Source organism: Halobacillus sp. Marseille-P3879, assembly GCF_900240285.1.
Classification (GTDB): Bacteria; Bacillota; Bacilli; order Bacillales; family Halobacillaceae; genus Halobacillus_A.
The window spans coordinates 631,036-746,378 of the sequence record NZ_OESS01000001.1; the positions used below are offsets into that span (position 1 = coordinate 631,036).

Consider the following 115,343-nt stretch of genomic DNA (forward strand, 5'->3'; position numbering starts at 1 on the left):
TTGCTTATGCGTTTCAGGCCTAAACCGCCCCTCATCGCTTTTCTTAGTGTAGAAAGGAGTGACTACTGTGCAAGGTTTGACGACGAACTTAGTCCTGGGAGCTTCAGGATTTGCTGTAGGAGATATGATCGCTCAGCTGGCGTTCTTCATCATTTTACTCGTGCTTTTAAAGAAATTCGCATGGGGACCTCTTTTGACAATGATGAAAGATCGTGAAGATTATATCGCCAATGAAATAGAAACTGCTGAAAAAAGCCGTGAAGAAGCTGCTCTCCAGCAGCGTGAAGCCGCGGAAGAGTTGAAGAAGACGCGTCAGGACGCGCAAAGCATTATGGAGGAAGCTCGCAAAACTGCTGCACAGCAGGAGCGTGACATTGTTGAGTCTGCTAAAAAAGAGGCAGAGCGTATTAAAGTATCTGCCCGTCAGGAGATTGAGCAGGAACGCGACAAAGCTGTACAAACCCTTAAAGATCAAGTGGCATCCATGTCCGTTATGATCGCGTCGAAAGTGATTGAAAAGGAACTTTCCGAAAAGGATCAGCAGGAGCTTATTAATCAATACATTAACGAGGCAGGAGAAGAGCGATGAGTGAGACAATCGTTGCCAAGCGCTATGCTAACGCTCTTTTTCAGCTCGGTCAGGAACAATCCAAATTAGAACAGATTGAAACAGAATTACGTGCATTACGTGAAATTTTCCAGAAGAACAGAGGACTTACGAAGTTTCTCAAACATCCTCGTTTATCGGCGGATCAGAAAAAGCAGCTATTGAACGATTCTCTGCAAGGTTTTTCTAAGGAGACGCTCAACACCCTGATGCTGTTAATCGATCGTCATCGTGAAGAGATCATTCTGGATTTGACGGATCACTTTATTCTAAAAATGAACGATATTAAAGGAATTGCAGATGCCACTGTGTACTCTGTAAATCCGCTTTCTGACGTTGAGAAACAACGAATATCAGAAACGTTTGCACCTAAAGTTGGCAAACAATCTCTTAACCTGACAAATGTTGTCGACAAGAAGATTCTTGGAGGCATTCGTCTTCGAGTCGGTAATCGCATTTTTGATGGTTCTGTCAGTGGGAAGCTTAACCGTATCGAACGTCAGTTGGTTTCTCCGAATAATAGATGATAGGGGTGAAATGGCATGAGCATCAAAGCTGAAGAAATCAGTGCGCTGATTAAGCAGCAAATTGAAAACTACGAATCAGATATTGAAGTCAACGACGTAGGTACAGTTATCGAGGTTGGTGACGGTATCGCACGTGCTCATGGTCTTGATAATGTCATGGCCGGAGAGCTTGTTGAATTTTCTAACGGTGTCATGGGATTGGCACAGAACTTAGAGGAAAGTAACGTTGGTCTTGTCATTCTTGGACCATATACAGATATTAAAGAAGGTGACGAAGTTCGTCGTACCGGCCGTATCATGCAGATTCCGACAGGTGAGGAAATGCTTGGCCGCGTCGTGAACCCGCTTGGACAGCCAGTTGATGGTCAAGGTCCAATCGAAACGACACGAACTCGCCCAATTGAATCTCCTGCACCAGGAGTTATGGATCGTAAATCCGTAGATGAGCCGCTTCAAACTGGTATTAAAGCGATTGACGCCCTTGTGCCAATCGGCCGTGGACAGCGTGAGTTGATTATCGGTGACCGTCAAACAGGTAAGACATCTGTAGCAGTTGATACCATTTTGAACCAGCACGACCAGGACATGGTATGTATTTATGTAGCCATCGGTCAAAAAGAATCAACGGTACGTGGTACGGTTGAAACGCTTCGCCGTCATGGGGCTCTTGACTACACAATCGTTGTTACAGCAAGTGCTTCTCAACCGGCACCGCTTCTTTACCTTGCACCTTATGCAGGGGTAACACTTGGTGAAGATTTCATGTACAACGGCAAACATGTACTTGTCGTATATGATGACTTATCGAAGCAGGCAGCCGCTTACCGTGAGCTTTCCTTGCTATTACGTCGTCCGCCGGGCCGTGAAGCCTTCCCAGGGGATGTATTCTATCTGCACTCCCGTCTGCTTGAGCGTGCCGCTAAGCTTAGTGATGCCAAAGGTGGAGGTTCTTTAACAGCACTTCCATTCGTTGAAACACAGGCCGGCGACATTTCAGCTTACATTCCGACAAACGTAATCTCGATTACGGATGGACAGATTTTCTTGCAGTCTGACCTCTTCTTCTCAGGCGTACGTCCAGCGATTAACGCCGGATTATCCGTTTCTCGTGTAGGGGGTTCTGCACAGATTAAAGCAATGAAGAAGGTAGCAGGTACACTGCGTCTGGACTTAGCTTCTTACCGTGAACTTGAAGCATTTGCTCAGTTCGGATCCGATTTAGATAAATCAACACAAGCTAAGCTGAACCGTGGTGCGCGTACGGTAGAAGTACTCAAGCAGGGACTTCACCAGCCGCTGTCCGTTGAAAAGCAGGTTATGATTATTTATGCCTTAACTAAAGGATATATTGATGATATCCCGGTAGAAGACGTTACTCGTTTCGAGAGCGAATTCCATACCTGGTTAGATAACAACCGTAAAGATCTTCTTGCAGAAATCCGTTCAACTGGTAAGTTAGCAGCTGAAGAAGATATGAATGAAGCTGTTGAAGCATTTAGTAAAACTTTTGTCGTATCCGAGTAAGTAACGACTTGAACGATGTGTAAACTAGCTGGAAAGGGTGGTGAAACAGCGTGGCATCCCTTAGAGATATTAAAGGCCGGATTAATTCAACGAAAAAAACGAAGCAGATTACGAAAGCCATGGAAATGGTTTCAGCGTCTAAGCTGAACAAAGCCGAGCAAAATGCCAGATCCTTCGTACCATACAGCGAAAAGATCCAGGAAGTAGTGGCGAGTATCGCTTCCGGGGGCGGAGATGCAAGTCATCCCATGCTTGAAGCACGTGAGGTCAAACGAACAGGATACCTAGTCATTACTTCGGATCGTGGACTTGCTGGAGCTTATAACAGCAGCGTTTTGCGCAAAGTGTATCAGCAAATTCGCCAGAATCACAATGCAGCTGACGAATATGCGTTGATCACGATGGGCCGGATTGGACGCGACTTTTTCCGTAAACGTAATATGCCTGTCGATAAAGATATCACCGGAATCGCCGACCAGCCGGATTTTGCCGATATTAAAGATATCGCATCTGAAACGGTTCAGCTTTTCACAGATGGTGAAATCGATCAGCTTTATATTTATTACAATCATTACGTAAGTGCCATTACTCAGGAAGTGACTGAGAAAAAAGTTCTTCCGTTAACGGACTTAAATCCAGAAGGTAAAGCCGGTACAAGCTCTTATGAGTATGAACCGAACCAGGAAGAAATTCTTGAAGTTCTTCTTCCGCAGTATGCAGAAAGCTTGATTTACGGCGCATTACTCGATGGAAAAGCAAGTGAACACGCTGCACGCATGACGGCCATGAAGAGTGCAACAGATAACGCCGATGACCTTATTGGTGACCTTTCACTCTCTTACAACCGTGCCCGCCAAGCAGCCATTACCCAAGAAATTACCGAAATCGTCGGCGGTGCAGCTGCCCTCGAATAGGTTCTTGGACTTTGAACAGTAAGTAAGGAGGGAAATCGATGAGTAAAGGACGCGTAACCCAAATTATGGGTCCCGTTGTTGACGTAACCTTCGACGACGGCCAGCTCCCTGACATTAATAACGCTTTGCAAGTAAGTTACGAAGCAAAATCAGAAAACGAAACAAACGTTGACCTTACACTAGAAGTTGCCCTTCACCTCGGAGATAATGCTGTACGTACTGTTGCCATGTCATCCACTGAAGGTGTGCAGCGTGGTACAGACGTAATCGATACAGGCGGACCAATTTCCGTACCTGTAGGTGACGTGACCCTAGGACGAGTATTCAGCGTACTTGGTGACAAAATCGACCTCGATGATCCAATCCCTGGTGATGTTCGTCGTGATCCGATTCACCGTCAAGCTCCAACCTTTGAAAATCTGGCAACTGAAACAGAGATTCTTGAAACAGGAATTAAAGTAGTAGACTTGCTGGCTCCGTATGTAAAAGGTGGTAAAATCGGTTTGTTCGGTGGTGCCGGAGTAGGTAAAACCGTACTAATCCAGGAGCTTATTAACAACATCGCTCAAGAACACGGCGGTATCTCCGTATTCGCCGGCGTTGGAGAGCGTACACGTGAAGGAAATGACCTTTACTATGAAATGAAAGACTCAGGCGTAATCTCGAAAACTGCCATGGTTTTCGGACAGATGAACGAACCACCTGGAGCTCGTATGCGTGTTGCCCTGACAGGTCTTACGATGGCTGAATACTTCCGTGATGAACAAGGACAGGACGTTCTATTCTTCATTGACAACATTTTCCGTTTCACACAAGGTGGTCTTGAGGTATCTGCCCTGCTTGGCCGTATGCCATCAGCCGTAGGTTACCAGCCGACACTTGCAACAGAAATGGGTCAGCTGCAGGAACGTATCACTTCAACGGATAAAGGATCAGTAACATCCATTCAGGCGATCTATGTACCAGCCGATGACTACACTGACCCTGCACCAGCGACAACGTTCGCCCACTTGGATGCAACAACCAACCTTGAGCGTAAGCTGTCTGAGCAAGGGATTTATCCAGCTGTGGATCCACTGGCTTCTACGTCACGCGCGCTGGACGCAGACATCGTAGGAGACGAACACTACGAAGTCGCTCGTGAAGTACAGCAAACGCTGCAGCGTTATAAAGAACTACAGGATATCATTGCCATTTTGGGTATGGATGAACTGTCAGATGAAGATAAACTGACCGTTGCCCGAGCACGTCGTGTTCAATTCTTCCTATCTCAAAACTTCCACGTAGCTGAACAGTTTACTGGACAAAAAGGTTCATACGTTCCAGTACAAGAAACAGTTAAAGGATTTAAAGAGATTCTTGAAGGTAAACACGATGACATCCCAGAAGATGCCTTCCGCCTAGTCGGCCGCATCGAAGAAGTCGTCGAAAAAGCAAAAGAAATGCAATAAGCATATCATTGCAAGTGTCACTCAGATGCCTCGCCTTGAGCGGAGCATCTGACACCGGCGCTTATGATCTGCCTTAGGAGGAATAGCTATGAAAACACTAACGGTGAGTGTTGTCACTCCTGATGGCCCGGTATTAGAAGACGCCTATGAAATGGTTAGCTGTAAGGCGGAAAGCGGGGAACTTGGTATCCTGCCTGGACACATCCCCATGGTAGCTCCATTAACCATTAGCGCGGTACGCCTCAAACAAGAGGGCGGCTCCGAACGCATCGCCGTCAGTGGCGGGTTCCTCGAAGTACGTCCAGATAAAGTAACTATCCTGGCGCAGTCAGCAGAGAAACCTTCAGAAATCGATATCGATCGTGCTCGACGTGCCAAAGAGCGCGCTGAACAGCGCATGGCCAACAAACAATCAGATATCGACTTCCGAAGAGCAGAATTAGCGCTGAAACGAGCCATTAACCGTTTAGACGTAAAAAACAATAACTTTTAAAAACTGCTTTCTTTTGAAAGCAGTTTTTTTCTGTGCTTATTCAAAGAAGAGGGGAAATAACAGAGTGCTCTTATAAAGCCAGAGCGCCTAACCGCACCAGGTCCTCTTGAAAGCCAGAAACACTCATAATCACCTGCGGCACCTGGTACCCGTGCGCACTCTCTATATAAGCCGGCACTATACAATCGACATTGCCACTCACCAATCCACCTTCTTTCGACTGCAGTGTCAATATTCCCCGGGAAATAAATTATATTGCGCGGGAAATTATATTTCTGGCATTTCCTGACGGTTAATGTTTGTTCACAAAAAATTCACTTTTAAAGCGCAATCATTACCAGTTGCATAGTTGACAAGAAAACCGTATCATGTGATTCTTGATAATGTGCGTAATAAAAGGTAGACATGAGCGAGGTGTGAATTAGTGGATCAATATTTCGTCGAAGAAGCGATCATGAGTATGACTTCCCACATCATTTTTATTATTATTACTTGGAAAGTCTTGCAAGCAGTGAATCTGGATGCTTTTTTTAGAAAAGGAAAAATCTTTGAGATTCGTGTATTAATGATACTCATCACAATAGCTATCGCGACATCAGTGAGTAACTTTTTCTTAGACTTAATTAACTGGTCAAGCAGCCTGAGTTATTTGTTCTAAGCAAACAGCTTATTCTACCGTCTTTGTCTAATCATGTCAGCAATTGTTTCGTATGATTCTCCTTTTTCCTGTTCAAACTTGAGATAAACAAGGGGAACGGGAGAGGTTACATATGAAACTATTTATTATGTGTTTAGCAGCAGTGGTGGCAATTGGTTCAGGTGTTTATCCTCAGGGAACGGCTGAGGGGTGGAGCCATGTGTCTCCGTTAATTGAACTAGCAGCTTTTGCTGAGGATGAACAGCTAGAGATTAAAGAGCTGAACACGACGCTTAAAGAAGATTTCCATAAAGACGAACTCAAGCAGATTCAACAACAAATTACAGACTACTTTGAGGTGCCGCAGATCACAACACAACACACTTCTGATGCAACGAAATACATTTATCATGACGGACAGAAAACAGCTGACATCGACGAAACCTTTACCGTGCTCGTGCCCAATAACGAATCCAGTTTATTTGAAGTAGTTTATACCGTAACGTCCGCGGGTACTACACCACTAGCACCACAAATCATCGAACAAATCACGGATAGAGTAAAAACTCGAATTTTCACGGAAAATATCACTAATTACTCATTTATTAAGAGTGAATATAGTGGTATGATTAATGAAGTTTTATTCTATCAAAAATTCAAAAAAACATTCAATATAGCAACGATCGAAGTTTCTACCGAAGAAAGCTGGACTAGCAGATCCGGCTACACATCAAGATGGGATCAAGCCATTGATTTACCTGATGGTACGATGAATGTTCAGTTCGCTACAAGGAATTTGGGCAATCGGACAACCATTACATTTGGCACACCCATCCTAACTGCTGAATATTAATAATAATGAATATGGACGCGGAGGAGAATGAACCTTGGAAAAAATCATCGTCCGTGGTGGAAGGCAGCTTGAAGGCACTGTAAGAGCTGAAGGTGCAAAGAATGCCGTACTGCCTGTCATCGCAGCAAGTATAATCGCAAGTGAAGGAAAAAGTGTGTTACATGATGTGCCAGCTTTAGCTGATGTATACACGATTAATGAAGTTATAAGACACATGAATGCTGATGTTCAAATGAATGGAAGAACCGTTACTGTGGATGCTTCCAGTGACTTAAAAACAGAAGCTCCTATAGAATATGTACGCAAAATGAGAGCTTCTGTGCTTGTATTGGGACCACTTTTGGCCCGCTATGGACACGCAAAGGTTGCTCTGCCTGGCGGCTGTGCAATTGGTTCCCGTCCATTGGATCAGCACCTTAAAGGGTTTGAAGCAATGGGTGCTGAAATTACTGTCGGTAATGGCACAATTGAAGCGAATGTAGATGGCCGACTGCAGGGTGCGAAGATTTATTTTGATGTACCAAGTGTAGGGGCGACAGAAAATATTATCATGGCAGCTGCGCTTGCTAAAGGTAAGACAGTGCTTGAGAATTGTGCTAAAGAACCAGAGATTGTAGATCTCGCTAACTACTTAAACAAAATGGGTGCCCGTATCGTGGGTGCCGGTACTGAAACCATCAAAATTGAAGGGGTCGACAAGCTGTACGGCGCCACTCATCATATTATTCCGGACAGAATTGAAGCAGGTACCTTTATGGTAGCAGCAGCAATCACTGGTGGAAATGTTCTTGTCCAGGGGGCAATGCACGAGCACTTACGTTCAGTAGTAGCTAAAATGGAAGAAATGGGCGTTATTATTGAAGAAGAGGAAGATGGGTTGCGTGTCATCGGACCTGATCATCTTAAGGCTACGGACATTAAAACCATGCCGCATCCAGGTTTCCCGACGGATATGCAGTCACAAATGATGGCTCTTATGCTGAATGCCAAAGGAACGAGCGTAATTACGGAAACCGTTTTTGAAAACCGTTTTATGCACGTAGAAGAGTTCCGCCGTATGAATGCAAAAATGCGTATTGAAGGACGCAGTGTCATCATTGAAGGACCTTCCGATCTGCAAGGTGCTGAAGTTCAGGCAACGGATCTTCGGGCCGGAGCTGCTCTCATTTTAGCAGGGCTCGTGGCTGATGGATACACCCGCGTGACTGAATTGAAACATCTAGATCGAGGCTATGTCGATTTTGCAGAGAAACTGCGTGGTCTCGGCGCAGACATTGAACGCGTTAATGAAGATGAAACGTATGTAGAAGAAGTTGAACCTAGCGAATCTGTATCGACCTTATAAATATTTATAACGAAAGCAATCCCCATTTTTATTCGATGGGGATTGCTTTTTTTAGTTCTATTAAAGCGTATTATTGGATATATTTTAGTAGAAAGGTCTACTAATGTTTCAGGAGGACGAGATATGAAGCGAAAGCGTCGTATTGGGGTTATTACGATTCTAAGTATGTTTATGGGCATTTTATTGATTCCTGCCCTCATCGTCGCACCATTTATCGGAAAAAACGACACAGCAACTGTTGAAGAAACTACGGCTGAAAGTGAATCGTCATCGGTAGACATCCCAGCGAGTCTTTCCCCGTTCAGCATTAATGTAATGAGAAGTGCGAGTGAGAAGGTCGAGGAAGTGCCTTTAGAGGATTACGTAGCACGCGTTGTCGCTTCAGAAATGCCGGCCAATTTTGAAATGGAAGCCTTAAAGGCACAAGCCTTAGCCGCCCGCACGTACATTACGCAGCAGCTGACGGATGGCGAACCATATTCCGATGAAGCGGATGTCACTGATACAACCCAGCATCAAGTCTACAAGAATGACGAGGAGCTCCGTGAACAATGGCAGGATCATTATTCGAAGAACATGAACCGCATTAAACAAGCTGTTAAAGAAACGGCAGGCGAAATTATCACCTATGAGGAGGAGCCGATCACGGCCGCCTTCTTTTCGACAAGTAACGGGTACACCGAGAATTCAGAAGACTACTGGGACAATGAAATTCCTTATCTAAAAAGTGTAGAAAGTCCGTGGGATGAAGACTCCCCGAAATTTTTTGATCAGAAAATCGTTCCAATTGCTGAAATAGAGGCCGCCTTTAATGTGAAAATTGCCAATGGGTTGGAGAATATAAATCTAGCAAAAACACCAGGAGGCCGGGTAGCTGAACTCTCGGTCGGGGACCAGAAATTCACAGGACGGGAAATCCGCGAGAAGTTGAACCTGCAATCCAGTGACTTTACGATCGAACAAAAAGAGGACCATATTATTTTTACGACCAGAGGCTACGGCCACGGAGTAGGTATGAGCCAGTATGGAGCTAACGGAATGGCCGAAGCAGGCAAAACCTACAAAGAAATTATCCAGCACTACTACCAAAATACAGAAATCACCCCCGTCAGCAAACAAACCGCCTCCCTCTCTTAACGCGGGTACCAGGTACACAAAATAAATTGTGTGGTACCCGGTACACAGCATCGACTTTCGTGTACCGGGTACCACACAGTTAAAATCACGTACCTGGTACACGCTTATAACCACCGAAAGCCAGTCAAGCCGCCTTTTAAGGTGGCTTTTTTGTGTACCCGGTACACCGAATGAGCCTCTCTGTACCTGGTACCCTCACAGTAGATATCCCAGCACTCCTCCCCTGTCCCCAATAAAATTTTTTCTACTCGATGTATATATTTCCATAAAAGCGTTCAGAATGATTTTTGAGGTGATGAACATGAGAGAGGATGGAAAGAAAAGCGTGACTAAATTAAAGTTTAAACGCTTAATGCGCAAGAAGTGGCTCTATCCCGCTTTATATTTAGCGGTAGCCGCGTTGGTGTTGGTGGGAGTCTTTTGGTATCAGCAAAGTTCTAATGATGTCGCTGATCAGTTGAATGAAGGAAATCAGGTTGAAGATGATGTGTTTGTCAATGAAGATGGCGAGGAAGCCGTACCTGTTACAGGTCAGGATGAAAATCTTGTAATGCCGGTAGCAAGTGATCTAGAAGCAGCAATCGTCACAAAGTATTTCGATTATGACGCATCCGATGACGAACAAGAAAGTGCACTAGTCCTTTACAACAATAAGTATTACCAGAGCAAAGGAATCGACGTCGCAACAAGTGAAGGCGAAGCGTTTGATGTAACAGCTGCTCTATCTGGAACCGTAACAGAAGTAAAAGAAGATCCATTATATGGAAATGTTGTGGAACTAACTCACGACAATGAAGTAACGACGGTTTACTCCAGTTTAGCTGAAGTTGCTATCCAATCTGGTGATGAAGTAAAACAAGGCGATGTTCTTGGACAAGCTGGTCAGAATTCTTTCGGACAGGCAAATGGCGTTCACGTTCACTTTGAAGTAAGAAAAGATGACGAGCCAGTTAACCCGGAAACATTCTTCGGTCAGGCTGTAAGCACGATTGAATCTGCAGAAGCTACAACTGAAGAAGAAGCCGAGGGATCTGAGGAGTCTGAAGAAGCAGCGGAAGAAGAGCCTACGCTTGAAGAAGAGCCAACTGAATCTGACATCGAGCCGGCACCTGAACAGGACGAAGCTCCTGAAGCCGACGGTGAAGAAACTGAGTCTGATGATGCAGGAACAACAGATGACGCTGGTGAAGGTGAAGACACAGAAGAACCATCTTTAGAAGATGAAAGCTCTTCATCTACACAATCGTAAATAGCAAAAGCAAAGCATTACCCACGTGCCAAAAATGGAGGCTGAACCGGCCTCCATTTTTTTCTTTTTTTTCTGGGTACCAGGTACAGAGAATTAGTTGTTTGGTACCAGGTACACAAAATGTCGTCTTCTGTACCGGGTACACGTGCTCTTTATTTCTGTACCTGGTACCGCCATGCTCCCATTGAAAAAGATAGCGCATAACTCCGGCTTTCTTATAATAGAATGTTCATAACCGAAGAATCGGTACCATCCAGGGTGATACAACGAGAGCTTCACTACCAACATAGACGCTAAAACCCTATCCCGTCTCACCCCACCCCCTTGGATAGTCAATATCAGGAGGCGAGAGATGTGCATGACTACATCAAAGAGCGAACAATCAAGACTGGTGAGTACATTGTTGAGACAAAAAAGACGGTACGTGTGATTGCGAAAGAATTTGGTGTTTCTAAAAGTACGGTGCATAAAGATTTAACAGAACGCCTGCCCGAAATCAATGGTCCGCTGGCACAGGAAGTCAAGAAAATCCTCGATCATCATAAGGAAATACGGCATCTCAGAGGCGGAGAAGCCACACGTATGAAATATCGTACAATCGGAAAAGATACACCTGCAGAACCAACGCTTTAGCGTTCTTTCCTCCCGGGACAATTGACACCTTTACAAATTGGAACTTTTTTCTTAACAATTAGAGCGAATGATGTAACTTTGTGATAGAATATAGAATTAGATGTGCATTTTTAAACATAAAACCAATTCGAATAGTTTTTCTGATAAATAGGGAGGATCTACTAAAAGATGTTTGCGCGAGATATTGGAATTGACTTAGGTACAGCAAACGTACTTATTCACGTAAAAGGTAAAGGCATAGTATTAAACGAGCCGTCTGTCGTAGCGATGGACCGTAACAGCGGCAAGGTTCTTGAAGTTGGAGAAGCGGCCCGGCGCATGGTTGGACGTACACCCGGAAACATCGAAGCGCTGCGTCCGCTGAAAGACGGTGTGATTGCGGATTTCGACGTAACAGAAGCGATGCTGCGTCATTTTATTCAAAAAACGAATGTTAAAGGTTTTCTATCGAAGCCTCGCATGCTGATTTGCTGCCCGACAAACATTACGAAGGTCGAGCAGAAAGCGATTCGCGAAGCAGCTGAGAAATCAGGCGGGAAGAGAATCTATCTCGAGGAAGAGCCTAAAGTAGCGGCGATTGGAGCGGGCATGGATATTTTCCAGCCGAGTGGCAATATGGTCGTTGACATTGGTGGAGGAACGACAGATGTGGCCGTGCTTTCGATGGGGGATATCGTAACCGCTTCATCCATCAAAATGGCTGGCGATAAATTCGACAGCGAGATTTTGCATTACATTAAGAAGACATACAAACTCCTCATTGGGGAGCGTACCGCAGAAAACATAAAAGTGGAAGTAGCGACCGTATTTAAAGGATCCCGTAACGAAGAGATTGAGATTCGCGGCCGGGACATGGTTTCAGGTCTGCCGCGCACGATTTCCGTTAACTCCGAAGAGATCGAAGTTGCTCTTCGCGAGCCGGTGCAAACTATTACACAAGCAGCCAAGCAGGTTCTTGAGCGCACACCGCCTGAGCTGTCTGCGGATATTATTGACCGCGGCGTTATCATGACAGGTGGAGGCGCGCTTTTGCATGGAATTGATCAGCTTCTCGCTGAAGAATTAAAGGTTCCTGTCTTTGTCGCAGAAGATCCAATGGATTGTGTGGCAAAAGGCACCGGAATTATGCTTGAAAATATCGATAAAGTAACTCGCAATAAAATTGGGTAAGAAGGAGCGATCGTCTTGCTGAGAGGATTCAATACGGCGGCATCAGGAATGATAGCCAACCAGCGGATGCAGGAAACCCTGTCAAACAACATAGCAAACGCAGACACCCCGGGATATAAGGCCGATCAAGGTACGATGAGAGCTTTTCCTGAGTTATTGCTGCAGCAAATGGGCGGGGAAACAGTCCCGACGAGCAATGGAGGATTGACGCTTCCGGTGCAGAAGGAGCTCGGATCCCTGAATACAGGTGTTTATATGCAGGAAGCCGTACCTGAATTTTCTCAGGGCGATTTAAGGGAGACAGGCAATACGACCGATCTGGCTCTCTTAAATGGTGATTTACCTGACGAGGAAGGCTTTCTTTTTTTCAATGTCCAGAATCCGGACGGTGATGTCAGACAGACGCGTAACGGGAATTTTACGGTAGATGGAGACGGCTTTCTGACGACAAATCAAGGCTATTACGTGCTCGACAATAACGAGGAGCCGATTCAAACCGACGGGATGGAGTTTAACGTTCAGGAAAATGGCACGCTTGAGGTCGGTGGGCAGCAGGTACAGCTTGGGCTCGCCTATTCGGCCAATGCAGCGGATATGGTAAAAGAGGGCAATGGCTTATACACACCTGGCGAGGACGGAGGCCCGTTGGAAAATGCCCGTGAAATCGACGGCGTGAATTTTGAAGTCAGGCAGAACAGTTTGGAAGGCTCGAATGTGGATCCTTCCGCAGCGATGACGGAGATGATGAATACATACCGTACATTTGAAATGAACCAGCGTGCGTTAAAAGCTTATGATCAGAGCATGCAGAAAACCGTCAACGACGTTGGTAAACTGGGATAGGAAGGGGCTTACACTATGAATCTATCAATGCTGCAGGCTTCCAATACAATGGGACAGCTTCACCACAAGCTTGACCTTATTGGGAACAATATGTCCAATATGAATACACCAGGTTATAAAAGCAGACAAGCGGATTTCGCTTCCTTATTATCTCAGCAGGTCAACAACCAGTCGAACGAGGATGCCGAAGTGAACCGTCTCACACCGAACGGCATCAGGGTTGGCTCGGGAGCTAAGCTGGCTCATACGAATCTTGATTTAACGCAGGGAACGTTAAAAGAAACTGACCGTGGACTGGATGTCGCTTTACTTGAGGACAATCATCTGTTTCAATTGCAGGTAAGCACAGAAGATGGTCTCGAGACGCAGTACACCCGTGCCGGGAATTTTTATTTAAGTCCGACGGATGATGAAGAAGTGATGCTGACCGATGTAAACGGCCGGCCGGTTCTCGATAATGATGAAGAACCGCTGACCTTTGCGGATAATATGGAAGATATCAACGTGCGCGAAGACGGAGCGATTATGGTCACCCGTAACGGGGTTGAAGCAGCAGAAGGCCAGCTTGGCGTCGTAGAAGCAGTGCGCCCGAGAATGCTTGAAGCGGCCGGGCAGAATCGCTTCCGTATTCCTGGAGAAGCGGGAGCCGCAGCGGAGGAAATTGTGGCCGGTGCGGATGCTGAAGTTCAATCAGGCCGCCTCGAGTCCTCCAACGTGGACTTAGCGAAGCAAATGACGGACATGCAGAACGCACAGCGAGCCTATGAGTTCAACTCCCGCTCCATCTCAACAGGAGATGAGATGATGGGACTTGTGAATCAACTAAGATCTTAAGGGTAAGGAGAAGCTATCCATGGCAACAGAGGAAAAGAACGCAAAGAAACTACAACCGGGTAAACAACAGCGAAATAAAGATAAAAAGCCAAAAGAAAAGCGTCAGGTTAAATCACGGCGGCGTATTCTTCCTATCTGGCTTAGAATCATCATTGTTCTCGTACTCAGTGCATTGGCGCTGGCCATTGGGCTGATGATCGGCTACGGCGTCCTTGGAGACGGCGATCCGCTCGATGCTCTCAGCTGGTCCACGTGGGAGCAGATTATTAATATAGTCACAGGTGAATAGAGGTTGTCCTTTTTTATTATATATGAACGGACAAGCTGATTTATGAACACACGAGCTCTTTTCTAAGGGCTCGTGTGTTTTTGTTTAGAAATCAAAAGGTTTCTTCTCCTGCATTTTGTGGAACTATTCAGTAATAGAAAAAAGTAAGCCGCGTACAGGGGGGAGCTACGTTGAAAACCGAAGTATTCATAGCGGGGGGAGGTGTCGGCGGGCTTGCCCTTGCTGCAAAGCTCGCAAGCCGAGGTGTCCATGTCACCATTGCTGAACAGCTTAAAGTTAAATCCCACGCCTACAAAGGAGAACTGCTTCAGCCGAAGACGCTCGCGATTTTAGATGGGCTGGGGGTCCTTGATGAGGTGGAAGCGAGCGGCCACGTCATTGATCAGCTGCGTTTTCAGGAAGTTAACAGCCGGCCGAATGACACCCCTGAACCTCTTCAGCTTACCGAACTTAACTACAGCCGGGTCGCAAGCCGCTACGACCATGCACTTATGGTACCGCACGAGACCACGAAGGACATTTTACGAAAAAAAGGACAGGAGTACGACCAGTATTTTCATTATCTGCCCGGGGCCCGCTTTCTCGGCTTTGAAAATGGCTTGGCGAAAGTGCGCCGGCAGAAGAAGACTTTCCACATTAAAGCCGAAGTTTACATTGGAGCGGAAGGCCGTGCTTCTCCTACGCGTGACGCGATGAAGGTAAGCGTGAATCGAAAAGATTACAATCACCATTTTCTAACCGTAACGATCCCGCGCCCCGACACATTCACCAAAGGCAAGATCATTACAACGAACAGCTGCTTTCTCGGCCTGTTTCCACTGCCGGACAATCAAGTACGCACCGTGTATCTCATTAAAGCCGGTGAATTTAAGAATGTGAAGAAAAAAGGTCTCGAACATCTTTATCGAGCATATGGCGAGCTTGAACCCGAGCTAGCCGAAACGGTCAAAACGCTTGATGACTGGCGGCAGATTCAGCTGATGATCCCTTATACGTACCACGTCGACCGCTACTACTCCGGCAATCTGGCACTTATTGGAGATGCTGCTCATACTGTGCATCCTATGGCTGGTGAGGGGATGAACCTGGCTATTCAGGACGCTGACGTGCTCGGGGAGCTGCTTGCCTGGTGTAAAGAGGAAGGCCGGCCGTTTTATGAGAACCTTCATTATTACGAAGACGTTCGCAAACCGCGTGTTTCCTTTTTGCTGACATTAAGTCACATGTCCGCACTCGTTTATTCGTTTCCCAACCCGTGGTGGCGGCAGCTGCGGATGCGGGCCGTCCAGCGGATTTACGATGATGACCAACTGCACGTCAAGCAGATGCTCAACATCTCAGGACTTGGGCGCTGGAGTTTTTCACTAATTGACCGCGCGATTCAGGGGAGTGTCCTTCCTGTACGTTCGAAGCAGATTAGTGACTATAAGCAGCAGAAGAAGCTATTTACCGAAGCGGAGGATTATCCGTGGAGATTTGAACAAAAAGGGAAGGTGTAAGTATGAATGAATGGATTAACGCCATGCAGGCACGCAAATGGATGAAAAAGAACGAATCCTTTTTACCGGTCTGGCACGCTTATGTCGGGTCCGAGCTGCAATTATTCGATTATTTTAAAAAAGCACGCACTGTTGAATCTGTCAGTGAAGAAACGGGATATCCGCTCGATCTGCTCGCTTCCTGGGTCCGCGTCGGGGTTGCCGTAAAGCACATGAAACGCCGGCCGAACCAGACCTTTCGCACATCTAAGAAACGCTGTGCTTCCATCGTCGGCAATAACGCTTCCCCTGGAGTTAAAGCGTTGGTAAAAGAAATTATGGAACTTCATATGCCGACACTGCTTAAATATCCCGAATATATGCGCGAACAAAGCCGTGCACGCTTTGACCATGAACGCCACGGGGAAGTCGTCGCGGAAACGTCAGCTCTGCTCGAACACTTCGCTATTAAGAAAATTAAAAAAATGCTAAGTGACCGCAACGTCAGAAATATCGTTGACTTGGGCTGCGGCCACGGAGGATACTTGCGCAAGCTCGCGGACGAACACCCTCATGTCCAGATGACCGGCGTGGATTTAAATAAAAACGTCATTATGCGTGCCCGCAAGGAATCAGCCGCTTATCCGAACATCAGCTTTGAAGTCGGTGACATTAATTCCTGGGTTCCTGAAGAAGGAAGCGCAGATGTCATTTTACTGCACAACATTTTTCATTACATTCATCCCGATTCGAGAGAAGGACTGCTTGAACATTTAAATACGTATGCGGCCAGAGACGGCCTTATTTCGGTGATTACGCCTATCAGCGAAACCGAACATGGAGAAGCCTTCTCATCTGCCTTTAACAGCTTTTTCGTTGCTCATTCCAATCTGTTTGCTCTGCCAAATAAGCTGCAGCTTCAGGAAATCTCAGAGTGCTGTCATTTCGAAATGTTCGATCTGGATCCGATTGTGAAGGAAGGCTCCTGGTATACGTTCTGGCTTACACCAAGCATTCACGTCCACAATCTGCACCAGCGAACCGGTACTGACAACGAGGAACAAACGATCCCAGGCCAGAAACAGCCCCAGCTCACCCAGACCTCATAGAAAAATCCGTCACCTGCAGGGGTGACGGATTTATTCACGATTTACCTCGTCCTCGAATCACTTTCATAATGATAATAATCGCCGCAACAATCAATAACAGATTTATCAGACCGCCAGCAATATCGAGAACAAGGCCAAGCAGCCAGATAATAAGGATAACGATAACAATAGTCCAAAGCATAATCAGTAACCTCCTTCTAATGACAAGATTTCCTTACACGGATGACCTCAAACCTTTTTGCGGAAAAATTTTGTCCAAATCCGCCGATACCTTTATAATAGGAGTAGTTTGTACGGAAAGGAGCCAAACTATGCTGGATATACAAGAAATTAAAGAAATCATTCCGCACCGCTACCCGTTTCTTCTTATCGATCAAGTCGAAGAACTCGAAGAAGGCCAATACGCGGTTGCCTACAAAAACGTAACCGTCAATGAACCCTTTTTTCAAGGACACTTCCCGGACTACCCGGTCATGCCCGGGGTGCTGATCACAGAAGCTCTCGCCCAGACAGGCGCAGTCGCTATGCTGAAAAAAGAAGAAAATCAAGGCAAACTCGCTTTTTTCACCGGAATTGACAAATGCCGCTTCAAGCGCCAGGTCAAGCCGGGTGACCGCCTTAAGCTCGAAGTTGAAATCGTCCGTCTCAAAGGGCCGATGGGCAAAGGAAAAGCCACAGCCTCCGTTGATGGCGAAGTAGCCTGCGAAGCGGAAATCATGTTCGCTCTCAAATAATAAATTCATGGAAAAGCTGTCCTCTCATAAGAGGCAGCTTTTTTGATTTGCCATCATGTTACAAATATCTCCAGTCCCATGTATATCCAAATAAAAAAGTGGACACACTAGCAATCGAAACATAACACTCGAAGGAGGAACATCTAATGAAAAGTGCTTTACTTAAACTACTCATCGCGATGTTAGCTGTATCTGTTCTTGGAGCGTGTGCTCAGGAAGAGGAACCTGCAGAAGAAGAAAACAACACAGAAGAAGAAGAAAACATGCAGGAAGAGGAAGATATGCAGGAAGAAGATGACATGCAGGAAGAAGAAGGCAACAACGGTGAAAACGGTGAAAACGGTGGAAATGGTGAAGATGGAAACAACGAAGATACAATGAATGAGGATGAAGAGTAATCTTCATATTATGTAGGGCCGCTTCTACTTAAGGGAAGCGGCTTTTTCTAATGGTTTCCTTGTACAATCACGGCCAGCGCAATGATAGACAAGCCGCTCAGCGTTAAGAACGGGACGACTACACTCGTCTGGTCTACCCATTCAACTACAAACAAGGCGATCCCCACATAGAAAAGACCAACGCCAAGCAATGCTAGCCGCTTCGCCATCTGCCTCATGCCATCCCAGCTTTCAAAAAAGACTAGACGGTTCAGGAACCGCCTAGTTCTTATTTACCCTTTTACATCAATTTGACTCCCCTTAGTCGGGTGAGGCGCCGATTCGGAAAGCATTTCTACCATTTGGCTGCCCTGCTGCTCCGCATGGGTTTTCGCCTGATTCATCACAGCCAGGCTGGACTGCTGCTTCACATTCGCCTGACTCATCGCCATCGAAGCCTTCGCTACATCCATTCCATCACACTCCCTTCTCTTTAACCATCGGCTGTCATCGGGAAATAATTAACAACTCAGTCCGGATTCTTGTCATTAGAATCAACAATTCGGTAGAATAGAAGAAAAGCCCCGATAAATTTTCCACATTTCTTAAATAGTAGTTTTCCCGACTTAAAAGTGTGGAATAGGGGAACGAGAGGTGATTTCCGATGAAGTACAGAACAGCCGAAGACTTAAAACCATTACTGTTCGACGAAGAAGAAAGAGTCGTCAACCAAATCCCGCGGGAGAAAGTGGACGTCTACGCCTATCTCAACCTAAACTTTGACTTTACGTATGTACCCGATGACACGATTTACCAGTTCGTCTTTCGCCACTTCTTTAAGCTGGACAACCCCAGCCTTACCAACGAATTCGAACATGAATATTTCAAACTGATGGAAGAGCAGCGCAGCGAAGAACGCCCAAACATCGTTAATATCACAAAAACCCTTTACAACATTAAAAACCACAAAGGAAATCCAACGATGCAATTCCCGCTTGCCGCAGCTATGCTGCATGCCATCAATCCCGTATTCCCATCCTATGACAGTGACATCGCGAAAGCATTTGACTTTTCATCCACCTACCATCTGTCCGGATTTGATAAGAAAATGAAACGTTACATGGGACAATACCAACACATATTTAACACCTACAAAGAGCTGCTTGAAGACGAAGCCGTAAAGCCGCTTCTTAACCACTTCGACGAGAAATTCCCGGACCACCGCGATGAACTCCCCGAAGTGAAAAAACTCGAACTCATCATCGCCCAGCTGGGCCACAGTATGCAATAATCATTCACCCATACATAACCGCCGCCCCCACCAGGGCTGCGGTTATTTTTCTTTTTTATTTTTCTTTTTTCTCTGTGTACCGGGTACACTGTAGAAATTGTTTGGTACCAGGTACACTGAGTGTCTATCGGTGTACCCGGTACACGACAACTGCTTCATGGTACCTGGTACCAGCCTCCCTATGGTATACTATAAAAAAATAATGGAGGTGCTATATGGCCAGAGTCAGACGCATTTGGTATCCAGGAGCTATGTATCATATCACATCAAGAGGAAATCGAAAGGAAAATATCTTTCTCCATGACTACGACCGCATAAGGTATCTTAACATCCTCAAATTCGTGCACAAAAAATACCCATTTAAGCTTCACGCTTACTGCCTCATGAGCAATCACATTCACCTGCTGCTTGAAACCACACAATTTCCCCCGGGTAAGATTCTTCATCTGCTTCATCTTAATTACGCCAAATTCTTTAACAAAAAGTACAACCACAACGGCCATCTTTTTCAAGGCAGGTATCATGCCAAACTTATTATGGACCGTTATTACTTCATGGACGCCTTCAGCTACATCCACCTCAATCCATTCCGCGCCAGCCTCTCAGATAAAGAAGAAACCAACCCACTATGGTCCTCTCACTACTATTACACCCACAACGAAACAGACAATATCCTCACAAAAGACTTGTTCCACACTTATCTTGAATCCACCCCCTACGATCAATGGTTCAGCAGCAAAAAACTTAAAATAGAAGAAAATGAACGGTAATAATTGAATTTTTATGTCTTTTTTTGTACCGGGTACACAAAATGCACATCTCTGTACCTGGTACCAAACAATTCCCAACTCCCTCTTCCTCACACAACTGTCACATGGATCATCGACAAAACCTTGCATCAGTCTCCAAATTCTAGTAACATTATCCATACTTATGACCACTCAGTCACGCATTAGAGCGACACAAAGAGAGAGGAAGACCTACATATGAAGCGAACGATTCTCAGCCTCCTGCTCATCACGACCGCGACCCTCACCGCGTGCAACAACAATGACAACAGCGAACCCGAGGAACGGACCACACCTGTAGAAACCGCCGAAGTCACTCAGGAAGACTTTACCATTGAACGAAAAATAGCCGGCAGAGCGGCTGCAGATGACGGCACTCCCGTCACTCCGAGCATCGCCGGGGAGCTGGTGACGTTAAACGTAGCCAAGGGAGACCGTATCGAGGAAGGGGAGACGGTCGGCGTAGTATCCCCGGCCGACCAGGGAAGCCAGGTAGAACTGCAGGAAATTGCCGTCCGTCAGGCCCAATCTCAACTTGATGATGCCCGCACCCAATATGACCAGGCCGTCGAAGGTGTTGAGACAGCAGAAGAACAAGTAGAGCTTGCCCGCCAGGCTTCTGGTTCAGAAACAGAACAGACCATCGAGCAGGCGCGTGAGCAGTTCGAGTCAGCTCAGCAAATTGCGGACGAAACGAAGAAGCTGGCTGATGAAGGATCCGTCCCGGAATCGATCTATGAACAAGCTCAGGAACGCGCTGATCAGGCCGAAGCACAATTTAATCAAGCGTCCGACCAAGATAAAGGCGGTATGTCTTCTTCAGCTGTAGCCGAAGCTGAAGCCCAGGTTGAGCAGGCTGAGCAGGCTGTCTCTCAAGCGGAGTCCGCCGTGGAACAGGCAGAGCTCGGCGTTGAACAGGCACAGATTCAGCTTGAAGACGCCCGTGAACAATCGGAGAACGAAGCGGTTATTGCAAGTGAATCAGGGGAGGTCGCCTCCGTAGAAGCAAGTGAAGGGGATCAAGTTTCAAATCAGCAGCCGTTTGCCACGATCATCAGTTTAAATCCGATCACGCTTACGGCTTCCATCACCGATGAACAGCTTTCCCTTTTCGAAGAAGGCCAGGAACTCGATATAGAAATCCCAACGTTAGATGAAACAGTCACAGCCACGATTGATTATGTGCCTTCCGTCCCTGACGATACGAATCTGTATCCAGTCGAAGCTACGGTCGATAACCCGGAAGAGAACATTAAGCCAGGCATGATGGCTTCTTTCCTGCTGCCGGAAAATGTGCTGGAGGAAACGCTGATTGTTCCTTCAAATGCCGTCGTGGAACAAAGCGGCGAATCGTATGTTTACGTAGTTAGTGAAGACGAGAATGAAGTTGAACGAGTCGACATTGAAATCAATGAGTCCCAGTCCGATCGCACAGCGATATCAGGCGACGTATCGCCCGGCGATATGGTCGTCACCAATGGGCAGCTGACGCTAGACGACGGAGCGAAAATTGAAGTTATGAAGGAGGACGACTAAGTGAAGCTCGTCAACCTATCCGTTAAGCGCCCCGTCGGCGTCATCATGGTCGTTGCTGCAATTTTAGCGCTCGGCTTTGTTTCGCTGCGCTCACTCACGATTGACCTTTATCCTGAAATCGACCTTCCTGTAGCTGTCGTTTCCACTCAATACGAGGAAGCAGCTCCACAGGAAGTTGAGCGACTCGTCAGTCAACCTGTTGAATCGTCAGTCAGCGCCATTGAAGGTCTGGAAGTGCTTCAATCCCAGTCCCAGTCTGGAGCCTCGCTCGTTTTCATGCAGTTCAGTATGGGAACGGATCTCGATAGTACGCTCCTTGAAGTACGGGAAAACGTCGATCAAGTGACCGAAGCGCTTCCTGAAGGGGCAGGAGAGCCAAGCGTGCTTCGCTTTGATCCGCAGGCGCTTCCAATTATGACTGTCGGTTTATCGGGCGATTCACCTGAAGACCTTCAACGTGTAGCGGAAGATCAACTGATTCCACAAATCGAACGTCAGGAAGGCGTAGCGTCTGTCGATATCGAAGGCGGAAGCACGCGGCAGGTGGACATTTTGATCGATCGTTCCAAAATGGCCAGCTATGAACTCGATACCCAAACGATTACTCAAACCTTAAATGCCTCCAACCAGGCGGCTTCAGCCGGATCCGTTGAAAAAGGCGATCAAGACATCCAGATTAGGATCGACGGCGAATTTGAGTCAGTGGAAGATATAGAAGAAACGACGATTCAATCACCATCCGGCGCCCAGGTGACACTTGATCAAATTGCCGAAATCGAAGAGAAATACGACTCAGACACCGTTTCCGAAGTCGGCGGCGAAGCGTCCGTAGCGCTTTCCATTATGAAGAAAACAGACGGAAATACGGTCGAAACCGCCAATAACGTGCGCGATGCCCTCGACGAGGTAAAAGGCGATCTGCCGGAGAACACGAATACCGAGGTCATCCTCGATACGAGTGAGTTTATAAAAACATCGATCAACAGCGTCGTCATTAACATCATCCTGGGAGGCATTTTCTCGATTATCGTGCTCATGCTTTTCTTAAAAAGCTTCCGAGCAACACTTGTCATCGGCATCTCGATTCCAATCGCCATCATCTCCACGTTTACGCTCATGTACTTCACAGGCGAAACGCTGAACGTCCTTACGATGGGAGGACTCGCGCTCGGCATTGGAATGATGGTCGACAGCTCGATCGTTATATTAGAAAGTATTGTCAGTTACCGGCAGCGCGGCTACTCGATGGTCGAAGCAGCGAAACAAGGAGCATCCGAACTCGCCCCCGCTGTTATCGCATCAGCTACGACCACACTCGTCGTCTTCCTGCCGATCATTTTTGTAGAAGGAATCGCTTCCGAGCTCTTTACACCGCTCGCGATCACGATCTCCTTCGCCTTAATCACAGCACTTGCCGTATCGGTGACCCTTATCCCAATGCTATCGTCCAAGCTGCTGACGAAACCTTTGCAGACAAGCGGCCGCCGCTATTGGTTCGACCGCTTCTTAGAAAAAGTTAACAATAAATACCGAACCCTGCTGCAAAAAGTACTCAAATGGCGTAAAACAACCATTGCCCTCACACTCGCAGCCATCGTCGGCAGCGTCGCCCTGATCCCAAGCATCGGCACCGAATTTATCCCACCGTCGGATCAAGGACAAATCGAAATCGACGTCGAAATGCCAGCCGCCACATCACTCGAAGGCACTCAGCAAACAACAGCAGCCATCGACCAGCGTCTGGAAAATTTCAGCGATGATATCGAAGTTCGTTACCTCTCGATTGGCGGAGGAGGCATGGGGGGAGATATAGGAAACGGAAGCTCCGACAGTGCCACGTACACCCTGCAGCTGGTCGACCCCGATCAGCGTGAACGTACGACTCAGGACATCATGAAGCAGATCGACGAAGAATTAAGCGATATACCAGGAGCAGAAATCGCCGTCACTGAACTTGACGCCGGCTTAGGCACAGGAGCCCCGCTGCAAATTCAGCTCAACGGCCCGGAATATGAAGTGCTTGATGAATTGTCTCAGCAGGTCACCTACGTCATGGAGGATGTAGATGGTGTAAGCGAACCGACATCTTCTACAGAAGAAGGCCGTCCGGAGATGAATATTGAAGTCGACCGTGACAAAGCCGCCCAATATGGGCTCACAGAGCAGGAAATCATCACCCAAGTGCAGACATCGTTCACTGGTCAGGTGGCAACGAGATACCGTGAAGCCAATGAGGAAATCGATGTTCAGATGATTTTGCCGGAGGAAGAACGACAGACCATTACTGATTTAGAAGGCATGTCAGTCCAGACCGCAAATGGAGGCATTATTCCACTGTCTACGGTCGCTGAGCTTGAACAGGTGCAGGGACCTGTCAATCTGCTGCGCGAAGATCAGCAGCCGCAGGTCAATGTTGAATCCGAGATTGTCGACCGGGACCTCGGCAGTACAACCGAAGATGTCCGTGCGGAACTTGAGAGTCTCAATTTTCCTGAAGGTTATTCGTACGAGATCGGCGGTCAGGCACAAGACATGGAAGAAGCGTTTGGAGACTTAGGACTCGCGCTCATCTTCTCGATCTTTCTCGTCTATGCCGTCATGGCCATTCAGTTTGAGAACTTCCTGTTTCCTTTTATTATTATGTTCTCGCTGCCTGCTACTGTGGTCGGCATTACGACTGGTTTGTTTATTACTGGCCTGCCGTTTAGCTTACCGGCATTCGTTGGAATTATTATGCTCGCCGGGATCGTGGTCAACAATGCCATTGTGCTTGTTGACTACATCAATATACTCAGGGAGAAAGGGTACGACCGAACCGAAGCGATCTTAGACGCTGGCCCGAGCCGGTTGCGCCCGATCCTGATGACGACCCTGACAACAGTACTCGGAATGGTACCGCTCGCCATCGGTATCGGCCAGGGAGCTGAAGCCCAGCAGCCGCTCGCTGTGACGATCATCTTTGGCTTGACGATCTCAAGCTTCTTTACCCTTATCCTCATACCCGTCGTCTACACCTATTTTGACGATCTTTCAAGAAAAATTACCGGCTTCTTCCGCAAAAACCGCGACGAAGCTTAGTTTTACCCCTGCCGTGCTGGCAGGGGACTTTTTATTTTCCGGCAATATTCGATTATTTCCCCGGAAATAATTCAAATAAATTTCTAACCTCCAGTAACCTGTCGAAATTCCTCCCGCCCCGTCGACAAATCAAAAATTTTCTAAAGCAAATTTACAATCCTTTGAAAACCTTTACATAAACCTTACAAAACTATAAAAAAATCAACAAATTCATATGATAGGTTTTGAGTGTAGAAAGAGTAAAAGAGAGGGAAGGGGATCAGATGTTACTTATACCGCTTATGATCATCATCGCGCTTTGTCTCGGCATCTTTGAATTAATCAGGCACCAGCGCCGTATTCATTCGATTCCAATTCGAGTGAATGTGAATGGTGTACGAGGGAAATCCACCGTGACGCGATTGATTACAGGGGTGTTGAAGGAAGCGGGCAAGAAAACCGTCGGTAAGACGACCGGTACATCAGCCCGTATGATTTACTGGCATACGAATGAAGAAAAGCCGATACAGCGCCGGCTGGAGGGACCGAATATCAGTGAGCAGAAACACGTCGTCACTGAAACGCGCAAGCTTAAGGCTGAAGCATTAGTGAGCGAGTGCATGGCTGTCAATCCGGACTATCAGATTACGTTTCAAAATCAAATGCTGCAGGCGAATATTGGTGTGATTGTCAATGTTCTTGAGGATCATCTTGACGTCATGGGACCGACGCTGGATGAGGTGGCGGAAGCTTTTACTGCGACGATTCCTTACCGCGGCCATCTTATTCTTACAGAGTCTCCATATACATCTTATTTTAGAAAAATAGCCAGAAAGCGCAAAACCCGTGTCATTATGGCGGATAACTCGAGAATTACAGAAGAATACTTACGCAAGTTTGAATATATGGTGTTTCCTGAGAATGCCTCCCTCGCGTTAGCGGTTGCGGAGGCGCTTCATATTGATGAGGAAACAGCGTTTCGCGGAATGTTAAAGGCGCAGCCGGACCCTGGAGCGATGAGGATTATGCCGTTTATGGACGAGAAGGATCCTTGCTACTTTATCAATGGATTTGCCGCCAATGATGCTGCATCCACACTCAACATATGGCGGCGCATCGAACAGACAAGCTATCCGCATGAGAAGCCCATCGTGATTATGAACTGCCGGGAGGACCGCGTCGACCGCACGGAGCTGTTTGCACGTGACGTGCTGCCGCATATTCAGGCCGATCGGCTCGTGCTCATCGGGGAGATGACCTATCCGATCATAGAAGCCTATCAACAGGGTGATCTCTCATGCCGCTCTATTATGAATCTTGAAAAACAGTCAACCGAAGAGATATTCCAGGCTCTCACGCCTTATCTTAACAAAAAAGTCATTTACGGCGTCGGTAATATTCATGGCGCCGCCGAACCGTTAATCGAAAAATTCAAGACGAAGCATCAACCGAAAAAAGAATTAGTCGTCAGCTAGGAGGCGTCCCATGTTTGGATCTGATTTGTATATATCGTTAGTTGTAGGTGTGATTTTAAGTCTGATTTATTCTGAAAAAACCGGCATCCTGCCCGCCGGCCTCATCGTACCCGGTTACCTGGCGTTAAGCTTTGACCAGCCGGTGTACATGCTGACCGTTTTTATGATCAGCTTTTTAACGTATTTCATTGTCCAGCACGGGATTGCCCGATTTACGATCCTGTACGGCCGGAGGAAATTCGCCGCTATGCTGACGACGGGCATTGTCATTAAACTGCTTCTTGATGCCGTATACCCGATCGTGCCGTTTGAGGTTTACGAGCTCCGCGGCATCGGAGTTATTGTTCCTGGTTTGATCGCAAACACTATTCAGAAGCAAGGCATGTTTCCAACGGTAATCAGCACACTGCTTCTCAGCGGCCTTACGTTTTTAATTATGTTTGCTTACTTCTTATTTTAGGGTGACTACTATATGGCAAAAAAACTGAACATGAAAGAAAAGATGTTAAAGCACAGCAAATGGCACAAAAAACGCGCCCCTTTTCATACGTTTACAGCCTTGCTGGTTGTCCTTGCGCTCGTTTATCCACTCAATCATTTATTAAGGCCATCAGCCATCGCGGTAGAGGAGGGGAATGACCGATTCACCGCATCGGTCGTCGGTGACATCATGTTTGGACGATTTGTCGAAAACGTTGCTGAGAAAGACTCTTACGATGCGCATTTTGACAACGTCCGTGACTTGTTTAACCAATCTGATTACGTCGCCGGCAACTTCGAGAATCCGGTCGTCCTTAACGACGATGCCATTCCGATTGAAAAAGCGTACAACTTTAAGACGAAGCCGGAAGCCGTCGAAGCCCTGGATAACGCCAATTTCACCGTCGCCAATCTTGCCAATAACAACGTGCTCGACTACGGCATAGCCGGATTAACCGATACGATGAACACTTTTAACGATGCAGAAACCGACTTCATCGGCGCTGGGCAGAATTTATCTGAAGCGGGAGCGATTCACTATAAAGAATACAATGGCGTCACGGTCGCAAGTCTCGGCTTTAACGATATCCTTGATTACAGTACCCAGGCGACCGAAACGGCAGCTGGTGTGCTCGGTGCTGATCCGGAGACGTTTATGCCGCTCATTGAAGAAGCGAAAGCCAACGCCGATCTCGTTTTCGTCCACGTGCACTGGGGCAAAGAATACGAGCACGATATCCAGCCTAAGCAGCGCGACTATGCGCACGCCATGGCTGAAGCAGGAGCCGATGCGATTTTCGGTACTCACGCCCACGTGCTGGCCCCTATTGAGAAATACAAAGACACTGTCATATTTTACAGTCTTGGGAACTTCATTTTTGATCAAGGCTGGTCGCGCACGAAGGAATCCGCCATTGTCCAGTATCATCTGGAGCAGGACGGCTCCGCCCGGTTTGAAGTACTGCCAGCCTACATTGAAGATACTAAGCCGTCACCATTGAAGGAAAACAACCATTACCGCAACACACCCATTTTAAGAAAGATGACAAAGGAACTTGACGACGCAGACTGGAACAAGCAAGGCAACCGTGCCGTCATCCCTGTCGATCACTCACACATCACAGCCGAGGAGGAGAGCAGCCGTGCAGAATAAGATCATCATCACTGTCCTGTCCGCCATCGTCATCGGCGGCATGTGGTTTTACTACCAGGTCGAAGGCGTATCGCCCGAGCTTGCGATATTTAATCAAGGAGATAAACAAACCGACCGCGATCCCGTTGAAACCGTAGATGGCTACGGCGTCAGCGCCTCCAATCCGCTTGCCGTCGAAGCCGGTATGGAAATTTTAGAAAAAGGAGGATCTGCCGCAGACGCCGCTGTCACCGTATCCTACGTCTTAAGCGTGGTTGAGCCATACGGTTCCGGCATTGGAGGGGGAGGCGAAACGCTTTATTACCCTGCCGACGGCGAACCGACAACCTACGTCTATAACGAAAATGCACCATTAAACGGACAGATGCCCGACGATAACGTAGGACTGCCCGGATTTGTTAAAGGCATGGAACGCCTGAATAAAGACCTCGGCAACCTGAAGATGAGCGAACTGATCCAGCCCGCGATCGACATTGCCGAAGAGGGCTTTAAAGTCGACAACAGCCTGCATGGACGTCTCGAAGCCGCCCAATATCGCATGCCGATATCCGAGCTGCCGCACCTGTATCCCGGCGGCACCCCCGTCAATCCAGGCGTTGAAATCAAGCAGGAACAGCTCGCCGGAACACTCAAAGCGATACGCGACGGAGGAGCCGACAGCTTTTACAACGACCAGCTCGGCCAGAACTTCCTCGCCCAGACATCCGGCCATACCGAACAAGACTTAACCCAGTACGAAGTCAAGACAGCCGCACCAGCAAAAGGCAGCTTCGCCGGCTACGACGTGCTCACCGCACCCCCGCCCTTTGGCGGCACCACCTTAATTCAGACCTTAAACATGGTTGAAGACATCGGGTTGGAAAAAGCTGCAGCGAATGACGAACAATATATCCACCTCTTAGGGGAAGTGATTAAACGAAGCTACAGCGATCGGTTAGGCACAATCAGCGATCCTGAATTTAATCCGATTAATGTAGACGAATTAACAAGCGACGCCTATGCGGAAAAACTGGCCTCTGACATTTCAATGGAGAATCTATCAGAGGAGTACGAGATTAACGACAGCCCCGCAGACGAGGCCGATCACAACAACACGACTCATTTCGTAATCGTCGATAAAGAAGGCAACATGGCATCGACTACAAATACGCTCAGCAACTTTTTTGGCTCCGGCAAATTCGTCGACGGCTACTTTTTAAACAACCAGCTGTCTAATTTCAGCGAAACCCCAGGATCCGTTAACGCTCCAGAACCCGGCAAAAGTCCGCGAAGCTACACGGCACCGACCATCTTAGCGAAGGACGGCCAGCCGTTTATGGGAATTGGAACACCGGGCGGGAAGCGGATCCCGATGATGATTGCTGACGTGCTCACCCGTCATCTGCTGCTCGATCAGCCGCTTGAAGACGTCGTCGAAGCACCTCGCTTTTACGTGGAAGAAGAGGAGGTGATCATGGAAGAAGCCTTTGCCGACAACTTAGATGAAGACACGAAAGCCAAGCTTCAGGTCCAAGGATACAGACTCGACACCTACAACTCGGACCAATTTTACGGCGCCATCCACAGCCTCGTCATCAACCGCGACAAGGAAATGATGTACGGCGCCTCCGACAGCCGCCGTGCCGGCGACTGGCAAATCAAAGAAAACTAGGAGAGACCTGATATGATAAAAAAACTATTAAAAGAATCACGCTCTTTTCTGTTACTTGCACTCGTCATCATTGCCATGGCCACATTTAAACAAGTCGACACCATTACCGAAGAAGACAAAACCTTTATCGAAAACTACAATACCGAACAAACCAATAATCAGGAAGACGAATCCATCGTCCGCAACTGAGCTCCCGTCAGAGGGAGCTCGTTTTTTTCGTTAAGGCGCAAACCTGTCGCGTTAGGCCGTAATCCTCTCGAGTTAAGTCGTAATCCCCTTACGTTAGGGGCTAATCCCGTTAAATTAAGGAACATTTTTGTAGTTAATGAATCTTAAAGATTTAAAAATCAGAGCAGAACTGATTGCTAAAACAGACAGATTTCGAGAAGATGGGTACGAAGGTTTTAATATGGCTGAAGCAATGCCGAGATTAACATCCAATAAGGACACCGACAAATTTAAGTAAGGAGTTTTCTTATGAATCAACTATTTGACTTATCGAATAAGGTTGCTGTCGTAACCGGGGGCAACCGCGGTCTTGGAAAAGACATCGCATTAGGCCTGGCTAGTGCTGGGGCTGACGTGGTTGTGATAGCGAGAAATGTGAAAGAAGAAGTAGTAGATGAATTGCGTAACGAGGGTGTAAAAGCGTTAGGAATAAACTTCGATTTAAAGCACAGTGAGAAGTATGATGAGTTAATTGAGCGCGTGACGAATGAATTCGGCAGGGTGGATATTTTAGTAAACAACGCCGGGGTGCAGAAGCGTCACCCTTCAGTTGAATTTCCTAAAGAAGATTGGGATTTTGTTATGGACATTAATGCAAACGCTGTCTTTTTGCTGTGCCAGAAATTTGGCAGAAAAATGATTGAACAAGGCAGCGGCAAAATTATTAATATGGCGTCGATGCTCTCTTTTCATGGCGGATACACCGTTCCTGCCTATGCGGCGAGCAAGGGGGCTGTGATGCAGTTTACCAAGTCACTGGCTAATGAGTGGGCCGAAAAAGGGGTCAACGTCAATTGCATTGCGCCAGGTTATATGGCCACTGAAATGAATACAGCGTTGATCAATGATGAAAAAAGAAATCAGGAAATCCTCGGGCGGATTCCTGCAAAAAGATGGGGAGAACCAACAGACTTACGTGGAGCAGCCATCTTTTTAGCTTCCCGTGCCTCTGACTATATTCACGGTTTTACACTCGCGGTGGATGGAGGATACTTAGGTCGATAAAAACCCAAAACGATAAACCTCAATCTTAAAACAAGTAAGATTGAGGTTTTTTTATGGGAAACACCTGAGTCGTGATACCCCCATCAATCTCAAGCCATGAGACAAACCACCTAAATGGATGAATTTTCTTCTGTAAGTCTTCATTTTCCCCTACAATTTAACAGTAAAAATAAAACATAAAACCAATATATTTACAATAAAGTTGGGTCCTTCCTAAATTATTTCAATCACGCGACAGGAAAAATAGCGCCCAGGTCATAGTCTTAGATTCGCAGCTTCTACTCCACGGTTTTGTTTCATCCTCCATCCATGCGGTTTTTGTCGAATTTTGTTTAGAATCCAAGATGATAATATTGGAAAAATTACCACCATATATGGAATAAATACATCAATCGGACTACATAAGTATAGATTTAGTATGTCATCTAGTTGTTATCATTTTTAATCCTTGTGTAACTGCAAAGTAATTGATCTCTAGTATATTGGATTGCGGACTAACCCGTGCATCCCACTCAACCAATCCAGCCTGCGGGGGGCGTCCGAATACATGAGATCGATGCTATGGAGGTAAAACATGGTAGTAGAACTTAGCATTATTCTGTTATTGGGCTTAATTGCTTTTTTCCTTGGCGCGAAGGAGAAAGTGAAGAATAACAAAAACATAGAGAGCATTCCCGTGCGGGTGAACGTCAATGGGATTCGTGGAAAGTCGACGGTAACGCGTCTCATTACAGGGGTACTGCAGAAAGCCGGCTACAAGACAGTCGGCAAAACGACGGGCACCGACGCGCGGATGCTGTACTGGTTTGATGCGCAGGAGGAACCGATTCAGCGGAGACTGGAGGGTCCGAATATAGGAGAGCAGCGTAAAGTATTGGACAAGACGGTAGAGCTTGATGCGGATGCGCTCGTCAGTGAGTGTATGGCGGTGAAGCCGGATTATCAGGTGATTTTTCAGGACCAGCTGCTGCAGGCAAACATTGGCTTGATCGTCAATGTCCTGGAGGATCATATGGACGTACTTGGTCCGACGCTGGAGGAGGTCGCGGATTCATTTGGAGAAGCGATTCCTTATGATGGGGATTTGATCGTAAACGATAGTCCGTATGTGCCGCAGTTTAAGGAGCTGGCAGCGGAGCGCAATACGACGCTGCACGTCTGTGATACATCGCTTATTTCGGAAGAGTTTTTGAAAAAATTTGAGTACATGGTATTTCCGGAGAATGCCGCGCTGGCTTTAGCGGTAGCGGATGTGCTCGGAATTGATCATGAAACGGCGAAGCAGGGGATGCTTGAAGCGTGGCCGGATCCGGGTGCGATGCAAATTCTTCCGCTGGGAGATGCACGAAATCCAAGCTATCTCGTGAACGGGTTTTCAGCCAATGACCCGACATCGACCTTAAACATTTGGGAGCGGGTGAAGCAGCTCAGCTATCCGACCGAGGATCCTGTTGTCATTATGAACTGCCGGGAGGACCGGGTCGACCGGACTGAACAGTTTGCAAAACAGGTGCTTCCGTATCTGCCATGTGAAACGCTCATCCTCATGGGCCAGACAACAGGACCGATTATTGACGCTTACAAAAAAGGCGCACTCCCTGTACGTAACCTGCTTGACTTAGAAGGCTATGAAACTGATGAAATTGTGCGCGTGCTGCAGCCATATCTCTCGGGTAAAACGATTTATGGCATCGGCAACATTCACGGAGGCGCAGAAGAACTCACTGAACGGCTTGAACAGAAGAAGATTATAAAAGGAACGGCATAGAAAGGAATTCATTATGTTTATTTTTGATACAGGAGATGTTTATTTAGCGTTAGTCGCTGGAATTGTTCTTAGTTTATTTTATACAGAAAAAACTGGTGTACTGCCGGCCGGCCTTGTCGTGCCAGGATATATAGCTATGCTGTTCACCTTCCCGGTCAGTGTGGCGGTCGTATTTATGATTAGTTTTATAACCTATTTAATCGTCATGAAGGTGATTGCCAAATTCACCATTTTATATGGCAGGCGCAAGTTCACCGCCATGCTGACAGTGGGAATTGTGCTCAAAATTGTTTTTGATATGGCAGTGCCGGGATACTCCACGCCGGATGTCGTCGACGGCATGATGGCGATCGGAGTTATAATCCCTGGACTGATCGCGAATACTATACAAAAACAAGGGGTGCTCCCGACGACAGCCAGTACGCTGCTCCTCAGCGGCGTTACGTTTGGAATCGTTACTTTATCAAGCTTTATTGGAGGAGGCATTTAAATGGAAGCGGCATTACAATATAAAAAGAAGACACGCAAAGAACAGAAATTAACTTTTAGCCAATGGGTGTTAAAAACGATTAAACGCCACAAGAAACGCACCACCACCGATGTCACGATCGGGCTGATTGTCTCTGTCGTCCTTTTCTTCATTAATCTGGTATAAGGACATGGGCAGAAACAAAACGTTTAACATTCTCATCATCAGTCTGTTCATCCTCATTCTTTTACTGTTGTCGATGAAACAGGGAACCATTGAAGAAGAGGAGCCAGCAGAGGATTATACGTTAAACGATACCGCACCGGAGAAGGAAGAGACAGGCTCGTACGGCGTGACATCAGATAGTGAAATCGCAACCGAAGTCGGAATGAAAGTGATTGAACAGGGCGGGAACGCCGTTGATGCGGCGATTGCCGTAAGCTACGTCTTAGGCGTGGCGGAACCTTATGGCTCGGGAATCGGCGGAGGCGGAACAATGCTGATTCATCCGGAAAAAGGAAGCGGGGAATCACCCGTCGTCTACGATTACCGCGAAACCGCCCCGGACTCTGAATCCGCCCCCGAAAGCGGGATCGGCGTTCCTGGTTTTGTGAAAGGCATGGATAAAGTACACGAGGACTATGGCTCTGTTGACATGAAGCAGCTCATAGAACCATCGATTAATTTTGCCAGCAACGGCATCACCGTCTCAGAAACGCTGCACAACCGGTTAAAAGGCGCCGAATACCGCATGCCTGACCTGGACCATATGTATCCGGACGGCGAAGCGATCGAGGCGGGAGAGGTACTTGAGCAGCATCAGCTGGCCGATACACTGCGGGCTATCCAGGAAGACGGCCCCGACGCTTTCTACAGCGGTGATCTGGCTTCAGAAATGAACAATGAGGAAAAGAAACTCGACGAAGATGATTTAGAATCTTATGAAGTCAATATTTCCGAACCGATCCAGGGCGAATTCGGCGACTATGACGTCGTAGCTCCACCCCCGCCATCAGGAGGCATCATGCTGCTGCAAAGCTTAGAAATGGCCGAGGAGCTGAACATCGAGGAGACGAAGGAGAAACCCGTCGACTATGCGATGATGATGGGGATGATCAACCGCGTCAGCTATAAGGACCGCCTTGAGAACGTAGGCGACCCTGAGTACACCGATGTCCCGGTGAAAAAGATGCTGGCTGAAGATCATATTAAAGCACTCGCATCCGATATCAACGGATCCGATCTCTCTGAGGAGTACCGCTCAAAACTCGATTCGGACGCCGATCTAGAAGATCATGAGAACACCACTCACTTCGTTGTCGTCGATAAAGACGGCATGATGGTTTCCGTGACGAATACACTCAGTAACTTCTTTGGCTCTGGTGAATATGTTGAAGGCTTCTTCTTAAACAATCAGCTGAAAAACTTCAGCAACAGCGAAAATTCACCAAACCGGCCGGAGCCTGGTAAACGACCGTTCAGCTATACAACGCCGACCGTTTTAGCCAAAAACGGCAATCCCGTCATCGGAATCGGAGCTTCAGGAGGACGGCGTATCACGCCAATTGTCGCCCAGCAGCTCGTCCGCATGATCAAGTTCAATGAACCCGTGCAGAGCTCGGTTGAAGAACCACGCACATTCCTGGAATTGGACGAGGATACATTGCAAGTCGAGAACGATTACGTCTTCCTCGATGATCCGGAAAATCTCGGAATCAACGTTAAATATTCCGACCGCACCACCTACTTCGGCAGCGTCCAGGGGCTCGTGATCGACTACGAAAACAACAAAATACACGGAGCCAGCGACCCCCGAAGACAAGGAAGCTGGGAATCCGAATGAGATAGATTAAGAAAATAAGTTAAGCAAAAGAAAAAAAGAGTGGAGCAGTATACTCCACCCTTTTTTTCTTTTTTTTCTGGGTACCGGGTACACAGAAGGTCACTCCCTGTACCCGGTACACATTATCGTGCGTTTAAGTTTATTCCTAAGTAAGAGAGTGCATCTTTGACTGTAGCCAATGTTAGGATAGAAGATGAATCTATATTGAGGTTTGTGGCTGCTACAGATAATTCAGGTCTTAATCCGGTGATAATAGGGCGCACGCCAAGCAGAGATAAAACGCTGTTTATACTAAAAAGGTTATCAATGACAACGTTATCTATGGTATAAACGCCTGAAAAATCAATAATTAAACAACTAATGTTTTGATTTTGCACCTTCACTGGTACAATCTCTAAAAGTAGTCGTGCTTTCTCTTCATCAATTTTACCTACTAATGGAAGAACTGCGATTTCATTTAAGATAGGAACAATGGTTGCAGACAATTCATTTATTTGTTGGATCATTTCATTTTGCTTCTTTTCCGTTTCTTTTCGCTCTGTAATGTCTCGTACATAGGTTTGAATCGCTTTTTTATTCTCAACCACAATAGGATGACAGTATAATTCCACATCAACTGTTGTTCCGTCTGTTCGATAGATCGTTTCTTCAATTACATCTGCTGGTTGTCCGTAGGCAGATTGGATTCTTTTTCTTATCGCAGCTTTTGACGTTTCCTGAAATATATCCAGCGGGCTCCCGCCGATCACATCTTCTTTCTTCGTTCTAAAAAATTTTTCGGCCGCCTTGTTTATATAAATGATCTTATAATCCGTATGGATAATGAGCGGATCAAGAGAGTATTCAATAACCTCAAGGTAATCGATTTCTGAAATATTAGTGCTCAAAATTTTCACCCCTTTTTAAAATACAGTTTCTCCTTATTGTTCGCAAGGAGTCTGTCAATTATAAACTGAAGATAGGGAGAGAAGTTAATTATTGGAGATGAGGAGGTGCATGTATTGAAAAATAGTAAAACAGTGATCCTGATCGTTGCCGCTTCAGCGCTGATTCTATATGTTATCGGCGCATTACTGAATACGGATCTACTCACTCCCGTAATTTTTCGCGATGGCGAATTTACGATAAGCTTTATAGGCATCATTTTATTGTTCATTCTTTCTTTTATTGCAGGATCCATTGTTATTAGGAAAAAGAAGTAGCAGTCAGCATATAGTGCTGGCTTTTTTATCATTGATAATTGTTGCAATTACAACAAAAAACCCTTAAAATATTATTATTGCATTTACAACAAAAAACTGAAGGAGTTCATAATGAAGGAAATACTTCGCGAAATAGGAATGATTGCAAGAGCTTTAGATTCAATCAGTAACATTGAATTTAAAGAATATGATCTTACCAAAGGACAGTACTTGTACCTGGTACGTATCTATGAAAATCCGGGCATCATTCAGGAAAAAGCCGCCGAAATGATAAAAGTAGACCGCACAACAGCCGCCCGTGCCATCAAGAAGCTGGAAACGAACGGATTCATTGAAAAGAAGGAGGATCCACACAACAAAAAGATAAAAAAACTCTATCCCACCGAGAAAGGAAAAAAAGTTTATCCTTTGATCAAAAGAGAGAACGATTACTCCAATTCCGTGGCGCTAGAAGGGTTTTCCAAAAGTGAAGCGGAAACCATTTTCTATCTACTTCAAAGAGTAAGAAACAATATCGAAAAAGACTGGGAATTTGTGAAAAAAGGAAACAAGAGAAATTATTGAGAAGGAGCGTTCGATTGAAATGACGATAACGATCCGCAAGTGCACCCGCGACGATGTACCACAGCTTCAAGAAATCGGCTGTATTACCTTTAAAGAGACATTTCAAGATCAGAATTCACCAGAAAATATGAAGAGCTATTTGGAAAAAGCATTTAACACTCCTCAAGTAGAAAAAGAAATAGCCGCCCCTTCCTCACACTTCTTTTTTGTTTACGTTAACGAGGAACTTGCTGGATATTTAAAGGTGAATACCGATGAGGCTCAGACGGAGGAGATGGGGGAGGACTCCTTTGAGATCGAGAGGATTTATATCATCGACAAATATCAAAAGCATGGGCTCGGGAAATACCTGCTTCATCAAGCGATTGAAATGGCTTTAGAACGTCATAAAACGAACATCTGGCTCGGCGTATGGGAAAAGAATGAGAATGCGATCGCGTTTTATAAGAAAATGGGGTTTGAGCAAACAGGAGCTCACTCGTTTTATATGGGAGACGAAGAGCAGACGGACATCATCATGGTGAAAAACCTAGAGTAGAAAGGGGGAAGCTGAATGTATATTCCGAAGCATTTTAAAATGAATGAGGATGAAGTCTATGAGTTTATCAATGCCAATGGATTTGCGATTCTTTTTTCACAGCATAACGGAGAACCTTGTGCGACGCATCTTCCGCTGATGTTCAATCAATCGGAGCACGCGTTATATGGCCATTTTGCCCGTGCTAACGAGCAGTGGAAGGATGCAGAAAACCAGCAGGTACTTGCCGTATTCCAGGGTCCCCACTGCTATATTTCCCCGTCCTGGTATGAAACAGAGAAAGCCGTCCCTACCTGGAATTATGTATCGGCCCATGTGTATGGAAAAATGGAATTAATGGAGGAAAGCCAAGCGATTTACGACTCCCTGCAGGAGCTGGTCGCTAAATATGAAAGTCCTGACAGTACGTACGATTTAAATGATCTGGAGCCTGGTTTTATCGAAGGAATGAGTAAAGGAATTGCAGCTTTTTGCATTAAAATTAATAAAATTGAAGCTAAGGCTAAATTAAGTCAAAACCATTTGGTGGAACGTCAGGAACGGGTCATTCAGCATTTAGAGAATTCTTTGCGGCAGGATGATCAAAATATTGCTTCGCTTATGAAGAAGAACCTTAAAAAGTAAGAATGTGTAAAAAGTTAATTGCTTTAACTGGATTATTCTGGAATAATTAGTGAGGGAGTGACACTACTTATAAAGGAGTGATTCAATGAAGAATCGAAAGAAATTAAGTTATTTCTCCCTGTTGCTGCTTGTACTACTACTTGCTGCATGTTCAAACGGAGCGGACGGAAAATCAGAAGCAGAATCTGCTGATTCGAAAGAAGAAAAAACAGCTTCAGAAGAAGATAAGGCAAAAGACAAGGCAAGCGACAAATCAGATTCAGAAGCTGCGGAAGATAAAAATGCAGAGGATACGGAAGAGAAAGATTCAGAGGATACATCTTCAGAAGAAACAAACGATGACGACACAGAGAATACATATGAAAAAGAGGAGCAAGCCCTGGATGAATATTCTCCCAAAGAAATCGAGTACGCCCGCGTCTGGAGGCAGCTTGGACCGAATCAGGATATCGAACAATTAAGTGTTGAGCACATCCCGGCCGGCACACCGCTTAACCCTGACGAGGAAATTAGGCTGGATTATCCAGAGAATGTCGTTCAACTGCGCGGCTCCCGCCTGGTCGATGGAGAGGGTGTAATTTATAGTGGAAATGGGGACGGTACGATTAATGTTTATGACGTACCGATACGATGGTATGGCGGTTTATCCCGTCCTGATCATCTCGATGATAATGAAATTCTTGAAGACATGGAAGACATGATCAACAACACAGAAGAAGTATACGTGGAGCCGGGAAATGATGAAGAAATCATAAATATTATCGAAAAGATTCAATAAAATTTTCCGAAAGTGGAAAAAGATTCAAGAAGTATTAAATAAACCATCATATAGATAAAGGGAGCAGCACGCAGCTGCTCCCTACACATCTCTATCACAAACCAACCTGGCCTGCAGCGTATGTGGCATCTTCAGTGCTGTACCCTTCAAACACTAATTGGTCGATTAAACCCTGTCTTGAAAAAGAAGTATAATCAAGATAGTCCTGGGCCGCAATAACCGCCTGCTCTCTCCAGTCAACCGTGATATTTTCTGCAGCATATGTGGCATCTTCAGTGCTGTACCCTTCAAACGCTAATTGGTCGATTAAACCTTGTTTTGAAAAAGCAGTGTAATCAATATAGTCTTGGGCTGCAATAACCGCCTGCTCTCTCCAATCAACCGTAATATTTTCTACAGCGTATGTGGCATCCCCTTGACTGAATCCCTCGTACTCTAATTGCTCAATCAGGCCTGATTTAGAGAAAGCCGTGTAATCAAGATAGCTTTGAGCCGTACGAACAGCTTGTTCTTGAGAACCCGTTACGCTGTTTTCTTCAGCTTCCTTAGCTTCTTGCTCTTCCTTCTCTTTTTGAGCCTGTTCTTCAGCTTCCTTAGCTTCTTGCTCTTCCTTCTCTTTTTGAGCCTGTTCTTCAGCTTCCTTAGCTTCTTGCTCTTCTTTCTCTTTCTGAGCTTGTTCTTCAGCTTCTTTAGCTTCTTGCTCTTCTTTCTCTTTCTCTGCTTGTTCCTCAGCTTCTTTAGCTTCTTGTTCTTCTTTCTCTGCTTGTTCCTCAGCTTCCTCTTCCTGTTTAGCCTTTTCCTCAGCCTCTTTATCTTCTGCCGAGGCTTCACCGGCAACATCTTCAGCAACAGGTGCTTCTTCAGCGATTGATCCCAGAATTACTGCTAGAACTAGAAACGCAAACAGAAAACCACCTGATTTAGCAAAGTTTCTGCCCCTGTTCCCCTTACCTTTCACAAAAGCTGAGACAACAAAAACCACCATCCCTGCTAATGCCGTTAACATTAAGATCAATAAAGTCGTTTCCCATGCAGAATCATCACCCGTTGATCCAAAAATCATGGATAAAACAAGAAGTGCGAACAGGAAACCACCAGACTTAGCAAAATTACGAAGTCTGTTCTCCTTCCCTTTGACGAAGGCTAAGACAGCAAAGAATATCATACCTGCTAATGCCGCTAACATTAAGATGAATAAGAATGACTCCATTGATTAATCTCCCCTTATTTAGTTTTAAACGAACTGATTACATCGTACGAGGATTTTTGCCCTCACTCTGATTCTATTATACCACTTCCAAAGCCATGCTTTCTCATGTAATTCCTGTTAGTAATTAAAAGCCAAGTCATGCTCATTTGCTTTATCACTATTAGAGATGGAGCTTCTTATGCAGTTGACGAAATAAATGGCCGACAAAAAGTTCGAAGATGTTTTTTATTGATTTCCCCAGAAACGGAGTAAGATGGTTTCGACTTTTGGAGCAAAAACGACCACTTTGAAAAAAGTCAGACTACACATGGGGCTGTGGAAAAAGGTTTTCAAATAGAGGTCTTTGATAACAGACGCCCTAATGAGCAGGAGATGGAGGAAGGGGGAGCGCCGTATACCCTTGGAGAAAAAGGAAGAAAGAACTACTACATCTGGTTTCATATATTTGAAGATGAAATCAATCATACAGGGCAGACACGGTTATAAGAAAAATGTTGCCGTGAATATATGTAATGGAAGTTTTAATGAATTGGTAGATGAAGTTACTTCCTAAGAGCTAACTGGAGGGCGGTTGTTCAATACTGACAATTGCTTTTCCAAAGTGAAACTTTATACTAAGAGCTTTCGTAACATTACTAAAGGAGTGCTTCAATTGAGTAAAGATAAAGAAACACCAGAACATAGGAGAGAGAGGCTGCGACAAAAAGAACTAAACCATCCTTCGAGCAGTATACACGGCAGCAATGCTTCTGATGTAGTAGGCAGCTTAAATTGGAAGGTCACTGGATTACTTATTCTTTTAATAATTATAGGGTTTGTCATCTATGCTGTATTTTTTCGTTGATGGGTGGTCGAAAAGCATTTGAAGGAGGAGGAAATGAAAACAACATACGGTTAATTGGGGGTGGAAAAAGTAAAGTTATATGGAAGTCTACTAAAAAACTTCCTCCAATAGACCTTATCACGAGCGTACAGGGATTCTGCGGCAAACCAAAAGTAGTCTTATTCTCTTGCTTTGTTGTGAATGGGGGGGCGCATAAATTGAGAATCATTCAACATGAAGCATCCTGGATCTATTATACTTTCAGATTAAATGACTCTCGTTCGTCACTCGTCAAAAATTTCCCTCTATAGAGAGAAAGATAATTAACCTGAAAGCTGAGCTTGATGTGATGAAAGACAAACGTAAACTATAACGTCTGACTTACTATGAAGGAAACATATGCGGGGGAGTTTCGGGTTATTACAACTGGTTGAGTCTTTCTTTGGGTACATTGACTTTAAAACGTGTACTTCTGTTTTGAAGTGAAACAAGTGGTTGAAAATTATATGGAGTATTATAATCATGGGTGATATCAGTGGGGCTTAAAAAAACGACCCCGGCCCAATACCGAGGTCATCTATTAGCAGCCTAGACTTTTGTTAAACTGTACATTTTTTAGGGTTACAGTTTATTTTATGCCTGCTCCTTCTTTTTTAAATAGGGAACGACTTTCTGATGCTGACCCATTCCTTCATACACGTAAGCTTCATGATTTTTTATCCATAATTTCATCAACGAGATATAAATAACTCCAGCTGGAATTATGCCCATGAACCATGAGAGGTCCATATTAATAAAAGAACATAAGGTTCCGATTAATATGGCGATCAGGGCGGCAGGGTTCCAGCCTTTAAAAGCAGCAAATAAATCTGCTTCATACAGTCTGGATACGTTATAATCACCTTTATGGATGACGTAGTAATCCGCAATCATAACAGCAAATATCGGGCCCAGAAATGCGGAAACAATAGTAATAAATGACGTGAAGTAAGCGGCATTCATGATCCACCAAGGACATGTGAAAATACTTAGTATTCCAATGATTACACAGGACTTGGCCCAGGAAAACTTAAAAATGTCCATCGCAACAAATACGGTTGGTGTGATATTTGCGACCAGATTCGTGGTGACCTGGGCGAGAGCGATCACAAATAACACTAAGATACTGGCAAATACATTGGAAATGTACTCTGACATAATGTCGACGGGGTTCCACATGCCGACAGCCGCCGCTCCTAAGATTCCCACAAACGGCAGAAGGATCATCGGTGGCACGATACCGATAACATGTGACCCTACAAATGTTTTATTGGTGGATTTACGAGGGAAGTACCTCGTGTAATCTGAAACATTTATAAATAGAGCGGAAAACTGTCCTAACAGCACGGTCATTCCCAGCCAGAATGGAATGCCCCAAGTACCGTCAATGGATGCTGTTTCTTCAACCTGAAGTCCGAAGGTGGATAGAAAGAGAAAGATTAAGTACATGACACCGAGCATAATGATAATGGCTCCGAAAATCTCCACCCACTTTATGGATTTGATTCCTTTCGCTGATAAGTAAATCTGTAAAAGTTGAAAAGCGAAGAACCACAGCCATACGTTACTGAAGCCGGTAAGATTTAAGAAAATCTGGTCAATCGCCTGGGCTCCAAGCCACGATTGCACGCCATACCAAAAGAGGGCAGGCACCGCTCTTAAGAGGGAAGGAAACTTAGCTCCTATAGGTCCAAAGGAAGAACGCAGCTGGATGACCATCGGAATTCCGTGTTTCCAGCCGACTCTTCCATTTAAAGAAAAAAGCAGGGCGGCAAGAATATTGGCCAGAATTAATGCAGTAAACGCCTGATACAAATTGAGCTCGCCAAAGGGTGGGATCATACTGGATCCTAACATAAACGATCCGACCATGATGGCATCTCCCCACCACATCGCAATATAAGCTTTTGGGCCAAGAATCCGGTTTTTCTCAAGATTGATCGGCAGTAAGTTGTGATTGATATTCATGGAATCCTCCTCATTATTTATTTAAACGCCGGTCCATTGAATGGCTTGAGCAATAATTAAGAAAACGACACTGACAGACACCCATATCCCGAATAGAGGGAGATAGAATTTGACCCATTTATGCCATTTCACTCCTGCTAGAACGAGTGTCGCCATAAAGTAACCGGATGTTGGGAAGAGGATATTCCCTAACCCATCTCCAAACTGATAGGCTAAGATCGCTGTTTGTTTCGTGACCCCAATAATTTCGGCAAGAGGGGCCATAATTGGAATGGTTACTAAGGCTTGTCCGCTGCCTGAGGGAACTAAGAAATTAAACAGAAACTGAATGAAAAACATGCCGATCGCACTGAAAATTGCAGGAAAGTTGCCAACCACTTCTCCTAAGGCAAATACGATGGTATCCATGATTTGCGCATCTTCCATAATGACAGCCACAGCCCTCGCTACTCCTACAATAAAGGCGCCGAGCATCACGTTTTTAAATCCTTCATTAAACCCTTCGCAAATCTGAGTAGAGGACAGCCCTGCCACAAGCCCTACAGTGATTCCCATAATAATGAACAACCCAGACATTTCCATCATGAACCATCCATGCTGGAGGACCCCGTAGACTAACAGGCCGAAGAACAATAGGGCTGCAGCGGCTGCGGCTTTTTGTCTGCCTGTTGCCGTATAGCGGTCTGTACTTTTGACACTTTTATAAAGCTCTCTTTTTTCCTGGTCATCTTCAAAGACAAGACTGCTTTCCGGCCTGGAATAGATTTTTTTGGCGTACCTCATCACATACCATGAACTGATGGCAAGAATGATGATAAATGCTGTTAACCGAAGACCGATCCCGCTATACAGAGGGAGACCCGCCAGTTTTTGGCCTAACCCCGTATTAATAGGATTTAAGAATCCTGCTGTAAAGCCTGCAGTTGTAGCACATAAAGCAATTGCGACCGCCGTCATGGAATCGTATCCGAGAGCAATAATTAATGGTAAGATGACCGGCACGTACACGAGGCTTAATTCCTGGGTGCCTATCAGGCTGCAAACAACTGCGAACACAACCATTAATACTGGAATCACCGCGATCCTTTTATTTGAAAAGGTTCTAGTCAATGAGTCGACGGCGTTTTCAATAATTCCGGTTTTGCGTAAAACCATAAACATACCGCCAATAATGAAGGTGAAAAAGACGATCTCTCCTGCATCTACCAGACCTTTTGGAAAAGCAAGCATAAAGTCCATAAATGTAGTTGGATTAGAATCAATGGTCTGAAAAGATTGAGGATCAATTGTTTCTCTGCCCTCCGGACCTTCAATTCGATCGTAAGAACCTGCCGGTACAAAATAAGTGGTAATGGCAGCGATCGCGCTGAAAACAAATAAAATAACGTAAATATGAGGCATTTTAAAACCTTTAGCCGAAGATGAAAGCTCCTCTCCTTCACGAAGATAATCTACAGACGTTTCTTTTTTTAATCCCATCTTTCTCCCTCCAATAATTTAAAATGTGACTTATTATGTAACTATTCCTTACATAATAACGAACTAGCAGTTGATAGTCATTGGGCAAATTGACTATAATTTTGCTGAATTTTTAGATAAATAAAACAAAAATAGTAGTTTGTGTTAGAAAATATGACATGTTACTTGTGGGAGCGAAGGCAGGAGATTAAGATATAAAAAATAATAGTGAATTTTGGCTTGTATATCTCTGCGGGGAACCATGAATCCCTGCGTTTTTCTGCAAAATATCTAAAGGAGATTTTCCGTCGGCGGCATTTTTGCCGTTCTGCGTTTAAAGGCAGGGAGCTGTTCGTTCACACCCCGCCTATGAAGAGAGAGTGGTTGGTGTAGATAAAGTGCCAGGGGGAATGGAAATGGAAGATCGCTACAATGCTTATGTGGACAGAAATGTAATTCTGGAGCCATCAGGTTCGGGAGTGCTGAGTGGGAAGACATTTTCTGTGAAGGATGTGTTTTCCGTTAAAGGATATAAGAACACGGCAGGAAATCCTGTCTGGCTGCATACTCACCAGCCGGCAGCTGAGCATGCACCAGTCATTCAGCGTCTGTTGAATGAAGGAGCTGCAATGCACGGCATGACTCATACGGATGAGTTAATGTACAGCCTTAATGGTGAGAACATTCATTACGGAACACCTGTCAATCCAAAGGCTGAGGAACGAATTCCGGGAGGCTCATCAAGCGGATCCGCCGTGGCTGTCGCCGCACAAGAAGTAGACTTTGCTTTAGGAACAGACACAGGTGGTTCAGTTCGCATTCCTTCTTCTTACTGCGGTATTTATGGGTTTAGACCCACTCACGGCACTGTTTCAGTTGAAGGCGTTATTCCGCTTGCATCAAGCTTTGATACGGTAGGCTGGATGGCGAGGAGTTCTCAGCTCTTAGAGGATATCGGAGAAGTTCTCCTTACTGATCAAAAGGAGGAACCATTTTCCCGGCTGGTTATTGGCAGGGATGCCTGGGATTTACTGCTTCCGGAGGCGGAAAATGCATTCTCGAACGTAATAAGTGAGCTGAGTTCGCAATTTGAAACAACGCGTGTGATGACTGTAGCCCGCGATGGACTGGATCATTGGTTTCAAACCTTTAAGTACCTTCAGGCTCAGGAAATCTGGCAGGAGCACGGGGGGTGGATAAAAAAGGAACAGCCGGTTTTTGGTCCCGATATTGGAGAACGTTTTAGTTGGGCGGGGACGTTAGAAAACCAAGAATTCGCTCATTTGGCAGCTCATCGAGAGTATATTACTAAATTAATGGATGAAATTTTAAAACAAAACGCTGTTCTTGCTATTCCGACTGTTCCTGGAGGGGCCCCGAAGCGGGGAACAGAACAGGAAAAGCTGCAGGACTTACGATCCCGAACAATGCAGTTGTCCTGTATTGCCGGCCTGGCAGGTCTCCCGCAAATCACCCTGCCGCTTGGTCATTTAAATACCTTGCCGATCGGTATTTCCTTGCTTGCCGGAAGAGGAGGGGATCGAAGGTTATTGTCCCTCGCGAATCGATTCGTAAGCGCCATGAGTGATGACCTTGTAGAAAAAAGATAAGGAATACCAATAAAAAACCAAGCATCGCATATTTAAACGATGCTTGGTTTATTCTCTGTCTGCATCCAAGTTCCTCGTGACTGGCTTGCTGGAAAGTCATTATTCCGAAAAACTAAACGTCCCCGACTGAAGGTAGCAGCAATGGTGCAAGGGAAGGTATGGTTCATGTAGAGAGAAATTTTATGCTTGGCATGGAAAGTATCGGCTGAAACGTGAAAAGGTTGATTAAGATCAACAATGGCAAGATCGGCGTCGTTTCCGATTGTGATTTTCCCTTTACGTGTAAGCTTAAATCTTTCCGCCGGGCGGCAGGCAGTTAAAGCCGCCACCTTTGCAAAAGGAATCTCAAATGTAAGTGCCAGTTCAATCATAGTGAGCAGTGTAAACTGACCGCCGCTGATTCCACCCCAGGCCTCCAGTAAGTTTAACGAACGGTCCTTTAATGAAGCAGGGCAGGGAGAGTGATCCGATGAGATCATATCAAATTGGCTCTCTTTTACTTTTTGGATCAGTTTCTGCTGCTCATCTACGTCTCTTAAAGGAGGGGCACATTTCGCCACTGCGCCTTTTTCCGCTAAGTCGTCATGGGAAAAAAGCAGATAATGGGCACACGTTTCTACGGACACATCCACTCCTCTATTTTTAGCCTGTTCAATCAACTCGACGGCCCGTATGCTGCTGATATGGACAAAATGAAGGGGGCAGCCGGTAACTTCAGCGTAATGTATCGCTCTTTCGACAGCTTCTGTTTCGGCCTGGATTGGTCTTGTCGCTGCATAGTCATCCGCCGTTATGTCTTTTTGCCATGCTGTTTGTTCTGTTAAATATTGAATGATAGGTCCACTTTCTGCATGCAGAGCCAGTAATTTTCCTGTTTTGGCTATTTCCTTCATCCCTCTTAGAAGGGTCATATCATCAGCTGCTTCGAATTCCTTGTTTCCAGTTGGTGATAAAAAAGCTTTAAACCCGATGACCCCATGGGCAGCCAAGTCAGCAATGTGTGATTCATTCCCTGGGACTAATCCACCCCACAAACCAAAATCAATGATTGATTTCTCTTTTCCAATGGCTGCTTTCTCAAGCAGTGCTTCTGTTGTCGTCGTAGAAGGAATACCGTTTAACGGCATATCAAAGAAAGTTGTACCTCCTGCTGCAGCAAGCATTCGTGAGCCTGTGGTGAACCCTTCCCAGTCTTGACGGCCTGGCTCGTCTAAGTGTACATGGACATCGATCATCCCGGGGAAAATGTAGTTCCCTTCAGCATCATAGATTTTATCTGCCGAAGCGGTAATTGATTCCTGCAGGGAGGAGATGGTGCCGTCGGTGATGCCGATGTCCAGGGATTGAACGCTGTCTTCTAAAACGACATTTCCATTTTTAATAATCGTATCGTAATGACTCATGGTTTTCTCCTTTCAGTAGTAAAGGTCAGCTTCGAGAACCATCGGTATTGTTTAATTTAATGAGAAAGTCGGGATTTCCTATGAGTGAACAGGGAGCTCCCTCAGGTTTTACACCTTCAGGGATATCACGCTCCTCTTTTCTCCTATAGGAGTCCCGCCGGCCCTTTATGTTAATAAGGATAAGCGGAACCTTACAAGGCAATAGTGCTTCTTTCCGTGAACTTCACGAATAAAAAGGCGTTCCTATCACCCAATTAACGCTTAAGTTAATGGGAAATTGTGAGACTCCTACAGGGAGATAGAGCCAAGGTGAAATCGTGAGTGTCACCCGTCTCTCTGCTTAAAAGTGAGTACTTTCAACGGAATAGACCAGAATGAAACTCCTCATTTTCACTGCTCAACAGTTTCCTTTACCGTCGCAGCACTATAGGAATCTAAGGCGGCCTGCAGGGCAGCTCCGTGATTTACAGAAAAACCATGGCGGATCAATACGGCTTCAAGAGCTCCAAGTGTATAGAGAATATTTTCCTTTCGACAGCTGTAGCCCATTGTGCCGATTCTCCATATCTTCCCTTGTAAAGGACCGAAAGAACTGGCAATTTCCACCCCAAATTCGTGAAGCAGCATATGCCTCACTGATTCTCCATCTATGCCTTCAGGGATAGTCACACAAGTGACGGTCGGCAGCTTACAGTCAGGATTTCCGTAGATTTCAAGGCCCATCGCCTCGATGGCTGAAACGAGTGCTTTTTCGTGATACTTGTGACGGTTAAACCTGTTCTCAAGTCCTTCTTCCAGTACGACCCTTAAGCCTTCCCGAAGGGCGTACAGCATAGAGGTGGCTTCGGTATGGTGGTTTAATCTTCTTTCGCTCCAATAATCTTGAAGCATGCTTAAGTCGAGGTAATTACTTTTAATAATAGGGACGTTAAGTTTTACCTCTTTTTGCCGGTCCTCCTCGGTAGAAATTCCTTTCTCGACCTTCTTACGAGAGGTAATAATTTTTTCAACCCGCTCGTTGTAAGTAAGGGGAGACATGCCTGACGGAACAGACAGACATTTCTGGGTTCCGCCGACAAGCCCGTCAATCATCCACTCATCTACTTTTATATCCGCTCCCCCAATGGAAGCAACGGCATCGACGATCAGAAGCGCATCTTCCTGTCGGCAGGCAGCTCCGATTTCTTTTAACGGCTGCATGCGTCCTGTTGATGTTTCGCCATGAACGACCGCTACGATCTTAGGGGATAGCCGCTTTATTTCAGCGCTGATCTCCTGGGAGTCAAATACTTCTCCCCATTGGCACTCGATCGTATGGACTTCCGCACCGTATCGTTCGCAAATCTCTGTCAACAGGTAGCCGAATCGGCCGAAAATTGGAACGAACACTTTATCGCCAGGTTCGATCACGCTGCATAACAGTGCTTCAATTCCTGACCTTGACGTCCCATCTACGGGGAATGCCCATCGGTTTTTCGTTTGGAACACTTTACGCAGCATTTCCATAACTTCATTCATTATTTCTGTAAATGCAGGATCGAACTGCCCGACAATAGGTGTGCTCATAGCTCTTAAGACTCTCGGGTCAACTTCGACAGGACCGGGGGTCATTATAGTACGCAGGGGTGTATTTAAATCTTTATAGGTCATTATTTATGAGCTCCCTTCTTATGTATAAGCTAATTCATACAGTATAGCGGTTAATGCTGCAATTCCGTTTTCCAAGTCTTCAGCTGAAGTAAATTCTTTGGGTGAATGGCTAATTCCGTTACAGCTCGGCACAAATAATAGAGAAGTGGGGTAGGTGGTACCTAACATCTGGGCATCATGACCAGCTCCGCTGATCATGAACTGATAAGGAATCTCCTGCTGCTGAGCGGCTTGCTCGCAAAGGCGAGTCAGTTGTGGATGCATTTGTACAGGTTTAACATCGGTCCATTTATCCATCGAGATGTGTAAATCCTGTTTTCTGGCGATCTTGCTGCAGTAGTCCTCAATCTCCTTACAAAAATGGTCCAGTGTTTCCTGATTGTGGTGGCGAACGTCGAGAGTGAAGGAAGTTTCACCAGCGATAACATTCGGCACGTTCGGTGAGGTCGTAAGCCGACCTATCGTAGCTACTAAACCAGAGTCTGTTTCTTTTGCTTTACCTGTAATGGAGTGGATAATATCGGCTGCGGAGCTCATCGAATCTTTACGGTAAGACATCGGTGTTGTGCCTGCATGGTTGCTTTCGCCGAGAATGGTAATCGTAAATCTTTTCTGTCCGACGATGTCGCTTACAATACCGAGACTTTTACGGGCTCTTTCCAGGACAATGCCTTGTTCAATATGACACTCTATAAAACAATCAATGTCTTTTCGAGCAGGAGATTGATAAAATTGTGGATCAAATCCAGCTGATTTCATAGCTTCTTTTAAAGAGATCCCCTGTGTATCTTTAATTCCTTCAGCATCGGAAATATCATATTTTCCCGTTATATTGCCGGAGCCCCAGAAGGTGATGGGGAAGCGGCTTCCTTCTTCTTCGCATAGAGAAACAATTTCAATCGATTTCTTAGGAGATCCATAGGCTTCCTTTAGACGCTGGACGGCTGAGAAGCTGGCGATTATACCATAAACTCCATCAAATTTGCCGCCATTTGAAACACTGTCGATATGGGAACCTGTTAGAATACAAGAGGAAGACTCCTTGCCTTCTAACCTTCCAAATAAGTTTCCGACACTATCGAAAGAAGTGACAAGCCCATGCTCTTCCCATTGAGACTTTAGGGCTTTCTGCGCCTCTACCCATGGTTTCGAATAAAGCAGCCGGTTCACACCGCCTTTATCAGACAGACCAAAAGACGAAAGCCAGTCGACCAGAGATTCCGGACTGTCCGCTGTTTTCATTACATGCTTTGTCTCAAATGCCATGACTTGTTCCTCCAATTTTCAAAACTTTGTTACTCACTAGTTTATCAACCGAATCATCATTCATCATTGGCAGATGTGTCGGAATTGGGGTGATTTTTTGTGCATATTCCACAAATAGTCTAAAAATTGTGATAAGGTAAACAATAAATTATGATAACAGAAAAGGAGTGAGGTCTTTGAAAGTGTCACAAGTGCTTGAAGTATCTTCTCTGCAAGGAAGCAAGGTAATTGCGGGTGAGGCAGGACTTGGAGAAGAAGTCCTGCATGTCAATATGATGGATGCTCCGGATATCGCTCAGTTCCTGAAGCCGAATGAAATGCTCGTTACGACGGCTTATCACGTCAGAGAGGATCCAGAATCTTTAGTGAAGCTCGTGGAAAATATGAAACAGCAGAAGTGTGCAGCCCTTGGAATTAAAACACAGCGATTTTTAAAAGAAGTACCGTCTGAAGTTACTAACACCGGCAATGCCTTAGATTTTCCCATTATCGAAATCCCCATTGATAACTCTCTTGGTGATATTGTAAATGAGATATTAAGCCGTATATTAGATAAACGTACGAATGAATTAAGGTTTGCTCTTGAAACACACAAGCAATTTTCCGATCACGTAATGAGTGGGAAAGGGGTTGATAAGCTTATAAAAAGCCTGGCCAGTAAAATTCATCGTTCTGTTGTGCTTCTCGATCAATATGGCAAACCTATTACATATTCGAACGTCAATGACTTTAATAAATCCTCCGTCCAGGAGTTATACTTCAACGATTCGGCTGTTCATTTTCCCGACGAAGTATTTTTTACGTTCTCCACAACATATGACAGAGAAACCTACTCTGCCTTTTTAGTGAATTCCCATAAAAAAAGAGCCGGATTCCTGCTCATTCTGGGAGAAATACAGGCCAGTGATCATGTGACGATGCTGACGATTGAACAGGCGACAAATGTTATTTCTTTTGAACTGATGCGGGAAAATGAATTAAAGCAATATACGAAACGAGTTAAAAATGACTTTTTCTTTAATTTTATTGAGGGCATGTTTACTTCTGAAGAAGAAGTCGTCAACCGGGCGAAGGAGTTCTCCCTCAACCAGGATCAGAATTACCTCTGCGCCACGGGAAAAATCGAGGATTACATTTATACAAAAAGCTATACACAAAGCCAAAAAGAGATCGATGAAATCTATGAATATATTGAAGATGAAATCGTCGGGCTGTCGCTGTCCACTCATTTATTTACGAAAGGTGATCTCTGTGTTCTGCTGTTTGAAGTTAACGATTCGATAGACAACATCAGGAATTATGCTGAAACTTCATTGGAACTCGTACAAAAGAAGGTGGATCAGCGTTTCCACCGTTCCTTATCCTTTGGGGTAAGCAACATTTCCAGAGGCCTCTTAAATGTGAAAAATGGATTCAAGGAAGCGCAGAATGCCTATCAATCCGGACGGCTAGCGGCTAAGTCAAAGTTTATCCAAATCTATCAGGCGAAAGACGTAAACGAATTATTAAGAACACTGCCTAAGGAGGATTTGCTGGATTTTTATTACCATTCACTGGAGCCGCTGCTCCGCCCGGGAGAGGATAAGGATGAAGTTCTTCTGCAGACACTCTTTGTTTTTCTCGAAACCCACTGTCAAATCTCAGAGACAGCGAAGCGGCTGTTTGTCCACCGCAACACCGTGGTGTACAGAATAGAAAAATGTGAAGAGTTATTAGGAGAAAGTCTATCTGATTCAGAAACCACCATTCAACTGCGGCTGGCCTTACGAATTAAAAGGCTTCTTGAAGAATGATTTTGATGCATTCTGTTTAAAGACTGTAGCAATCCTTAGTGATGGTAAACAATAACCTTTTTCAGCATTTGAGTCGTGAATGACAGGCAGCAGTAAAAAACTGTTTGAAAGGAAAAAGGGACTTTGCTTATTTACATATGCCCAGCTTAAAATCTTATAACAAAAGCTCCAACACTTGCTATAAAATATTGAAAAGAGTCTGAAGAAATTGACTTATGATTCATTCGTCGAATTTAGTATTTATTCGTATGATGTAATTTATTTTACATATATTATGAATGGGGATTTTTGTAATTAGAGGAGCTGGAATATTTAAAATGTTTAGGTTTTTAAAAAAGATCCGATCATTAAAATCTTCCTCTACAAATGGGGCTCAAAATAATCAAGCAAACGGTGAGTCGATAGACATAAAATTAAATAGTAATTTAAATAAATTACAACAAATATTTGAACATAGTGCTGATGTGAAATTTAGGGAGTTTGAAATTTACAATCGTGCCCCAGTAAATGTTTTTGTCTGTTTCATTCAAGGGTTAGTTAGTGAAGAGTATATTAATTTTCATATCATTAAGCCATTAATGAGAGCTGATTTATTCGAGGATATAGAGAATACATCATCAGAGGATTTATTGAAAATCATAGGTAAAAGAGTGTTAAGTTCTTCAGATATTAAAGAAGTCCAAACAATGGATAAAGTAAATGAAGGTATATTAGCTGGAAAGGCTATCATTTTTCTGGATGGTTTTCGTAAGGCCCTGCTTATAGGGGCACACGGGTTTGAGTCTAGAGGGATAGAAGAACCTGAAACGGAAGCAAGTGTTAGAGGTTCACGTGAAGGGTTTAATGAAGTATTGAAAGTTAATATTTCTTTAATTCGCAGAAGAATCCAGAATAAAAAACTAGTGTTTGAAGATATGCAGATAGGAAAACAGACAAAAACGAATATTTGGATAGGTTATATTAAAGGTATAGCAAACCCAGAGGTTATAGATGAAGTGAGGAATCGTTTAAAACGAATTGATACAGATATGATTTTAGAATCGGGTTATATTGAGCAATTTATTGAGGATCACCCTTACTCTATATTCCCAACAGTTGGGAATAGTGAAAAACCTGATAAAGTATCAGGCAAAATATTGGAAGGTAGGATTGCGATATTTTGTGATGGGACCCCATTTGTATTAACTGTGCCACACTTATTTATCGAATCGATTCAAGTTCCAGAAGATTATTATTCACGTCCATACTTAGCTTCGTTAATGAGATTATTTAGAATACTGGCTCTATTTTTAACTATCTCTACACCTGCGATTTTTGTTTCCGTTGCCACATACCATCACGAAATGGTCCCATCTCTTCTCCTTACAACTATGGCAGCAGCTGAAGAAAAAGTCCCCTTTCCTGCATTTTTGGAAGCTTTGCTGATGATAATTCTATTTGAATTACTTAGAGAAGCAGGTGTTCGAATGCCCCGCCCGGTTGGTTCTGCTATCAGTATAGTAGGGGCGTTGGTCATTGGAGAAGCTGCCGTGCAAGCTGGGTTAGTAAGTGCACCCATGGTAATCGTAGTAGCCTTGACAGCAATTACGGGTTTTATCGTAACGTCCTTAAATGATGCTGTGATTCTGGCCAGATTTTTTCTTCTTTTCTTATCAGGTGCACTAGGTTTCTACGGCTTATTAATGGGAACGTTTGTTTTGATTGGACATGTATGTTCTTTACGATCTTTTGGTACTCCCTATTTAACTCCAATGGGACCAATATTTTTTAGTGAATGGAAAGATGCAATTATTCGTATGCCATTATGGTTTTTAAAATCAAGACCTCAATCGATAACTTGGACAGAATCTAAAAGAGAAGGATCTGAAAATAAACCAGGACGCCCTGAGGGAGAGAGTTAATATGAGGGTATTGATCGTTTTACTTTCCCTTTTTTTATTAACAGGGTGCTGGGATCGGAAAGAATTAGCGGAAATCGGAATAGTATCCGCAATAACCATTGATAAAGATACGGATACGAATGAATATACGCTGACTTCCGAATATCTTAGGCCATCGGCACAAAGCACACTATCACCGAGTCCAGATGAATCTTCTTTAAAGGTCTCAGTGACGGGAAAAACCATTGACGAAATTTTGCTAAAAGCAAATAAAACAATAGATAGAAAAAGCTTTTATGCTCATAATAAAGTGATTGTTATTAGTGAAGAGATAGCGAGAGAAGGATTAATTCCAATCATCGATTCTTTTCAACGAGGAAAACAAGTGCGAGGATATGTTTGGCTTGCGATTACTAAAGGAAGTGACGCCAAAACAATAATTAATACAGAAGGGAATAATATTACCCCTGTTTCAGCCAATTTTTTAAAGGGTCTTTTCGAAAATGCGGATTATAACGCTGTTGGTATTAATATGCTTACTTACCATAAGAAAGTGTTAGGAGCAGGAGTAGATCCTTTAGTAGGGGTTCTAAAGCGTGAGGAGAACGCTGATAAAGTACCTGCAGAGCTTGTAAAGTTGTCAGGAGGAGCAGCATTTAAAGAAGATAAGTTAGTTGGTTTTATAGATGAAACGGAAGTAAGGGGATATAATCTGGTAACAGGGGAGGGGCCGGTTACCGATAGAGGATCTCTACCTCTCCCATCTTTATTAGACGAAGATAAATTAGTTACACTGCTTTTAAAAGAGTTAAAGTCTGAGATTAAACCAAAAGTGGATAAAAACGGTCAAATTTCCTTTACCATTGATATTCACCAGAAAGCACGATTGAGTGGACAAGAATCAACTGACGAGTTTAAAACCCGAAAAGAAATTTCGGATTACTTAAAGGATATTGAAAAAGAAGGTGAGAAAACGATAAAAAAAGAAATTGAGATGGTCATAGATAAAGCGCAGCAAGATTTTCAATCAGACATTTTTGGATTTGGAAGAGTTTTAAATATAGAACAGCCTAAAGAATGGCAGAAAGTAAAAGATGATTGGTCAGAAACCTTTGCTGACGTAAATTATAATGTCAAGGTAGATGTGGAGATTGTAGATTCAGGTTTAACAAAAGGTCCATTTGAGCCTAAAGAGTAACTATTATAATTGATAAAGGTCTGCACCCCCTATAAATGGGAAGCAGGCTTTTTTAGTTTGAATTTTATCGCATATTTTCCTAGTGTTTATCATCTGAAAAATAACTTGATCGATTGATAAACAATTATTAATAAAAGAATGATTACATAAATCCCTCCTCCTATTGTAATTAGGGACAAGAAAGGATCTGCTTTAAACACAGTCAGGTCAATAAACATTGTTATTCTCCTTTCCTGTGGAGTTTTTACTTTTTATAAAGATAATTAATAAAAGTAAAACTGGAAGAAAGGAATATACTAACATCACATATGTTCCTCCTTCAATTCCCTTCCATCTTTGGTCTTCAAATCCATCAAAACGAACAACAGAAAAAATTGGTAAAAGTAACCCGAAAATGGAGATAGCCCATTTTGGATTTTTACTATTAAATAACCAAGTAATTGCTAAAGAGAACCCTAAAAAATGCAAAGCTGTTTTATAAAATCCCCCAATAAACATAATAAAGACGCCTATACTATCCAGGTTTGTAATAATGTTAGCAATATTAATCGATAATAGCGTTTCTAATAGAGGAATTTCTGTATTTGCAGCTAGTTCAGGACCTAAAACGGATATAATCACAATTAAGGATAAGAAAAGTAATAATGTCGATATACCTAGAGCAAGAAAAGCAGCCTTCCGTATATATTTCTGATCTCTTATATAGTGCCAAAACATAAGGAATACAATCATTTCACCATAAGGAAAACCTATAACTCGAGGGACTTCACTTAATATAGGTTTCCATCCTTCTCCTAAAACAGGTCGTAGATTACTGATTTCAAAAGTTCCTGAAAATATCATAAACAAAAAAGTAGCTAATAAAAAAAGTAATAAATACGGGAGGAATATCTCAACTGTTCGTGATAAAACCTCAAAACCTAATAGAAGAATATGTATAATCACAAGGACAAACAAATAGAGAATGACGATAAGCGGGGCTTTAGGTAATGCAGTCATACTAATGAGAGAACCAAATTCATAAAAATTATGACTTGCTTGGTTTAAGAAATATAATCCGAAAAGCAGGAGTAAAGGTTTGGCTATTATGGGTCCTAATGTATCATTTAGAATCTCAGCAAAATTTCGATTAGGGTAGTATTTAGGGATTTGGGTATAAACCCATAATAGAAATAATCCTACTATGAACGCCATTAATATAACAATCCAGGCATCTCTTTTTGCACCAATTCCTAATGCAAACAAGGTTGTACTACCGATTTCAAAAGCCATAATAAGCGAAAATAATTGAATATTTGAAATACGCTTCATTTAAAATAACCCCTTAAACTGTGTTTCCCTTTTATTAGTTATGTCCCTATACATATACGCCCATACTTTTTAACTGCCTCTACCTGGGACTAGTATATTCTCGTGTACATGAAGGGGACTCCTTACCTGAAAAAGGATTGAGTGCCTGGATGTGGATTGAAATAGTTGGAATTGTATACGGTGTAATAGTATGAAAAAGTGCCCTGCTTCAATTAATAATGCGTCATTTTGTTTGATAAGGTGAAATAAGAGATTTTTTTTCAAAATTAAATCCAGGCGGATATTTAAAAATAAGAAGGAAGATATATCCCTTTATTGAAATAGATATTAAACTAGGTTGTAAAAATTACCTCCATTATGGGGGAAGAGAAGTTGAAGAAAAGTAATTTAGTTGGTTTCCGTGTGGTTTAAAGGATAGGACAGGTTCTGGTCGTGAGTTTCCTAAAGGATGTCATGAGAGACGCCAAATTAATTAAAACATGTTGAATGGGGGAGAGAGGATGACATATGAAATTGTTACACTACCGGCATATCGAGCAGTAGGATTAAAATGGGCGGGTAGATTCTCTGAAATTGACCCAGATTTAAAAAACGTTATCAAACAAATGGAAGAGCGGGCAAGGGAGTTAGAAGATAAGGTGAATCCTGATGTTCAGTTAGGTTTATCTTACCATGTAATTGAAAATGGCTTCGTGCATTATTCGGTGTATGAAGTAAGTGAGGAGCAGGAAATCCCTGTGGGAATGATTGAAATAAGGGTTCCTGAATGGACCTATGTGAAAACGACACATCACAAAGGAGAAGATATCTCCAAAACTTATACGGATTTACATAATTGGTTGTTTAATAGTGACTATACCGCATATAGAGAAGCTGAGGTTGAGTACTATGATCCTTATATGCCAATTAAGCATGAACATTACCCAATTGATAGTGATAAGAATGATCCACATTTTGATATTTATATTCCGATAGTTAAAAAATAATAGGAGATCTCTTTTTTGTCGTCACGGGGTAGTGTCAGGCATCGAAATTCAGCTCTCTTCTGGCTTCCCCGTAACGTTCGGTAAACATTCTCTTTAGGGCTGGGGCAGTTGCATCTCCCCGGCCCGGCGCTTATTGAAGGAAAGGGTTAGATAATTGAATAAGGGGGTACATGATTATGACAAATCAAATGAAGGGTTTCATATCGCTAGCCTGCCCTATAAAGTAATAGGATTTAGCTGCAATACAGGGGCACCGGTAGCAGACAGGCGAACGATCGACCTTACATAGCCAACCCCATTCACGGGCTTTATTTGCAGGATTTAAAAGAAAGTGAAGACAAAAACCTGGGAGGAAACAAAATGGCTGCTCAAGTCAAAATTACTCACAGTTTCAATGCTCCACGTGAACAGGTATTTAAAGCATTTACCTCATCCGAACATTTGCAGGAGTGGTGGGGGCCAAAAGGATGGACGTTTAAGGTTTTGAAATCAGACTTCCGCGAGGGTGGTGTTTTTCACTACAGCCAGAAACCTGCTGAGGGTGATGCAATGTGGGTGAAGTTTGTATACAGTCAAATTGTTGCGCCGGAGAAAATCGTTTATTCCAGTTTCTTTTCTAATGAAGAAGGAACCATTATACGTGCCCCCTTTAACACAAATTGGCCTTTGGAAACGCTTAACACGATAACGTTCATCGAAGACGAAGGAAAAACAATGGTTACAGATATTGTTACTCCTGTAAGAGCAGCCGAAGAGGAACTTAAAACTTTTGGAGAAGCACAGGAAATGGTTCATGATGGATTTTCAGGCACCTTCCATCAATTAGAAGATTACATTTCAAAGGAATCAACATAAACCGGGAAGCGAATGGAGATGGTGAAATAAAAAAAAGCCGGCGCTGACCAGCTTTATCATCAATGGAGTGCAGGCTAATGATTACTTGCCTTGATAGGCTTGTATTAATTTTTCTATGTTAAACTTTTTCATTTGGAGAAATGTTTTTGTTAATCGGTTCATTTGTTCAGTCGTCCCATTTGCGATCATTTCTCCCATAACCTCCGGCCAGATTTGCCAGGATACACCATATCTATCTTTTACCCAGCCACATTGTTCTGCTGCTGGCTCTGAGGACAGCTTTTCCCAGTAGTAATCAATCTCTTCTTGATTTTTGCATCGAACTAACAGTGAAATAGCTTCATTAAATTTGAAGTTATGCGGGTGAGCACTATCCATAGCAGCAAACCATTGGTTTTCGAGCATAAAATCTGTAAACATCACAGTCCCTTCTTCATCTGGTTCCATGCCTGCTGGATAACGAGCGATTTCCCCTCGTCTTGACTCACCGAATACAGAAAGATAAAAGTCGCTGGCTTCTTCTGCCTTCCCTAACACGTCTTGAACATACAGCAAGGAAGGTACGATAAATGGTCGTTCTTGATCCTCCCGGTTTAGCAGCATCAACTGCCATGTCAGCCCATACTTATCCTGTATCCATCCGTAACGTTTACTGAACGGATATTCTTGAAGTGGCATAAGTGGAGTACCGCCCTGGGATAGCTGTTCCCAGAGCAGATCTAAATTTTCTCCCGCATTCTCATCTTTTGAAGGGTCAAAATTCACAAAAAAAGAAATTGAAGGATTAAATTGAAAATGTGGTCCTCCATTTATGGCCATGAATGAATATCCTGCGATATGAAAAGAAACGAGATCGCTATCTCCAGATGGCGTGTTGCGAATTGTTGCGGTACTGGTGACTTTTGAATCTGGAAAAATTGATGTATAAAATTGGGCTGCTTCTTTAGCTTCCTGATTAAACCACAGATGGGGGACAATTTTTTGATGGGAGATGGGTATTCCTCCTTTTTATTATGAATTCTCTGTTGATTTAAAATTAGTTATTTAACTTCCTTCAGATGCTCCTCAAGGCGGTTCCAAGTTTCTGTGATGCCCTGCAGCATGCCCATATCCATCACTTTATTAAGAGCTTCCGCAGACTCATACTCTGTACGGTTAACTAGCTTCGTCTTTCCATCGACATCGATGAATTCCAAAGTGGTCTCAGAAGAAGGCATCGTTTCGTCAATATTACCCTCAGCATCCGAGAAATAGTCGGTGTAAGTAATCAGCTCTGGTTCAATAATGTCCTTGTAAACGACTTTTCCCCAGGACTCCATCCCATAATATTCTCCTTGATTCTGATCCATACACTTCATACAGAAATGCCAGGTGCCGCCCGGTCGGAAATCAACGTGGCAAACCGGAAGCTCCCAGCCATTCGGCCCCCACCAATGCTTGAGATGCTCAGGATCTTTAAACATTTTAAACACAATATCGCGCGGGGCATCAAAGCTGCGCTCCAGTACCAGCACCTGATCGTTCTCTACTCTCGATTTCAATTCATTGATTGACATTTTAATTCCTCCCTACAAATGTATAAACCTTTTCCATGACCTCTTTACCTGCACGTTAAAGTTAAATACTCTTAGAGAAAGGATGACTATTAAAATCTCTCCGTACAAGGTATTGAGGTGACCCTGTGAGATTTTCGCTGCCTCATCATCAATCTACTGTTTTTTTTCATGTAAACCATTGAGGTAATCTTCTAACCGATCCATCCGCGATTCCCACATTCGACGGTAGGAATCAAGCCATTGATCCATCTCTTGAAGGGGTTCTGGTCTTAGCTTATATATCCGACGATTAGCGAGCGGCTGAACTTCGACAATACCAGCTTCGCTCAAAACGCGAAGGTGCTTGGAAGTCTGGGGCTGGTTTAAGTTTAACTTCCCCGCAATCTCTCCTACTGGAAGAGGTTCGTCAAGCAGAAGATCGACGATAGCAAGACGGTTGGGTTCTGCCAGTGCACTAAATGTTTGTACGTTCATGATGAATTTGCTCCTAACATGTGAATTTTTCATAAGTAGTTCATGGGGTTACATGATGGATCACCTCCATGGTTTTCGTTTTAATCTACGTCGCTCATTGGTGTTAAATTAATTATTCCTTAAAAGGAATATTCCAGTCAAGGAATATTGACGATTTTTTCAGAAACAGTATGAAATACCTATCTGAAAGTTTCAAAGCAATGTAATAGTACTTTTATAAGAAAAGGAGGGGAGTAAATGAGTGTGTTTTTATTTATTATGGGATTTGTTATATTACTTTTAAGTTTTTTTATAGCTCCGCTTGGTACTTCAAATGCCCTGATGATTTCTGCGGTTTTATTTGTTTTAGCCCTAGTTCTTTTAATATCGAAATCGAAAAAACTATAGAATAAAATTTATTATCCAGCTAGATAGACGGTATCAAAAGATACGACAGCACCAAGAAGGGAAATAGAGGTGATTAAGGTGTTAAGTTATTTTAAGTTCTTCTTATTCATGATTGTTGGTTTTTCAATATGGCAGGTATTGTTCACCTCATTTAACCCTGTAGATGTAGTGGGTGTCTCTTTATTTGCAACTTTTTTCAAATGGTTGTATGAGGTGGTTTGGGAAAGAAAGCCAGGTGGTAAGCGTTAATTTTTAAATTAAATCTGCAGAGGTAGAGAGCGAATCCTAGGCGCAATCGATGCTGATAGGAATAAATATCAGCTGAGCTACATATAGTCTTAGGAGGGAAGAAAAGTCAAAATTTTGTATTTGTATGACTTTTTTGAAAATTGGTCTTTACTTTAAGATCAGGTTCATATATAATTTCCAGTGAAAGAAAAAATTATCAGAAAGCGAGGTCGAAACCAATGATGAACAATTTAACTATGAATCAAACTGTACAACTAAATCGACCTGCGCTATTTATTAGACCCTAAAACGTTTTAATTAACAAAGGTTTATAACAGCCGCAGGTAGTGCATACTGTATTCCTGTGGCTTTTTTGCGTCTTATAACGGAGAGCTTTAAAGCAGAGCCACAGGACACCTGTGGCTTTTTTGCGTCTTCATAAACGGAGAGCTTTAAAAGCAGAGCCACAGGATACCTGTGGCTATTTCTTATGGAATCAAAGGGTATTTTTACTCTTTTGATATAAATTTACAACTTTAAGGAGGTGGGCAATGATGACGATGCATTTCTTTATTTTCACTATTCGTGTGAACCGGCGGAAAAAACAAACTTATTCACCACTGCCTGGTTACCGACCGAGTGCTCAAGATCAATGGCTTGACCGAAAAGCAACTGCCAAAAATATCATCTAAGAAAGGGAGTGTAACCGATGGCTGAACTAGTGAGGATTGAATTTATGAATTGGTTAAATGCGGAGAAGGATTCCGCTTAGTGACAATCACATAGGAGGAATAAACGATGAGAATTAACTTTTTAATTTTTGTGATATCATTTGAAAAAATGGCGCCAGAAGAAAGAGATCGTTCGGCTGAGCGCGCGCGATTTATCAGTAATCGCATTAATGAAAGAAAAATGAAACACAATCAACTGCCATAAGAACCTTCCGCTTTTTGGGGGACATAGTTAAATAAAACATCGGAACTGCCATGACTCTAACTTCTATTGGAGTCTGGCAGTTTAATTTAAATATAGTACATGGCCCCCGCTTTGCTAAAGCGTTAACGCAGTGGGAGTCAGGCACTTCTACTAATGTTTTATTAAACAGCTTTTTTTCGGAAAAACATACTTACAAAATTAGCCGCTTTTATTTTAGGGTGTAAGAAAGGTGAAACGTGAACTTTATATTCTTTTTCTTGAATAGCCTTTTTCAACTGATCAATGGTTGTGCATTCCGGAATTTCATTAAAGATACATCCGTAGTGAAAACGCTGATCAGCATTACTGCCGCTCACAGCACCGATTTGAAGGTGAGAAGCTAAAGTTTCCATTTCAGTTTTCATAGTATTCCCATATCTGTATAAGTCTTTTCCGTTAATTTCGAGAGCATCAAACTGTTTTAAGGTTTCATCTTTATGATGGAGCCAAGAATTGGATTCTCTCAAAGGGTGAGCTGCAATCTTCAATACATGATCATGATGAACTAACTCCATCAATTCGTCCGCACGGATCCCCTTCTCTTGAAGACTTAGCTTCTTATAAATGAGCTGGACAGTCTCCCGATTAGCAATAATTAAAAAGCTCCCTTTGTCTTTAACATCAACTTGCATACCAGGAAACACTTTTAGTCCATTTACATCATAATAATCATTTTCATAAGAGAAGTTGTTATCGAGCATGTTATAAAGATTAGTAAAATTAGGGTGGTTCACATTTTCCGTCAAAGCTAACGCATCTAGTCCATTTAAGCTTGCTTCTTCCATTTTTTTCATAAATTCATCTAAAGTAATGGGTGATTTTCTTGATAAATTTGCGTGGGTATGAAAGTCTATGTGCATTTAGCTCTCTCCTTTGTTTTTACTAAACGAATCATCAGCTCAAGTAAGATCCTAACTATCTATTATTGTAACTAAACATTATTAAGGGAATTATTGTAATATGTTTACTCAATGTAAATTTTTTCTGAGGTATATTAATTTACTGATAATATCGAGTGAAAGAATAGTATAAGTAATATGGTGCCTGACCCCCGCTCTGCTAAAGCGTTAAGGCAGTGGGGATGAGGCACTTCTACTAGAACTGCCATGACTCTAACTTCTATTGGAGTCTGGCAGTTTAATTTAAGATTCTACATAACTAGAACTACTCATGTAGAGGATAGGGTATGATTAAATAGAAGTTGAAAATAAGATAGGGGCGGTGGTTACGTGATTTTAGAAGCGGTAATGCTGCAAGTTAAGCATGGTAAGGAAGAGGAATATGAGGAAGCCTTTCGAGAAGCATCCAAAATCATATCATCCATGCATGGCTACATCTCACACGAATTGCAGCGATGTATGGAAGTTCAGGGGAAATATTTATTGTTAGTGAAGTGGGAAGCATTAGAAGACCATACAGTTGGGTTTAGGCAATCGAAAGAGTATCAAGAATGGAAGAGACACTTACATCATTTCTATGACCCCTTTCCAGAAGTTGAACACTTTGAGAATGTTCAGTTATAAATAGGATATTCAAGGGACGATTGTTCAATGGTGGACGAAGCTTTTTACTAGCTCGGCTGTTTTACTGCTAATGGAAAAGAAAAAAGCAAGGTAAAATTGAGATTATTAGGAGGGATTAGTTTGACAGCAAATAAAAGTCTACGGGTATGTGAAAAAGGACATAAGTATTACAAAAGTAGTGATTGTCCTACGTGTCCTACTTGTGATAAAGAAAATAAACCTCAAAGTGGCTTCCTATCACAACTAAGTTCACCGGCCAGGAAGGCCTTAGTTCATGAAGGAATTGATACTTTGCAAAAACTTTCTTCATACACAGAAAAAGAAATTCTAAAACTTCATGGGGTGGGACCAGCTTCCTTACCTACAATGAGAACTTCGCTAGAGAAAGCAGGTTTATCATTTAAAGAATAATAATTTATTGTCCCGTAACGGTACTGATAGGTGGGGAACAAACTATTTTGATGCCTGGCACGGAAAAGCTAGATAAGGACAATAACTGAATTTTATCTGAAAAAGAGTAGTAACTTTATCAATTGAAAATATCATGACTTTAATAAGTGATTCCTTCAAAAGCAAATAGCGGAACAGCCTTAGTCCTAAGAAGCTTAGAACCAAGGCTGTTTCGGCTTTTTATTTCAATTTCTCTATTTGATTAATTCTTATTTCTGAAAAAGTACATCGTCAGCGTACCGAACACGACAATTAAACCTAATGAAATGTAAGTGATAATCAACAATTCGCTGGTGACATCATAACCATGAATCAATCCTCTGGCCGCATCGACCACGAAGGTGATGGGATTAATATCAACAAAGTATTGCAGCCAATCGGGCATGGTGGTGGGATCGACAAATACGCTGCTTAAGAAGGTGAGTGGGAATAACAGCATCATACTTATGGCCATGAGTGCTTTTTCCGAGCGAACAATGATTCCTAGCATCGTCCAGATCCAGGATAGACTAAAAGCGAAGAATAGAATAACCAGGACGGCAAGGACGACTCCTGTGAACCCCGCTTCTGCCCGAAACCCTAGAATGTACCCCAGTGTCACCATGATGGTGGCAGCAAGTGAATATCGCACAACATCCACTAACAGCGCCCCTACTAATACAGCAGGCTGCCATATCGGCAGTGAACGAAAACGATCAAAGACGCCTTTTTCAATGTCTTTATTCAAATCGAGTCCTGTATACATTGTTATCATTGCCACGGTCATGACTAAGATTCCCGGCAGGACAAAGTCTAAGTACTCTCCTGTAGAGCCCGATATCGCACCACCGAATAAGTACGTAAACATCAACAGAAAGATAATCGGGAAGATCGTCACATCGAATAGCTGCTCTGGAACGTAGCGTATGCGTAATAAGGCCCGCCATGCAAACGTGAGAGCGGCATTCATCGGCGAAGCTTTGGATGGGCGGTTCTCTAAAGTGATTGATTTCTCTAATGAATTATTCTCCACTTGCTTTCCCGCCTTCCTGTTTCGCCGGCTTTCCGGTAATCGTTAAAAATACATCATCTAAACTTGGCTGCTGCAAAGAGAAGTCTTTAACTGTGATTTGCTGGTTCGCGAGTTCTCCAATTGCTTTTGCAGCCTTTGACTGGTCTTTCATCGTAACGGAAATCGATAAATGATCGCGGTTCACTTCAGGTGCCTGTGTGAACATCCCTTCAAAGATGGACTCGGCCTGATTCAAATCCTGTTCGTCTTCAAATTCAATAGTCAAGCTTCGAACACCAATCGACGATTTCAATTCGGCACTCGTTCCTTCTGCAATGAGAACGCCTCGGTCGATGACGCCAATCAGGTCAGCAAGCTGATCGGCTTCTTCTAAGTATTGCGTCGTAAGAAATACAGTCGTTCCTTTTTTGACTAAGGCTCGAACGATATCCCACACTTCATTCCGGCTTCTTGGATCAAGGCCTGTGGTGGGTTCATCTAAAAAGAGCAGTTCTGGTGAGGTGACAATACTTGCGGCAATATCAATTCTTCTTCTCATTCCGCCGGAGTATTTCTTCACCTGGCGCTTTGCTGCATCTTGTAAATTAAAAGCGGCTAATAATTCATCGGCGCGCTTCTTTGCTTCTTTACGGGAAAATCCAACTAACCTGCCAATGAAGATGAGATTCTCCCGGCCGGATAATTCCTCATCAACAGAAGCAAACTGTCCCGTCAAACTGATCGACTGCCTTACTTCATCCGCTTCTTTTGCCAGGTCATATCCCATGACTTTCGCCTGGCCTTCTGTTGGTTTCAGCAGCGTGGCCAGCATACGGATCATCGTCGTTTTACCAGCCCCGTTAGGGCCGAGGAATCCATAGACAATTCCTTTAGGCACCTTTAAGCTGATGCCATCTACAGCTCGTTCTTTTCCAAACGCTTTCACTAATTGATCGGCTTCTACTGCATATGTTTGATTGGAGTGTTCCATTATTAGGCCTCCCTCTTCCCTTCATTTTATCACAAGCTGTACGTCTTGCTATTCGTCTAAAGGATGACTTTAACTAAGGTTTATAAAAACGATCAGCCGGCTTTTAAGCAAACCGTGTTGGATCCTAACTATAAATATAAATAAGGAAAAGGTTGGGAAGTTATGAATAAATATTTCATTATTTAGGGAGTTTTAATTTACTTTTCACATTTTTCTTCGCTGGACGATCAGGTGGCTTATAATGGAAGCACAGTCCATTACACTGCCTTCCTTTTTTCTTTGAGAATCAATTTGTGGCGGGAATGATTTAACCCGACACTAAATAAAGCAAATAGCAAGATAATCAATATACCTGATAATGAATGGTAAGAAGTAGATATTCGAGGATCAAGTAATTGAAAAGCAAAAGTGAATATCGGTATAAATGAAAGAGACATCATCACAAAAAAACTATCACAATACTGTATCCCTATCTGTAAACAGTAGAGAGGCAAAGTAACACCTAACAGGGATACAATCAGAATCCATAACCAATTCGCAGATAATTGCTGCAATAAATTACCTTGTTGAATGGAAAGGTAGAGAGATAATCCAACAATGGCATAAAATCGGTGCGCTAGTATTTTGGAGGAACTCCATTGGGCTGTACTTAGTCGTTTGGAGAAAATGGCTGCTAACGCTGCACAGAATCCACACAAGATAGAAGAGAATAATCCTAAAACGGCAACGGGTAGAGATTCAAAATCAATTCCTGAACTCCCCTGCAAGGTACTTCCAATTAAAAAAAGACTGCCTATTAAAGCACCCAATCCTATTAAGAGGTCGAGTTTATTCATTTTGCTTCCATAAACTAAGCGAATAATGATTAAGGAAGAGACCGGTCCAATTCCTATTTCGATAGCACCTACAATGGCAGGTTCTATGTACTTTAAGGCAAAATAAAAACTCATAAATGCACCTGCAGTACTAAGATTGATCCCAACGATATCCTTAAGAAAACTTTTTTCGATTTTCATAGACTGAAAGGATTGTTTCAGTTGAGTGGCTTGAAAAAAGAATGCAGTAATAAGAAAGCTAATAAACGTAAAGAAGAAGGGACTAATGGCTTGGACTTTGTTTGAATAATAAACGTTGCTTCCGGAAGTTAAAAACGCTGAAGCAATTAAAAAAGCAGTTCCAACGATGGCATAGTTCTTAGTTAAGCTCAATGACAGCCTCCTTTACCTGATGAAATTTTCCTTTTTATGTATAATGTTGTTATTCTAAATTTGGCAGGATGGATTGTCAATGTTATCTTGAACGAGCGCTCCCTTAACCAGAAGAGCGCTCGTTTGTGATTAATTTTGTTTTTCCACGTGCTTTTTAAAATAATTGCCCCAATGAGGCTGTGTGCCATCCACGTCTTTAAAACCGTAAATCTCTGAGAGCTCCCAAGTGCTTAATGTCCTTCCGTTAAACCTACGCACGTCCGGATCCAACGCCAGATGTTTAAGGGCTTCTCCGATATAATAGGGGGTTTCAGAGGCAATAAAGTGTTTTTCGACTTTCACTGCTTCCTTCCAGTTTTCTTCGGTTACGCCGAAATGATCCAGCATGGCTTCTGAACGGAGGAATCCAGGAGTTAAAGCTATGGAAGTAATATGGTAATCTTTGAGATCCTGTGCCATAGCTGCAGCCATATGGATGTTTGATATCTTCGCTAAACTATAATAAAAATTCCCTCTATATTTCGAATCTATCCCGTCCGTGATTTCTACAATCAATCCTTTGTTATTCTTTTTCAATATTGGTACGGCATAATGAGAAGTAATGAAATGAGCTTGTACAGCTTGTTTTTGCATTTGCAATCCCTTGTGTAAATCATGGTCCCCAACATCCTTGCCCCATTCTGTCAGCGGATCTCCTCCCCAAATATCATTCACAAGGATGTCTAATCTTCCGTTTTGTTCATCGTTCACTTTGTTTATGAACCTTCTCACTTGCTCTTCGTCTGTATGGTCCACTTTTACTGGAATTCCCAACCCGCCTGCTTCATTGACGAATTCGGCTGTCTTTTCAATTGTTTCTTTTCGTTGCATAGGAGAAGTTTCTTCTCTTGTTGTACGTCCAGTCACATATACAGTTGCTCCCGCTTCACCAAGCTTGATGGCCATAGCTCGGCCTGCTCCCCTTGTTGCGCCAGCTACGATGGCTGTTTGATTTTTTAAATTCATCATTTATCTATCCTTCCTTTCTTTTTATGTAACAATATAATAAATTGGATATATGACAGGTCATGTCATGATTAAAAAAATAAAGGAGAAAAGCTGATGAAAGCGGAAAGGTTAATTAATATCTTACTTCTACTGCAACATGGGGAAATTGTTACGACTCGAGAATTATCCAGAGAACTTGAAGTTTCCGAGAGAACCGTCCATAGAGATATGGAGTCATTAAGTGCTGCTGGGATCCCGGTGTATGCTGAAAGAGGCCAAGCAGGAGGATGGAGACTTGTCGATAATTGGAAACAACGGCTGAGCTGGTTGAAGGAAGAAGAAATGCTGTCACTGTTTTTGCCTCATGCAGAAAAAATTATCAATGATCTGAATATGGGAATCTCCTCAAAGCAAATCAAGAATAAGCTGCTGTTATCCATACCAGAAGAATCCAGGCAGAATGCAGTAAAGCTCTGGGAAAGAGTACATGTGGATATGGGCACCTGGAAGACTGCTGCAATTGAAATGAATCCTGCTATGGAAGTTATGAAAGAAGCAGTCATGAACAATCAAAAAGTAAACATTATTTACAAAAAGGCAGATGGAGAAATAAGAGAATCTATAGTCAACCCCCTTGGCCTGGTAGCCAAATCAAGCAATTGGTATGTGGTAGCCATGAACAAACAAGATGAATTTCGCAGCTATAAAATTACTCGAATCGTTAAATGTGAATTAATGCATGAATATTTTAACAGACCTCGTGATTTTAAATTATCGGCCCATTGGGAGGAATCCAAGAAGCAATTCATGCAAAGTCTGCCTGAGTTTCGAGTGAAGGTGAATGTGTCTCCTTTTGCACGGGAACGAATTAGGTTTACTGGACGTTTCGTACAGCCAGTAAATGATGGGAAGGTTACAGAGAATGGCTGGACAGAATTAGAATTGATCTTTAACACCGAAGACGAAGCTGTTAATTTCATAGTCGGTTTTGGAAACCAAGTGAAAATTCTTTCACCCTTGGAGTTAATAGATAAAGTAACAGGCAGAGCAAGGGAAATAATCGATTTATATAGATAAGATCTTATTAATTTTTGGGAGAGGTTAAATTTGAGAAAAATAACCTTATCTAATGGAAAAGTAATAGAAGTTGAATGCCTTAGCTGTGCATTAACAAGTGGATTAGTTGAACCCGATGGAGGTGTAATAATAGAAACAGAGCACTTTCACGCACATCAAGACGTCGCTTATCCAATTAAAGGGTTAATAATAGTAGCTGCTAAAAGGCATATCAAATGCTTGGATGAATTAACCGAAGATGAAAGCCTAGACTACATAAATGTTTTAACAAGGATAAGAAAAGCGCAAAGAGAAGCTTTAGGGATTGATTATGTCTATTATTTTTATAACGAAGATACCAGCCACCATTTCCATACCTGGATGGTTCCAAGATATGAATGGATGTATAAGTTTGGACGTTCTGTTGAGTCCGTTCGACCAGTATTACTTCACGCTAGAAATGAAATGAATGATAAGGAGAATATTCAAGAAGTAATAGAAGCCATCCACACCCTTACTAAAAAATTAAATCAAAAATTCTAATTAAAGGTTATTATCGGTGTGATGAGTATCTGGGAGGCTTTAAAACTATGGCAGCCCTATTTTGTATATGGAACAAAGCCGCCATAAGGCCAAGCGAGAGCTAAGACAAACCAACGCACATCTGCCGTTTACTCCGCTGGTAATCATCACGGATAGGGAACCGGCCCCGCTAAGATGGAGTCGTAGCGGGAGTGAGAACGGTCAGTGTATTATTGAACGTATTCAAGTTCACCGTGGCCCCGATAGGAATGGCCGTTTTATAGGTGCCGTGTCCTGAGGTGAGATTAGTCATAAGCGGCTTACCTAGTGGTACTATAAATTCATTAATCAAATCTTCGTACGTCTTCCCATAAGATTCATCACACTCTGTGCACTCTCCCATAACGATTCCAATACAGTCCCTGAATTTCCCGGCCATTCTTAATTGTTCGGTATACCTGAATATTGTGTTGATAGGTTCATGTGTATCTTCAAGCAGCAGGATTTTCCCCCGGGTATCTATCTCAAAAGGAGTACCGAGCGTGCCGATTAAGGATGTGAGGTTGCCGCCAACAATTGGTCCGGTGACGTCCCCGGGGACTCTGCTCCTTAATGGCATACCAGGGGGCGTTTGGATTTGACCAATGGGGGCAGGGGAGGAAACGGCAGTAAAAAATTGATTGAAATTATAATTGGGGGTATTTGGGTTAAAATCAACAAGCATCAGACTGTGAAAAGTGGTTAAATCGGCATATTGATATAAGGCATTCAACAACACCGTAATATCACTGTAACCACTTATGATTTTTGCGTTTTGCTGAATAAATGGATAGTCAATATAAGGGAGAATGCCTGCAACGCCTACACCTCCCCTTGAAGGTAAGATCATTTTCACCTGAGGGTTGGCAAACATATTCATAAGATCCGCCGCACGCTCTTGGGCTGTACCTGCTATGAAACCATCACGGGCGTACACATTACGGCCGAGGAGGATAGTAAACCCCATTTCTTCCAACATTTCTACTCCTGTCTCCACCTCATTCCTTTCAGGTGGGCTTCCCAATGTAACAATCCCGATCGTATCTCCGCGCTTTAATGCAAATGGTCTTATCGGCATAGAAAATAACTCCTTTCGAAGGAAAACGACATCCTAGAAATAGTGTATTAAAGAGATCCGCTCGACATACTTAATAAGTAAATAATGCGGCCAGCCTGAGGAGCACGAAGAAATGCGGTTGTCATCTTGCGATTGATGAATTACTCTCAGGTCCCTTGCTGATACTTTTTAATTCGTTTGCATAAAAATAATTCATATTCCATCCAAATATTAGGGAAGCTAAACTATACAGTGTCTCTAATTGAGATGAAAGGATGAATTATATGACGCAGTCGAATATGCACATCATTCTCCGTTTGGAAATCAATAAACAGAACATTTCTTTTGGGGAGATTGCGACAATTATCAGCAACGCCAAAGGTGACTTAATCGCCATTGATGTTATTAAAGAAGGTGCAGAAACGACGATAAGAGATTTAACGATTAAGGTCGGTCACAAAGACGGTCAAGAGACCATGATTCAATCGATAAAAGAGTTAGATGGAGTAGAGATTCAACATATATCTGACCGGACATTTTTAGTTCATCTCGGTGGGAAAATCGAGGTAAGACCTACGCTTTCGATTGATAACAGGGAGGAGTTATCCCATGTTTATACACCCGAGGTCGCCAGGGTTTGTACAGCCATTGATGAAGATCCATCTCTTGCTCATAATCTAACAATAAAAAGGAACGCTGTTGCTGTCATTTCAGACGGCAGTGCTGTTCTGGGGTTAGGAAAATTAAAACCTGAAGCGGCTATGCCGGTAATGGAAGGGAAGGCCATGCTTTTTAAACAACTCGCCGATATAAATGCGTACCCTCTTTGTCTCGATGAAGAAAATGCAGAAAATATTATTCAAATCATTAAATCCTTAAGTCCCTCGTTTGGCGGCATCAATTTAGAAGATATCTCTTCCCCAAGGTGTTTTGAAATTGAGGCACGGTTAAAAGAAGAATTGGATATTCCTGTCTTCCATGACGATCAGCATGGCACAGCGATTGTGGTTCTTGCTGGAATCCTCAACGCTATAAAATTAGTAAGAAAAGATTTAAGGCATTGTAAAATTGTCGTCTGCGGTATCGGAGCAGCAGGGATTTCCATAACCCAGATGCTCTTAAAAGCAGGAGCTGAAAACATCGTCGGGGTTGATAAAAAAGGGGCCATTACTAAGGGTGTGCAATACGAAAATCCAATGTGGACCTGGTATGGAGAGAATACGAATCCAAATCATGAACGAGGACCTTTACCCACGGTCATTGAGGACGCAGATATATTTATCGGTGTAGCGGCAGCCAATATTCTTCAAGTCGAAGATATTAAAAAGATGGCCGATGACCCGATCGTTTTTGCCCTTGCCAATCCTGACCCTGAAATTGCCCCGGAGATAGCCAACCCTTACGTAAGAATCATGGCCACGGGAAGGTCGGATTTCCCTAACCAGGTGAATAATGTGTTATGTTTCCCTGGTATCTTCAGGGGGGCACTGGATTGTAAAGCTTCAACCATCAATGATGAAATGAAGCTCGCTGCAGCAAAAGCGATAGCCGATTCTATTCCTGAAGATGAACTTAATGAAGATTATATTATCCCCGGCGTCTTTAACAAGAACGTGGTGCCTAATATTAAAGAAGCCGTTGTGGAGGCAGCTTACGCAACAGGTGTCGCCCAAAATAAGAAAGATAGTCAAATATAAATAAAGGAAAACCTCTATTATACGCCACCAATTAGCTTCGGCCACAGCAAGAACAGCGAGAATGTTCAATAGAGAGTTATCCTTTTTGCCTTTATTTAGGAGTTTCGAAGCAGCTGTCTATTATGTTTGCATGGTACAGTTCGTTACAAACGGTGATGAGGCTTTTTTTTAAGATCCATTTCTCACAGGTTAAACATGTTTTTGAATGTCTGAAAAGTTTCTCTCTGCTTATCTCCTGAACTCTCCGGAGCTGTATCTTTAACAAATCTATCCATTAAGGCAATGTAACGATTGAGAAGCATCGTTTGCTGCAGGGCCATATGAATGTGAATATTACGGACATTTTCAGCTTTCATCCTTAATGCTGAATTGAAATTTTTATTAGCCATCGTTTCCGTAGAGGTTTTGAGTTCAGTTAATATATTTTCTTGACTCATGCCTAAGGAGTTCTGGTGACAGTTTAACTGAACGGGCTCCCACTTATGTAAGTCGTTGAGGCCGATAAATTCATTTTGAGATGGATTCATAAGAGCAATCATGACTTTTACATGATTCTGCATGATCATGTATTGCTCTGTCGCGACTTGCTTGATCTCCGAGTCTTGAATGCTGCAGATATAAGTCTCTAATTTATCCAGTTCAGCTTTATGAACGGGCAAGTGTTCAGCCATTAAACTTAAGTCTATCATTTTTAGAATCATAACAGGCATCCCTCCATACCTTTATATTTATTTCTTTGATATTAGAATAATGACTAAAGAAAAGAAACTGAGTATTAAGTGAAAATTAATAACTACGTTTGAATGTAAAAAGTTCGAAGGGAACAGCGAAAAATAATTGGTTAATGGAAATATATTCAGCTTATTTTAATTAGCTACCCGGCTAATAGTGGGAAAAGAGTAACTGAACATAGATCCATAAAGAAAGGGAAGAAGTAGGTGAGGAACCGTTTGAATCTGGGGATGAAGTCACAATATTGCATCTCCTATGTAAATGAACGCTTAATTGATTATCATATAGGGGTCATCGAGACTGCAACCGACGATTTTATGCAAGGATACATACACTTGTGAAAACCAGGGAAATCCTGCAGTAGATCATATTGCTTAATCGACTGTTAGTTCACTTGTTCCAATAGCAGAGGTAAAAATGTACTATAGGAAGGAGAAAAAGGCCATGCAGCCCCCTGCCCGTAGTGAGCTACATAGCCTCTTTGATACCTTTTCTTACTAGCCACCAGTTAGGTGGGAAACTAACCAAGAAACCGATAATCATGGCGATTTGCATCATAAACCAGTACGTAGGTTCATGGGGTTTAGGGGGAGTGGTAAATAATAGATAGTGAACAATTGCCATCCAGCCGAACATCCCAATTTGGAATGTGATTACGGATAAGGTATCTGCCTTAATCGATGCTTTAAAGGATTGCATCACTCCTTGATCCTTATCCATTGGATAAATCGCAAAAAACTGGAAAGCAATACCGAATAGATAGGCTAAAAGAAATTCCACCAGATAGTGGGCAAACAAAGTAGAACCTGCAATAGCTATTCCGGTCATCGCAACAATAGGGACACCTACTATATCTCCGAATGTACATCCACCGGCACAGTGGCTGGAGGAAACAAAAACTTTAGCAGAATTTTTTCGATCATCTTCTTCGTTAGCATCTTTAGCTTTCAAACGACCCCACTTGAAATATGCCCACACAGCAAAGGGGCCAAAGAACCAACCATTGATTGGCCAGACAACATTCATAATTTTCATCATTTGGGGATGTCTGCTGACATCAATTACAATAATTAAAGTGCATATTATCCCAATAGCTAAAGCTATCCACGATATAATAGTTAACATATGGTCACTCCTTTCTGTTTTTTTATAGGTTTACCCATTAATTCATTAAGTGAAAACCTAAAGTAATATTCTTCTAACAGGTAATGGGAATGGAAATGAGACTCGTTGCTTCTTCCATTAGTGACCGATATGAAACAAGCGCAGTCGCCTTAGGCCAATCAGGTAGTAAAAGCTGTAAACCCTTATTATCAAAGCATTTTTTCTTTATGGAAGTAAAGGTCATTCATGGATGATTATGGTATAATAGAGAATAGATACTCCATTCGATTTATCATCGTGTGGTAAAGGATAGGGTGGTTGGAGTTCTCCCCAAAAGGGGGTGATTCCATGACAACCTTCGAAGCTTTGACGCTTATGATTTCTTTTTCTTCAATGGTCATAACGTTAATCGCTGTCGTTGTCGCTATTTTTGACGCAAAAAAATAGCCCCCCTGTCTCCTAAAACATGGGTAAGGGCTATTTTTTCTTTGCAGATTAGATAACGCCAATCCCCTATCAGAAGAATGGGTATCTATCTGACCACAGTTCGCGCTGTGGTCATTTCTTTATTATATGATTTGTTACTTATATCATACCACATTTTCACGAGAATAAACACATGGTCCGGACCCATATAAACGAATCGATTGCAATCGGTCTGGCTGCTGAATTCGTGTCGATTCAGCTGGCAGTCATTGTGGGGGCGTTGATCATACTTTGAAAAAGTTTGATCAACAAGTAGATGAACGTGAGGATGCGAAAGCATAGGTGCATGAAGGGTAACAGAAGGCAGATTGAGATAGTACCTGGCTGCCTTTGTAATTATCAGAGAAATGTCGCTATTTTTTTCGTTAAGTCGTTATTACCTGGAGTTAGGGCGCTATCTTCTACAGATAGGACACTATCTGTAGGAGATAAGCCGTTATCTATTGAAGTTAGGGCGTTATTAACCGTGGCAGTACAATTCCCGGTTCGTGCACCAATGATAATCAGTTTATGACTTCAATTTCGAACGCTTTAGAAAGAGCTCCAAGAAATTCATCGTTTTCGTTGTACCATTTAAAAACCATAAAATATTGCTCCGTACCTTCTCCATGAATTTCTATTTTATTTCCGTTTAACGTGTGATCTTGCGTCGTAGTTCCTTCATCAAAATTCCTTGAATAATAGACTTCGGTGGGTTCTTGTCCATTAATTTCAACCTTAATTTCGTCTCCATGTTTAACTTCTGGTGGCTCAAGCCCCTCTGTAAATTCGCTGTGATTAATTCTTTCTACAAAAGCATTTTCTTCAGAGCAGTCATCAACAAAACATCCTTTAATATTATTGGAATCGATTTCCTCATCCTCATAAGAAAAAGTTACGGTTGGCTGTTCATCTAATTTCTGTTTTTCTTCTGTAGGTTCGCTTTGACAGGCAGATAGAAGAATAATAAGTAAGAAAAATATCAGGTTCTTTGTCATCATGAACACTCCTAAAAAATATGTATCCATAAATAATTTCATATTTTTGGAATACGATCAAATGTTATTTGTCGAGCATCAAATTAACGATCAATATAAAATTGGTATTATTTGTATGATATAATTGAATGAATATGGTTGAGGGGAGAGGAGCGTGTGGGTACTTTCGCAGCTTTTTTATATGTCGTATTAGCTGTTGTCTTAGACTTCTTCTTGTTTGACGTTGATCGAAAACGTTGGGGATGGATGTAGAATTGGACTCGTCTTCAACAAGGATTATTCCTTTCTGGATTTGTCGTTGTATCCTGCTCAATCTATGTAGGTTCGAGTATATAAAAATCCTTATATTTAGAAGGGTGATCTTCACTAAAGGATTGGCTCTTTTTCAGTGACTCCTCATATTCCATTCTTGTGTTTCTTTCTTAACCTAACCTCTTCTCCCTAAGTTCTATCTTTTTTGCTTCTATAGTTACTACCTTTCTAAAAGAAATCGCAGACAAAACGACCATTATAAAATAAGCTAGACGCGGATCATCGTTCTGAGCGACAATTTTCACATTCATCACATCCTCTATTATTTATTAAGACTATAAAATTAACTTAATTTCAGATTACAGTTTAAAAAGTAGAATTTCAAAAAAGCTTCTATCCTTACCACAGGATTTTTAATGATAAGAATACGCCTCTTCTTAATAAAATGAAACCATTCAAGTGTTCTTGCGTAATGTAGGTGAATGCATTATTTCAGTTGAAGAGGTGAAAGATGAAATGACATCTAAGAACCTTAAAGTAACAAGTCATATGATCAAAAGGATACATAATGAGTGTGATTGTCTTTTATAAGCTGGACATATTAATTTCTTTAAGGTTGAGGGGAGGGGTGTTACAAGATGCTGATTCTATACATAGCTTCTTTTGCTTTTTCCATAATAGCTCGGAAGGTGATCGTTTGAGAAAAGTCGAAGTGGAACCTTATCAAGAAAAATGGCCGAGGATGTTTTTAGAAGAAGCGGAAAAGCTTCGAGAAATTTTTACAGGAGAAATCATTGAAATCCACCACATCGGAAGCACCTCTGTGCCAGGATTACAGGCTAAACCCATTATTGATATTATGCCAGTCGTTAAGGACATCTCGAACGTAGATTCCTTCAATGAAGAGATGAAGCAGATGGGATATACGCCAAAAGGGGAAAATGGCATTCCGATGCGGAGGTATTTTGAAAAAGGCGGCGATCAACGTTCGCATCATGTTCATTTTTACGAAGAAGGAAGTCGTGAGATCAAGCGACATCTGGCCTTTCGTGATTACTTGCGAACGCATTCCCATGAGAAGCAGCAGTATGGTGAATTAAAACAGAGGCTGGCCAAGCAGTTCCCTCACGACATAGAGGCTTACATTCAGGGGAAAGAACAGCTGGTGGTAGAAATCGAGAGAAAAGCGTTAATCTGGTTTGACCAGGAGTAAATAGAAGTAAATTTAGCAGTTTAACAACTTATAAGGGGTGGGCACTTGCTAGGATATTACCGCAGTTTATCGTCGGAAGTATATGATATGGACAAAACCGTCGGGCATTCATTCGGGGATGTAGAATTTTACATCGATCGATTACAAACGGTGAAGGGAAAAATTCTTGAACCTGGGGCGGGGACGGGCCGTGTGCTTATTCCATTGTTAGAAAAGGGAATGGACGTTGATGGCTTTGACACTTCGTCTGATATGTTAGAAATATGCCGTAAGAACTGTGAAAAGAGACATCTAGCGCCGACGCTTTTTGAAGCGGATATGGAATCTTTTTCAGTGGATACGGAATATGAAGCTATTATTATCCCGACAGGAACCTTCTTGCTCATTCACGAAAGGAAAGCCTCCATCCAAGCATTACAGAACTTCTATAAACATCTGCGTCACGGGGGAAAACTCATTCTCGATCTATTTCTGCCAACGGAAATATCGCTTGGAAAAGTGTCTACAAGGTCCTGGGAGTGTAAGAATGGGGACATGATCACTTTAGAAGATAAAAAAGTAGAGGTAGATTACGTTCAGCAGTATACGATTTCCCATGGGCGTTACGAAAGATGGAGGAAGGGGAAACTTATAGAAAGTGAGCTGGAGCGCTTTCCGCTGCGCTGGTACGGCATTGAGGAATTTAAGTTGATTCTTAAAGATGTTGGATTTACAGACATTGTGATATCTTCAGATTATCGTTTTGGTCAATATCCGAATTCCCCGGACCAGCTGGTGACGTTTGAAGCGGCAGCAGACAAAAAATAATCGAGCTTTATTATAGGAAAAACACCTCCGAATTTGGAGGTGTCAGCTTGTCGAGAAACCCCTGTTTTTCTGCAAGATTTTTTTACCGCCAGGAGCGAAAGCCCCTTCCCTTTCCGCGGACGAGCGCCCGAGCTTCCTCGCGAAACCCGCGCTCGGCGATCTCGGCTCACTCGTTCTTCCGCAGGAGTGGAAGGGGCCCCGCTCCTTAGAATTTCTTTTTATACAGAAAAAGACTCTCCTTCATCTGGCTTATCTTGGAAAGTTTATGGACAATCTTTTTTCATTTTCTGGCAGGCTCTGTCATCAGCACTTGTGCGAAACCATTAGCGACAATAAATCAGCCTATCCCATTCTTTAATGTATTGAACGTTTAAGTAAAAATGCCAAAAATTAAGACTGTCGAGAACTTTCTCGACAGCCTGACACCTCCATATTATTAGTTACCTGCTGACCTGACCTCACATCGTGCTTGTATCAATGACAAATCGATACTTCACATCAGAAGCTAATACTCTCTCGTAGGCTTCGTCAATTTCGTCAGCTGAAATCACTTCGATTTTAGGCACTGCATTATGCTCGGCACAGAAATCTAACATTTCCTGAGTCTCGCGGATGCCGCCAATCAATGAACCTGCGAATGAGCGGCGCTGAGGAATAAGAGAGAACGCATGGACTGACAATGGCTCTGGCGGCGCCCCCACATTCACTAACGTCCCATCCAGCGTTAACAGGGAAAGGTAAGCATTCATATCGATCTGCGCACTTACCGTGTTAATGATCAGGTCAAAGGAACCGGCGAGCTTAGTAAATGTCTCAGGGTCCGTCGTGGCATAATAGCCTTCAGCCCCAAATTGCAAGCCATCTTCCTCTTTGTTCAATGTCCGTGAAAGAACGCTCACTTCTGCCCCCATGGCGTGGGCAATCTGGACCGCCATATGGCCGAGTCCGCCCATACCGACAATCGCCACTTTCTTACCTGGACCGGCATTCCAGTGATTTAACGGAGAAAAAGTCGTAATACCTGCGCAGAGTAATGGGGCAGCAACATCAAGCCCAATGTTGTCAGGGATTCTAAGTACAAAATCTTCCGTTACCACGATATGAGTAGAATATCCCCCTTGAGTAGGCTCGCCGTATTTGTCTACACCAGCATAAGTAGGAACATTTCCTTTGAGGCAGTATTGTTCTTCCCCTTTACGACAGTTCTCACATTCGCCGCACGAGTCGACCATACATCCGACACCTACCCGGTCGCCGACTTTATACTTCGTTACTTCAGCGCCTACGTCAGTGACAATTCCCGCAATCTCGTGGCCGGGTACGAGAGGGAAGTCTACCTCACCCCAGTCTCCGTGAGCCGTATGGATATCAGAATGGCAAATTCCCGCATATTTAATTTCAATCAGCACATCATGTACATCAAGGTCGCGCCGTTCAATTTCGGCCGTTCGAAAGGGTTGGTCTGAACCGTCAACAGCTCTTGCTTTAGCAGTTATCATTCAAAAACCTCCATCAAAAATTATAGTTTTGCAGAGAAAAATAATAGGTGAGAATTTCTACCTTCCTTTTTCCCTTACAAAACCATGTTAATCCTTAGAGTTAACTCTAGGTCAAGTTATAAAGTTTTAATTCTTTAAGGGCTTTGACTTTCTTCGGGTACCGTGCTAAGCTCCCTGCATAATTTTAGAGCTAACTCGAGGTCTAAATGATAAGAAGGAGAGAAAAAAATTTGAAGACATATTCGATCAGCGACGTTGCTAAAGAATTGAATCTTACAGTGTATACTTTGCGTTACTACGACAAGGAGGGGCTTCTGCCTTTTGTTGAACGGACAGAAAGCGGAAGACGATTGTTTAAAGAAACCGACATCGAAGCTTTAAAAGTGATTGAATGTTTGAAATCTACTGGAATGCCGATTAAGGAGATTAAAAGTTTTATTGACTGGTGCGGGGATGGAGATGCCACGCTGCAGCAAAGATATAACATGTTTATGGAACGTAAAGCGACGGTGAAAGCCCAGCTTGAAGAACTAAACAAGACGATGGAACTCATCAAGCATAAATGCTGGTACTATGAGACGGCATTGGAAGCGGGCACGGAAGATATTCATAAAGGCGATAAAATAGAGGTTTAGTATATTAATTGATTGAAAACCATTTATCATTCATACGTCATATGTATGATAAATGGTTTTTTATTATTGGCACTTACAAGTGGAATAGAGAAAAGTCCGTAGAAAATCAATAAACTTAATAGAGTAATGATCACTTAAAGGAACAGAAGACTAGGCCCTATTCTAGTGTTTGTGAAAGAGGGGATATAAAAAAACGCCATAGAGTTGGTAGAAGCTTTACTTAGTAAAATAAACTCTATGGAAAATGAAACCATTTATGTTTGCTTCCGTACTTTAAGTGAACGTTTTTTCTCAATAGAAGCCAAGACTTTAATGCAGTTACCAAACAAGAGGATGTTATTCACCCTTGTCGCTTTATCCGAAGTTGAGGGGGGATTAAATATGCGTTTATTGTTCTCTACAGATCGTTTTCATGTAGGGAGATCAAGTGTCGAATTGGATACTTTAAGGGTTAAACGAAAAAGCAAACAATATAAATTAAAGGAGATCCATAAGATGTAATAAAAGGAGAAGCTGTACAGGATGGCAATTAGAGAAGGGGAGAGTATATGAAACGAGGGATAAAAGTTCTCTTATTTGTGTTGGGAGCTATAGTTTTACTCATTGGCGGCATAATAGTTGTGTTTATAGTGTCGATGACTCCGGATGCAGAGCAAGAAGAAAAAGTAACAAAGCAGGCCGAGGAGTACATGAGCAAGCATTTTGATCATGAGTTTAAAATCTACGATACATTGTATGACAATATGGGGAATTTCGAGTTTGAGTATGCAGCAAAGGTAAGAGACATAGAAGGCGAGATTGACTTTCTTGTCTATGAAAGTGGAACGACTTCATCGATGACGGATACATATGCTTCAGAGAAATGGACGAAACAGTTAGAAGAGGAACTGGAACGTGATGTGCGTGAGACCTTTAAGGATTCCCACCGTTTTTTTGTGTACCTGGATCCGCGAGAAGGGCCAAAGCTGAGTTTAGAGCATCCAGGCAGATATGATGAGGCTGAAATTGAACCAGCCATCCATATTGAGGTGGCTCGTGAAAGAAATGATGAAGATGAAGAGCTGGTGAATGGGTTTGTCGATGTAATGAAGGAGAGAGATCTCATAACAGACGGGAAGGTCTTCCTGGACTATATTGATAATGGGGGAGAAATCCTGGATGACTCCTTAATTGTAGAATTGTAGTTAATTAAACAAGAATGGTCCGGTAGTTTTGGTGATGGAGATGGAGATGACGGTAAAAGGAAGTATGTTAAAGCCAATCTTTAGTCAGAGCCTGCAATAATATACTATATCGAAAATGAAGTCAGATGTAAGATGACTGAAGAACACGTAGAAAGGAGTTTCTTCATGAATATTACATCTTTCTTAATGTACTGTTTTGTGATTACTTTCACCCCCGGCCCAACGAACATTGTTATCTTATCGACGACCCACAATTTAGGGACAAAAAAGGCCATGAACTTTACATATGGAGCCACGATGGCGTTTGGACTGCTGCTTGCGGTTTCAGCGATACTGAACGCGGCCCTGATGACCATCATCCCTAAACTTCTCATGGTTATGCAGATTCTTGGAAGCGGCTATATGCTTTATCTGGCTTATCAAATTTACAGGATGGATGCCTCTAAGCCCTCCGTCCAGCAAACGGGGACCTTTATGTCCGGTTTCCTGATGCAGTTCCTCAATCCGAAGGTGATCCTTTTTACGATGACGGTCCTTCCCAGCTTTATTTTGCCGCACTATATCTCAACATCTGCGGTGACCGTAAGTGTTATAATTATTACCATCATTGGTTTTATGGCATTTACGACCTGGGTGCTTTTCGGTACGATTTTTAAAAGAATGTTAGGGAAGTACAATAAAGCCGTTAATGTACTTATGGCGCTGTTTTTAGCTTATTCCGCCATCATGCTGTGGATGTAGGGCAGAGAGGTGAATGAATTGGAGAATTTCATTTATAAAAAGTCGGCAGAAATTACCGCATTGTCCGCGAGTATTCATGAATTCTCGTATAAAAAGCACGCGCATGAAGAGTATGCCATCGGGGTTACTCTCCGCGGCATCCAGCATTACCATCTCGAAGGCAGCCTGCAGCTATCCTATCCGCAGGGCGTGATGCTTTTTAACCCTGAACAGGCGCATGACGGGATGGCCCATGATGAGACCGGCCTTGATTACGTGATGTTATATATAAAGCCGGAGATGCTGTTAGAGGCTCTTGAGACAAAGGACATGGTGCGTTTTCCAGCACCGGTTGTGTATGATCATCGGCTGGAACAGAGAATTGTCAATCTGGCACAGGCGATATTAGGGGAAAAAGAGGAAGCTTTGTGCAGTGAATTGTTTTTATCTCTCACAGACGGTCTTACGCAGACCAATTTCACGACAGACCAGGCGAATGAAAGCTCAAGAATAAGAAAAGCCAAAGAGATTATTCATGCCAGCCTGGAAAAAGGGCTGAAGCTGGAGGAAATCTCTCAAGAGCTCGGCTTGTCGAAATACCAGTTTATTAGATTATTCAAGACTCACACAGGAATCTCCCCGTACCAGTACTATCTTAACGGAAAAATTGAACGGGCCAAGCAGATGATCGAGAAAAGCGGAGATATCTATTCAGCCGTAGCTGACTGCGGGTTTGTCGATTTAACTCATTTAAATAAACATTTTAAAAGTGTATATGGCACCACAGCCTTTGAATATAAATCGTATGTTCATGGAGGGCCCATTGAACTTATATAGAAAGGGGAGCTGAGGATGGCATTACAAGCAGGAGATACCATTACATTTGAACGAACGTTTACTGAAAAAGATGTAGAACGATTTACTAAGGTTTCCGGGGATGAAGGCACTCACCATATGACCCCGGATGAAGAGGGGAGGCTTGTCGTCCAGGGGCTGTTAACGGCAACGCTGCCGACAAAAGTCGGCGGCGACCATAATGTACTCGCGCGTACGATGAACTTTGAGTTTTTGCGTCCCGTGTTTACAAGTGACACGATTACTTGCGAAGTGACAATTGAAAAATATGAAAAACAGCCAGACGAAAGAACAGCGATCGCGGCCTCTTTTTCCTGTCACAACCAGAAGGGAAAAGAAGTGCTGCAGGGGAATTTTGCAGGCGTGATTCTCTAGGATGTTCACCTGAACTTTATATAGGAGGGACTACATAATGAATGGACAAGTACCGTTTCAACAGGTAGACGTGTTTACAGCAAAACCATTTCAGGGGAACCCCGTAGCCGTGGTGCTCGATGGAAATGATCTATCATCAGAAGAAATGCAGGCCATTGCCAACTGGACGAACTTATCTGAAACGACCTTCGTGTGTGAACCGAGTGATCCCAAGGCCGATTATAAACTGCGGATTTTCACTCCAAACAATGAACTGCCGTTTGCGGGTCATCCGACGTTGGGTACGGCTTATGCTGTACAAAAACACGGACTGAGCCCAAAGACAGAGGGACGTTTCGTGCAGGAAAGCGGAATTGGATTAGTCACGATTATTCCAGATGGCGATCAAATGTTTTTTACGCTGCCTGAATCGAAACAAACATCGATAGACTCGCAGAAGCTAAATGAACTTACAGATGCCCTAGGTGTAGATCCGGCCAACGTAAAAGCCGCTCTCACCATTGATCTTGGAGTCGTTTGGATGACGCTGCAGCTTTCTGATGCTGAAGTGGTGCGGAATCTCCGCCCCAACATGGAGAAGCTCACGGCCTTGACGCCAGAAGGGGTAACTGGGGTGACCGTATTTGGAAGCACAGCGGAACAATCAGACGCAGCATTTGAGGTCCGTTCGTTTGCCCCTGGGGAAGGAGTTCCAGAAGACCCGGTATGCGGAAGCGGGAATGGCTGCGTCGCAACGATGGTACAACAGCTAGAGCTTACAGAGGGAGCGGACTACGTGGCGAGTCAGGGTTTTTGTTTAGGACGAAATGGGCGAGTAGAAATACGGTTTCAAGACGACGGAAGCATCCTGCTTGGAGGACATGCCGTAACGTGTGTGGAAGGGCAGTTGAATGTATGAATAAATAAAAGAGGCTGAGTTTTGTCCCAGCCTCTTCTAAGTTAACACTACAATCTACTCAAACTTTTCACGGTTATTTAAATAGTCACGAATCAGCCACCTGACAGCAAAGCTTCCTAGAATGGTGTAACCAATTAACTTAGGGAAAGTGAGCGGTATATCGGTATTCAAAAGGAGTATACCCCCTGCAAATAAGGCGATCAGCATCATCCAATACGTAATATAACCAGCAAAGTGTGCATTAGCCCTGGTGCGCTGATCATGCTTTAGATTTGTTTTGCTCCACTTGTTATTCTTATGTATTTCTATTCCTGAGGAGACGACGAGTAACGTTGCAAGAATAGCTGCGACTAAGGTAGTTGTAGAGTGGGAAATAAAAAAGTAGCTTACAAACAAAAAGATCGGGATTAATGTTCTTAATAAAAAATTTGTTCTATAGGTTGTGTTCATCTTTCTTCTTCCTTTCTTCGATCCAAAATAATTTCTCTAATGGACACTCAAGAACATCAGACAGTTTGAGAGCAGTTCCTATTGCAGGTTCATACCTTTGTTTCTCAATAGCTATGATCGTTTGTCTCGTTACAGCAATTTCTTCAGCCAGCTGCCCTTGAGTTAATTTCTTCTCCTTGCGAAACTCCTTGACTGCATTTTTAACTCCTTGTTTCATTCAAATAACTACCTTTCAAAATGTAATGTGCACCTTACATATTTACATTATATTGGAAATTAAATGTAATGTAAACATTACATTGGAATTTATTGTTTATTTTCGGTTGTGGCTGGAGTTGATGAGGTGAAAATGGTTTTGTTAATAGGGTTTTTTCAAAGATAGCTAGCGGAATATTTTTCAGAAGTGGGTAGAATGTGGTCATCTGTAGAAGGTTTATGTGAATGAAGTATAGGGACTTGAAGAATATCTCATACAAAAAAGCTTAGAGCTCTTAAAAACTCTAAGCTTTGCCTATTTAAAGCATCTGCTGATCCACCAACTCCCGATACCGCCCATTGTTTTCATACAGCTCTGCATGCCGTCCGCGCCCGGTAATCATCCCGTCCTCAAGCATCAGCAGCTGATCGGCATCAACAACCGTTGACAACCGATGCGCAATTACGAGTGTCGTCCGTCCTTCCATCAGCGTCCGCAGCGCTTCCTGCACGGCAGCCTCAGACTCAGAATCCAAATTCGACGTCGCTTCATCCAGCAACAGCACGGCAGGGTCGCGCAGTAACGCCCGGGCAATCGCGATTCGCTGACGCTGGCCGCCGGATAGCTTCACGCCGCGCTCGCCGACCCGCGTTTCCAGCCCGTCTTCAAGCTCACTCACAAATTCATGAGCATTCGCCTGCTGCAGCGCAGCTTCGACCTGCAAGTCAGAAACGTTATCCTTTAATCCGTAGCACACGTTATCTCGAATCGTCCCTGACATCACCGGGCTGTCCTGGGAGACGTAGCCGATCGACCGTCGCCACTGTTCTAATTCAATCGCATCCAGCGGCATATCACCCATCCGAATCTCACCTACAGAAGGGGAGTAGAACCGCTCGATCAACGAGAAGACTGTTGTTTTCCCTGCACCGCTCGGGCCGACAAGCGCGACCGTTTCTCCCGGCATGACGGCAAAACTCACGCCTTTTAAAATGATGCGCTCCGAGCCGGTGTAGCCAAACGACACGTCGCGGAACACGAGCTTATCATTCTCCGACAGCTGATCACCGGCTTCCTTCTCGACATCAATTTCATGTAAAAATTGAATCCGTTCTGTCGCGCCCATCGCTTTTTGGAACGTGGTAAAGAACGTCGCCATTTGACTAAACGGCACGATGATTTGAAACACATAAATGATCACAGCCACAAGCGATCCCGCGCTGAGTGCCCCTGAAGCGACCCGAACACCGCCGTATCCAATTAACACGACCAGAACCGCCATAATAATCGTAGTCACGAATGGGGAGATGATCGCCTGAATGCGTGCTTCTTTCAATCCATATGTAAACAGCTGTCCAATTCCGCGTGCGCCTTTGTCACTCTCGGCAGCTTCGGCGTTCGACGCCTTGACGAGTCGAATCTCGCTCAGCACCCGGCCGAGGTTCGCGCTAAAGTCAGCCATCTCATCCTGCAGCTTTCTCGACACACGATACATGATCCGCCCTAAGGGCATTAAAACGAACAATGCGACAGGAACCGACATTAACATAATCACTGTCATCCGCCAGTCAATCGTCAGCAGAATGATCACGGCTCCGATAATCGTAATTACCCCCGTAACAAACGATACCAGATGATTCGTAATCAAATTTTTCACTGTCGTCGTGTCCTGCGTAATCCGGCTCATCGTCTCGCCTGATTCATGTTCGTCAAAATAACCAACCGGCAGCTTCAGAATATGATTCCACAGCCCGCGGCGGATGTAAGCGACGATGTGCTCACCGATGTAGGCGAGAATGTAGTAGGAAAAGCCGCCCGACACCGTTTGAACAAGGAACGTGACGACAAGAAACACGATCAACCCAGTACTCAAACCGCCGTCTGCCAGCTGATCGACTAAATCACGCGTGAACAGCGGCACAACAAGGCTGGCTGCTGTTTCAAGCAGGCTTAACACGAGCGCTACAGCGACCAGCCATTTCGCCGGCAGTCCAGCGCGGATATAAGTAAAAAAGTCCTTCACCGAACGCTTCTGATCACGCATCCTCTGCCTCCTCGACGTCCACTTTAATTAAATCCCACGCCGTGACGATGCCAAGGGGCGACGAATCACACCTTCCATCCTCTGTGACAATCACCGCCTTCAGCTTCCGGCCTTCTACGTGACGATCCTCATACACATCCTCGACGTCAAACACCGTGGACCGCTCAGGGATAAACTCCGCATTACGCACGCCTTCCGCTTGAAGCACATCCCTGACACGCACGCCTTCGACCGTCACAGCACCATTCTCCGCGTGCCCGCTCATCCAGCGCACCAAGGCTCCATTCGTCAGCAAGCCGAGGAAGCGTCCGCCCATCCCGTCATAAATCGGAAACTGCGATACGGCGTGGTCACGGAACGCCTGCATCACCTCAAGCAGGTCCGAATCCGCATAGAAGAACATCACCGGCCGCGTCGCGATATCAAGCGCTTTTGGCGGCTGATCAAGCGTTCGTTTAATGTACTCAAGCTCTTCTACGACCTCAAGGTGGGGAGACGCAATATAATAGCCGTCCCGTACCCGCTCATGCACGATCGCATTGCGAAGCTTCGCATACTGACGCAGCGTGTCAAAATGCTCCTTGATCACACTACGCTCCTTCGACCGCTGCAGCAGCTCCACGAAGTTATCATTTTTCGGATAATGGTTCATATCCTTTAATATTTGATGAATCTGATTAAATGCCAGTTCAAACCGTTCCACTAATTCACTCATCGAAACACCACCTTTTCGTTCTATTCTTATTATAACTAAAGTCCTCGCTTTCAACACTATATAGGTTAATAGAGTTACAAATCATGGATGTCAATTAAGTGAAAAGACCCTAAAATTATGTTGAATTTCACAATTTTTATCGTAAAATGTTAATCGAGCATAAATTTGGATCAAAGTATATCGAAAGAGGGAATGTTATATGAGTTTGCCCATAGAGGAGCATCAACCTTTACGTTCACCTTACATAGATGGCAAAAAACTAATATTAAGAAACGAATACTGTGATTTTAATGGAGCCAATAGTTTAAAGAATAAAAAGCACAATAAAAAATACTCTACATCTACAGATACTTAACGTTTATTAACAAGATCACGCACGAGCCGTTCTACTTTGATAAGCAGGTCAATATCGTACTTCATCCCAAAGCGCGTTTGATCCTGCAGGAGCAGTTTCCTGAGTTCTACGAAGATCATAAGCACTATTTCTATGAAGGAGATATTAAAGAGATCCTTCTACGCACAAAGGTGTTGATCTCCGATTATTCCTCGGTCACCTACATGGCGTTTACAGGAGGGACGAATGTCGTGTTTTACTGGAAAGATAAGGAAAGATGCGAAGAAGAGTACGGCGCACCGAACATTCTTCAAGAGAACATTGCCTTTGGAGACGTGACGTATAATTTCAAAGAGCTGGACCTTGCGATTCAACAAAATTATGAGCTCGATCAGCAGCATCATCACGTTCGTCAGTTTAATGAGCTGGTGGAATGCACAGATGGCCATAATACGAAAAATACGTTTCATTCACTATCGAGAATCATGGTTCCATCGAAAAACCCGCAGCTATAACAAGTCTGCGGGTTTTCGATGTCCACAATAAAAATAGGAAACATCTACTACCAATTTTTACGTGCTTTAAATAGAACACCCCGACAAATTATGCTACACTAATAATATACAAACGAAAGAAGGTGATAGGATGATCGGTGATCGCATACAACACATCCGAAAAATCCGCCATTTATCATTATCCGAGCTCGCCGAACGCGCAGGGGTCGCCAAGTCCTATTTGAGCTCAATCGAACGGAATCTTCAATCCAACCCTTCCATTCAGTTTCTTGAAAAAATTTCCAAAGAACTCGATGTCTCCATGAACTACCTCCTCCATGGCGATGCAGCTGAGAAAGACGTCCACTTAGACGATGATTGGCTGGAGCTTGTATTGGAGGCGCAGAATTCCGGACTTTCTAAAGAGCAATTCCGCGAATACTTGGAGTTTAATAAGTGGAGAACAAATCGCAAAAGCAATCTTTAAATCATGATCACTTCCATTCATCGGGAAGTGATTTTTTTATTCCTATATTTCGACAAAAAAACAGTGAAAACGCCCCTAAATTATGACATAAAATTTCATCAAATGGTGCTAGTATAAATGAACCATATAAATATAGATAAGGTATAGAGAAAGGGGATAATCAATGATTAACATTAACACTCACATCATTCCGGGCATCGACGAGGGCATTCAGACGATAGAAGACAGCATTGAGTTGGCGGAAGCTGCTGTAAGAGAAGGAATCAGCACGATAGTTGCCACTCCAGCCTACCAGGAAGGAATCAACCTTTACAGTAAAAGGGAGATCCTTACTCAAGTGGAAGACTTAAATAAGCACTTACAAAAGAGACAGATCAATCTCACCGTTTTACCTGGACAAATCATCAGCATCTACGGAGACTTACTCGATGATATAAAGCACAACCAAATACTGACGATTAATAAAGATACACCATATATACTGCTTGAACTGCCTAAAGATCATGTTCCTCAATATACAAGCAACCTATTCTTCAATCTACAGATGGAAGGATATATACCGATTATTGCCCAGCCAGAACGTAATAAACAGATTCAGCAGAATCCAAACCTCCTATATAAGCTCATAAAACATGGAGCTTATGCTCAGCTGTCAGCAGGAAGTATTTGTGGCAAATATGGAAAGAAAATTAGTAAATTATCTCACCAGTTCATTGAAGCCAATCTTATACACTTGATTGCTTCTGATAGTCGAGGAAATAAAAGGAAGTTTCATATGAGGACAGCAAGCAATATAATAAATAGAAAGTACGGATACGCAGCGGGGGAAATCCTAACAGAAAATGCTCAACAAGTTATTAAGGGTACACCTATAATAAGTGCTCCTCCAGAATACATGAAGAGAAAAAAATTATTACCCCTCTTTAACTAGTAAAAGCAAATATTTATGAATTGCGGTTCATTATAAAAAACAATAATTCTATATATTGAATAACACCCCCTCTTATGCTATGATTTTTGTAATCAAAAAGTCATGGTTATTTTCCAATCCTTGTGTTGGAGGAATAACCAGGATATTGCACATTGACAAAAGAAGAAGGTGAAGAAATGATCGGGGATCGTATTCAGAACATCCGCAGAAGAAGAGGCCTGTCCATGGCCGAACTAGGAGAAAGAGCCGGCTATGCGAAGTCCTATGTAAGCTCGATCGAACGGAACAACCAGACGAATCCCTCGATCCAGTTCATCGAAAGAGTCGCCGGCGTCCTCGATGTCCCGATGAACTACCTGATCAGCGGAGAGATGTCTTCAGAAACTCAGCAGCTGGATGAAGAATGGGTTCAATTAATCCAGGAAGCAATGGAGTCCGGGTTGTCGAAGCAGCAGTTCAGGGAGTATATGGAGTATAGTAAATGGAAAATGCACAACAAGAGTAGGGACTTTTAGTTCAAACGATGCACGCAAGGACGAGGTCAAACTAAGAGGTTCGACCCGTTTTCTATTAAAGCCGTTTAGAAGATAATGTGAAGTGGTAAGGTCAATTAACCCCTAGAATGTAGAAAAAGAGAAAATTCTAGCAGACAGAATAGGTATAGACTTTAAAGAGGGAAGGGATAATCTTATGATCGATATTCACAGCCACATTCTACCCGGTGTCGATGACGGAGCGCAGTCCATGACCGAAAGTATCGAAATGGCAAGAGCTGCGGTTCAGGAAGGAATCGATACCATAGTCGCAACACCACACCATCAGAACGGAGCATTCGACAACTATAAGAACGACATCCTCCTTCAAGTGAGTGAGTTGAACCGTGCCCTTGAAGAAGAAGACATTCCATTGACCGTCTTACCGGGGCAGGAAACAAGAATCAATGGAGGAATGGTTGAAGACTTACAGAAAGATGAGATTCTGCCGATTAACGAAAGCAACTACGTATTTGTGGAATTTCCTCACGACCAAGTACCCTCCTACGCCAGCAATCTGCTGTTTAATCTGCAAGTCGAAGGCTATCAGCCCGTGATCGTCCATCCCGAGCGGAACTTACAAATTCAGGACAACCCGAATTTGCTGTATTCTTTCGTAAAGAACGGAGCGGCTTCTCAAGTAACCGCAGGAAGTTTAACAGGCAAGTTTGGCCGGGCAGCGAAAAAACTTTCCTATCAGCTGATCGAGTCCAATCTAATTCACCTGATTGCTTCTGATGCCCATAACGCAAAGAAGCGAGCTTTCCACATGAAAGAGGCTTATAGTGAGATCAGCAAGAATTACGGACAGTCAGCGATGCACTATTTCTTCGAAAACGCGCAGTACATGATTGAAAATCAAACCCTAGCCAGCGACCCGCCAGAACACGTGAAGAAAAAGAAAGTGCTAGGAATCTTTTAAAGGAAAATCATAGCTAAGCCATCAAAAAGTGGTGGCTTAGCTATTTATTTGCCAAAAATTCAGACGATGAAAACGGATACATCAAAAGACCCGAAATTTTTTCCTCAAAAGGACCCTTTATAATATCGGCATTTTTCGTTAATTATTTACAAAATTAGTGTAAATATCATATTAAACTCCTTCAAAACAAAGGAAAAACCTGCTATACTTGTACCAATGTAAACCAATAAAGTGAACGAAATGTGAATGCTTATTGAAATGGAGAGGAGTTCGATAGTTTGATTGACATACACAGCCATATTCTGCCGGGTATAGATGATGGGGCACAAGACTTAGAAAACAGCATCGAAATGGCCAAAGCCGCCGTGGAAGATGGGATACATACAATCATCGCAACCCCTCATCACCAAAACGGTAAGTACAATAACGAAAAACACCATATTTTACAACAGGTCGATACCCTTAATCAGAATCTAGCAGACTACGACATTCCTTTAACCATTTTGCCAGGTCAGGAAACGAGAATTCACGGGGGCATGATCGAGAGTATCCGTTCTGACGAAATTCTATCACTGACAAATCAAGGGACATACATATTTATCGAATTCCCCTCAGACGCCGTCCCGAGATACGCAAAGCAGTTACTATTTGATATCCAGCTCGAAGGCTACCAGCCGATTATCGTCCACCCAGAACGCAACCGACAGATCATACAACACCCAAGTCTCCTATACAACATGGTCAGCCGGGGAGCCTACACACAAATCACAGCCGCCAGCCTGACTGGCAGATTCGGTAAAAATATTAAGAAATTCACCCACCAGTTAATCGAAGCAAATTTAACCCACCTGATTGCATCTGATGCCCACAACACCACGACCCGGGGGTTTTGTATGACAGATGCATACGACGTAATAAAGGAAAACTATGGACCCTCCATGGTTTATTTGTTTGCGGAAAATGCGGAGTATGTGGTGAAAGGGGAAGGGCTAGCAGCAGATACCCCGTTAGAAATTAAAAAGAAGAAAAAGCTTTTAGGCCTATTTTAAGAAAATACAAATTGAAAGGAGTGGAAGATTTAAATGCCAGCTGCTCTTAAGAAAAGACTAGCATTACTTATCTTGATTGATTCAATTATCGTTTCTTTCTCGATCTTTTTCTCCCACTTTTTCCTAGGACCATCCGGAACAGTGTTTGATCAAATGATGCTTGTATCATCTCTCGTCTTGCTTATCACACATCATTTGTTTTCAAGTCTTCTCGGTATGTATCGAAAGAAATGGCGTTATGCCAGCATGGAAGAATTAATCGGCATTATAGTAGTCGTTTCGTTATCGATTATATCGACAACCTTTGTTCAATTTTTAGCGTTCGCAGACATTTACACCCGCGCTCTTATCATCACGTGGATGCTACATATATTACTCATTGGCGGGGTACGCTTTGCCTGGCGCTATTATAAAACGTACGGTTTAACGTTAAATCCAAAAGGCAAGAAGGCTAAATTTATTAAGAATAACCCAAACGCAAAACAAACGCTCATTATTGGGGCCGGTTCAGCTGGTCAAATGCTGGCCAGGCAGATGAAAAACTCCAATGAAGTGAATTCCAATTTAGTTGGATTCATTGATGATGATTTTACGATGCACCACTTAACAATTGCAGGCTTACCTGTGTTAGGAAGCACAAAGAACTTAGAAGATGTGGTGATAAAACACCGTGTAAACCACGTGGTTATTGCCATGCCTTCTGCAGAGAAGTCAAGGATGAAAGAAATCATCCAAAGTGCAAAAGGGATTGTGAAAAATGTTCAAACTCTGCCGATGATTGAAGACATTGCACTAGGCAACGTATCAGTCAGCAGCATCAGAGACGTTTCGATTGAAGATTTATTAGGGCGTGAACCCGTTGAGTTAGATATTCAATCGATCTCCAGTGAAATCAACGGACAAACGGTACTCGTGACAGGAGCAGGCGGCTCGATTGGTTCTGAAATTTGCAGACAGTTGATTAAATTTGGTCCAAAACAGTTGATCTTGCTTGGTCACGGAGAAAACAGCATTTATACCATCCATATGGAATTAAAGCAGTTGGACATACAAACTGAGGTTATAACAACAATAGCTGATGTACAGGATCGTGACAGGATTTTTGAAGTAGTTCAGAAATATCAGCCGTCCTATATATACCATGCGGCAGCGCACAAACACGTTCCGTTAATGGAAGCTAACCCCAGAGAAGCATTTAAGAACAATGTGCTCGGTACTAAAAATGTAGCTGAAGCAGCTGATACATACGGAGTGCCAAATTTTGTGCTGATTTCCTCAGATAAAGCTGTAAACCCAACTAATGTTATGGGGGCAACCAAACGAATTGCAGAAATGGTTATTCAGTTGCTAAGCAAAACGAGTAATACTAAATTTGTTGCTGTTCGATTTGGCAATGTCCTTGGTAGTAGAGGAAGCGTAATACCGTTATTTAAAAAGCAAATAGCAAATGGTGGTCCTATAACCGTTACACACCCTGATATGACACGTTATTTTATGACTATCCCTGAAGCTTCGAGACTAGTAATTCAAGCAGGTGCTTTAGCTCGTGGAGGAGAAATCTTTGTGTTAGATATGGGAGAACCTGTGAAAATAGTAGATTTAGCAAAAAACCTTATTTCTTTGTCAGGTTTTCGAGAAGAGGACGTAGGCATTCAATTTAGTGGTATTCGTCCAGGAGAAAAAATGTATGAAGAGTTACTGGGCAAAGATGAGGTTCATTCTAAACAAGTATTCCCTAAAATTTACATTGGAAAAAATAATTATTTTAATGATAACAAATTAACAGAGTTAATATTAGGTTATAACCATCTATCTGACGAGACATTAAGAGAAGAAGTGTTTAAAACTATAAAACTGGAAAAAGTTCATCAATAGAAAGGCAGGAAATTAAATGATTAATTTTGCTATAGTGGGCTGTGGGCGAATTGCTAAGAAACATGTGGAGGCAATTAAAAGTACAGAGGGTGCTGAACTAGTTTCCTTGTGTGATGTTGATATTGATCGTTTAAATAAGATGGCTTCAGAAAATAACATTGAACGTATTTATACAAGTATAGATGAAATGGTGAAAGACTCACATATCGACGTAGTTAATATTTGTACACCTAATGCAGTACATGCTGACAATGCAATAGAAGCTATTGAAGCTGGCAAGCATGTAATGATTGAAAAGCCAATTGCTACTTGTCTTGAAGATGCAGATAGAATTTTGGAAGCAGCAAAACGTAATGGAGTTAAGGCAACTGCTGTCCATCAAAACAGATTTAATGAAGCTATTCAGAAAACAAGGAAAGCATGTGAAGAAGGAAAATTTGGGGAAATGTCTCATGGAGTAGCAAGTATTCGTTGGAATCGTAACATGGGGTACTACAAACAAGACTCTTGGAGGGGAACAGTTGAACATCAGGATGGTGTATTAATGAATCAGTGTATTCATAACATCGATTTACTGATTTGGATGATGGGGCCAGTGAAAAGCGTAACAGGCAAAACTGTAACGCGCTTTAGGGATATTGAAATGGAAGATGTAGGATCTGCTATTCTTGAATTTGAAAATGGAGCTATCGGTATCATTGAAGGTGCGGGTACGATCTATCCTACAAACTTAGAGGAAACATTAAACTTGTTTGGTAGTAAAGGAACTGCTTGTGTGGGAGGAATTGCTGTTAATAAAATTGAGAATTGGAGATTCACAGATGATTTTCAAGAGGAAGAATCAAATCTGCTTGAACAGCAGCATGATAACCCGCCAACAGTATACGGTTTTGGTCACCAGTTGATAATTGAAGATATGGTCGATTCAATCAACTCAAATAGGGAGCCTTATATTACTCTTGAAGATGGAAGAAACGCCATTGAAGTTGTGTTAGCGATTTATAAATCCTCTCAACTAGGGCAATCCATTGAGTTAAATCAAGAAGTTTCTGTGAGAAATTAATAAGGAGGACATGAAATGACTAACATAAATACAATTAATGTTTCTAATAAGACAGCCGAAAGATTAATAGAAAAGATAGAGACTAAAGAAGCAGTTATCGGTGTAGTAGGGCTAGGTTATGTCGGCTTGCCACTGGCTGTAGAAAAAGCGAAGGCGGGTTTCAAAGTAATAGGATTTGACGTGCAGGAGGAAAAAGTAGAGAAAGTAAACAATGGCGAGAATTACATAGGAGATGTTATTCCTGCAGACCTTAAGGAACTCGTTGAAAATGAAAAGCTAACTGCTACATCTGATTACTCGTTTATAAACGAAGTGGACGCGATCGCTATCTGTGTTCCTACTCCATTAGATATTTACAAACAGCCGAACATGGATTATGTAGAAAGATCCGCAAAAGCAATAGCCCTTAACTTAAAGGAAGGAACACTAGTTGTTCTAGAAAGTACCACTTATCCGGGCACCACTGAAGAACTAATTAAACCTATTCTTGAAGAATACGGATTTAAATGTGGGGAAGAATTCTTTCTTGCTTATTCACCTGAAAGGGTAGACCCAGGTAATAAGCAATTTAATACTAAGAATACACCTAAAGTGGTAGGAGGAGTGAGTGAAAATTGTACAAAGGTTGCTGCTACCTTATATAGGGCTGTACTCGATGGAGAGATCCACGAAGTATCTAAACCGGCTGTAGCCGAAATGGAGAAGATTCTAGAGAATACCTTTAGAAACATAAATATCGGTTTAGCTAATGAGATGGCCGTCCTCTGTAATAAGATGGGGATTGATGTATGGGAAGTAATAGATGCAGCAGCTACCAAGCCGTATGGATTTATGCCTTTCTATCCGGGTCCAGGACTGGGTGGGCACTGTATTCCGATAGATCCATGGTACTTAACATGGAAAGCTAGAGAGTATAATTATCATACTAAGCTTATTGAGACGGCAGGAGAAATAAATAATGAGATGCCAGATTATGTTGTTAAGCGTATTATGGAAGTCCTTAACAAAGAAGGAAAAGCATTAAAAGGCTCAAAGATATTGGTATTAGGTGTTGCTTACAAAAAAGATATTGATGACTATCGGGAGTCACCAGTATTACCAATATTGTCTAAATTGAATCAATTTGGTGCTGATTGGGAAGCGGTAGATCCTCATGTTAGAGAGTTTAAATTGCAAGGGGAAATACACCAACCCTTAAAAAATGTGAATTATTATGAATTAAATTCTTATGATTTAGTGCTTATTACAACTGATCATACAGATTTCCTATTTAAGGAAATTGCGCAAGATGCAAATTTAGTACTTGATACACGAAATGTAAAAGATATTGATTCAAAAATAGAGCATTATCATAAGATGTAAGTTTAATAATTAAGTTGCAAAGGTAAGTTTTTAAAAGGGGAATAAAAGTTAATGAAAGTCTGTCATCTAACTTCTGTACACAATTATAATGATACAAGAATTACTGTAAAAGAATGTTCTACTTTAGTTCGGCAGGGATATGAAGTTCACTTAGTAGTTCCTAATACTAGTATAAAAAAGTATAAAGGGGTTAATATACAAGGTGTTAAGAATGTAAATAAAGGGAGAATCAATAGAATAACAAAGTTTACAAAAAAGGTATTCGAAAAAGCGAAAGAGATAGATGCAGATATCTATCACTTTCATGACCCTGAATTAATACCTCTTGCACTGAAGTTAAAAAAATTGGGGAAGAAAGTTATTTATGATATTCACGAAGATGTCCCAAGACAAATTCTTTCCAAAGAATGGATACCAAATCTACTCAGAAAGATAATATCAAAGAGTTTTGAGATATATGAAAATAGATCTGCTAGAAAGTTTGATTATCTAGTTACTTCCACTCCATTTATTAATGAGAGGTTTAAAAACAAAGGGATAGAGACAACTGTAGATGTAAACAATTATCCTATTTTAGATGAGCTTTTTATACCTAATCTTAAGTGGCACACAAAAAGTAAATCAGTATGTTATGTTGGAGGCCTATCTAAAACTAGAGGAATATTCGAGATGATTGATTCTGTTTACCACAGCAATGCTCTTTTAAATATAGCGGGAAATTTTCAAAATGAAAATTTAAAAAAAGAAGTTGAAAGTAAAAGAGGTTGGAATTACGTTAATTATTTAGGCTATGTAGATAGAGAAGAAGTTAAGAAGATTTTAGCGAATTCAATGGCTGGATTTGTTGTTTTACATCCTTTAATTAATTATATTGATGCTCATCCTATAAAAATGTTTGAATATATGGGAGCAGGTCTTCCTGTAATAGCTTCAAATTTCCCTTTGTGGAAAAGTATTTTAGAAGAAAACAATGCAGGAATATGTGTTAATCCAACGAATATTAAAGAAATTTCCCATGCCCTAGAATGGTTTATTAATAATCCTAAACAAGCGAAATTAATGGGAGAGAATGGTAGAAGGGCTGTAGAAGATAAATATAATTGGGAGTTGGAAAGTGAGAAATTGATTAAGGTTTATCAAAAATTAGACCCTACCTAGATTAATTCTATAAAAACATAGAGTATTATAGAATATTCTCTACAATAAGGTAATTATCCTTGATAATATAATTGAAGGAGCAGTTTAATTGCTAATAGAATTAAATAAATCAACTGATGAGTGGTGTGAATTTAAATTTAAGGACGATGATTCCATTGATAACGATTATTATTCACAAGATGATTATCAAATTTTTCTTTACGGGCATCCATATTCATCCAAAGAGTCCAGTTGGATAACTGCAAAAGATATATACAGGTTACTAAAAACCAAAGAGGAAGTTTTCATCAATTATATAGATGGTTTTTATGCTATCCTAATCTTAGATAATTCAAAGAAAAAGTGTCATATATATATTGATCCTTATAAAGTTTATAATTTTTTCTTGTATAAAGATGCTAATAGGATTTTTATATCGACTTCCGTAACAAAAATAGCCAATGAATTGCCAAAAGTAAAGTTCAATAATACTGCTGTAATAGAATTACTCTACCTGGGAAAAGCTATTAATAATAAAACTATAATAGAGGGTATAAATAAACTTTCAATGGGCACCAAATACTCAATTAATAAATTTAATGAATTGAGTAAAGAACGTTATTTTGATTATTCATTAAGGGGTGAAAATTATTCTGTTAAAGAATGGGCTGAGGTTTTTGTAGACCATGTAAATAAAGGTCTAAATCTAAGTGAAAAAGTAAGCCTTCCTCTAACCGGTGGTGTTGATAGTAGAACCATACTAGCTGCAGCATTAGAGCGAAAAGATAAATTAAGATGTTACACACATGGTTTAGAAAAATCATCAGATGTAAAAATAGCTAAAAAAATTTCTAATAGTTTAAATTTACACCATTCACATTTTAATGATTTAAATAAGGATTTCATCGAAAATATACTAAATATCTCTGCTACTCTAAATAAAGAATTCGAAGGTATGGCCGATACAATTAGTTTTTCCCATTTACCAAATTCATTTAGTAAAGCAAGTAAAGAAGCTGATGTGTTTTTTCTTGGATCTGGCGGGGGTATTCTAAAAAGTCAATATACCAAATCAATAAAGGAAAATTTAAATATTGAGGCTTTTGTAGACAACGTGAGAAGATCTCATATGAAATATGAGGCTCCAAGTATTATTGATTCAGAAAATATTAAGAAAACACTTAATAACTCTATTCTAGAAATTTATAGAGAATTTGTTGAGGTTAGTCCAGAAAATGTTGACCAATTATTCTATCTTCATCACATTGGTGACTTTGCTTCTAATACTATTAGAATTATTGGGAAAAAAATGAAGGTTTTTGACCCTTTTCTTTCAAAAGATTTATTGACTATTTCATTAAACACGGCTTTTTATGATAGAGAACAACAATTATTTCATAAATTTCTAATAAAAAGTAATGTAACTTTAAAAAACACACCAACAGATAAAGGAATTAAATTTACTAATTCTATTAGCAACAAAATTATGCCTAAATTAATTCAATTTAATAAAATAACAAAATATGGACTGAATAAAATATTTAAAATTCCTTTTGATCAAAAGTATTTTACAAATTACCCAAGGTGGGTAAAAGACAATCACAAGCAAAAATTAGATGATACAATTAGTTATGACCATTTAGTTCTTAAAAAAATAATAAGTAAAAATGAATATATTAAATATTATAACGATTATAAGAAAGGTTCACTTTATAATTTTAAATATATTTCTAGAATTTACAGCATGGAAGATTTTATGAAGTCTCTTAAGAGTTAAACCAACTATAAAACTGGGTTATCCATTGAGAAGATGAAGTAATCAATTAATATTTGATTACTTTTATTTTCTATATAAAGGAGAGCTTTTATGGATGTCACTTATGACCATAAATTTAACATAAAAACGTTGAGTATCTACAATTTTTCGTTTTTTTTTCTATTGACTTTAATTTTTTATTCTCCAAGTATATTCGGAAGAGATTATATTGGAATAGTGTTGTTATACCTTTTCCTTTTGCTAATTATGTTTAAAGGTATTAACTTTAATAAACTGACTTTGTTAATATTGGGCTACGTGATGGTCACTACGTTAGTGGAATTTTTAAATCTATATACATACCCCGCGTCTTTTCAATTAATTATCAGAACTTTAATTTATAATTTTCTTCCTTTGGCTGCTTTTTTAGTAGGCTCTTTTTTAACGGGAAGAATGACTAATAAAACATTTAGCCAAGTGATTTTCTTAGTAGGATTTGTCCAAATATTTGTAGGTTTAGCACAGGTTTACTCTGAAAGTTTTAGACTCTTCACTTTAAGTAATTATGCGGACTTTGAAAAGTACAATAATAATTTTGAAACTTGGGAAGTCGGAAGGATAATTGGAACTATTGGTAATCCCAATACTTATGGAGTTTTTATTGTTATCTTTGTACTATTTATTTGCAATGTATTACTACCAAAGTATAAAAACAATTCGAAGATTAAAGTCTTATTAACTACTACTTTATTAATTTCTATAGTATCTATAATCCTTTCCCAGTCCAGAACTGCTTATATATTACTTGCTATAGGGTTAGTTATATCTATTGTATTAAACAAGAAAAGTTCCTTGAACAAGTTTATGTGGTTTATAATCACTGCTCTCAGTTTAATAATCCTTTTATTTTACAATGAATTTGTTTCACAAAGGTTTACAAATGAGAGTTTGACTTCCTTAGGAGGAAGAGTAGAGGTTTGGAAGACATTCATAGATAATTATCTTTTTCCTTTTAATATAAATAGTTTAATTGGGTCTGGAGTAGAAAGAATTAGTGATATTGGTATTGCTGTAGACAATTATTATTTACAATTACTCCTACAATATGGTGTAATCGGATTAATTCTCTACATTAGTATATTTATAGTGATTATAGGACATTTTTTGTTTTATTTTAGAATTTCGAAATATAGCACTTTTATAATTTCTACAATTTTAGTTGTACTTATATCAGACATGTCAGGGTCTGTTAGTATGAACCCTGATATAACAGTATTTTTGTTTTTAATAATTGGATACTGTTATAAAAAATATTGAATAGGAAAGATTGTCTAATGAAAATATTACTAGTTACTAGTCTTTATCCAGGTTATAAGGGACAACCCAGAAAAGAGAAAACTTATGCGTTACACTATTTTGCAAAAGATTGGTTAAATGCTGGACATGAAGTTAATGTTTTTCGCATTTGGCCTTTGTATCCAAATATATTTAAATTCAGTTTAAAAGGTAAAAAAGCTTCAAGATACAAATATAACGAATCATTTAGTTTGGATGGTGTGAATGTTAATAGAATTACAATAAACAAAATTCCAAGGGTGCAATATTCAGAAAAAGAAATATATAAAGTTTTTAAACAGTCCTTAAAATCTTTAAAAGAAAAACCTGATATAATAGTCTGTCATTTAATAAATCCTTCATTAAATATTTCTGTACTGCTTAAAGATTTTTTAGATATACCATTAGTTCTAATTCTCCATCAGGTAGACATTAATAAGTTACACAATGATAAAAAAGTTTATAAAAATTTCTCCTTAATCGAACCGTTTGTTGATAGAATAGGATTTCGCAACACTCACTTAATGAAAAGATATAACCATATTGGTTTACCGACAAAAAAGAACTTTATCGTGCCCTCAGGAATTGATTCAGAGCTAATTATTTCTAGAAATAATCTGCAAAAAAAATTAACTATGAATGAAAAAAGCATTTTTATAGCTGCGAGTATGATACCCTTGAAAAATATTGATATTGTTATTAAAGCTTTTGAAAATTTATGTGAAATTCATAATGATGTTTCATTGAAAATTGGCGGTGATGGCCCTCAAAAAGAGTACTTGATGGGTTTAGCTACAAAAAGTAAATTTCCTAGTAAGATAGAATTTCTAGGTTATCTTAGTAGAGAATCTGTTATGGAATATATGGAAAAGAGCAGAATTTTTGTTATGGTTAGTTCTCCAGAGACCTTTGGATTAGTTTATTTAGAGGCGATGGCAAAAGGCTGCATTACTATAGGAACTGAAGGTGAAGGCATAGATGGGGTTATTAACGATGGAGAAAACGGGTATCTTTGTAAGTCAAGAGATATAAGTATGTTAACTAATAAGTTAAAATTAGCTTGTGAGATAGAGGGAGAAAAGAAAAGAAAAATTCTAATAAGTGCTGTTAATACGGTAAGTGAAATGACCCAACAAAAAATTTCAAGCAAATATTTAAGAATACTTAACGAAACCATATCAGATTACAAAAGATAAGATTACTATCTTTAGAAGAGGATTAATTCATGAAAGAAAAATTAATGAATATTTTTAAAAAAAAATTTGTTAAGAATGTAATGGTTATTGCAACCGGAACAGCAATGGCTCAGGCAATAACGTTTCTTTTATTACCACTAGTAACACGACTTTATGGACCTGATGCTTATGGATTAATGAGTTCATTTATCGCGATAGTAGCCATCCTTACTCCCATTGCAGCTTTAACTTTACCTTTGGCAATTGTTTTACCTAAAGAGGAAAGAGAAGCTATTAGTATTATTCGTGTATCCTTAATGATTAATTTGTTACTTTTTATTATATTTCTTTTTACCATACACTTTCTTTATGAAAGTATTATAGAAATATTGAATGCAGAAAAAATAGGACAGTATATATATTTGCTACCCTTTGTTATTTTCTTAGCGGGTTTGTTTCAAATTATGAGACAATGGTTAATTAGAAATAAACAATTTAAGGTAATATCACAAGTAGCAATTCTTCAACCTATCTTTACATATGGTGGGATGGTAAGTATGGGGGTTGTTTATCCGATTGCACCTATATTAATTATTTTTTCATCTTTAAGAGACGCATTCGCAACTTTGTTAATGTATAAAAAGGTAAAAAATAAAAGTTCAATTAGAATAAAGCTGGAAAAATTTTCGTTGACTTTAGGAGAAACGTTAAAAAAGTATAAGGATTTCCCCCAGTTTCGTGCTCCAGAAGCTTTTATAAGTTCAATATCGCAGAATCTTCCTGTTTTACTATTATCGACCTTCATGGGCCCAGCTGGGGCTGGTTATTACACCCTCGCTTTAACAGCCTTATCTTTACCTGCTAAGTTTTTAGGTACGGCAGTTGGAGATGTATTCTATCCAAGAGTTGCCGAGGGATTTAATAAAAATGAAAACTTAAATTCTTTATTATTAAAAGCTACCTTAGCACTTTTGGCAGTAGGAGCTCTTCCGTTTGGTCTTATAATAGTTACTGGCCCTTGGATATTTACTCTCATATTCGGAGAAGAGTGGGTAGTGGCAGGTGAGTATTCTAAATGGATAGCTATTATGTCTTTTTTTATGTTTATTAGTAGACCTACAATAAAGGTCCTTCCAGTTATAGGAGCTCAAAAGTTCCATTTGATTTTTACAATAATAATGACATTTACTAGAATATCAAGCCTATATGTTGGGTTAGTTTACCTTAACCATATGGTTGCAATCGCAACTTTCAGTATTGCAAGTTCTTGTTTGTATTTGATATTAATCATAGCTACATTTAAAAAAATAAGAACATTGATTAGATAGTCATTAGTTAGAATACAGAAAGGTGATTCAATGAATATATGGATTTTTAACCATTATGGAGTTGGACCCAATTCCAGTGGCATTACGAGACACTTTGATTTAGCAAAAGAATTAGTTTCAAAGGGACATAATGTTACTATCTTTGCAGCTTCTTTTAACCACCAAAAAAGAGAGGAACAACAAAAGTATGATAAGGGTAATGAATATGTTATCTATGACTACAATGGCGTAAAATTCTATTGGATTAAAACTCCCAAATATTATAAAAATGATTATAGAAGAATTCTTAATATGTTGTTATATACCTATCGAACAAATAAATTAGTAAAGAAAGTAGAAGGAACTCCTGATATTATTATAGGTTCTCTAATGCATCCCTTGGCAGCTATTTTAGGTTACAAAATATCTAAAAAATTAAAAACTAAATTTTATTTTGAAGAAAGAGATCTTTGGCCCCAATCTTTAATTGACTTAGGAAAAATATCTTCAAAAAGCGTAATCGTAAAAGTTTTATCTAAATTGGAGCTATTTCTTTATAAAAAAGCAGATAAAATAATCGTGTTGTTTGATAAAGCCCCTAAATACGTTAAAAAAAGAGGTATAAAATCAGAAAAGATAATCTATCTTCCAAATGGCGTAGATTTTAACCTTTATAAGGTAGAGAAGAAATTGCCAGACTTGTATTTGAATACATTATATAAACTAAAAGATAAATTTCTTTTAGTTTATACAGGAGCGCATGGGCTAGCAAATAATCTGGGATCAATGTTAGAAATTGCTGAAAAAGTATATGATCAAGATGAAAATATTCATTTTCTATTAGTAGGTGATGGACCGGAAAAAGATAAAATAATAAGGCAAGCAGATGAGAAAAATTTGAAGAATTTAACTTTCTTACCTTCTATTCAAAAAGATTGTATACCTTCTCTATTAAAGTATGCAAATGCCGGAATAATAACTATGCACAATGCAGAAGTATACAAATGGGGTATAAGTTTGAATAAAATGTTTGACTATATGGCTGCATGTTTACCAATTGTAATGCTTTCTAATTTGCAAGATACTATAATATCAAAACAAAACTTAGGAATTGTTTCTAGTAACGTTGACAACATTGCCGAAAGAATAGTAAAGCTTTCAAATAATAAAGCTTTACTAGAAAAGTATAGTGTTAATTCCTTCATGTATGGAAAACAAAATCATTCTTGGGAAAAACTTGCTGAGAAACTAGAAACTAATTTTTATGACAATTAGTCCAATCTGTGGGTGCATTTTTGAAGAAGGGGAGTAATAAATGAAATATCTTGAGGAAATTAATCAAGAGCTTGATTATTTAAGTAAATCTTCAAAACGTGGAATTATTGTTAATACTACTGCAAAGCAGGCCCCCTCTTTTAGACTTCTTCCTAGACGAGCAGTTGATAACTTATTAATATCTACATTTATGATTAGTGAACAAGAAATCTTAAAAGATACTTTGGAATTTTTTGATGGGAAAGTCGATTATATATTTATAGATATAGAGCAGAAACAAGAAATAAACTTATTTAAGATAGCAAAGGAAGTAGTGCAAGACTCGAAATTAGTTTCTATAAAACCTAATGATATTACTTTGGAATCGTGTGATCTTCTATTAAGGAACCAATTTAGTGACAATTTATATGATAAAAATATCATAATTATAGGAACTGGAAATTTAGCAAGTAAAGTTGCAAATAGATTAGCAGAGAGACAAGCTTCTGTTCATATTATAGGACGATCTAAAGAGAAAGAATTAAAAACCGTTAAAGCTATAAACTTGTTTTTACCAAAATACAATTCAACTATTAAAGTTTTCGATGAATTTCCTAAAAATAAAGCCGCGGATATAATAATATCTTTTTTATCAGGTGAATTCAAAGATGAAAAAAAACTATTAGAAGTAATTGATAAAAATAGTTTTATTGTTGATGGTGGAATTAACAATTTTAGTGAAGACTTCATTAATGAAATGCTGATAAATAACATCAACATTACTAGACTAGACACTAGAATAGCAATACCTTACCAAATGTTATTGTTTCACAAAGATACGAAAATTTTTTTTAAAGAAGTATACGGTAAAGGTAATCTACAGGGAATTCCTTTAGTCTCTGGAGGCTTTATCGGTGATGAAGGATCAGTAATAGTTGACAATATCAATCTACCGGAACAAGTAATTGGTATCGCAGATGGAAAAGGTGGCTTGAAATCTAATGAACAACTTACCGAAAGAGACGAAAATAACTTACAGGGAATCAGAGAAGCGATTTCAATTAGCCGTTAAGAGATTATTTGATATTTTCTTTAGCTTAATAATGCTGTTAATCCTTTCTCCACTTTTTTTAATTTTAACGATCTTTATAATAAAGGAAGATGGAAGGCCAGTCTTTTTTAAACAACAAAGAAGTGGTAAAAATGATATGCATTTTAATATGTTTAAGTTTCGTTCAATGAGATTGAGACATGAAGTAAATGGTAAGATGAAGAGAAATAAATACTACTGGGAAAATGGGGTACCAGACGACTTTGTTTTTAAAACCGCCTCTATAGAGAATCCGAATATAACAAATACTGGTAAATTTATTCGTAAGTATAGTCTAGATGAACTACCGCAATTTTATAACGTTTTAAAAGGTGATATGAGCATCGTAGGTCCTCGTCCTGAAATTATTGAAATAACTAGGTGTTATAACAATTATCAGAGGGAGCGTCTTTTAGTTAAGCCGGGTATAACCGGTTGGGCTCAAGTAAATGGTAGGAGCGATATGAATCACGGTGATAAAATTAAATATGACCTATACTATGTAAATAACTTTAGTTTGCTTTTAGACTTAAAAATTCTATTAAAGACTATAAGCCAAGTCCTATTAGGAAAGGGTGCGGTGTAAGGGGAGAAAAAAATGACATTTTTTATCCATGATTCCAGTTATCTAGATGAAGGAGCTAAAGTGGGAAATGGAACAAAGGTTTGGCATTTTTCTCACATTATGTCCAAGGCGGAAATTGGGGAAAAGTGCAATTTTGGGCAGAACGTTTTCGTGGGGAATAATGTAAAGATAGGTAATGGAGTAAAGGTGCAGAATAATGTATCTATATATGAAGGTGTAGAACTAGAGGATTACGTTTTCTGCGGACCAAGTATGGTCTTTACCAATGATATGAATCCTCGTGCAGCTTTTCCTAAAGACCCTAGACAAAGCTATTTAAAAACTTTAGTGAAATACGGAAGCAGCATTGGTGCTAATGCAACTATTGTATGCGGGACAACGGTTGGTAAATGGGCATTTATTGCAGCCGGTGCTGTTATTAATAAAGACGTACCAGACTATGCCATGATGGCAGGTGTACCTGCCCGTCAAATCGGTTGGATGTGCAAATGCGGTAATAAGTTAGATTTAGAGGAAAGTCAACAATGTAAAAGCTGTAACCGCGAATATGAGTTATTAAAAGATAATCAATTAGTAGAAAAGAGTGTTCAATTATGAAAATACCTCCATTTACTACGGAAGAAGAAACAAAAATATTGAAACCCGAAATTATGAAAGAAATTGAACGAGTTATTGACTCAGGACAATTTATTATGGGTCCTGATGTGAAAGAATTTGAAAGTGAAGTAGCTGAGTATCTAGGCTCTCAATATGCTATAGGGGTAAACTCAGGCACTGATGCACTAGTGATCGGACTTTTAGCTGCAGGGGTAGGCGAAGGAGATGAAGTCATTACTACTTCTTTTACTTTCTTTGCAACTGCAGAGGCCATTTCCCAAATTGGTGCGACTCCTGTATTTGTCGATATCGAGGAAGCTACATACAATATTAATATTTCTTTAATTGAAGAGAAAATCACAGAGAAAACCAAAGCAATTATTCCTGTTCACCTTTATGGTCATTCAGTGAATATGGATCCACTTACGGAGGTAGCTCAAAAACATAAATTAAAAGTGGTAGAAGATGTTGCCCAAGCTTTTGGATCTGAATACAAAGGAAAAAAAGTAGGTTCAATTGGTGATGTAGGCTGTTATTCTTTTTTCCCAACTAAGAATTTAGGTGCATATGGGGACGGTGGTTTAATTACAACAAATGATAGCGAAATCGCTGAAACAGCTAAAATGCTTCGTGTGCACGGGGCGAAGAAAAAATACCAAAATGAGATTCTTGGTTTTAACTCTAGGTTAGATTCTATTCAAGCAGCTATTCTACGCATTAAATTGAAAAAGATTGATGAATGGAATGAAGGTCGAAGAAAGGTAGACAAAGCTTATAAAAAATACCTGGGAGACGTTGAAGAAATTATTCTCCCGAGTGAGCAAACATACACACATCATGTCTATCATCAATATACCACTCGTGTGTTAAATGGAAAAAGAGACGGGCTTCAAAATCATCTTAAAGAAAAAGGTATTGGATCAATGGTTTACTATCCAACTCCCGTTCATAAGCTACCTTTATATGCTTATGAGTTAGACTTACCAAACACGATGCAATTAACTGATGAAGTTTTAAGCTTACCTATTTACCCGCACATGAGTGAAGAGAAGGTTGAGCTAGTGGCTAATGCAATTAAGGAATATTTAAATTAATCTATTATAATAACTTGGTTTTATTAGTTAACAGTCTTTTTCGATAACTGGTTTGTATTTTCTTTTTCAACTGAATCACATTCCCTGTTATTAGAGAAGAAGCCGGCTGTATGCCGGCTTTTTTCTTTTATCTTAGACAGTAAGAATTTCCTTTAACATTTGAGAGAATAGATCGGTTAATTTAAATTTCCGTTGCTAGTACTTCACCTTCAAAGATTCATTCCCTCCATTCTGCATAATCCTGAAGCCACAAAAGTGAAATGATCAGTTTAAATGGTACTCTTTAAAGCTCTCGATAATTTCTGGATTTAAATATCGGTCGTGCGTTCCTTTTATAATATTCATCCAATCATTTAAAAGAAAGTTTTTCATGTGCTTGTCAGGGATCTCTAGGATTTCATTCGTATAATAAAGAAAGGTAAAATGACACTTTTTGTCGAGGATATGTATACCCCGCATACCATCTTCGTCTAATTGGGTAAATAAAATCGAATATCTCATTGAATAAACTCCTCCATTTAATAATTACATTAATGTTCTATTGTGTGTCTACTAGTATTCTTGCCGATTTGAGCATGAATGGTAAGGCTGGGTAAAATGCTTTAGAAATGAGTGAGCTATAGGAAGGTACTGCTTTTTGGATATTTGTGGGTAGAAACGAATAAAGCATAGAAGTAGAATAGTTGAGGAAATAGGAAGAAGAATTTCAGAGGCAGGAGATTGTGCAACAGCAGGTCAACTGAGTGATGACTGGGGAAGTTTTTTTCAGTGCTGTGAAGGAGGACTGGTCAGTCTTTGGGGAAAAAGAAAACTGGTTATATGATATAGGAGAGATAACGGGGCCCAATTATCACTCCTATGCCATTCCTCCGTTCTATTTGTATGGAAATCACTCCGTTTGGTTCACCTCATTCCTTATCCTGTTTTTTTCGAAAAACTTATTTGAAGTCTTCAGGTACTTCGATCGTTGAGAACAAATCCTTCGGGCGGAGGTTTTGAGTAAATGCTATGCGCATAATCACATCGAAGGTTAAATTCGTTTTTCCTGTCTCAATCGCACTGATATAAGTGTGGTGTACTTTTGCTCTAGAGGCGAACTCCTCTTGAGAAAGGCCCAGTTCTTTACGAAGTGCTGCTAGTTGTCTGCCAAATTCTTTTTTTGCTTGTGAAATATATTCTTCTTTGATTTCGCTCATGGTTAAATTTTCCTACACAATGGAAGACTTGTCTATAGACTGACAGTCGTATATTTACATTAAAAGGGAATTATTGAACTTTTTTTGTGAATTTAAACTATTTATCTTTTTTCTTTAGAAAATATAGAACTACAAAGCAGCGAATGGATTTGAGACACACAAATTCATTCGCTGTTTTTTAATAGTAAAGGTGACACTTTACCAGGTAGTTTGTGAAGAAATTTTTCACAATCCCTTATGAAATTGTACTTAAAAGTAATAGTATACATTGCCCCGGGTTTTTTAATATATTAAAATTAGATACATTACTCGATTACATATACTAGGAGGATGGACATGGACGATTTAACAGTAAACACAAATCCGGGCTTCTCTACAAGGCTTAAGGCATCTTTTGTGAAATTACGGGGTTCAGAACGCAAGATAGTAGAGTTTATTGAAAAGCATCAAGATGAAATTATTCACCTTTCTATTACAGAGGTAGCGGAACGAAGTGAAACCAGTGAGTCTTCGGTTGTTCGGTTGTGTAAGAGGCTTGGGTATAAAGGGTTTCAGGATTTAAAGATCCATTTAGCGAGAGAGGTCATTCAGCCTCAGCAGCAGATTCATGAAGTCATTGAAAAAGAAGACGATGTGACGACAGTGAAGAAAAAAATCTTCCAATCGAATATTCAGGCTTTATATGATTCTTTAGAAGTGTGTGATAATGAGGAATTAAATAGGGCGGTTGAGGTGATTTCGCAGGCTGACTTCATAGAATTCTATGGCTCTGGCGGCTCGGGTACGGTGGCATTAGATGCGCACCACAAGCTGTTAAAGCTGGGTATTAAATCTTTTGCTTATAATGATTCCACTTTGCAGGCGATGTCAGCAAGCGTATTAAGCGAGAAAGATGTCGTTATTGCAATATCTCATACAGGGGCGACGAAAGAGGTCTTAAATGCTATTAAGTTAGCAAAGGATGCAGGAGCCACCGTGGTTTGTATTACGAATTCTTCTAAATCTCCGATTACAAAAATATCAGATATTGTGCTGCAGACGGCTTCTAAGGAGACCCTTTTCCGTACGGATGCGATCTCTTCTAGAATTGCTCAGTTAACGATTATTGATATCCTGGTCGCATCTATTGCGAATCAAAAGTATGAGTATTATCTTAATAATTTACAAAAAACAAGAAAATCGACGATCGGTAAGAAACTGTAGAATCACACCATGAAAATTACATTCATTTTTTTTAAAAATATCTTGAAGGAAATTACCACCGTGTGATAAGATACTTTTAACGCATCAATTATTTGAAAATTTCAAAAATCAGGTGCGCTTTTTTAAAACTTTTAATGAAAGCGTTACCAAGGGAGGGTAATTTTTGAAGAATTTATTGTGGTCACTTGTGGTAGTTTCTTGTTTGATGTTGACAGCTTGTGGGAGCAGTGAGGATGCAGGTTCAGAAGCGCAGGGTTCAGGTAGTGATGAGAAGGTAAGCTTTAAATTATCTACTCCAGACCCGGAAGAGTCAAATGTAACTATGGCGGCGAAAGAATTTGCGGAAGTAGTTGAAGAAAAGAGTGATGGTTCTATTGAAATCTCTGTTCATCCGAATGGAACGTTGTATGGCGGAGATCCTTCAGCGGCTGTAAAGCAACTGGGGTCAGGAAGTCTTGACATGTTAGTGTTATCCACTTCCTTGTATGCGAACTTTGAACCAGAGTTCAGTGCCATCAGTGTTCCTTACTTATTTGATGATAATGAACAGTATGTTTCGTTTCTTAACGGAGATTTAGGTAATGAACTATTAGGATCGGTTTCTGATCTTGATATTAAAGGGCTGGGGTACTGGGCACGTGATTTTAGACAAATCACTAATTCTCAACATCCTATAGAGGAACCGGCAGATTTAGATGGCCTTAAGCTAAGAGTACCGAACAATCCATTGTGGGTGGAATTTTTCAAAGGTGGCGGAACAGCCACAACGCCAATGGATTTCGGTGAAGTGTACAATGCGCTTCAATTAGGAACTATTGATGGACAAGAGAACCCGCTTGGGGTCATCTCTTCAGCAAAAATGCATGAGGTGCAGGATTATTTAACCATTTCTGATCATATGGCTGATGGCTGGTTAGTTGGTTTAAACCAGCAGAAATATGACAATTTAAGTGATGATCAGAAGCAAATTCTAGAAGAAGCGACGCAGGAAGTTCAGGATTGGTCGATCGATTACAATGCCGAGCAGGCTGAATCGATCATTGAAACCCTGGAGGAAGAAGGAATGGAAGTGAACGAATTATCTGATGAACAGAAGCAGGAATTCATTGAACTTTCCCAGGAAGCGTATCCGGCATTTGAAGAAGTTATTGAAGATGAAGAATTCTTTGAAGAAGTACTTAAATCTGTAGGTAAAGACTAGGCACCTTGAAATAGGCGGCCTTTAGTCCTTAAAGGCCACTTTCTGTAAAAGGGGATAAGTTATGGAAAAGAAATTTTCAACGATCATAAGCAACCTTTTTCATGTGTTTAATAAACTGACTTCTTTCCTGGCTATACTGGCCTCTGTATCGATCTTTGTCATCGTTATTTGGCAAATTATAGGGAGGTTGATCGGGCACCCTGCACCGTGGACTGAGGAATTAACAAGGTTCGTTTTTATCTGGATGATTTTTTTAGGGATTGGCATTGGGTTCAGAAAGGCAGAATCAGCGAGGGTCACAGTGTTTATGAATGTGCTGCCTAAATTCATACAGAAGCTGTCTGTTTGGATCTACTCGATTGCTACCATCTTATTCTTTTTATTTATGGTCATTTATGGAGTTCAGTTTATTTTCCAGCAGATGGCCACGAATGAGATGAGCTCTGTCGTAATGATTCCGATGTGGATTATTGGACTCTCCGTTCCGAGTGCAGGTGTGATAGGTATCCTCAATGTCATTCAGTCTTTATTATATGACCGAGAGCTAATTTAGGAGGTACCCTGAGCTATGTCTATATTTCTGCTTGTCATGTTTTTTCTACTCGTTTTCATAGGAGTTCCAATAGCCATTTCTCTCGGCCTCTCCGTGGTAGCGACGATTGTATTATTTACTGAAGTTCCCGTCAGCATCATTATACAGTCCATGTACAGCTCGATGAATAGCTTTATCATGGTGGCTGTTCCTTTGTTTATCCTTGCAGGGATCATTATGGATGAAGGCGGTATAGCTGAGAGAATATTTGATTTTGCCAGGAGTGTCGTAGGCTGGATCACTGGAGGATTGGGGCACGTTAATATTTTTGCAAGTCTGATCTTCGCAGGGATGGCAGGTTCCTCTGTAGCGGATATCGCAAGTACGGGAAGAATCACGATTAATGCTATGAAACGTGATAACTACCCGTTGGGATATGCGGCTTCCTTAACGCTTATTACTTCCATGTTAGCTACCATCATTCCGCCAAGTATTTTAATGATTGTAGCGGCGTCAACAGCTGGTGTTTCTATCAGTGCTGCATTAATTGGCGGCCTTGTTCCGGGAGTAATAATTGCCGTTATCTTTATGGTTTATAACTATTTATATAGTAAGAAGCATGGCCTTGGAACTCATCAAAAATTCGAATGGAAGAATGTAACGAAAGAATTCATACGCGCTTTCCCGGCTTTATTAGCTCCTGTTATCTTAATCGGAGGTATTTTAAGCGGGTACTTCACCCCGACGGAAGCTGCGGCTATCGCTGTTTTATATACGCTGTTCGTTTCGATCTTCGTATATAAGGGACTGCCTTTTAGAAAGCTTCCTGATATTTTCTTAAGAACCGTAAATCTTACGGGCACGATTTTGTTTATAGCTGTAGCCGCAATGCCGGCAGGATGGGTGTTTGAATACGATGGACTGCCGACTCGACTCGCTACATTTATTAGCGGAGTTAGTGAGAGTTCGTTAGTCATCATGCTGTTACTGTTTGTATTTTTAATTATTGTTGGAATGTTTATGGATGCCACAGCAGCCATCTTTATCTTAGTTCCTATTTTAATGCCTACAGTTACGGTAGCTGAAATTGATCCCGTGTTTTTCGTGATTTTCATGGTGATTTCCCTTTCCATCGGGTTGATCACGCCGCCAATTGGAGTTTGTTTATACGCGGCCTGCAACATTACAGGATTAAAGTTAGAAGAGTTAAGCAAAGCGTCATTGCCCTGGCTGGGGATTACATTTGCCACATTAATACTCTTTATATTTATTCCGGAACTCATCATGACACCGCTTAGTTGGCTTGGTTTCTAAAAAAAGAAGAATAAAGGCAATATCCTTCTTTTTTTTACTTATATTTATGAAGGAAATTACCACCAAAAATGCAGGTAGTAGTCAGAAAGGAAGTGTTGGAATGAAAGCAGCGATTTTTCATGGACCTAATGATATTAAGCTGGAGGAGGTAGACAAACCCGCAATTGGCACACAAGAAGTACTAATGAAGGTTAATGTGAGTGCTGTTTGCGGCACGGATGTACGCATTTATGAAGGAAAGAAAACGAAAGGAGTGAGAACGCCTTCCATTATCGGCCACGAACTTGTAGGGACGATTGAGGAAGTAGGAGCTGAAGTAGCAGACTTCGCTATTGGAGAAAAAGTAGGAGTGATCCCGGTGATCCCATGCGGACGGTGTTACTACTGCATGAATGACAGGGAGAATGTATGTGCCAATCGTACCGCTATTGGTTATGAATTTGATGGAGGATTTGCAGAATATGTAAGAATCCCTGAGTCCGCTATAAAATCGGGCAACTTAGTTAAACTGCCAGACAACGTTTCCCTCGAAGAAGCAGTAATTACAGAACCTCTGGCTTGCTGTTTGAACGGGCAGCGTAAAGCGAACGTAAAAATGGGAGATACAGTGGTCGTTATTGGAGGAGGCCCCATTGGTTTAATGCATGTTCAGCTGGCCAAAGTGGCAGGAGCAAAACATGTGATCTTAAGTGAACCTATTGATCATAGAAGAGAAAAGGCGTTGTTAGCGGGAGCAGATCTTGCGGTAGATCCAGAATCAGAATCGCTGGAAAGTATAGTACTGGAGAAAACGGATCAGTTAGGGGCCGATGTCGTCATCATGGCTATTGGAGTTCCCCCACTAGTGAACTCTTGTCTTTCCTTATTAAAAAAAGGAGGAACATTAAATTTATTTGCTGGCTTTACGAAAGGGGTTCTCGGAGAAATAGATCCCAATGTGATTCACTATAACGAAATTAATGTAAATGGTACCTCAGCGCTGACACGGTCCGATTATTATCAGTCTCTGTCTCTTATTTCCTCGGGACAAATTAATACTGAAGTCCTGACGACCAAAGGTTATAAACTAGAAGATATTCAAAAGGCAATCATGGATGTACGAAATGGCAACGGGATGAAATCCGTTATTAATGTATAAAAAAACAATTAAAGGAGAGATAAACATGGGAGTATTAGGTAAAGAAATTAGAATGAATCGTTTAATCAATCAGGAGTCTGGTAAGCTGCTGGCGGTAGCTGTTGATCAGGCAATGGCGAGGGGTATTTTTGATGAGTTAATGCCGATTGACCGAAAGTTAAGCGAAATCGTAGACGGAGGACCAGATGCCATTACGATGCATAAAGGGATTGCGGATACATGCTTTAGAAAGCACGCTGGAAAAGCAGGGCTTATTCTTAAAGCATCCACTTTTTCTCCATGGCAGCCGAATTATGATACATGGGTGACAGAAGTGGAAGAGGCCGTTCGTTTGGGGGCTGATGCCGTCTCAATGGGATGTATTGTAGGGGGAGATGACCAGCCTGAACAACTGCGCAATTTAGGAATTATTTCAGGGCAAGCTTCTAAAAGCGGCCTGCCTACAATTGCTCACATTTATCCTAGAGGGAATCAAATTCCGGAAGACGAGAAGAATGATTGGAAGCACGTCGCTTATGCCGTGAGGGCTGGTGCTGAATTGGGCATTGATATCGTTAAAACAAAATATACTGGTGATCCGGATTCCTTCCATAAAGTAGTGTCTTCTACCCCAGGAAAAGTAGTTGTCGCCGGCGGTGATATTGGTAACAACGTAGAGGACTATTTCCAAATGGTGTATGATGTAATTGAAGCAGGAGGCGCGGGCATTACTTTTGGTAGAATCGTATGGAATAATCAGAACCCAACAGCTATTGTGAAAGCGTTTAAGAACATTATTCATCATAATGGGACCGTAAATGAAACCATTGAACTTTACAATGAATTAATCAATCAACCAGCAAACCTATAAATCTATGAATTAGGGTGGGGGATTATGTCACATGTCATCGGAATAGATATTGGAACGAGCGGCATCAAAGTGGGCGCTATGAATCAAAATGGAGAGTTAGGGTTGATTGAATATCAACCCTATTCTCTCCACTATCCTCAA

Annotated in this window: 123 protein-coding genes (1 of these 123 running past the window's edge); 91 read left to right on the forward strand and 32 right to left on the reverse strand. The window is 41.7% G+C overall.

Going from position 1 to position 115,343, the window contains the following annotated elements:
- The first annotated feature begins 67 nt into the window (after positions 1-67).
- From atpF to C1A12_RS03175, 6 genes are all read left to right on the forward strand, one after another.
- On the forward strand, positions 68-589 hold the full coding sequence (atpF, locus tag C1A12_RS03150; RefSeq protein ID WP_101842386.1) for a F0F1 ATP synthase subunit B: 522 nt from the start codon (positions 68-70) through the stop codon (positions 587-589).
- Positions 586-1,134, forward strand: a complete 549-nt coding sequence (locus tag C1A12_RS03155; protein WP_101842387.1) for a F0F1 ATP synthase subunit delta — start codon at positions 586-588, stop codon at positions 1,132-1,134. The genes atpF and C1A12_RS03155 overlap by 4 nt, the downstream gene beginning before the upstream one ends.
- A 15-nt stretch (positions 1,135-1,149) precedes the next feature.
- On the forward strand, positions 1,150-2,658 hold the full coding sequence (atpA, locus tag C1A12_RS03160; protein WP_101842388.1) for a F0F1 ATP synthase subunit alpha: 1,509 nt from the start codon (positions 1,150-1,152) through the stop codon (positions 2,656-2,658).
- A 50-nt stretch (positions 2,659-2,708) separates the two neighbouring features.
- The gene (locus C1A12_RS03165; RefSeq protein ID WP_101842389.1) at positions 2,709-3,572 is read left to right on the forward strand and encodes a F0F1 ATP synthase subunit gamma; all 864 of its coding nucleotides are present in this window, start codon (positions 2,709-2,711) and stop codon (positions 3,570-3,572) included.
- A gap of 38 nt (positions 3,573-3,610) precedes the next feature.
- Complete coding sequence (gene atpD / locus C1A12_RS03170; protein WP_101842390.1) at positions 3,611-5,023, forward strand: F0F1 ATP synthase subunit beta; 1,413 nt, start codon at positions 3,611-3,613, stop codon at positions 5,021-5,023.
- 88 nt (positions 5,024-5,111) lie between these two features.
- Complete coding sequence (locus C1A12_RS03175; RefSeq protein ID WP_101842391.1) at positions 5,112-5,516, forward strand: F0F1 ATP synthase subunit epsilon; 405 nt, start codon at positions 5,112-5,114, stop codon at positions 5,514-5,516.
- Between the two features lie 70 nt (positions 5,517-5,586).
- On the opposite strand, the gene C1A12_RS21485 is transcribed toward C1A12_RS03175, so the two are convergent.
- Positions 5,587-5,718 carry a hypothetical protein gene (locus tag C1A12_RS21485; RefSeq protein WP_255408382.1) on the reverse strand — a complete coding sequence of 44 codons (132 nt, stop codon included), beginning with the start codon at positions 5,716-5,718 and terminating at the stop codon, positions 5,587-5,589.
- A gap of 252 nt (positions 5,719-5,970) precedes the next feature.
- Between C1A12_RS21485 and C1A12_RS03180 the strand changes: the two genes are divergently transcribed.
- From C1A12_RS03180 to C1A12_RS03235, 12 genes are all read left to right on the forward strand, one after another.
- Positions 5,971-6,174, forward strand: a complete 204-nt coding sequence (locus C1A12_RS03180) for a DUF1146 family protein (RefSeq protein ID WP_101843274.1) — start codon at positions 5,971-5,973, stop codon at positions 6,172-6,174.
- A gap of 112 nt (positions 6,175-6,286) precedes the next feature.
- On the forward strand, positions 6,287-7,006 hold the full coding sequence (locus C1A12_RS03185; protein WP_101842392.1) for a YwmB family TATA-box binding protein: 720 nt from the start codon (positions 6,287-6,289) through the stop codon (positions 7,004-7,006).
- A gap of 34 nt (positions 7,007-7,040) precedes the next feature.
- Positions 7,041-8,351 carry a UDP-N-acetylglucosamine 1-carboxyvinyltransferase gene (murA, locus tag C1A12_RS03190; RefSeq protein WP_101842393.1) on the forward strand — a complete coding sequence of 437 codons (1,311 nt, stop codon included), beginning with the start codon at positions 7,041-7,043 and terminating at the stop codon, positions 8,349-8,351.
- Positions 8,352-8,474: 123 nt separating this feature from the next.
- The gene (spoIID, locus tag C1A12_RS03195; RefSeq protein ID WP_101842394.1) at positions 8,475-9,488 is read left to right on the forward strand and encodes a stage II sporulation protein D; all 1,014 of its coding nucleotides are present in this window, start codon (positions 8,475-8,477) and stop codon (positions 9,486-9,488) included.
- Positions 9,489-9,813: 325 nt separating this feature from the next.
- Positions 9,814-10,737: a M23 family metallopeptidase gene (locus C1A12_RS03200; protein ID WP_235001520.1), complete on the forward strand. Its 924-nt coding sequence runs from the start codon at positions 9,814-9,816 to the stop codon at positions 10,735-10,737.
- 354 nt (positions 10,738-11,091) lie between these two features.
- Positions 11,092-11,370 carry a sporulation transcriptional regulator SpoIIID gene (gene spoIIID, locus C1A12_RS03205; RefSeq protein WP_101842396.1) on the forward strand — a complete coding sequence of 93 codons (279 nt, stop codon included), beginning with the start codon at positions 11,092-11,094 and terminating at the stop codon, positions 11,368-11,370.
- A 168-nt stretch (positions 11,371-11,538) separates the two neighbouring features.
- Complete coding sequence (locus C1A12_RS03210) at positions 11,539-12,540, forward strand: rod shape-determining protein (protein ID WP_101842397.1); 1,002 nt, start codon at positions 11,539-11,541, stop codon at positions 12,538-12,540.
- Positions 12,541-12,555: 15 nt separating this feature from the next.
- Positions 12,556-13,383 carry a flagellar hook-basal body protein gene (locus C1A12_RS03215; RefSeq protein ID WP_101842398.1) on the forward strand — a complete coding sequence of 276 codons (828 nt, stop codon included), beginning with the start codon at positions 12,556-12,558 and terminating at the stop codon, positions 13,381-13,383.
- A gap of 15 nt (positions 13,384-13,398) precedes the next feature.
- Entirely contained in the window at positions 13,399-14,217 is an 819-nt protein-coding gene (locus C1A12_RS03220) for a flagellar hook-basal body protein (protein WP_101842399.1), read from the forward strand.
- Positions 14,218-14,236: 19 nt separating this feature from the next.
- Positions 14,237-14,506, forward strand: a complete 270-nt coding sequence (locus C1A12_RS03225) for a DNA-directed RNA polymerase subunit beta (protein WP_101842400.1) — start codon at positions 14,237-14,239, stop codon at positions 14,504-14,506.
- Positions 14,507-14,676: 170 nt separating this feature from the next.
- Positions 14,677-16,005, forward strand: coding sequence for an NAD(P)/FAD-dependent oxidoreductase (locus tag C1A12_RS03230; protein ID WP_101842401.1), 1,329 nt, complete (start codon positions 14,677-14,679; stop codon positions 16,003-16,005).
- 2 nt (positions 16,006-16,007) lie between these two features.
- Positions 16,008-17,093, forward strand: coding sequence for a trans-aconitate 2-methyltransferase (locus C1A12_RS03235; RefSeq protein WP_101842402.1), 1,086 nt, complete (start codon positions 16,008-16,010; stop codon positions 17,091-17,093).
- 34 nt (positions 17,094-17,127) lie between these two features.
- Here C1A12_RS03235 and C1A12_RS20905 read toward each other — a convergent pair whose 3' ends face one another.
- On the reverse strand, positions 17,128-17,274 hold the full coding sequence (locus C1A12_RS20905) for a lmo0937 family membrane protein (protein WP_145997028.1): 147 nt from the start codon (positions 17,272-17,274) through the stop codon (positions 17,128-17,130).
- A gap of 130 nt (positions 17,275-17,404) precedes the next feature.
- Between C1A12_RS20905 and fabZ the strand changes: the two genes are divergently transcribed.
- Entirely contained in the window at positions 17,405-17,827 is a 423-nt protein-coding gene (fabZ, locus tag C1A12_RS03240; protein ID WP_101842403.1) for a 3-hydroxyacyl-ACP dehydratase FabZ, read from the forward strand.
- Positions 17,828-17,973: 146 nt separating this feature from the next.
- On the forward strand, positions 17,974-18,225 hold the full coding sequence (locus C1A12_RS03245) for a hypothetical protein (protein ID WP_101842404.1): 252 nt from the start codon (positions 17,974-17,976) through the stop codon (positions 18,223-18,225).
- A gap of 47 nt (positions 18,226-18,272) precedes the next feature.
- Here C1A12_RS03245 and C1A12_RS20990 read toward each other — a convergent pair whose 3' ends face one another.
- Both C1A12_RS20990 and C1A12_RS03250 read right to left on the reverse strand, forming a co-directional pair.
- Positions 18,273-18,434 (reverse strand): hypothetical protein, encoded by a 162-nt coding sequence (locus C1A12_RS20990; protein WP_159462125.1) that lies wholly within the window; start codon positions 18,432-18,434, stop codon positions 18,273-18,275.
- A 63-nt stretch (positions 18,435-18,497) separates the two neighbouring features.
- Positions 18,498-18,677, reverse strand: a complete 180-nt coding sequence (locus tag C1A12_RS03250; RefSeq protein ID WP_101842405.1) for a YjfB family protein — start codon at positions 18,675-18,677, stop codon at positions 18,498-18,500.
- 191 nt (positions 18,678-18,868) lie between these two features.
- On the opposite strand from C1A12_RS03250, the gene C1A12_RS03255 reads away from it, so the two are divergent.
- The 14 genes from C1A12_RS03255 to ggt all read left to right on the forward strand — a co-directional run bounded on the left by C1A12_RS03255 (position 18,869) and on the right by ggt (position 34,948).
- The gene (locus C1A12_RS03255) at positions 18,869-19,495 is read left to right on the forward strand and encodes a hypothetical protein (RefSeq protein WP_101842406.1); all 627 of its coding nucleotides are present in this window, start codon (positions 18,869-18,871) and stop codon (positions 19,493-19,495) included.
- 251 nt (positions 19,496-19,746) lie between these two features.
- Complete coding sequence (locus tag C1A12_RS21620) at positions 19,747-20,265, forward strand: transposase (RefSeq protein ID WP_373420426.1); 519 nt, start codon at positions 19,747-19,749, stop codon at positions 20,263-20,265.
- Positions 20,266-20,481: 216 nt separating this feature from the next.
- Complete coding sequence (locus C1A12_RS03265; protein WP_101842408.1) at positions 20,482-21,819, forward strand: efflux RND transporter periplasmic adaptor subunit; 1,338 nt, start codon at positions 20,482-20,484, stop codon at positions 21,817-21,819.
- Positions 21,820-24,897 carry an efflux RND transporter permease subunit gene (locus tag C1A12_RS03270; RefSeq protein ID WP_101842409.1) on the forward strand — a complete coding sequence of 1,026 codons (3,078 nt, stop codon included), beginning with the start codon at positions 21,820-21,822 and terminating at the stop codon, positions 24,895-24,897.
- Between the two features lie 263 nt (positions 24,898-25,160).
- The gene (gene pgsB / locus C1A12_RS03275; RefSeq protein ID WP_101842410.1) at positions 25,161-26,351 is read left to right on the forward strand and encodes a poly-gamma-glutamate synthase PgsB; all 1,191 of its coding nucleotides are present in this window, start codon (positions 25,161-25,163) and stop codon (positions 26,349-26,351) included.
- Positions 26,352-26,361: 10 nt separating this feature from the next.
- Entirely contained in the window at positions 26,362-26,811 is a 450-nt protein-coding gene (gene pgsC, locus C1A12_RS03280) for a poly-gamma-glutamate biosynthesis protein PgsC (protein ID WP_101842411.1), read from the forward strand.
- A gap of 12 nt (positions 26,812-26,823) precedes the next feature.
- Positions 26,824-27,984, forward strand: a complete 1,161-nt coding sequence (locus tag C1A12_RS03285) for a CapA family protein (protein WP_101842412.1) — start codon at positions 26,824-26,826, stop codon at positions 27,982-27,984.
- A complete protein-coding gene (locus tag C1A12_RS03290) occupies positions 27,974-29,635 on the forward strand; it encodes a gamma-glutamyltransferase family protein (RefSeq protein WP_101842413.1) in 1,662 nt (553 codons plus the stop codon). The genes C1A12_RS03285 and C1A12_RS03290 overlap by 11 nt, the downstream gene beginning before the upstream one ends.
- Before the next feature lie 12 nt (positions 29,636-29,647).
- Complete coding sequence (locus C1A12_RS20995; RefSeq protein ID WP_159462126.1) at positions 29,648-29,824, forward strand: hypothetical protein; 177 nt, start codon at positions 29,648-29,650, stop codon at positions 29,822-29,824.
- Positions 29,825-30,112: 288 nt separating this feature from the next.
- Positions 30,113-30,868: a glucose 1-dehydrogenase gene (locus tag C1A12_RS03295; RefSeq protein ID WP_101842414.1), complete on the forward strand. Its 756-nt coding sequence runs from the start codon at positions 30,113-30,115 to the stop codon at positions 30,866-30,868.
- Between the two features lie 574 nt (positions 30,869-31,442).
- A complete protein-coding gene (pgsB, locus tag C1A12_RS03300; protein ID WP_101842415.1) occupies positions 31,443-32,636 on the forward strand; it encodes a poly-gamma-glutamate synthase PgsB in 1,194 nt (397 codons plus the stop codon).
- A gap of 13 nt (positions 32,637-32,649) precedes the next feature.
- Positions 32,650-33,126, forward strand: a complete 477-nt coding sequence (gene pgsC / locus C1A12_RS03305; protein WP_101842416.1) for a poly-gamma-glutamate biosynthesis protein PgsC — start codon at positions 32,650-32,652, stop codon at positions 33,124-33,126.
- Complete coding sequence (locus C1A12_RS21000; RefSeq protein ID WP_159462127.1) at positions 33,127-33,291, forward strand: hypothetical protein; 165 nt, start codon at positions 33,127-33,129, stop codon at positions 33,289-33,291. It abuts the gene before it with no gap.
- A gap of 4 nt (positions 33,292-33,295) precedes the next feature.
- Positions 33,296-34,948: a gamma-glutamyltransferase gene (gene ggt / locus C1A12_RS03310; protein ID WP_101842417.1), complete on the forward strand. Its 1,653-nt coding sequence runs from the start codon at positions 33,296-33,298 to the stop codon at positions 34,946-34,948.
- 122 nt (positions 34,949-35,070) lie between these two features.
- Here the strand turns inward: ggt and C1A12_RS03315 are convergent, their stop codons facing one another.
- Positions 35,071-35,835, reverse strand: coding sequence for a PAS domain S-box protein (locus C1A12_RS03315; RefSeq protein ID WP_101842418.1), 765 nt, complete (start codon positions 35,833-35,835; stop codon positions 35,071-35,073).
- 114 nt (positions 35,836-35,949) lie between these two features.
- Between C1A12_RS03315 and C1A12_RS03320 the strand changes: the two genes are divergently transcribed.
- The 5 genes from C1A12_RS03320 to C1A12_RS03340 all read left to right on the forward strand — a co-directional run bounded on the left by C1A12_RS03320 (position 35,950) and on the right by C1A12_RS03340 (position 38,654).
- Positions 35,950-36,150 (forward strand): hypothetical protein, encoded by a 201-nt coding sequence (locus C1A12_RS03320; RefSeq protein WP_101842419.1) that lies wholly within the window; start codon positions 35,950-35,952, stop codon positions 36,148-36,150.
- A 111-nt stretch (positions 36,151-36,261) separates the two neighbouring features.
- Positions 36,262-36,714 (forward strand): MarR family winged helix-turn-helix transcriptional regulator, encoded by a 453-nt coding sequence (locus tag C1A12_RS03325; protein WP_101842420.1) that lies wholly within the window; start codon positions 36,262-36,264, stop codon positions 36,712-36,714.
- A 19-nt stretch (positions 36,715-36,733) separates the two neighbouring features.
- Positions 36,734-37,252: a GNAT family N-acetyltransferase gene (locus tag C1A12_RS03330; RefSeq protein WP_101842421.1), complete on the forward strand. Its 519-nt coding sequence runs from the start codon at positions 36,734-36,736 to the stop codon at positions 37,250-37,252.
- Between the two features lie 15 nt (positions 37,253-37,267).
- Positions 37,268-37,876, forward strand: coding sequence for an FMN-binding negative transcriptional regulator (locus C1A12_RS03335; RefSeq protein ID WP_101842422.1), 609 nt, complete (start codon positions 37,268-37,270; stop codon positions 37,874-37,876).
- Between the two features lie 85 nt (positions 37,877-37,961).
- A complete protein-coding gene (locus tag C1A12_RS03340; RefSeq protein WP_101842423.1) occupies positions 37,962-38,654 on the forward strand; it encodes a hypothetical protein in 693 nt (230 codons plus the stop codon).
- Positions 38,655-38,748: 94 nt separating this feature from the next.
- On the opposite strand, the gene C1A12_RS03345 is transcribed toward C1A12_RS03340, so the two are convergent.
- A complete protein-coding gene (locus C1A12_RS03345) occupies positions 38,749-39,864 on the reverse strand; it encodes an Ltp family lipoprotein (protein WP_235001522.1) in 1,116 nt (371 codons plus the stop codon).
- Positions 39,865-40,179: 315 nt separating this feature from the next.
- Between C1A12_RS03345 and C1A12_RS21005 the strand changes: the two genes are divergently transcribed.
- Positions 40,180-40,350 carry a hypothetical protein gene (locus tag C1A12_RS21005; RefSeq protein ID WP_159462128.1) on the forward strand — a complete coding sequence of 57 codons (171 nt, stop codon included), beginning with the start codon at positions 40,180-40,182 and terminating at the stop codon, positions 40,348-40,350.
- A gap of 157 nt (positions 40,351-40,507) precedes the next feature.
- Positions 40,508-40,708, forward strand: a complete 201-nt coding sequence (locus C1A12_RS03350; protein WP_373420427.1) for a DUF6366 family protein — start codon at positions 40,508-40,510, stop codon at positions 40,706-40,708.
- Between the two features lie 612 nt (positions 40,709-41,320).
- Here C1A12_RS03350 and C1A12_RS03360 read toward each other — a convergent pair.
- Both C1A12_RS03360 and C1A12_RS03365 read right to left on the reverse strand, forming a co-directional pair.
- Positions 41,321-42,694 carry an NCS1 family transporter gene (locus tag C1A12_RS03360; RefSeq protein ID WP_101842425.1) on the reverse strand — a complete coding sequence of 458 codons (1,374 nt, stop codon included), beginning with the start codon at positions 42,692-42,694 and terminating at the stop codon, positions 41,321-41,323.
- A 21-nt stretch (positions 42,695-42,715) separates the two neighbouring features.
- Entirely contained in the window at positions 42,716-44,095 is a 1,380-nt protein-coding gene (locus tag C1A12_RS03365; RefSeq protein ID WP_101843277.1) for an AbgT family transporter, read from the reverse strand.
- Between the two features lie 473 nt (positions 44,096-44,568).
- On the opposite strand from C1A12_RS03365, the gene C1A12_RS03370 reads away from it, so the two are divergent.
- Positions 44,569-45,762: an amidase gene (locus C1A12_RS03370; RefSeq protein ID WP_101842426.1), complete on the forward strand. Its 1,194-nt coding sequence runs from the start codon at positions 44,569-44,571 to the stop codon at positions 45,760-45,762.
- Positions 45,763-45,794: 32 nt separating this feature from the next.
- Here C1A12_RS03370 and C1A12_RS03375 read toward each other — a convergent pair whose 3' ends face one another.
- The 3 genes from C1A12_RS03375 to allC form a co-directional block, all read right to left on the reverse strand.
- Positions 45,795-47,165, reverse strand: a complete 1,371-nt coding sequence (locus tag C1A12_RS03375) for an allantoinase (protein WP_101842427.1) — start codon at positions 47,163-47,165, stop codon at positions 45,795-45,797.
- A gap of 390 nt (positions 47,166-47,555) precedes the next feature.
- Positions 47,556-48,815, reverse strand: a complete 1,260-nt coding sequence (locus C1A12_RS03380) for an alanine--glyoxylate aminotransferase family protein (RefSeq protein WP_101842428.1) — start codon at positions 48,813-48,815, stop codon at positions 47,556-47,558.
- 18 nt (positions 48,816-48,833) lie between these two features.
- Complete coding sequence (allC, locus tag C1A12_RS03385; RefSeq protein ID WP_235001523.1) at positions 48,834-50,081, reverse strand: allantoate deiminase; 1,248 nt, start codon at positions 50,079-50,081, stop codon at positions 48,834-48,836.
- A gap of 182 nt (positions 50,082-50,263) precedes the next feature.
- Here allC and C1A12_RS03390 point away from each other — a divergent pair, with 182 nt between their 5' ends.
- The 3 genes from C1A12_RS03390 to C1A12_RS03400 all read left to right on the forward strand — a co-directional run bounded on the left by C1A12_RS03390 (position 50,264) and on the right by C1A12_RS03400 (position 54,952).
- Complete coding sequence (locus C1A12_RS03390; RefSeq protein WP_235001557.1) at positions 50,264-51,874, forward strand: PucR family transcriptional regulator ligand-binding domain-containing protein; 1,611 nt, start codon at positions 50,264-50,266, stop codon at positions 51,872-51,874.
- 278 nt (positions 51,875-52,152) lie between these two features.
- Complete coding sequence (locus C1A12_RS03395) at positions 52,153-53,775, forward strand: spore germination protein (RefSeq protein WP_235001524.1); 1,623 nt, start codon at positions 52,153-52,155, stop codon at positions 53,773-53,775.
- 1 nt (position 53,776) lies between these two features.
- The gene (locus tag C1A12_RS03400) at positions 53,777-54,952 is read left to right on the forward strand and encodes a Ger(x)C family spore germination protein (protein WP_101842431.1); all 1,176 of its coding nucleotides are present in this window, start codon (positions 53,777-53,779) and stop codon (positions 54,950-54,952) included.
- 207 nt (positions 54,953-55,159) lie between these two features.
- On the opposite strand, the gene C1A12_RS03405 is transcribed toward C1A12_RS03400, so the two are convergent.
- The gene (locus C1A12_RS03405) at positions 55,160-56,263 is read right to left on the reverse strand and encodes a GerAB/ArcD/ProY family transporter (protein WP_101842432.1); all 1,104 of its coding nucleotides are present in this window, start codon (positions 56,261-56,263) and stop codon (positions 55,160-55,162) included.
- 500 nt (positions 56,264-56,763) lie between these two features.
- Here C1A12_RS03405 and C1A12_RS03410 point away from each other — a divergent pair, with 500 nt between their 5' ends.
- Together C1A12_RS03410 and C1A12_RS03415 are read left to right on the forward strand one after the other, a co-directional pair.
- On the forward strand, positions 56,764-57,249 hold the full coding sequence (locus C1A12_RS03410) for a GyrI-like domain-containing protein (protein ID WP_101842433.1): 486 nt from the start codon (positions 56,764-56,766) through the stop codon (positions 57,247-57,249).
- Between the two features lie 360 nt (positions 57,250-57,609).
- The gene (locus C1A12_RS03415) at positions 57,610-58,104 is read left to right on the forward strand and encodes an SRPBCC domain-containing protein (RefSeq protein ID WP_101842434.1); all 495 of its coding nucleotides are present in this window, start codon (positions 57,610-57,612) and stop codon (positions 58,102-58,104) included.
- Positions 58,105-58,185: 81 nt separating this feature from the next.
- On the opposite strand, the gene C1A12_RS03420 is transcribed toward C1A12_RS03415, so the two are convergent.
- From C1A12_RS03420 to C1A12_RS03430, 3 genes are all read right to left on the reverse strand, one after another.
- Positions 58,186-59,103, reverse strand: coding sequence for a VOC family protein (locus C1A12_RS03420; protein ID WP_101842435.1), 918 nt, complete (start codon positions 59,101-59,103; stop codon positions 58,186-58,188).
- Between the two features lie 41 nt (positions 59,104-59,144).
- Positions 59,145-59,660 carry an SRPBCC domain-containing protein gene (locus C1A12_RS03425; RefSeq protein ID WP_101842436.1) on the reverse strand — a complete coding sequence of 172 codons (516 nt, stop codon included), beginning with the start codon at positions 59,658-59,660 and terminating at the stop codon, positions 59,145-59,147.
- 153 nt (positions 59,661-59,813) lie between these two features.
- On the reverse strand, positions 59,814-60,134 hold the full coding sequence (locus C1A12_RS03430) for a helix-turn-helix transcriptional regulator (RefSeq protein WP_101842437.1): 321 nt from the start codon (positions 60,132-60,134) through the stop codon (positions 59,814-59,816).
- Between the two features lie 237 nt (positions 60,135-60,371).
- Here C1A12_RS03430 and C1A12_RS21010 point away from each other — a divergent pair, with 237 nt between their 5' ends.
- The 4 genes from C1A12_RS21010 (at position 60,372) to C1A12_RS21020 (ending at position 61,685) form a co-directional block, all read left to right on the forward strand.
- Positions 60,372-60,521: a hypothetical protein gene (locus C1A12_RS21010; protein ID WP_159462129.1), complete on the forward strand. Its 150-nt coding sequence runs from the start codon at positions 60,372-60,374 to the stop codon at positions 60,519-60,521.
- Positions 60,522-60,590: 69 nt separating this feature from the next.
- On the forward strand, positions 60,591-60,770 hold the full coding sequence (locus C1A12_RS03435; RefSeq protein WP_101842438.1) for a hypothetical protein: 180 nt from the start codon (positions 60,591-60,593) through the stop codon (positions 60,768-60,770).
- Between the two features lie 530 nt (positions 60,771-61,300).
- Complete coding sequence (locus tag C1A12_RS21015; RefSeq protein ID WP_159462130.1) at positions 61,301-61,441, forward strand: hypothetical protein; 141 nt, start codon at positions 61,301-61,303, stop codon at positions 61,439-61,441.
- A gap of 106 nt (positions 61,442-61,547) precedes the next feature.
- The gene (locus C1A12_RS21020) at positions 61,548-61,685 is read left to right on the forward strand and encodes a hypothetical protein (RefSeq protein WP_159462131.1); all 138 of its coding nucleotides are present in this window, start codon (positions 61,548-61,550) and stop codon (positions 61,683-61,685) included.
- A 161-nt stretch (positions 61,686-61,846) separates the two neighbouring features.
- Here C1A12_RS21020 and C1A12_RS03440 read toward each other — a convergent pair whose 3' ends face one another.
- Positions 61,847-62,584 carry a PHP domain-containing protein gene (locus C1A12_RS03440; protein ID WP_101842439.1) on the reverse strand — a complete coding sequence of 246 codons (738 nt, stop codon included), beginning with the start codon at positions 62,582-62,584 and terminating at the stop codon, positions 61,847-61,849.
- Positions 62,585-62,953: 369 nt separating this feature from the next.
- Between C1A12_RS03440 and C1A12_RS03445 the strand changes: the two genes are divergently transcribed.
- Both C1A12_RS03445 and C1A12_RS03450 read left to right on the forward strand, forming a co-directional pair.
- Positions 62,954-63,247 (forward strand): antibiotic biosynthesis monooxygenase, encoded by a 294-nt coding sequence (locus C1A12_RS03445; RefSeq protein WP_101842440.1) that lies wholly within the window; start codon positions 62,954-62,956, stop codon positions 63,245-63,247.
- Positions 63,248-63,367: 120 nt separating this feature from the next.
- Complete coding sequence (locus C1A12_RS03450) at positions 63,368-63,658, forward strand: RNA polymerase alpha subunit C-terminal domain-containing protein (RefSeq protein ID WP_101842441.1); 291 nt, start codon at positions 63,368-63,370, stop codon at positions 63,656-63,658.
- Between the two features lie 241 nt (positions 63,659-63,899).
- On the opposite strand, the gene C1A12_RS03455 is transcribed toward C1A12_RS03450, so the two are convergent.
- The 4 genes from C1A12_RS03455 to C1A12_RS03470 all read right to left on the reverse strand — a co-directional run bounded on the left by C1A12_RS03455 (position 63,900) and on the right by C1A12_RS03470 (position 67,895).
- Positions 63,900-64,709, reverse strand: a complete 810-nt coding sequence (locus C1A12_RS03455; protein WP_235001525.1) for an ABC transporter permease — start codon at positions 64,707-64,709, stop codon at positions 63,900-63,902.
- A complete protein-coding gene (locus C1A12_RS03460; protein ID WP_101842442.1) occupies positions 64,699-65,679 on the reverse strand; it encodes an ATP-binding cassette domain-containing protein in 981 nt (326 codons plus the stop codon). The genes C1A12_RS03455 and C1A12_RS03460 overlap by 11 nt, the downstream gene beginning before the upstream one ends.
- A gap of 257 nt (positions 65,680-65,936) precedes the next feature.
- Complete coding sequence (locus tag C1A12_RS03465) at positions 65,937-66,887, reverse strand: DMT family transporter (RefSeq protein ID WP_101842443.1); 951 nt, start codon at positions 66,885-66,887, stop codon at positions 65,937-65,939.
- Positions 66,888-67,016: 129 nt separating this feature from the next.
- Entirely contained in the window at positions 67,017-67,895 is an 879-nt protein-coding gene (locus C1A12_RS03470) for an SDR family oxidoreductase (protein ID WP_101842444.1), read from the reverse strand.
- A 93-nt stretch (positions 67,896-67,988) separates the two neighbouring features.
- On the opposite strand from C1A12_RS03470, the gene C1A12_RS03475 reads away from it, so the two are divergent.
- Together C1A12_RS03475 and C1A12_RS03480 are read left to right on the forward strand one after the other, a co-directional pair.
- Positions 67,989-68,951: a YafY family protein gene (locus tag C1A12_RS03475; protein ID WP_101842445.1), complete on the forward strand. Its 963-nt coding sequence runs from the start codon at positions 67,989-67,991 to the stop codon at positions 68,949-68,951.
- 30 nt (positions 68,952-68,981) lie between these two features.
- Complete coding sequence (locus tag C1A12_RS03480; RefSeq protein WP_101842446.1) at positions 68,982-69,473, forward strand: HIT family protein; 492 nt, start codon at positions 68,982-68,984, stop codon at positions 69,471-69,473.
- Between the two features lie 169 nt (positions 69,474-69,642).
- Here the strand turns inward: C1A12_RS03480 and C1A12_RS03485 are convergent, their stop codons facing one another.
- The gene (locus tag C1A12_RS03485) at positions 69,643-70,569 is read right to left on the reverse strand and encodes an LD-carboxypeptidase (protein WP_101842447.1); all 927 of its coding nucleotides are present in this window, start codon (positions 70,567-70,569) and stop codon (positions 69,643-69,645) included.
- A gap of 263 nt (positions 70,570-70,832) precedes the next feature.
- On the opposite strand from C1A12_RS03485, the gene C1A12_RS03490 reads away from it, so the two are divergent.
- Positions 70,833-72,245, forward strand: coding sequence for an NAD-dependent malic enzyme (locus C1A12_RS03490; protein WP_373420420.1), 1,413 nt, complete (start codon positions 70,833-70,835; stop codon positions 72,243-72,245).
- 182 nt (positions 72,246-72,427) lie between these two features.
- Here C1A12_RS03490 and C1A12_RS03495 read toward each other — a convergent pair whose 3' ends face one another.
- On the reverse strand, positions 72,428-72,946 hold the full coding sequence (locus tag C1A12_RS03495; RefSeq protein WP_101842449.1) for a hypothetical protein: 519 nt from the start codon (positions 72,944-72,946) through the stop codon (positions 72,428-72,430).
- 499 nt (positions 72,947-73,445) lie between these two features.
- Positions 73,446-74,102 (reverse strand): DUF4396 domain-containing protein, encoded by a 657-nt coding sequence (locus tag C1A12_RS03500; protein ID WP_101842450.1) that lies wholly within the window; start codon positions 74,100-74,102, stop codon positions 73,446-73,448.
- A 327-nt stretch (positions 74,103-74,429) separates the two neighbouring features.
- On the opposite strand from C1A12_RS03500, the gene C1A12_RS21300 reads away from it, so the two are divergent.
- Positions 74,430-74,528 carry a putative holin-like toxin gene (locus tag C1A12_RS21300; protein ID WP_235001526.1) on the forward strand — a complete coding sequence of 33 codons (99 nt, stop codon included), beginning with the start codon at positions 74,430-74,432 and terminating at the stop codon, positions 74,526-74,528.
- Between the two features lie 542 nt (positions 74,529-75,070).
- On the opposite strand, the gene C1A12_RS03505 is transcribed toward C1A12_RS21300, so the two are convergent.
- Positions 75,071-75,544 carry a hypothetical protein gene (locus C1A12_RS03505; RefSeq protein WP_101842451.1) on the reverse strand — a complete coding sequence of 158 codons (474 nt, stop codon included), beginning with the start codon at positions 75,542-75,544 and terminating at the stop codon, positions 75,071-75,073.
- Positions 75,545-75,966: 422 nt separating this feature from the next.
- Positions 75,967-76,101, reverse strand: a complete 135-nt coding sequence (locus tag C1A12_RS21490; RefSeq protein ID WP_255408383.1) for a hypothetical protein — start codon at positions 76,099-76,101, stop codon at positions 75,967-75,969.
- A 392-nt stretch (positions 76,102-76,493) separates the two neighbouring features.
- On the opposite strand from C1A12_RS21490, the gene C1A12_RS03510 reads away from it, so the two are divergent.
- Together C1A12_RS03510 and C1A12_RS03515 are read left to right on the forward strand one after the other, a co-directional pair.
- The gene (locus C1A12_RS03510) at positions 76,494-77,009 is read left to right on the forward strand and encodes a GrpB family protein (protein WP_200816543.1); all 516 of its coding nucleotides are present in this window, start codon (positions 76,494-76,496) and stop codon (positions 77,007-77,009) included.
- A gap of 45 nt (positions 77,010-77,054) precedes the next feature.
- The gene (locus C1A12_RS03515; RefSeq protein ID WP_101842453.1) at positions 77,055-77,816 is read left to right on the forward strand and encodes a bifunctional 2-polyprenyl-6-hydroxyphenol methylase/3-demethylubiquinol 3-O-methyltransferase UbiG; all 762 of its coding nucleotides are present in this window, start codon (positions 77,055-77,057) and stop codon (positions 77,814-77,816) included.
- A gap of 458 nt (positions 77,817-78,274) precedes the next feature.
- Here C1A12_RS03515 and C1A12_RS03520 read toward each other — a convergent pair whose 3' ends face one another.
- Positions 78,275-79,315 (reverse strand): NAD(P)-dependent alcohol dehydrogenase, encoded by a 1,041-nt coding sequence (locus C1A12_RS03520; protein WP_101842454.1) that lies wholly within the window; start codon positions 79,313-79,315, stop codon positions 78,275-78,277.
- Positions 79,316-79,545: 230 nt separating this feature from the next.
- Between C1A12_RS03520 and C1A12_RS03525 the strand changes: the two genes are divergently transcribed.
- The 6 genes from C1A12_RS03525 (at position 79,546) to C1A12_RS03555 (ending at position 83,982) form a co-directional block, all read left to right on the forward strand.
- Positions 79,546-79,950 carry a MerR family transcriptional regulator gene (locus C1A12_RS03525; protein WP_101842455.1) on the forward strand — a complete coding sequence of 135 codons (405 nt, stop codon included), beginning with the start codon at positions 79,546-79,548 and terminating at the stop codon, positions 79,948-79,950.
- Between the two features lie 548 nt (positions 79,951-80,498).
- Complete coding sequence (locus tag C1A12_RS03535) at positions 80,499-81,134, forward strand: hypothetical protein (RefSeq protein ID WP_101842457.1); 636 nt, start codon at positions 80,499-80,501, stop codon at positions 81,132-81,134.
- Positions 81,135-81,299: 165 nt separating this feature from the next.
- On the forward strand, positions 81,300-81,875 hold the full coding sequence (locus C1A12_RS03540) for a LysE family translocator (RefSeq protein ID WP_101842458.1): 576 nt from the start codon (positions 81,300-81,302) through the stop codon (positions 81,873-81,875).
- Between the two features lie 18 nt (positions 81,876-81,893).
- The gene (locus C1A12_RS03545; RefSeq protein WP_101842459.1) at positions 81,894-82,691 is read left to right on the forward strand and encodes an AraC family transcriptional regulator; all 798 of its coding nucleotides are present in this window, start codon (positions 81,894-81,896) and stop codon (positions 82,689-82,691) included.
- 15 nt (positions 82,692-82,706) lie between these two features.
- The gene (locus C1A12_RS03550; RefSeq protein WP_101842460.1) at positions 82,707-83,084 is read left to right on the forward strand and encodes a hotdog domain-containing protein; all 378 of its coding nucleotides are present in this window, start codon (positions 82,707-82,709) and stop codon (positions 83,082-83,084) included.
- Positions 83,085-83,121: 37 nt separating this feature from the next.
- Positions 83,122-83,982 carry a PhzF family phenazine biosynthesis protein gene (locus tag C1A12_RS03555; protein ID WP_101842461.1) on the forward strand — a complete coding sequence of 287 codons (861 nt, stop codon included), beginning with the start codon at positions 83,122-83,124 and terminating at the stop codon, positions 83,980-83,982.
- 54 nt (positions 83,983-84,036) lie between these two features.
- On the opposite strand, the gene C1A12_RS03560 is transcribed toward C1A12_RS03555, so the two are convergent.
- From C1A12_RS03560 to C1A12_RS03575, 4 genes are all read right to left on the reverse strand, one after another.
- Positions 84,037-84,432, reverse strand: a complete 396-nt coding sequence (locus C1A12_RS03560; protein WP_101842462.1) for a hypothetical protein — start codon at positions 84,430-84,432, stop codon at positions 84,037-84,039.
- The gene (locus C1A12_RS03565; RefSeq protein ID WP_101842463.1) at positions 84,416-84,649 is read right to left on the reverse strand and encodes a helix-turn-helix transcriptional regulator; all 234 of its coding nucleotides are present in this window, start codon (positions 84,647-84,649) and stop codon (positions 84,416-84,418) included. The genes C1A12_RS03560 and C1A12_RS03565 overlap by 17 nt, the downstream gene beginning before the upstream one ends.
- Positions 84,650-84,947: 298 nt before the next feature.
- Entirely contained in the window at positions 84,948-86,672 is a 1,725-nt protein-coding gene (locus C1A12_RS03570) for an ABC transporter ATP-binding protein (RefSeq protein ID WP_101842464.1), read from the reverse strand.
- Complete coding sequence (locus C1A12_RS03575) at positions 86,665-87,387, reverse strand: CBS domain-containing protein (protein WP_101842465.1); 723 nt, start codon at positions 87,385-87,387, stop codon at positions 86,665-86,667. Before C1A12_RS03575 ends, C1A12_RS03570 begins: the two co-directional genes overlap by 8 nt.
- A gap of 408 nt (positions 87,388-87,795) precedes the next feature.
- Between C1A12_RS03575 and C1A12_RS03580 the strand changes: the two genes are divergently transcribed.
- The 19 genes from C1A12_RS03580 (at position 87,796) to C1A12_RS03670 (ending at position 107,768) form a co-directional block, all read left to right on the forward strand.
- Positions 87,796-88,236: a CDP-glycerol glycerophosphotransferase family protein gene (locus C1A12_RS03580; protein WP_235001558.1), complete on the forward strand. Its 441-nt coding sequence runs from the start codon at positions 87,796-87,798 to the stop codon at positions 88,234-88,236.
- A gap of 130 nt (positions 88,237-88,366) precedes the next feature.
- A complete protein-coding gene (locus C1A12_RS03585; protein WP_101842467.1) occupies positions 88,367-88,702 on the forward strand; it encodes a helix-turn-helix domain-containing protein in 336 nt (111 codons plus the stop codon).
- A 163-nt stretch (positions 88,703-88,865) separates the two neighbouring features.
- Positions 88,866-89,633 carry a tyrosine-protein phosphatase gene (locus C1A12_RS03590; RefSeq protein WP_101842468.1) on the forward strand — a complete coding sequence of 256 codons (768 nt, stop codon included), beginning with the start codon at positions 88,866-88,868 and terminating at the stop codon, positions 89,631-89,633.
- A gap of 176 nt (positions 89,634-89,809) precedes the next feature.
- Positions 89,810-90,148 carry a DNA-binding anti-repressor SinI gene (locus tag C1A12_RS03595; RefSeq protein ID WP_101843280.1) on the forward strand — a complete coding sequence of 113 codons (339 nt, stop codon included), beginning with the start codon at positions 89,810-89,812 and terminating at the stop codon, positions 90,146-90,148.
- Positions 90,149-90,323: 175 nt separating this feature from the next.
- The gene (locus C1A12_RS03600; RefSeq protein WP_101842469.1) at positions 90,324-91,088 is read left to right on the forward strand and encodes a tyrosine-protein phosphatase; all 765 of its coding nucleotides are present in this window, start codon (positions 90,324-90,326) and stop codon (positions 91,086-91,088) included.
- A 278-nt stretch (positions 91,089-91,366) separates the two neighbouring features.
- The gene (locus C1A12_RS03605; RefSeq protein ID WP_101842470.1) at positions 91,367-92,137 is read left to right on the forward strand and encodes a tyrosine-protein phosphatase; all 771 of its coding nucleotides are present in this window, start codon (positions 91,367-91,369) and stop codon (positions 92,135-92,137) included.
- Positions 92,138-92,170: 33 nt separating this feature from the next.
- Positions 92,171-94,012 carry a nucleoside-diphosphate sugar epimerase/dehydratase gene (locus C1A12_RS03610; RefSeq protein ID WP_101842471.1) on the forward strand — a complete coding sequence of 614 codons (1,842 nt, stop codon included), beginning with the start codon at positions 92,171-92,173 and terminating at the stop codon, positions 94,010-94,012.
- A gap of 16 nt (positions 94,013-94,028) precedes the next feature.
- On the forward strand, positions 94,029-95,075 hold the full coding sequence (locus C1A12_RS03615) for a Gfo/Idh/MocA family protein (RefSeq protein WP_101842472.1): 1,047 nt from the start codon (positions 94,029-94,031) through the stop codon (positions 95,073-95,075).
- 15 nt (positions 95,076-95,090) lie between these two features.
- Entirely contained in the window at positions 95,091-96,437 is a 1,347-nt protein-coding gene (locus C1A12_RS03620; RefSeq protein WP_101842473.1) for a nucleotide sugar dehydrogenase, read from the forward strand.
- Between the two features lie 51 nt (positions 96,438-96,488).
- Entirely contained in the window at positions 96,489-97,595 is a 1,107-nt protein-coding gene (locus tag C1A12_RS03625) for a glycosyltransferase family 4 protein (protein WP_101842474.1), read from the forward strand.
- Positions 97,596-97,683: 88 nt separating this feature from the next.
- Positions 97,684-99,351 carry an asparagine synthase-related protein gene (locus C1A12_RS03630; RefSeq protein ID WP_101842475.1) on the forward strand — a complete coding sequence of 556 codons (1,668 nt, stop codon included), beginning with the start codon at positions 97,684-97,686 and terminating at the stop codon, positions 99,349-99,351.
- Between the two features lie 90 nt (positions 99,352-99,441).
- Positions 99,442-100,647, forward strand: coding sequence for an O-antigen ligase (locus tag C1A12_RS03635; protein ID WP_101842476.1), 1,206 nt, complete (start codon positions 99,442-99,444; stop codon positions 100,645-100,647).
- 17 nt (positions 100,648-100,664) lie between these two features.
- Positions 100,665-101,861, forward strand: a complete 1,197-nt coding sequence (locus tag C1A12_RS03640; RefSeq protein ID WP_101842477.1) for a glycosyltransferase family 4 protein — start codon at positions 100,665-100,667, stop codon at positions 101,859-101,861.
- Positions 101,862-101,890: 29 nt separating this feature from the next.
- Positions 101,891-103,168, forward strand: a complete 1,278-nt coding sequence (locus C1A12_RS03645; RefSeq protein WP_101842478.1) for a lipopolysaccharide biosynthesis protein — start codon at positions 101,891-101,893, stop codon at positions 103,166-103,168.
- 30 nt (positions 103,169-103,198) lie between these two features.
- Positions 103,199-104,422: a glycosyltransferase family 4 protein gene (locus C1A12_RS03650; protein WP_101842479.1), complete on the forward strand. Its 1,224-nt coding sequence runs from the start codon at positions 103,199-103,201 to the stop codon at positions 104,420-104,422.
- 40 nt (positions 104,423-104,462) lie between these two features.
- Entirely contained in the window at positions 104,463-105,473 is a 1,011-nt protein-coding gene (locus C1A12_RS03655; RefSeq protein WP_101842480.1) for a hypothetical protein, read from the forward strand.
- Positions 105,403-106,077 (forward strand): sugar transferase, encoded by a 675-nt coding sequence (locus C1A12_RS03660; protein ID WP_101842481.1) that lies wholly within the window; start codon positions 105,403-105,405, stop codon positions 106,075-106,077. The genes C1A12_RS03655 and C1A12_RS03660 overlap by 71 nt, the downstream gene beginning before the upstream one ends.
- A gap of 12 nt (positions 106,078-106,089) precedes the next feature.
- Positions 106,090-106,674, forward strand: a complete 585-nt coding sequence (locus C1A12_RS03665; RefSeq protein ID WP_101842482.1) for an acyltransferase — start codon at positions 106,090-106,092, stop codon at positions 106,672-106,674.
- Entirely contained in the window at positions 106,671-107,768 is a 1,098-nt protein-coding gene (locus tag C1A12_RS03670; protein ID WP_101842483.1) for a DegT/DnrJ/EryC1/StrS aminotransferase family protein, read from the forward strand. Before C1A12_RS03665 ends, C1A12_RS03670 begins: the two co-directional genes overlap by 4 nt.
- 264 nt (positions 107,769-108,032) lie before the next feature.
- On the opposite strand, the gene C1A12_RS03675 is transcribed toward C1A12_RS03670, so the two are convergent.
- Together C1A12_RS03675 and C1A12_RS03685 are read right to left on the reverse strand one after the other, a co-directional pair.
- Positions 108,033-108,269: a hypothetical protein gene (locus C1A12_RS03675; RefSeq protein WP_101842484.1), complete on the reverse strand. Its 237-nt coding sequence runs from the start codon at positions 108,267-108,269 to the stop codon at positions 108,033-108,035.
- 437 nt (positions 108,270-108,706) lie between these two features.
- On the reverse strand, positions 108,707-108,964 hold the full coding sequence (locus C1A12_RS03685) for a helix-turn-helix domain-containing protein (protein ID WP_101842486.1): 258 nt from the start codon (positions 108,962-108,964) through the stop codon (positions 108,707-108,709).
- 336 nt (positions 108,965-109,300) lie between these two features.
- Here C1A12_RS03685 and C1A12_RS03690 point away from each other — a divergent pair, with 336 nt between their 5' ends.
- The 7 genes from C1A12_RS03690 to C1A12_RS03720 all read left to right on the forward strand — a co-directional run.
- Positions 109,301-110,167, forward strand: a complete 867-nt coding sequence (locus C1A12_RS03690; protein WP_101842487.1) for a MurR/RpiR family transcriptional regulator — start codon at positions 109,301-109,303, stop codon at positions 110,165-110,167.
- A gap of 163 nt (positions 110,168-110,330) precedes the next feature.
- Positions 110,331-111,368 carry a DctP family TRAP transporter solute-binding subunit gene (locus tag C1A12_RS03695; protein ID WP_101842488.1) on the forward strand — a complete coding sequence of 346 codons (1,038 nt, stop codon included), beginning with the start codon at positions 110,331-110,333 and terminating at the stop codon, positions 111,366-111,368.
- A gap of 61 nt (positions 111,369-111,429) precedes the next feature.
- On the forward strand, positions 111,430-111,921 hold the full coding sequence (locus C1A12_RS03700; RefSeq protein WP_101842489.1) for a TRAP transporter small permease: 492 nt from the start codon (positions 111,430-111,432) through the stop codon (positions 111,919-111,921).
- Between the two features lie 15 nt (positions 111,922-111,936).
- Positions 111,937-113,214, forward strand: a complete 1,278-nt coding sequence (locus tag C1A12_RS03705) for a TRAP transporter large permease (protein ID WP_101842490.1) — start codon at positions 111,937-111,939, stop codon at positions 113,212-113,214.
- Between the two features lie 100 nt (positions 113,215-113,314).
- On the forward strand, positions 113,315-114,352 hold the full coding sequence (locus C1A12_RS03710; protein WP_101842491.1) for a zinc-dependent dehydrogenase: 1,038 nt from the start codon (positions 113,315-113,317) through the stop codon (positions 114,350-114,352).
- A gap of 25 nt (positions 114,353-114,377) precedes the next feature.
- Positions 114,378-115,202, forward strand: coding sequence for a class I fructose-bisphosphate aldolase (locus C1A12_RS03715; RefSeq protein ID WP_101842492.1), 825 nt, complete (start codon positions 114,378-114,380; stop codon positions 115,200-115,202).
- 24 nt (positions 115,203-115,226) lie between these two features.
- Positions 115,227-115,343, forward strand: partial view of an FGGY-family carbohydrate kinase gene (locus tag C1A12_RS03720; protein WP_101842493.1) — the start only. 1,371 nt of this gene lie beyond the right edge of the window; only the first 117 of its 1,488 coding nucleotides appear in the window; the start codon lies at positions 115,227-115,229; the stop codon falls past the right edge of the window.

Coding starts and splice junctions, on each gene's coding strand:
- C1A12_RS03565 (WP_101842463.1), bottom strand. CDS start 84,649: ATGAAACAAGGAGTTAAAAATGCAGTCAAGGAGTTTCGCAAGGAGAAG.
- C1A12_RS03590 (WP_101842468.1), top strand. CDS start 88,866: ATGATTAACATTAACACTCACATCATTCCGGGCATCGACGAGGGCATT.
- C1A12_RS03405 (WP_101842432.1), bottom strand. CDS start 56,263: ATGAAGCGTATTTCAAATATTCAATTATTTTCGCTTATTATGGCTTTT.
- C1A12_RS03485 (WP_101842447.1), bottom strand. CDS start 70,569: ATGCCGATAAGACCATTTGCATTAAAGCGCGGAGATACGATCGGGATT.
- C1A12_RS03635 (WP_101842476.1), top strand. CDS start 99,442: ATGGATGTCACTTATGACCATAAATTTAACATAAAAACGTTGAGTATC.
- C1A12_RS03210 (WP_101842397.1), top strand. CDS start 11,539: ATGTTTGCGCGAGATATTGGAATTGACTTAGGTACAGCAAACGTACTT.
- C1A12_RS03175 (WP_101842391.1), top strand. CDS start 5,112: ATGAAAACACTAACGGTGAGTGTTGTCACTCCTGATGGCCCGGTATTA.
- ggt (WP_101842417.1), top strand. CDS start 33,296: ATGGGCAGAAACAAAACGTTTAACATTCTCATCATCAGTCTGTTCATC.
- C1A12_RS03705 (WP_101842490.1), top strand. CDS start 111,937: ATGTCTATATTTCTGCTTGTCATGTTTTTTCTACTCGTTTTCATAGGA.
- C1A12_RS03335 (WP_101842422.1), top strand. CDS start 37,268: ATGTATATTCCGAAGCATTTTAAAATGAATGAGGATGAAGTCTATGAG.
- C1A12_RS03345 (WP_235001522.1), bottom strand. CDS start 39,864: ATGGAGTCATTCTTATTCATCTTAATGTTAGCGGCATTAGCAGGTATG.
- C1A12_RS03225 (WP_101842400.1), top strand. CDS start 14,237: ATGGCAACAGAGGAAAAGAACGCAAAGAAACTACAACCGGGTAAACAA.
- pgsB (WP_101842410.1), top strand. CDS start 25,161: ATGTTACTTATACCGCTTATGATCATCATCGCGCTTTGTCTCGGCATC.
- C1A12_RS03325 (WP_101842420.1), top strand. CDS start 36,262: ATGAAGGAAATACTTCGCGAAATAGGAATGATTGCAAGAGCTTTAGAT.
- C1A12_RS21000 (WP_159462127.1), top strand. CDS start 33,127: ATGGAAGCGGCATTACAATATAAAAAGAAGACACGCAAAGAACAGAAA.
- C1A12_RS20990 (WP_159462125.1), bottom strand. CDS start 18,434: ATGGCGAAGCGGCTAGCATTGCTTGGCGTTGGTCTTTTCTATGTGGGG.
- C1A12_RS03375 (WP_101842427.1), bottom strand. CDS start 47,165: ATGAGTCATTACGATACGATTATTAAAAATGGAAATGTCGTTTTAGAA.
- C1A12_RS03690 (WP_101842487.1), top strand. CDS start 109,301: ATGGACGATTTAACAGTAAACACAAATCCGGGCTTCTCTACAAGGCTT.
- atpA (WP_101842388.1), top strand. CDS start 1,150: ATGAGCATCAAAGCTGAAGAAATCAGTGCGCTGATTAAGCAGCAAATT.
- C1A12_RS03535 (WP_101842457.1), top strand. CDS start 80,499: ATGAAACGAGGGATAAAAGTTCTCTTATTTGTGTTGGGAGCTATAGTT.
- C1A12_RS03235 (WP_101842402.1), top strand. CDS start 16,008: ATGAATGAATGGATTAACGCCATGCAGGCACGCAAATGGATGAAAAAG.
- C1A12_RS03625 (WP_101842474.1), top strand. CDS start 96,489: ATGAAAGTCTGTCATCTAACTTCTGTACACAATTATAATGATACAAGA.
- C1A12_RS03660 (WP_101842481.1), top strand. CDS start 105,403: ATGAACAACTTACCGAAAGAGACGAAAATAACTTACAGGGAATCAGAG.
- pgsC (WP_101842416.1), top strand. CDS start 32,650: ATGTTTATTTTTGATACAGGAGATGTTTATTTAGCGTTAGTCGCTGGA.
- C1A12_RS03295 (WP_101842414.1), top strand. CDS start 30,113: ATGAATCAACTATTTGACTTATCGAATAAGGTTGCTGTCGTAACCGGG.
- C1A12_RS03285 (WP_101842412.1), top strand. CDS start 26,824: ATGGCAAAAAAACTGAACATGAAAGAAAAGATGTTAAAGCACAGCAAA.
- C1A12_RS03575 (WP_101842465.1), bottom strand. CDS start 87,387: ATGAGTGAATTAGTGGAACGGTTTGAACTGGCATTTAATCAGATTCAT.
- C1A12_RS03640 (WP_101842477.1), top strand. CDS start 100,665: ATGAAAATATTACTAGTTACTAGTCTTTATCCAGGTTATAAGGGACAA.
- C1A12_RS03675 (WP_101842484.1), bottom strand. CDS start 108,269: ATGAGATATTCGATTTTATTTACCCAATTAGACGAAGATGGTATGCGG.
- C1A12_RS03460 (WP_101842442.1), bottom strand. CDS start 65,679: ATGGAACACTCCAATCAAACATATGCAGTAGAAGCCGATCAATTAGTG.
- C1A12_RS20905 (WP_145997028.1), bottom strand. CDS start 17,274: ATGCTTTGGACTATTGTTATCGTTATCCTTATTATCTGGCTGCTTGGC.
- C1A12_RS03155 (WP_101842387.1), top strand. CDS start 586: ATGAGTGAGACAATCGTTGCCAAGCGCTATGCTAACGCTCTTTTTCAG.
- C1A12_RS03440 (WP_101842439.1), bottom strand. CDS start 62,584: ATGCACATAGACTTTCATACCCACGCAAATTTATCAAGAAAATCACCC.
- C1A12_RS03550 (WP_101842460.1), top strand. CDS start 82,707: ATGGCATTACAAGCAGGAGATACCATTACATTTGAACGAACGTTTACT.
- C1A12_RS21020 (WP_159462131.1), top strand. CDS start 61,548: ATGAGAATTAACTTTTTAATTTTTGTGATATCATTTGAAAAAATGGCG.
- C1A12_RS03330 (WP_101842421.1), top strand. CDS start 36,734: ATGACGATAACGATCCGCAAGTGCACCCGCGACGATGTACCACAGCTT.
- C1A12_RS20995 (WP_159462126.1), top strand. CDS start 29,648: ATGATAAAAAAACTATTAAAAGAATCACGCTCTTTTCTGTTACTTGCA.
- C1A12_RS03540 (WP_101842458.1), top strand. CDS start 81,300: ATGAATATTACATCTTTCTTAATGTACTGTTTTGTGATTACTTTCACC.
- spoIID (WP_101842394.1), top strand. CDS start 8,475: ATGAAGCGAAAGCGTCGTATTGGGGTTATTACGATTCTAAGTATGTTT.
- C1A12_RS03395 (WP_235001524.1), top strand. CDS start 52,153: ATGGGGATTTTTGTAATTAGAGGAGCTGGAATATTTAAAATGTTTAGG.
- C1A12_RS03600 (WP_101842469.1), top strand. CDS start 90,324: ATGATCGATATTCACAGCCACATTCTACCCGGTGTCGATGACGGAGCG.
- allC (WP_235001523.1), bottom strand. CDS start 50,081: ATGGCATTTGAGACAAAGCATGTAATGAAAACAGCGGACAGTCCGGAA.
- fabZ (WP_101842403.1), top strand. CDS start 17,405: ATGCTGGATATACAAGAAATTAAAGAAATCATTCCGCACCGCTACCCG.
- C1A12_RS03585 (WP_101842467.1), top strand. CDS start 88,367: ATGATCGGTGATCGCATACAACACATCCGAAAAATCCGCCATTTATCA.
- C1A12_RS03370 (WP_101842426.1), top strand. CDS start 44,569: ATGGAAGATCGCTACAATGCTTATGTGGACAGAAATGTAATTCTGGAG.
- C1A12_RS03500 (WP_101842450.1), bottom strand. CDS start 74,102: ATGTTAACTATTATATCGTGGATAGCTTTAGCTATTGGGATAATATGC.
- C1A12_RS03340 (WP_101842423.1), top strand. CDS start 37,962: ATGAAGAATCGAAAGAAATTAAGTTATTTCTCCCTGTTGCTGCTTGTA.
- C1A12_RS03520 (WP_101842454.1), bottom strand. CDS start 79,315: ATGATAACTGCTAAAGCAAGAGCTGTTGACGGTTCAGACCAACCCTTT.
- C1A12_RS03670 (WP_101842483.1), top strand. CDS start 106,671: ATGAAAATACCTCCATTTACTACGGAAGAAGAAACAAAAATATTGAAA.
- C1A12_RS03430 (WP_101842437.1), bottom strand. CDS start 60,134: ATGAACGTACAAACATTTAGTGCACTGGCAGAACCCAACCGTCTTGCT.
- C1A12_RS21010 (WP_159462129.1), top strand. CDS start 60,372: ATGAGTGTGTTTTTATTTATTATGGGATTTGTTATATTACTTTTAAGT.
- C1A12_RS03425 (WP_101842436.1), bottom strand. CDS start 59,660: ATGTCAATCAATGAATTGAAATCGAGAGTAGAGAACGATCAGGTGCTG.
- C1A12_RS03685 (WP_101842486.1), bottom strand. CDS start 108,964: ATGAGCGAAATCAAAGAAGAATATATTTCACAAGCAAAAAAAGAATTT.
- C1A12_RS03665 (WP_101842482.1), top strand. CDS start 106,090: ATGACATTTTTTATCCATGATTCCAGTTATCTAGATGAAGGAGCTAAA.
- C1A12_RS03495 (WP_101842449.1), bottom strand. CDS start 72,946: ATGATTCTAAAAATGATAGACTTAAGTTTAATGGCTGAACACTTGCCC.
- C1A12_RS03595 (WP_101843280.1), top strand. CDS start 89,810: ATGATCGGGGATCGTATTCAGAACATCCGCAGAAGAAGAGGCCTGTCC.
- C1A12_RS03410 (WP_101842433.1), top strand. CDS start 56,764: ATGACATATGAAATTGTTACACTACCGGCATATCGAGCAGTAGGATTA.
- C1A12_RS03620 (WP_101842473.1), top strand. CDS start 95,091: ATGACTAACATAAATACAATTAATGTTTCTAATAAGACAGCCGAAAGA.
- C1A12_RS03400 (WP_101842431.1), top strand. CDS start 53,777: ATGAGGGTATTGATCGTTTTACTTTCCCTTTTTTTATTAACAGGGTGC.
- C1A12_RS03655 (WP_101842480.1), top strand. CDS start 104,463: ATGAAATATCTTGAGGAAATTAATCAAGAGCTTGATTATTTAAGTAAA.
- atpD (WP_101842390.1), top strand. CDS start 3,611: ATGAGTAAAGGACGCGTAACCCAAATTATGGGTCCCGTTGTTGACGTA.
- C1A12_RS03650 (WP_101842479.1), top strand. CDS start 103,199: ATGAATATATGGATTTTTAACCATTATGGAGTTGGACCCAATTCCAGT.
- C1A12_RS03570 (WP_101842464.1), bottom strand. CDS start 86,672: ATGCGTGATCAGAAGCGTTCGGTGAAGGACTTTTTTACTTATATCCGC.
- C1A12_RS03265 (WP_101842408.1), top strand. CDS start 20,482: ATGAAGCGAACGATTCTCAGCCTCCTGCTCATCACGACCGCGACCCTC.
- C1A12_RS03610 (WP_101842471.1), top strand. CDS start 92,171: ATGCCAGCTGCTCTTAAGAAAAGACTAGCATTACTTATCTTGATTGAT.
- C1A12_RS03185 (WP_101842392.1), top strand. CDS start 6,287: ATGAAACTATTTATTATGTGTTTAGCAGCAGTGGTGGCAATTGGTTCA.
- pgsC (WP_101842411.1), top strand. CDS start 26,362: ATGTTTGGATCTGATTTGTATATATCGTTAGTTGTAGGTGTGATTTTA.
- C1A12_RS03560 (WP_101842462.1), bottom strand. CDS start 84,432: ATGAACACAACCTATAGAACAAATTTTTTATTAAGAACATTAATCCCG.
- C1A12_RS03715 (WP_101842492.1), top strand. CDS start 114,378: ATGGGAGTATTAGGTAAAGAAATTAGAATGAATCGTTTAATCAATCAG.
- C1A12_RS21300 (WP_235001526.1), top strand. CDS start 74,430: ATGACAACCTTCGAAGCTTTGACGCTTATGATTTCTTTTTCTTCAATG.
- pgsB (WP_101842415.1), top strand. CDS start 31,443: ATGGTAGTAGAACTTAGCATTATTCTGTTATTGGGCTTAATTGCTTTT.
- C1A12_RS03475 (WP_101842445.1), top strand. CDS start 67,989: ATGAAAGCGGAAAGGTTAATTAATATCTTACTTCTACTGCAACATGGG.
- C1A12_RS21620 (WP_373420426.1), top strand. CDS start 19,747: ATGTATCATATCACATCAAGAGGAAATCGAAAGGAAAATATCTTTCTC.
- C1A12_RS03360 (WP_101842425.1), bottom strand. CDS start 42,694: ATGAATATCAATCACAACTTACTGCCGATCAATCTTGAGAAAAACCGG.
- C1A12_RS03365 (WP_101843277.1), bottom strand. CDS start 44,095: ATGCCTCATATTTACGTTATTTTATTTGTTTTCAGCGCGATCGCTGCC.
- C1A12_RS03505 (WP_101842451.1), bottom strand. CDS start 75,544: ATGACAAAGAACCTGATATTTTTCTTACTTATTATTCTTCTATCTGCC.
- C1A12_RS03255 (WP_101842406.1), top strand. CDS start 18,869: ATGAAGTACAGAACAGCCGAAGACTTAAAACCATTACTGTTCGACGAA.
- C1A12_RS03470 (WP_101842444.1), bottom strand. CDS start 67,895: ATGATGAATTTAAAAAATCAAACAGCCATCGTAGCTGGCGCAACAAGG.
- C1A12_RS03250 (WP_101842405.1), bottom strand. CDS start 18,677: ATGGATGTAGCGAAGGCTTCGATGGCGATGAGTCAGGCGAATGTGAAG.
- C1A12_RS21015 (WP_159462130.1), top strand. CDS start 61,301: ATGATGACGATGCATTTCTTTATTTTCACTATTCGTGTGAACCGGCGG.
- C1A12_RS03645 (WP_101842478.1), top strand. CDS start 101,891: ATGAAAGAAAAATTAATGAATATTTTTAAAAAAAAATTTGTTAAGAAT.
- C1A12_RS03490 (WP_373420420.1), top strand. CDS start 70,833: ATGACGCAGTCGAATATGCACATCATTCTCCGTTTGGAAATCAATAAA.
- C1A12_RS03415 (WP_101842434.1), top strand. CDS start 57,610: ATGGCTGCTCAAGTCAAAATTACTCACAGTTTCAATGCTCCACGTGAA.
- C1A12_RS03700 (WP_101842489.1), top strand. CDS start 111,430: ATGGAAAAGAAATTTTCAACGATCATAAGCAACCTTTTTCATGTGTTT.
- C1A12_RS03555 (WP_101842461.1), top strand. CDS start 83,122: ATGAATGGACAAGTACCGTTTCAACAGGTAGACGTGTTTACAGCAAAA.
- C1A12_RS03380 (WP_101842428.1), bottom strand. CDS start 48,815: ATGACCTATAAAGATTTAAATACACCCCTGCGTACTATAATGACCCCC.
- C1A12_RS03180 (WP_101843274.1), top strand. CDS start 5,971: ATGAGTATGACTTCCCACATCATTTTTATTATTATTACTTGGAAAGTC.
- C1A12_RS03245 (WP_101842404.1), top strand. CDS start 17,974: ATGAAAAGTGCTTTACTTAAACTACTCATCGCGATGTTAGCTGTATCT.
- C1A12_RS03710 (WP_101842491.1), top strand. CDS start 113,315: ATGAAAGCAGCGATTTTTCATGGACCTAATGATATTAAGCTGGAGGAG.
- C1A12_RS03615 (WP_101842472.1), top strand. CDS start 94,029: ATGATTAATTTTGCTATAGTGGGCTGTGGGCGAATTGCTAAGAAACAT.
- C1A12_RS03220 (WP_101842399.1), top strand. CDS start 13,399: ATGAATCTATCAATGCTGCAGGCTTCCAATACAATGGGACAGCTTCAC.